This is a genomic window from Acinetobacter sp. ANC 4636, from assembly GCF_054454555.1.
On record NZ_JBTKVD010000001.1, the window covers coordinates 229,340 to 344,682 of the forward strand.

Annotated in this window: 113 protein-coding genes and 1 tRNA gene (2 of these 114 running past the window's edge); 64 read left to right on the plus strand and 50 right to left on the minus strand. The window is 39.8% G+C overall.

All coding sequences use genetic code 11. From position 1 onward, the window contains the following. The 6 genes from ACX1N5_RS01135 to ACX1N5_RS01160 all read right to left on the minus strand — a co-directional run. Positions 1 to 119, minus strand: the 5' end (the start) of a protein-coding gene (locus ACX1N5_RS01135) for a cyd operon YbgE family protein (RefSeq protein ID WP_458800147.1). The gene continues 175 nt to the left of window position 1, outside the view; the window shows 119 of its 294 coding nt (coding positions 1-119); the start codon lies at positions 117 to 119; its stop codon lies off the left edge, out of view. 4 nt (positions 120 to 123) lie between these two features. Then, positions 124 to 225 (minus strand): cytochrome bd-I oxidase subunit CydX, encoded by a 102-nt coding sequence (gene cydX / locus ACX1N5_RS01140; RefSeq protein WP_004753106.1) that lies wholly within the window; start codon positions 223 to 225, stop codon positions 124 to 126. A gap of 14 nt (positions 226 to 239) precedes the next feature. After that, on the minus strand, positions 240 to 1,385 hold the full coding sequence (gene cydB / locus ACX1N5_RS01145; protein ID WP_004753105.1) for a cytochrome d ubiquinol oxidase subunit II: 1,146 nt from the start codon (positions 1,383 to 1,385) through the stop codon (positions 240 to 242). Further along, positions 1,382 to 2,971 (minus strand): cytochrome ubiquinol oxidase subunit I, encoded by a 1,590-nt coding sequence (locus tag ACX1N5_RS01150; protein ID WP_458800270.1) that lies wholly within the window; start codon positions 2,969 to 2,971, stop codon positions 1,382 to 1,384. Before ACX1N5_RS01150 ends, cydB begins: the two co-directional genes overlap by 4 nt. Continuing rightward, a complete protein-coding gene (gene cydP, locus ACX1N5_RS01155) occupies positions 2,971 to 3,162 on the minus strand; it encodes a cytochrome oxidase putative small subunit CydP (RefSeq protein ID WP_004753102.1) in 192 nt (63 codons plus the stop codon). The genes ACX1N5_RS01150 and cydP overlap by 1 nt, the downstream gene beginning before the upstream one ends. A 607-nt stretch (positions 3,163 to 3,769) precedes the next feature. After that, positions 3,770 to 4,123, minus strand: a complete 354-nt coding sequence (locus ACX1N5_RS01160) for a hypothetical protein (protein ID WP_131380820.1) — start codon at positions 4,121 to 4,123, stop codon at positions 3,770 to 3,772. A 256-nt stretch (positions 4,124 to 4,379) separates the two neighbouring features. Between ACX1N5_RS01160 and mnmG the strand changes: the two genes are divergently transcribed. Together mnmG and ACX1N5_RS01170 are read left to right on the plus strand one after the other, a co-directional pair. After that, positions 4,380 to 6,260 carry a tRNA uridine-5-carboxymethylaminomethyl(34) synthesis enzyme MnmG gene (gene mnmG, locus ACX1N5_RS01165; RefSeq protein ID WP_458800150.1) on the plus strand — a complete coding sequence of 627 codons (1,881 nt, stop codon included), beginning with the start codon at positions 4,380 to 4,382 and terminating at the stop codon, positions 6,258 to 6,260. A gap of 711 nt (positions 6,261 to 6,971) precedes the next feature. Then, positions 6,972 to 7,499 carry a hypothetical protein gene (locus ACX1N5_RS01170; protein WP_131380816.1) on the plus strand — a complete coding sequence of 176 codons (528 nt, stop codon included), beginning with the start codon at positions 6,972 to 6,974 and terminating at the stop codon, positions 7,497 to 7,499. On the opposite strand, the gene ACX1N5_RS01175 is transcribed toward ACX1N5_RS01170, so the two are convergent. Next, entirely contained in the window at positions 7,483 to 8,472 is a 990-nt protein-coding gene (locus ACX1N5_RS01175) for a helix-turn-helix transcriptional regulator (protein ID WP_004753093.1), read from the minus strand. The genes ACX1N5_RS01170 and ACX1N5_RS01175 overlap by 17 nt on opposite strands. Before the next feature lie 225 nt (positions 8,473 to 8,697). Between ACX1N5_RS01175 and ACX1N5_RS01180 the strand changes: the two genes are divergently transcribed. Genes ACX1N5_RS01180 through ACX1N5_RS01195 form a run of 4 tightly spaced genes read left to right on the plus strand, consistent with a single transcriptional unit; the run spans position 8,698 to position 12,406 of the window. Continuing rightward, positions 8,698 to 10,245, plus strand: a complete 1,548-nt coding sequence (locus ACX1N5_RS01180; protein WP_116726336.1) for a circularly permuted type 2 ATP-grasp protein — start codon at positions 8,698 to 8,700, stop codon at positions 10,243 to 10,245. A 10-nt stretch (positions 10,246 to 10,255) separates the two neighbouring features. Further along, positions 10,256 to 10,858 carry an alpha-E domain-containing protein gene (locus tag ACX1N5_RS01185; RefSeq protein ID WP_131380810.1) on the plus strand — a complete coding sequence of 201 codons (603 nt, stop codon included), beginning with the start codon at positions 10,256 to 10,258 and terminating at the stop codon, positions 10,856 to 10,858. After that, positions 10,855 to 11,649: a transglutaminase family protein gene (locus ACX1N5_RS01190; protein WP_458800154.1), complete on the plus strand. Its 795-nt coding sequence runs from the start codon at positions 10,855 to 10,857 to the stop codon at positions 11,647 to 11,649. The genes ACX1N5_RS01185 and ACX1N5_RS01190 overlap by 4 nt, the downstream gene beginning before the upstream one ends. A 22-nt stretch (positions 11,650 to 11,671) precedes the next feature. Next, entirely contained in the window at positions 11,672 to 12,406 is a 735-nt protein-coding gene (locus ACX1N5_RS01195) for a proteasome-type protease (protein WP_131380806.1), read from the plus strand. Between the two features lie 198 nt (positions 12,407 to 12,604). On the opposite strand, the gene alr is transcribed toward ACX1N5_RS01195, so the two are convergent. The 14 genes from alr to ppsA all read right to left on the minus strand — a co-directional run bounded on the left by alr (position 12,605) and on the right by ppsA (position 27,848). Further along, entirely contained in the window at positions 12,605 to 13,711 is a 1,107-nt protein-coding gene (gene alr / locus ACX1N5_RS01200) for an alanine racemase (protein WP_458800156.1), read from the minus strand. Next, positions 13,698 to 15,146 (minus strand): replicative DNA helicase, encoded by a 1,449-nt coding sequence (gene dnaB / locus ACX1N5_RS01205; protein ID WP_004753081.1) that lies wholly within the window; start codon positions 15,144 to 15,146, stop codon positions 13,698 to 13,700. The genes alr and dnaB overlap by 14 nt, the downstream gene beginning before the upstream one ends. Before the next feature lie 183 nt (positions 15,147 to 15,329). Next, positions 15,330 to 15,776 carry a 50S ribosomal protein L9 gene (gene rplI, locus ACX1N5_RS01210; RefSeq protein ID WP_004753079.1) on the minus strand — a complete coding sequence of 149 codons (447 nt, stop codon included), beginning with the start codon at positions 15,774 to 15,776 and terminating at the stop codon, positions 15,330 to 15,332. A gap of 8 nt (positions 15,777 to 15,784) precedes the next feature. Further along, positions 15,785 to 16,012 carry a 30S ribosomal protein S18 gene (rpsR, locus tag ACX1N5_RS01215; RefSeq protein ID WP_000090661.1) on the minus strand — a complete coding sequence of 76 codons (228 nt, stop codon included), beginning with the start codon at positions 16,010 to 16,012 and terminating at the stop codon, positions 15,785 to 15,787. 11 nt (positions 16,013 to 16,023) lie between these two features. Next, positions 16,024 to 16,410, minus strand: coding sequence for a 30S ribosomal protein S6 (gene rpsF / locus ACX1N5_RS01220; protein WP_004753077.1), 387 nt, complete (start codon positions 16,408 to 16,410; stop codon positions 16,024 to 16,026). A 135-nt stretch (positions 16,411 to 16,545) separates the two neighbouring features. Next, positions 16,546 to 17,277: a DUF3142 domain-containing protein gene (locus tag ACX1N5_RS01225; RefSeq protein ID WP_458800166.1), complete on the minus strand. Its 732-nt coding sequence runs from the start codon at positions 17,275 to 17,277 to the stop codon at positions 16,546 to 16,548. Between the two features lie 4 nt (positions 17,278 to 17,281). Then, entirely contained in the window at positions 17,282 to 19,417 is a 2,136-nt protein-coding gene (locus ACX1N5_RS01230) for a hypothetical protein (RefSeq protein ID WP_458800168.1), read from the minus strand. A 103-nt stretch (positions 19,418 to 19,520) separates the two neighbouring features. Continuing rightward, complete coding sequence (gene cyoE, locus ACX1N5_RS01235) at positions 19,521 to 20,399, minus strand: heme o synthase (RefSeq protein WP_004753071.1); 879 nt, start codon at positions 20,397 to 20,399, stop codon at positions 19,521 to 19,523. A 10-nt stretch (positions 20,400 to 20,409) separates the two neighbouring features. Next, a complete protein-coding gene (gene cyoD, locus ACX1N5_RS01240; RefSeq protein ID WP_116726330.1) occupies positions 20,410 to 20,736 on the minus strand; it encodes a cytochrome o ubiquinol oxidase subunit IV in 327 nt (108 codons plus the stop codon). Continuing rightward, entirely contained in the window at positions 20,733 to 21,356 is a 624-nt protein-coding gene (gene cyoC / locus ACX1N5_RS01245) for a cytochrome o ubiquinol oxidase subunit III (protein WP_116726329.1), read from the minus strand. The genes cyoD and cyoC overlap by 4 nt, the downstream gene beginning before the upstream one ends. Positions 21,357 to 21,360: 4 nt before the next feature. Continuing rightward, positions 21,361 to 23,352, minus strand: coding sequence for a cytochrome o ubiquinol oxidase subunit I (cyoB, locus tag ACX1N5_RS01250; protein ID WP_131380798.1), 1,992 nt, complete (start codon positions 23,350 to 23,352; stop codon positions 21,361 to 21,363). Positions 23,353 to 23,354: 2 nt separating this feature from the next. After that, on the minus strand, positions 23,355 to 24,383 hold the full coding sequence (cyoA, locus tag ACX1N5_RS01255) for a ubiquinol oxidase subunit II (RefSeq protein ID WP_131380797.1): 1,029 nt from the start codon (positions 24,381 to 24,383) through the stop codon (positions 23,355 to 23,357). 265 nt (positions 24,384 to 24,648) lie between these two features. Continuing rightward, positions 24,649 to 25,398, minus strand: a complete 750-nt coding sequence (locus tag ACX1N5_RS01260; protein WP_131380795.1) for an RDD family protein — start codon at positions 25,396 to 25,398, stop codon at positions 24,649 to 24,651. Between the two features lie 71 nt (positions 25,399 to 25,469). Next, complete coding sequence (gene ppsA, locus ACX1N5_RS01265) at positions 25,470 to 27,848, minus strand: phosphoenolpyruvate synthase (RefSeq protein ID WP_116726325.1); 2,379 nt, start codon at positions 27,846 to 27,848, stop codon at positions 25,470 to 25,472. Between the two features lie 154 nt (positions 27,849 to 28,002). Here ppsA and ppsR point away from each other — a divergent pair, with 154 nt between their 5' ends. After that, positions 28,003 to 28,839, plus strand: a complete 837-nt coding sequence (ppsR, locus tag ACX1N5_RS01270) for a posphoenolpyruvate synthetase regulatory kinase/phosphorylase PpsR (RefSeq protein ID WP_004753055.1) — start codon at positions 28,003 to 28,005, stop codon at positions 28,837 to 28,839. A gap of 74 nt (positions 28,840 to 28,913) precedes the next feature. Here the strand turns inward: ppsR and ACX1N5_RS01275 are convergent, their stop codons facing one another. After that, on the minus strand, positions 28,914 to 30,167 hold the full coding sequence (locus tag ACX1N5_RS01275; RefSeq protein ID WP_458800172.1) for a D-amino acid dehydrogenase: 1,254 nt from the start codon (positions 30,165 to 30,167) through the stop codon (positions 28,914 to 28,916). Between the two features lie 142 nt (positions 30,168 to 30,309). On the opposite strand from ACX1N5_RS01275, the gene ACX1N5_RS01280 reads away from it, so the two are divergent. Together ACX1N5_RS01280 and cybC are read left to right on the plus strand one after the other, a co-directional pair. Further along, entirely contained in the window at positions 30,310 to 30,774 is a 465-nt protein-coding gene (locus tag ACX1N5_RS01280; RefSeq protein ID WP_004753052.1) for an Lrp/AsnC ligand binding domain-containing protein, read from the plus strand. Positions 30,775 to 31,169: 395 nt separating this feature from the next. After that, complete coding sequence (gene cybC, locus ACX1N5_RS01285; protein ID WP_458800174.1) at positions 31,170 to 31,550, plus strand: cytochrome b562; 381 nt, start codon at positions 31,170 to 31,172, stop codon at positions 31,548 to 31,550. Between the two features lie 61 nt (positions 31,551 to 31,611). On the opposite strand, the gene ACX1N5_RS01290 is transcribed toward cybC, so the two are convergent. From ACX1N5_RS01290 to ACX1N5_RS01300, 3 genes are all read right to left on the minus strand, one after another. Further along, positions 31,612 to 32,310: a YcbK family protein gene (locus ACX1N5_RS01290; RefSeq protein WP_458800176.1), complete on the minus strand. Its 699-nt coding sequence runs from the start codon at positions 32,308 to 32,310 to the stop codon at positions 31,612 to 31,614. A 100-nt stretch (positions 32,311 to 32,410) separates the two neighbouring features. Continuing rightward, positions 32,411 to 33,406, minus strand: coding sequence for an LLM class flavin-dependent oxidoreductase (locus ACX1N5_RS01295; RefSeq protein WP_131380785.1), 996 nt, complete (start codon positions 33,404 to 33,406; stop codon positions 32,411 to 32,413). A 68-nt stretch (positions 33,407 to 33,474) separates the two neighbouring features. Next, positions 33,475 to 33,993 carry a glycine zipper domain-containing protein gene (locus tag ACX1N5_RS01300; RefSeq protein WP_458800179.1) on the minus strand — a complete coding sequence of 173 codons (519 nt, stop codon included), beginning with the start codon at positions 33,991 to 33,993 and terminating at the stop codon, positions 33,475 to 33,477. A 264-nt stretch (positions 33,994 to 34,257) separates the two neighbouring features. On the opposite strand from ACX1N5_RS01300, the gene prfA reads away from it, so the two are divergent. The 4 genes from prfA to ACX1N5_RS01320 all read left to right on the plus strand — a co-directional run bounded on the left by prfA (position 34,258) and on the right by ACX1N5_RS01320 (position 38,825). After that, positions 34,258 to 35,346: a peptide chain release factor 1 gene (gene prfA / locus ACX1N5_RS01305; protein ID WP_004903925.1), complete on the plus strand. Its 1,089-nt coding sequence runs from the start codon at positions 34,258 to 34,260 to the stop codon at positions 35,344 to 35,346. Then, the gene (prmC, locus tag ACX1N5_RS01310) at positions 35,346 to 36,173 is read left to right on the plus strand and encodes a peptide chain release factor N(5)-glutamine methyltransferase (RefSeq protein ID WP_131380781.1); all 828 of its coding nucleotides are present in this window, start codon (positions 35,346 to 35,348) and stop codon (positions 36,171 to 36,173) included. Before prfA ends, prmC begins: the two co-directional genes overlap by 1 nt. A gap of 271 nt (positions 36,174 to 36,444) precedes the next feature. After that, a complete protein-coding gene (locus tag ACX1N5_RS01315; protein WP_131380779.1) occupies positions 36,445 to 37,764 on the plus strand; it encodes an NCS2 family permease in 1,320 nt (439 codons plus the stop codon). 62 nt (positions 37,765 to 37,826) lie between these two features. After that, a complete protein-coding gene (locus ACX1N5_RS01320; protein WP_131380777.1) occupies positions 37,827 to 38,825 on the plus strand; it encodes an adenosine deaminase in 999 nt (332 codons plus the stop codon). Between the two features lie 35 nt (positions 38,826 to 38,860). Here the strand turns inward: ACX1N5_RS01320 and ACX1N5_RS01325 are convergent, their stop codons facing one another. Next, on the minus strand, positions 38,861 to 39,418 hold the full coding sequence (locus tag ACX1N5_RS01325; RefSeq protein WP_131380776.1) for a cytochrome b: 558 nt from the start codon (positions 39,416 to 39,418) through the stop codon (positions 38,861 to 38,863). Between the two features lie 218 nt (positions 39,419 to 39,636). Between ACX1N5_RS01325 and ACX1N5_RS01330 the strand changes: the two genes are divergently transcribed. Then, positions 39,637 to 40,020 (plus strand): hypothetical protein, encoded by a 384-nt coding sequence (locus ACX1N5_RS01330; protein WP_131380774.1) that lies wholly within the window; start codon positions 39,637 to 39,639, stop codon positions 40,018 to 40,020. A gap of 16 nt (positions 40,021 to 40,036) precedes the next feature. Further along, entirely contained in the window at positions 40,037 to 40,606 is a 570-nt protein-coding gene (rnhB, locus tag ACX1N5_RS01335; protein ID WP_131380772.1) for a ribonuclease HII, read from the plus strand. Between the two features lie 80 nt (positions 40,607 to 40,686). Here rnhB and csrA read toward each other — a convergent pair whose 3' ends face one another. From csrA to alaS, 3 genes are all read right to left on the minus strand, one after another. After that, complete coding sequence (gene csrA, locus ACX1N5_RS01340) at positions 40,687 to 40,941, minus strand: carbon storage regulator CsrA (RefSeq protein ID WP_004753025.1); 255 nt, start codon at positions 40,939 to 40,941, stop codon at positions 40,687 to 40,689. A gap of 240 nt (positions 40,942 to 41,181) precedes the next feature. Further along, the gene (locus ACX1N5_RS01345; protein WP_004753022.1) at positions 41,182 to 42,462 is read right to left on the minus strand and encodes an aspartate kinase; all 1,281 of its coding nucleotides are present in this window, start codon (positions 42,460 to 42,462) and stop codon (positions 41,182 to 41,184) included. A 60-nt stretch (positions 42,463 to 42,522) separates the two neighbouring features. Beyond that, on the minus strand, positions 42,523 to 45,159 hold the full coding sequence (gene alaS, locus ACX1N5_RS01350) for an alanine--tRNA ligase (protein WP_458800271.1): 2,637 nt from the start codon (positions 45,157 to 45,159) through the stop codon (positions 42,523 to 42,525). Between the two features lie 755 nt (positions 45,160 to 45,914). Between alaS and ACX1N5_RS01355 the strand changes: the two genes are divergently transcribed. Together ACX1N5_RS01355 and ACX1N5_RS01360 are read left to right on the plus strand one after the other, a co-directional pair. After that, a complete protein-coding gene (locus ACX1N5_RS01355) occupies positions 45,915 to 46,937 on the plus strand; it encodes a type I glyceraldehyde-3-phosphate dehydrogenase (RefSeq protein ID WP_458800184.1) in 1,023 nt (340 codons plus the stop codon). Positions 46,938 to 46,961: 24 nt separating this feature from the next. Further along, a complete protein-coding gene (locus ACX1N5_RS01360; RefSeq protein WP_458800186.1) occupies positions 46,962 to 47,273 on the plus strand; it encodes a hypothetical protein in 312 nt (103 codons plus the stop codon). An 18-nt stretch (positions 47,274 to 47,291) separates the two neighbouring features. Here the strand turns inward: ACX1N5_RS01360 and ACX1N5_RS01365 are convergent, their stop codons facing one another. Then, positions 47,292 to 47,594, minus strand: coding sequence for an AzlD family protein (locus ACX1N5_RS01365; protein ID WP_458800188.1), 303 nt, complete (start codon positions 47,592 to 47,594; stop codon positions 47,292 to 47,294). Further along, positions 47,591 to 48,334, minus strand: coding sequence for an AzlC family ABC transporter permease (locus ACX1N5_RS01370; protein WP_458800190.1), 744 nt, complete (start codon positions 48,332 to 48,334; stop codon positions 47,591 to 47,593). Before ACX1N5_RS01370 ends, ACX1N5_RS01365 begins: the two co-directional genes overlap by 4 nt. Before the next feature lie 155 nt (positions 48,335 to 48,489). On the opposite strand from ACX1N5_RS01370, the gene ACX1N5_RS01375 reads away from it, so the two are divergent. From ACX1N5_RS01375 to ACX1N5_RS01395, 5 genes are all read left to right on the plus strand, one after another. After that, complete coding sequence (locus ACX1N5_RS01375) at positions 48,490 to 48,945, plus strand: Lrp/AsnC family transcriptional regulator (protein WP_045793657.1); 456 nt, start codon at positions 48,490 to 48,492, stop codon at positions 48,943 to 48,945. 438 nt (positions 48,946 to 49,383) lie between these two features. Then, the gene (locus ACX1N5_RS01380; RefSeq protein ID WP_131380762.1) at positions 49,384 to 50,550 is read left to right on the plus strand and encodes an ATP phosphoribosyltransferase regulatory subunit; all 1,167 of its coding nucleotides are present in this window, start codon (positions 49,384 to 49,386) and stop codon (positions 50,548 to 50,550) included. Between the two features lie 70 nt (positions 50,551 to 50,620). Beyond that, positions 50,621 to 51,940 (plus strand): adenylosuccinate synthase, encoded by a 1,320-nt coding sequence (locus tag ACX1N5_RS01385; RefSeq protein ID WP_131380761.1) that lies wholly within the window; start codon positions 50,621 to 50,623, stop codon positions 51,938 to 51,940. A 146-nt stretch (positions 51,941 to 52,086) separates the two neighbouring features. Beyond that, positions 52,087 to 52,398 (plus strand): hypothetical protein, encoded by a 312-nt coding sequence (locus ACX1N5_RS01390; protein WP_131380759.1) that lies wholly within the window; start codon positions 52,087 to 52,089, stop codon positions 52,396 to 52,398. A gap of 125 nt (positions 52,399 to 52,523) precedes the next feature. Further along, positions 52,524 to 53,303, plus strand: coding sequence for a M48 family metallopeptidase (locus tag ACX1N5_RS01395; protein WP_116726304.1), 780 nt, complete (start codon positions 52,524 to 52,526; stop codon positions 53,301 to 53,303). 47 nt (positions 53,304 to 53,350) lie between these two features. On the opposite strand, the gene ACX1N5_RS01400 is transcribed toward ACX1N5_RS01395, so the two are convergent. Beyond that, positions 53,351 to 54,403: an NADP(H)-dependent aldo-keto reductase gene (locus tag ACX1N5_RS01400; protein ID WP_458800193.1), complete on the minus strand. Its 1,053-nt coding sequence runs from the start codon at positions 54,401 to 54,403 to the stop codon at positions 53,351 to 53,353. Between the two features lie 75 nt (positions 54,404 to 54,478). Beyond that, complete coding sequence (crp, locus tag ACX1N5_RS01405; protein ID WP_458800195.1) at positions 54,479 to 55,174, minus strand: cAMP-activated global transcriptional regulator CRP; 696 nt, start codon at positions 55,172 to 55,174, stop codon at positions 54,479 to 54,481. 138 nt (positions 55,175 to 55,312) lie between these two features. Between crp and ACX1N5_RS01410 the strand changes: the two genes are divergently transcribed. The 3 genes from ACX1N5_RS01410 (at position 55,313) to ACX1N5_RS01420 (ending at position 60,038) form a co-directional block, all read left to right on the plus strand. After that, entirely contained in the window at positions 55,313 to 55,735 is a 423-nt protein-coding gene (locus ACX1N5_RS01410) for an OsmC family protein (RefSeq protein ID WP_004752992.1), read from the plus strand. A gap of 229 nt (positions 55,736 to 55,964) precedes the next feature. Then, a complete protein-coding gene (clpB, locus tag ACX1N5_RS01415) occupies positions 55,965 to 58,544 on the plus strand; it encodes an ATP-dependent chaperone ClpB (protein ID WP_458800197.1) in 2,580 nt (859 codons plus the stop codon). Between the two features lie 195 nt (positions 58,545 to 58,739). Further along, positions 58,740 to 60,038, plus strand: coding sequence for a DUF945 family protein (locus tag ACX1N5_RS01420; protein WP_458800199.1), 1,299 nt, complete (start codon positions 58,740 to 58,742; stop codon positions 60,036 to 60,038). Between the two features lie 76 nt (positions 60,039 to 60,114). Here ACX1N5_RS01420 and rlmKL read toward each other — a convergent pair whose 3' ends face one another. Beyond that, positions 60,115 to 62,316: a bifunctional 23S rRNA (guanine(2069)-N(7))-methyltransferase RlmK/23S rRNA (guanine(2445)-N(2))-methyltransferase RlmL gene (gene rlmKL / locus ACX1N5_RS01425; RefSeq protein WP_213073275.1), complete on the minus strand. Its 2,202-nt coding sequence runs from the start codon at positions 62,314 to 62,316 to the stop codon at positions 60,115 to 60,117. Positions 62,317 to 62,559: 243 nt separating this feature from the next. On the opposite strand from rlmKL, the gene ACX1N5_RS01430 reads away from it, so the two are divergent. After that, entirely contained in the window at positions 62,560 to 63,576 is a 1,017-nt protein-coding gene (locus tag ACX1N5_RS01430; RefSeq protein ID WP_004752983.1) for an aspartate carbamoyltransferase catalytic subunit, read from the plus strand. 11 nt (positions 63,577 to 63,587) lie between these two features. Further along, on the plus strand, positions 63,588 to 64,826 hold the full coding sequence (locus ACX1N5_RS01435; protein WP_458800202.1) for a dihydroorotase: 1,239 nt from the start codon (positions 63,588 to 63,590) through the stop codon (positions 64,824 to 64,826). 65 nt (positions 64,827 to 64,891) lie between these two features. Here ACX1N5_RS01435 and ACX1N5_RS01440 read toward each other — a convergent pair whose 3' ends face one another. Further along, a complete protein-coding gene (locus ACX1N5_RS01440; RefSeq protein WP_458800204.1) occupies positions 64,892 to 67,522 on the minus strand; it encodes a Lon protease family protein in 2,631 nt (876 codons plus the stop codon). 181 nt (positions 67,523 to 67,703) lie between these two features. On the opposite strand from ACX1N5_RS01440, the gene ACX1N5_RS01445 reads away from it, so the two are divergent. The 3 genes from ACX1N5_RS01445 to rpmE all read left to right on the plus strand — a co-directional run bounded on the left by ACX1N5_RS01445 (position 67,704) and on the right by rpmE (position 70,704). Further along, on the plus strand, positions 67,704 to 69,866 hold the full coding sequence (locus ACX1N5_RS01445) for an AmpG family muropeptide MFS transporter (RefSeq protein WP_458800273.1): 2,163 nt from the start codon (positions 67,704 to 67,706) through the stop codon (positions 69,864 to 69,866). A gap of 4 nt (positions 69,867 to 69,870) precedes the next feature. Next, the gene (gene gloA, locus ACX1N5_RS01450) at positions 69,871 to 70,272 is read left to right on the plus strand and encodes a lactoylglutathione lyase (RefSeq protein WP_458800206.1); all 402 of its coding nucleotides are present in this window, start codon (positions 69,871 to 69,873) and stop codon (positions 70,270 to 70,272) included. A gap of 204 nt (positions 70,273 to 70,476) precedes the next feature. Then, a complete protein-coding gene (gene rpmE, locus ACX1N5_RS01455; protein ID WP_004752972.1) occupies positions 70,477 to 70,704 on the plus strand; it encodes a 50S ribosomal protein L31 in 228 nt (75 codons plus the stop codon). 76 nt (positions 70,705 to 70,780) lie between these two features. On the opposite strand, the gene ACX1N5_RS01460 is transcribed toward rpmE, so the two are convergent. The 3 genes from ACX1N5_RS01460 to epmB are packed head-to-tail and all read right to left on the minus strand — an operon-like array spanning position 70,781 to position 75,660. After that, positions 70,781 to 72,877: an EAL domain-containing protein gene (locus ACX1N5_RS01460; RefSeq protein WP_458800209.1), complete on the minus strand. Its 2,097-nt coding sequence runs from the start codon at positions 72,875 to 72,877 to the stop codon at positions 70,781 to 70,783. After that, positions 72,874 to 74,634 carry a GTPase gene (locus ACX1N5_RS01465; protein ID WP_458800211.1) on the minus strand — a complete coding sequence of 587 codons (1,761 nt, stop codon included), beginning with the start codon at positions 74,632 to 74,634 and terminating at the stop codon, positions 72,874 to 72,876. The genes ACX1N5_RS01460 and ACX1N5_RS01465 overlap by 4 nt, the downstream gene beginning before the upstream one ends. Positions 74,635 to 74,643: 9 nt before the next feature. After that, entirely contained in the window at positions 74,644 to 75,660 is a 1,017-nt protein-coding gene (epmB, locus tag ACX1N5_RS01470) for an EF-P beta-lysylation protein EpmB (RefSeq protein WP_458800214.1), read from the minus strand. Positions 75,661 to 75,730: 70 nt separating this feature from the next. Here epmB and efp point away from each other — a divergent pair, with 70 nt between their 5' ends. The 8 genes from efp to ACX1N5_RS01510 all read left to right on the plus strand — a co-directional run bounded on the left by efp (position 75,731) and on the right by ACX1N5_RS01510 (position 84,138). Beyond that, positions 75,731 to 76,300, plus strand: coding sequence for an elongation factor P (gene efp, locus ACX1N5_RS01475; protein ID WP_004752965.1), 570 nt, complete (start codon positions 75,731 to 75,733; stop codon positions 76,298 to 76,300). Positions 76,301 to 76,459: 159 nt separating this feature from the next. Then, complete coding sequence (locus ACX1N5_RS01480) at positions 76,460 to 78,583, plus strand: carbon starvation CstA family protein (RefSeq protein ID WP_458800217.1); 2,124 nt, start codon at positions 76,460 to 76,462, stop codon at positions 78,581 to 78,583. Then, on the plus strand, positions 78,577 to 78,882 hold the full coding sequence (locus ACX1N5_RS01485; protein WP_171458154.1) for a YbdD/YjiX family protein: 306 nt from the start codon (positions 78,577 to 78,579) through the stop codon (positions 78,880 to 78,882). The genes ACX1N5_RS01480 and ACX1N5_RS01485 overlap by 7 nt, the downstream gene beginning before the upstream one ends. Positions 78,883 to 78,965: 83 nt before the next feature. After that, the gene (locus ACX1N5_RS01490; RefSeq protein WP_458800219.1) at positions 78,966 to 79,919 is read left to right on the plus strand and encodes an AAA family ATPase; all 954 of its coding nucleotides are present in this window, start codon (positions 78,966 to 78,968) and stop codon (positions 79,917 to 79,919) included. Positions 79,920 to 79,943: 24 nt separating this feature from the next. After that, entirely contained in the window at positions 79,944 to 80,852 is a 909-nt protein-coding gene (locus ACX1N5_RS01495) for a DUF58 domain-containing protein (RefSeq protein ID WP_458800221.1), read from the plus strand. Positions 80,853 to 80,855: 3 nt separating this feature from the next. Next, positions 80,856 to 82,868: a transglutaminase family protein gene (locus ACX1N5_RS01500; RefSeq protein ID WP_458800223.1), complete on the plus strand. Its 2,013-nt coding sequence runs from the start codon at positions 80,856 to 80,858 to the stop codon at positions 82,866 to 82,868. Between the two features lie 25 nt (positions 82,869 to 82,893). Beyond that, a tRNA-Val gene (locus ACX1N5_RS01505) sits at positions 82,894 to 82,970 on the plus strand. Positions 82,971 to 83,112: 142 nt separating this feature from the next. Beyond that, positions 83,113 to 84,138: a tyrosine-type recombinase/integrase gene (locus ACX1N5_RS01510; protein ID WP_458800225.1), complete on the plus strand. Its 1,026-nt coding sequence runs from the start codon at positions 83,113 to 83,115 to the stop codon at positions 84,136 to 84,138. Between the two features lie 143 nt (positions 84,139 to 84,281). Here ACX1N5_RS01510 and ACX1N5_RS01515 read toward each other — a convergent pair whose 3' ends face one another. Both ACX1N5_RS01515 and ACX1N5_RS01520 read right to left on the minus strand, forming a co-directional pair. After that, positions 84,282 to 84,572: a hypothetical protein gene (locus ACX1N5_RS01515; RefSeq protein ID WP_458800277.1), complete on the minus strand. Its 291-nt coding sequence runs from the start codon at positions 84,570 to 84,572 to the stop codon at positions 84,282 to 84,284. 64 nt (positions 84,573 to 84,636) lie between these two features. Beyond that, positions 84,637 to 84,834, minus strand: a complete 198-nt coding sequence (locus ACX1N5_RS01520; RefSeq protein WP_458800227.1) for a hypothetical protein — start codon at positions 84,832 to 84,834, stop codon at positions 84,637 to 84,639. A 92-nt stretch (positions 84,835 to 84,926) separates the two neighbouring features. Between ACX1N5_RS01520 and ACX1N5_RS01525 the strand changes: the two genes are divergently transcribed. The 3 genes from ACX1N5_RS01525 (at position 84,927) to ACX1N5_RS01535 (ending at position 86,657) form a co-directional block, all read left to right on the plus strand. Then, positions 84,927 to 85,268 (plus strand): helix-turn-helix domain-containing protein, encoded by a 342-nt coding sequence (locus ACX1N5_RS01525; protein WP_131387802.1) that lies wholly within the window; start codon positions 84,927 to 84,929, stop codon positions 85,266 to 85,268. 25 nt (positions 85,269 to 85,293) lie between these two features. Beyond that, on the plus strand, positions 85,294 to 86,181 hold the full coding sequence (locus ACX1N5_RS01530) for a hypothetical protein (RefSeq protein ID WP_458800229.1): 888 nt from the start codon (positions 85,294 to 85,296) through the stop codon (positions 86,179 to 86,181). 263 nt (positions 86,182 to 86,444) lie between these two features. Beyond that, complete coding sequence (locus tag ACX1N5_RS01535; protein WP_458800231.1) at positions 86,445 to 86,657, plus strand: hypothetical protein; 213 nt, start codon at positions 86,445 to 86,447, stop codon at positions 86,655 to 86,657. Here the strand turns inward: ACX1N5_RS01535 and ACX1N5_RS01540 are convergent. Next, positions 86,654 to 87,268 (minus strand): Rha family transcriptional regulator, encoded by a 615-nt coding sequence (locus ACX1N5_RS01540; protein ID WP_458800233.1) that lies wholly within the window; start codon positions 87,266 to 87,268, stop codon positions 86,654 to 86,656. The genes ACX1N5_RS01535 and ACX1N5_RS01540 overlap by 4 nt on opposite strands. Before the next feature lie 319 nt (positions 87,269 to 87,587). On the opposite strand from ACX1N5_RS01540, the gene ACX1N5_RS01545 reads away from it, so the two are divergent. From ACX1N5_RS01545 to ACX1N5_RS01565, 5 genes are all read left to right on the plus strand, one after another. Continuing rightward, positions 87,588 to 88,586 carry a hypothetical protein gene (locus ACX1N5_RS01545; protein ID WP_458800235.1) on the plus strand — a complete coding sequence of 333 codons (999 nt, stop codon included), beginning with the start codon at positions 87,588 to 87,590 and terminating at the stop codon, positions 88,584 to 88,586. 79 nt (positions 88,587 to 88,665) lie between these two features. After that, a complete protein-coding gene (locus ACX1N5_RS01550; RefSeq protein WP_458800237.1) occupies positions 88,666 to 88,992 on the plus strand; it encodes an excalibur calcium-binding domain-containing protein in 327 nt (108 codons plus the stop codon). 17 nt (positions 88,993 to 89,009) lie between these two features. After that, positions 89,010 to 89,291 carry a DUF4236 domain-containing protein gene (locus ACX1N5_RS01555; protein WP_458800239.1) on the plus strand — a complete coding sequence of 94 codons (282 nt, stop codon included), beginning with the start codon at positions 89,010 to 89,012 and terminating at the stop codon, positions 89,289 to 89,291. A 54-nt stretch (positions 89,292 to 89,345) separates the two neighbouring features. Continuing rightward, positions 89,346 to 90,224, plus strand: coding sequence for a BRCT domain-containing protein (locus ACX1N5_RS01560; RefSeq protein WP_458800241.1), 879 nt, complete (start codon positions 89,346 to 89,348; stop codon positions 90,222 to 90,224). A 3-nt stretch (positions 90,225 to 90,227) separates the two neighbouring features. Continuing rightward, complete coding sequence (locus ACX1N5_RS01565) at positions 90,228 to 90,893, plus strand: hypothetical protein (protein WP_458800243.1); 666 nt, start codon at positions 90,228 to 90,230, stop codon at positions 90,891 to 90,893. Between the two features lie 473 nt (positions 90,894 to 91,366). On the opposite strand, the gene ACX1N5_RS01570 is transcribed toward ACX1N5_RS01565, so the two are convergent. From ACX1N5_RS01570 to ACX1N5_RS01580, 3 genes are all read right to left on the minus strand, one after another. Then, on the minus strand, positions 91,367 to 91,564 hold the full coding sequence (locus ACX1N5_RS01570) for a TraR/DksA C4-type zinc finger protein (RefSeq protein WP_458800245.1): 198 nt from the start codon (positions 91,562 to 91,564) through the stop codon (positions 91,367 to 91,369). Positions 91,565 to 91,580: 16 nt separating this feature from the next. After that, the gene (locus tag ACX1N5_RS01575; protein ID WP_131387793.1) at positions 91,581 to 91,832 is read right to left on the minus strand and encodes an ogr/Delta-like zinc finger family protein; all 252 of its coding nucleotides are present in this window, start codon (positions 91,830 to 91,832) and stop codon (positions 91,581 to 91,583) included. A gap of 149 nt (positions 91,833 to 91,981) precedes the next feature. After that, positions 91,982 to 93,289 (minus strand): contractile injection system protein, VgrG/Pvc8 family, encoded by a 1,308-nt coding sequence (locus ACX1N5_RS01580; protein WP_458800247.1) that lies wholly within the window; start codon positions 93,287 to 93,289, stop codon positions 91,982 to 91,984. A gap of 156 nt (positions 93,290 to 93,445) precedes the next feature. Here ACX1N5_RS01580 and ACX1N5_RS01585 point away from each other — a divergent pair, with 156 nt between their 5' ends. The 8 genes from ACX1N5_RS01585 (at position 93,446) to ACX1N5_RS01620 (ending at position 99,971) form a co-directional block, all read left to right on the plus strand. Then, positions 93,446 to 94,591 carry a hypothetical protein gene (locus ACX1N5_RS01585; RefSeq protein WP_458800249.1) on the plus strand — a complete coding sequence of 382 codons (1,146 nt, stop codon included), beginning with the start codon at positions 93,446 to 93,448 and terminating at the stop codon, positions 94,589 to 94,591. A 394-nt stretch (positions 94,592 to 94,985) separates the two neighbouring features. Continuing rightward, the gene (locus tag ACX1N5_RS01590) at positions 94,986 to 95,159 is read left to right on the plus strand and encodes a phage BR0599 family protein (RefSeq protein WP_458800275.1); all 174 of its coding nucleotides are present in this window, start codon (positions 94,986 to 94,988) and stop codon (positions 95,157 to 95,159) included. Between the two features lie 2 nt (positions 95,160 to 95,161). Beyond that, positions 95,162 to 95,380, plus strand: a complete 219-nt coding sequence (locus ACX1N5_RS01595; protein WP_458800251.1) for a hypothetical protein — start codon at positions 95,162 to 95,164, stop codon at positions 95,378 to 95,380. Positions 95,381 to 95,387: 7 nt separating this feature from the next. After that, on the plus strand, positions 95,388 to 95,699 hold the full coding sequence (locus ACX1N5_RS01600) for a hypothetical protein (RefSeq protein ID WP_458800253.1): 312 nt from the start codon (positions 95,388 to 95,390) through the stop codon (positions 95,697 to 95,699). Continuing rightward, the gene (locus ACX1N5_RS01605) at positions 95,665 to 98,412 is read left to right on the plus strand and encodes a phage tail protein (RefSeq protein WP_458803633.1); all 2,748 of its coding nucleotides are present in this window, start codon (positions 95,665 to 95,667) and stop codon (positions 98,410 to 98,412) included. The genes ACX1N5_RS01600 and ACX1N5_RS01605 overlap by 35 nt, the downstream gene beginning before the upstream one ends. Then, positions 98,409 to 99,128 carry a discoidin domain-containing protein gene (locus tag ACX1N5_RS01610; protein WP_458803566.1) on the plus strand — a complete coding sequence of 240 codons (720 nt, stop codon included), beginning with the start codon at positions 98,409 to 98,411 and terminating at the stop codon, positions 99,126 to 99,128. Before ACX1N5_RS01605 ends, ACX1N5_RS01610 begins: the two co-directional genes overlap by 4 nt. Before the next feature lie 59 nt (positions 99,129 to 99,187). Next, a complete protein-coding gene (locus tag ACX1N5_RS01615) occupies positions 99,188 to 99,445 on the plus strand; it encodes a holin (protein WP_458803634.1) in 258 nt (85 codons plus the stop codon). Next, positions 99,429 to 99,971 (plus strand): glycoside hydrolase family protein, encoded by a 543-nt coding sequence (locus ACX1N5_RS01620; protein ID WP_458802286.1) that lies wholly within the window; start codon positions 99,429 to 99,431, stop codon positions 99,969 to 99,971. Before ACX1N5_RS01615 ends, ACX1N5_RS01620 begins: the two co-directional genes overlap by 17 nt. Positions 99,972 to 100,130: 159 nt before the next feature. Here ACX1N5_RS01620 and ACX1N5_RS01625 read toward each other — a convergent pair whose 3' ends face one another. Then, on the minus strand, positions 100,131 to 100,493 hold the full coding sequence (locus ACX1N5_RS01625) for a hypothetical protein (protein ID WP_458802284.1): 363 nt from the start codon (positions 100,491 to 100,493) through the stop codon (positions 100,131 to 100,133). A 507-nt stretch (positions 100,494 to 101,000) separates the two neighbouring features. On the opposite strand from ACX1N5_RS01625, the gene ACX1N5_RS01630 reads away from it, so the two are divergent. Both ACX1N5_RS01630 and ACX1N5_RS01635 read left to right on the plus strand, forming a co-directional pair. Continuing rightward, on the plus strand, positions 101,001 to 101,606 hold the full coding sequence (locus tag ACX1N5_RS01630; RefSeq protein ID WP_458802282.1) for a hypothetical protein: 606 nt from the start codon (positions 101,001 to 101,003) through the stop codon (positions 101,604 to 101,606). Positions 101,607 to 101,715: 109 nt separating this feature from the next. Next, positions 101,716 to 103,026, plus strand: coding sequence for a DUF6602 domain-containing protein (locus tag ACX1N5_RS01635; RefSeq protein ID WP_458802280.1), 1,311 nt, complete (start codon positions 101,716 to 101,718; stop codon positions 103,024 to 103,026). A 158-nt stretch (positions 103,027 to 103,184) separates the two neighbouring features. Here ACX1N5_RS01635 and ACX1N5_RS01640 read toward each other — a convergent pair whose 3' ends face one another. Next, positions 103,185 to 103,682, minus strand: coding sequence for a hypothetical protein (locus ACX1N5_RS01640; protein WP_458802278.1), 498 nt, complete (start codon positions 103,680 to 103,682; stop codon positions 103,185 to 103,187). A 218-nt stretch (positions 103,683 to 103,900) separates the two neighbouring features. Next, complete coding sequence (locus ACX1N5_RS01645) at positions 103,901 to 104,380, minus strand: Arc family DNA-binding protein (RefSeq protein WP_458802276.1); 480 nt, start codon at positions 104,378 to 104,380, stop codon at positions 103,901 to 103,903. A 171-nt stretch (positions 104,381 to 104,551) separates the two neighbouring features. Between ACX1N5_RS01645 and ACX1N5_RS01650 the strand changes: the two genes are divergently transcribed. The 3 genes from ACX1N5_RS01650 (at position 104,552) to ACX1N5_RS01660 (ending at position 106,134) form a co-directional block, all read left to right on the plus strand. Then, the gene (locus ACX1N5_RS01650) at positions 104,552 to 105,397 is read left to right on the plus strand and encodes a BRO-N domain-containing protein (RefSeq protein ID WP_458802274.1); all 846 of its coding nucleotides are present in this window, start codon (positions 104,552 to 104,554) and stop codon (positions 105,395 to 105,397) included. Positions 105,398 to 105,460: 63 nt separating this feature from the next. Beyond that, positions 105,461 to 105,688 carry a hypothetical protein gene (locus ACX1N5_RS01655; protein WP_004752848.1) on the plus strand — a complete coding sequence of 76 codons (228 nt, stop codon included), beginning with the start codon at positions 105,461 to 105,463 and terminating at the stop codon, positions 105,686 to 105,688. Further along, a complete protein-coding gene (locus ACX1N5_RS01660; RefSeq protein ID WP_004752847.1) occupies positions 105,685 to 106,134 on the plus strand; it encodes a hypothetical protein in 450 nt (149 codons plus the stop codon). The genes ACX1N5_RS01655 and ACX1N5_RS01660 overlap by 4 nt, the downstream gene beginning before the upstream one ends. A 113-nt stretch (positions 106,135 to 106,247) precedes the next feature. Here the strand turns inward: ACX1N5_RS01660 and ACX1N5_RS01665 are convergent, their stop codons facing one another. Continuing rightward, the gene (locus tag ACX1N5_RS01665) at positions 106,248 to 106,811 is read right to left on the minus strand and encodes a hypothetical protein (protein ID WP_458802272.1); all 564 of its coding nucleotides are present in this window, start codon (positions 106,809 to 106,811) and stop codon (positions 106,248 to 106,250) included. Between the two features lie 206 nt (positions 106,812 to 107,017). Beyond that, complete coding sequence (locus ACX1N5_RS01670) at positions 107,018 to 107,686, minus strand: hypothetical protein (RefSeq protein WP_458802270.1); 669 nt, start codon at positions 107,684 to 107,686, stop codon at positions 107,018 to 107,020. Between the two features lie 593 nt (positions 107,687 to 108,279). Here ACX1N5_RS01670 and ACX1N5_RS01675 point away from each other — a divergent pair. From ACX1N5_RS01675 to ACX1N5_RS01685, 3 genes are all read left to right on the plus strand, one after another. Beyond that, positions 108,280 to 108,795 (plus strand): hypothetical protein, encoded by a 516-nt coding sequence (locus tag ACX1N5_RS01675; RefSeq protein WP_458802268.1) that lies wholly within the window; start codon positions 108,280 to 108,282, stop codon positions 108,793 to 108,795. A 279-nt stretch (positions 108,796 to 109,074) separates the two neighbouring features. Then, a complete protein-coding gene (locus ACX1N5_RS01680; protein ID WP_131380665.1) occupies positions 109,075 to 109,371 on the plus strand; it encodes a hypothetical protein in 297 nt (98 codons plus the stop codon). Between the two features lie 400 nt (positions 109,372 to 109,771). Continuing rightward, entirely contained in the window at positions 109,772 to 110,170 is a 399-nt protein-coding gene (locus tag ACX1N5_RS01685; protein WP_458802266.1) for a pilin, read from the plus strand. Positions 110,171 to 110,608: 438 nt separating this feature from the next. Here ACX1N5_RS01685 and gabP read toward each other — a convergent pair whose 3' ends face one another. Beyond that, complete coding sequence (gene gabP / locus ACX1N5_RS01690; RefSeq protein WP_458802264.1) at positions 110,609 to 112,006, minus strand: GABA permease; 1,398 nt, start codon at positions 112,004 to 112,006, stop codon at positions 110,609 to 110,611. 673 nt (positions 112,007 to 112,679) lie between these two features. On the opposite strand from gabP, the gene ACX1N5_RS01695 reads away from it, so the two are divergent. Both ACX1N5_RS01695 and ACX1N5_RS01700 read left to right on the plus strand, forming a co-directional pair. Further along, positions 112,680 to 113,867 carry an efflux RND transporter periplasmic adaptor subunit gene (locus tag ACX1N5_RS01695; protein ID WP_458802262.1) on the plus strand — a complete coding sequence of 396 codons (1,188 nt, stop codon included), beginning with the start codon at positions 112,680 to 112,682 and terminating at the stop codon, positions 113,865 to 113,867. A gap of 3 nt (positions 113,868 to 113,870) precedes the next feature. Further along, on the plus strand, positions 113,871 to 115,343 hold the 5' end (the start) of the coding sequence (locus ACX1N5_RS01700; RefSeq protein WP_458802260.1) for an efflux RND transporter permease subunit. The gene runs 1,671 nt beyond the window's last position; only the first 1,473 of its 3,144 coding nucleotides appear in the window; its start codon is at positions 113,871 to 113,873; the stop codon falls past the right edge of the window.

The window sequence follows — 115,343 nt, forward strand, 5'->3', positions numbered from 1 at the left end:
AGCATTAAAGAAGGGTAGACCAATAAGATTCCAGCCAAAGGCAATGCCAGCATAAAAGAAACAATCATCATGAGAATCTCTGCTGCACTTTTCTTTGGTGTTGTCATTGCTTCAGCCATTGTCTTATTCCTCGTCTAGATTTTGATGATGTTCAGTGTATAGCGCACTAAGTACACTTGCGAAACATGCCATTAAAATTCCGAGAATCCACGCAAAATACCACATATTCTATTCTCCTATTAGTACAGACTATGTGAGTGAGTTTCAATGTGTTTATTGGTAATCACGCCCCACATTTTGTAATAACACCATGTGGTATATATTAGGATGATTGGAACGAAAATACACGCTGCAACAGTCATTACACCGAGTGTTTTATGACTTGAAACTGCATCCCACATGGTTAAGCTTGAAGTTGGATCAATACTAGATGGAAGCAAGAATGGGAACAAGGCAAAGCCTGCAGTTAAAATTGCACCCACAATGCTTAAACTTGTACCTGTAAAGCTTAGACCTGCTTTATTTGAACCACCACCAACAATCGTTAATAGGCCACCCAAAATAGCAAGAACAGGTGCAACCATAGTGATTGGGTAAGTTGAATAGTTATTCATCCAGCCAGGATTTGTATTGGTTACAACATGTTTGGTTAGAGGGTTAATTGCAGCATTGGTGTTAAGTGGAGTTGCTAAGCTATAACCAGGCATGTGACCGAAATACAACCAAGCACCTGCTGCCAAGAAGCATACCAAGAATACGATACCCATGATTTGAGTTGCTTTCGCAGAGCGTTGACGTAATACGCCATCGGTACGAAGCATTAACCATGCACCGCCATGTGCTGAAAGCATTGACAAGCTGACAATACCGCACACTAATGCAAATGGGTTGAGTAAGGCAAAGAAGCTACCTGTGTATTCAGAACGAAGTGTGTCATCGAAGTGAAATGGTACGCCTTGGAATAAGTTACCAAATGCAACACCAAACACTAATGCTGGAACAGCACCACCGATACATAGACCCCAGTCCCATGAAGTACGCCATTTGGTATTTTCTAGCTTAGAGCGATAGTCAAACCCAACAGGACGAAGGAAGAGGGCGAATAGAACCAACAATAGCGCCCAGTACATCCCAGAGAAGGCAACGGCATACACCATTGGCCATGCAGCAAATAGGGCACCACCTGCAGTGATAAACCAAACTTGGTTGCCGTCCCAGTGCGGTGCAATCGTGTTGATTGCAGCACGTCGTTCGTTATCAGTTTTACCAACGAAAGGCATGATTGCCATGGAACCCATGTCAAAACCGTCGGTTAGAGCAAAGCCAATTAATAAGACACCAACGAGAACCCACCAAATGATTTTGAGTAATTCATATTCAATCATGATTGAGCCTCCCCAACAGCAGATTGGTGATGTGTGTCTGATTTTTCAAAATGATATTTGCCAGTATGCAACGAGCTTGGACCAAGGCGAGCAAATTTGATCATCAGGTACATTTCTATAATCAATAGAACAGTATAGAAAGCAACCAGTGCAAAGATAGAACCCGCTAGATCTCCTGTACTTAAACTAGAAGCAGACAAGTGAGTTGGTAATACTTCACCGATAGTCCATGGTTGACGACCACCTTCTGCAACATACCAGCCAGTTTGAGTAGCAACCCAAGGTAATGGCAATGAATATAGCGCGAATTTAAGTAACCATGGTTTTTGTTCAAAATTACGTTGTGCTACAGACCATGCTGAAAGAAGGAATAACAGTAGCATTAATGCACCTGATACAACCATCGCACGGAAAGTAAAGAATAAAGCTTTTACATTTGGAATACTGTCTTTAACTGCAGACTTGATTTGGTCATCAGTCGCATTAGTAACATTTGGTGTATATTTTTTAAGAAGTAGGCCATAACCTAAATCTTTTTGGCTGTCTTTAAATGCGCTAAGTAACGCAGGTGTACGATCACCAGCACGAAGTTTTTCAAGCTGACCGTATGCGACCATACCATTACGAATACGAGCTTCATGTTGAGTCATGAGATCTTTAATCCCTGTGACTTGTCCTGTCGTAGAACGTGTTGCAATCAGACCTAATACATATGGGATTTTGATGGCATAGTCAGTACGCATTTCTTGCTGATTTGGAATACCAAACAGAGTAAAGCTTGCAGGAGCAGGTTCTGTGTTCCATTCTGCTTCGATAGCAGCGAGTTTGGTTTTTTGAACGTCACCAATTTCATAGCCTGATTCATCACCAAGCAAAATAACGCAGAATGTTGACGCTAAACCAAAGATTGCAGCGATTGCGAAAGAACGACGAGCAAATGCTAAATCACGTTTTTTTAGTAAGTAATAGCTTGAAATGGCTAATACAAAGATAGAACCTGTGACATAACCTGAAGAAACAGTATGAACAAATTTCACTTGGGCAACAGGGTTAAACAGTAATGCACCAAAATCAGTCAATTCCATACGCATGGTTTCAAAATTGAATGCTGCACCAACAGGGTTTTGCATCCAGCCATTCGCAATCAGAATCCAAAGCGCAGATAAGTTAGAACCAAGAGCAACTAACCAAGTTACACTCAGGTGTTGAACACGAGAAAGACGTTCCCATCCAAAGAAGAATAAACCAATAAATGTTGATTCAAGGAAGAATGCCATTAAGCCTTCGATCGCCAGTGGTGCACCAAAAATGTCACCTACATAGTGCGAATAATATGCCCAGTTTGTACCAAACTGGAACTCCATGGTTAGGCCAGTAGTGACGCCTAACGCAAAGTTAATACCGAAGAGTTTGCCCCAAAACTTGGTCATGTCTTTATAGATTTCTTTGCCAGAAACAACATAAGCTGTTTCCATAATGGCAAGAAGAAAAGACATACCTAGAGTTAATGGAACAAATAAAAAGTGATATAACGCGGTCATTGCAAATTGTAACCGCGAAAGATCGACCACGCTTTCAGAAATCATCAACGTGTCTCCTTAATTGGGGGTGGACTGCCAGCAATACGCTCGGCAACTTGATTGTCAAAGTTTTTGGGAAAAGTCGGCGAATCAAACCAAATATTTTTGATTAGCATTAGAAGAGCAAATTTAATCACCAAAATAATGATGATTTCTTTTACTAGCCGTTTATCGAATTTATTCGTTTCTAAGCTCATGTTAATAAGCCTATTAAAATATCTATATTGATTATTATTGAATAAAAAAAATAAAAAATAAACAATAAAAAACAAATATTGATTTGTTTTTATTTAATTGATTTAAATCAATAAGTTAAAATGTTGTTATGGTATAAATTAGTTTATTTTTTAAACTAATAAAATCTGACTAAATTGCTCGTAATTTTACGGTTTAAATGTGAGTAAAATAGTCGGGAATAGGAAATGAATCTGATTGTTTTAATAGGAATTGTGCTTTTTAAAATTAATTTTCTTATTTTTATATGCATAAAACTTGCCAAATTTATTAATTTTAAGATAATTCAATATTAATCTAACTTAATAATATTCTAATGATTTGTTGGCATAAAAAAATTACTACACTACATTGTAGTGGCTATTTTAAAGTTCTATTTAAATAATAGGCTTCTTTCATCAGTTTATTGTATTTCTTTTACGTTACATTGAAATGACTTCAATGTTGAATTTCTCTCTATATATATATGAGAAATTCAACAAAGATATAAATAATGATAAAAAGAAGCCTAACCTGAATCGTGATAAATTTTTCTAGGCCGTGTGGTATCGATAACCTTAAAAAATTGGATTACTGTTTTGGTCGAGGAGGGGTGAAAGCTAGTGCACATTTCCCTTTCACTTCATGACCATTGATTGTCGCCATTTTGGTATGTGGATCACTTTGACAAGCGTCATACAGCTCATTTTCATTGCCCTGAATCATCTTGCTGTGCATTGGAATAAATTGGGTCTCGCAAGTCCCATTCCATAAAATTCCTCTTGCTGCAAATGAAACAGCATCACCTGCATGTTTGCCTTTACAGACGTGTTGTATGGTTTGTGTGTTATAGATTTTTTCAACTTTGTCATTGGCTTGAGCGAGAGACATATAACCAAATGACAAGCCTAAACACACTGCGGTTGCGAAGACATTTTTATTCATATGTTGACCTTCCTAATTGATATTGTTTTAAAGCCGATTGTTAGTATAAAAAATAATCAATTTTTGTCTTTGTTTATTTCGTAACAAGATGCATAAGTTTGTGAACATTTATGATAAATGTACAAGCATTACAACCCTTGTGTATGCCTATTGCTATATAGCATTGTGATCGCGGGTGAAAGCATAAGTTTTTGGTATTTTTTTCCTGTTTTTTGCTATAATGTTCTGTCTTTTTTTTAGTTCTGACACAAATATTATGCATTATCCTAAAGTTTACGATGTCATCGTTATTGGTGGTGGTCATGCTGGTACAGAGGCAGCACTTGCTGCTGCACGTATGGGGAGACAGACATTACTATTAACTCATAATATTGAGACTTTAGGGCAGATGAGCTGTAATCCTGCAATTGGTGGGATCGGTAAGTCGCATTTAGTGCGCGAAATTGATGCACTAGGTGGTGCAATGGCACTGGCTGCCGATAAGGGCGGTATTCAATTTCGTATCCTGAATTCACGTAAAGGGGCTGCTGTTCGTGCTACCCGTGCGCAAGCTGACCGTGTTCGCTATAAAGCTGCGATTCGTGAAACTTTGGAAAATCAAGCCAATTTAGATATTTTTCAACAAGCTGCTGACGACCTGATTGTGGAAGGTGATACCGTTAAAGGCGTTGTGACCCAAATGGGCATTCGTTTTGATGCAAAAACCGTTGTATTAACCACAGGTACATTCTTGGGTGGTGTGATCCACGTTGGATTAGAGAAATCGAGTGGTGGTCGTGCAGGCGATCCACCATCTATTGCACTGGCACATCGCTTGCGTGAATTAAAATTACCTGTTGGACGTTTAAAAACAGGTACACCGCCTCGTATTGATGCACGCAGTGTTGATTTTTCTGTGATGATGCCACAACCAGGTGATTTCCCATCGCCAGTGATGTCATTTATGGGTGATGCTGCCATGCACCCAGAGCAAGTCAATTGCTATATCACGCATACTAATGAAAAAACCCATGACATTATTCGTGGCGGTTTAGACCGTTCACCAATGTATACCGGTGTGATTGAAGGTGTTGGCCCGCGTTATTGTCCATCGATTGAAGATAAGATTCATCGTTTTGCAGATAAAGATTCGCATCAGGTCTTTTTAGAGCCTGAAGGTTTAGATACACATGAGTTGTATCCAAACGGGATTTCGACTTCTCTACCATTTGACGTGCAGTTTGCTTTGGTACGCTCTATTCGTGGTATGGAAAATGCGCACATTTTGCGTCCAGGCTATGCGATTGAATATGATTACTTCAATCCACAAGGCTTGAAATTTACCCTTGAAACGAAAGCGATTAATGGTCTGTATTTCGCAGGTCAAATCAACGGTACAACAGGTTATGAGGAAGCGGGTGCTCAAGGTTTACTTGCAGGCTTAAATGCTGCTCGCCGTGCATGGGAACAAGAAGAATGGACACCAAAACGTGATCAAGCGTATATGGGTGTATTGGTTGATGATTTAATTACGTTGGGGACTAAAGAGCCTTACCGTATGTTTACCTCTCGTGCCGAATATCGCTTGATGTTACGTGAAGACAATGCCGATCAGCGTTTAACTACCGTTGGTCGCGAGCTTGGCTTGGTGGATGACACACGTTGGGCGGCTTACTGTGAAAAAATGGAAGCAGTTGAGCAAGAAACCTCGCGCTTACAACATTTGTGGGCTGCGCCAAATAACCCAATGGGTAAAAAGTTCGTTGAAATGACAGGTGCAGATTTAAGCAAAGAATGTAGCGCGATTGATCTATTAAAACGCCCGAACATCAGCTTTGAGCAAATTGCGGAATTGACTGGTTCTGAAGTATCGCAACAGGTTGGTGAGCAAATCGAGATTGCAGTGAAATATGAGGGTTATATAAACCGTCAGCATGAAGATGTCGCTCAGCTAAAACGTTTGGAAGAAACCAAAATTCCAGCCGATTTTGACTATGATGTCGTGTCTGGTTTGTCGCGTGAAATTACCCAGAAGTTAAAAACTGTTCGCCCAGATACTTTGGCGCAAGCGACTCGTATTCCAGGTGTTACTCCTGCTGCTGTTCAGTTAATTATGATTACCATCCGTAAAAATAATGCGATGCGTAAATCAGCTTAATTGAACAAAAATCTAAAGCCCAATAGTTGTCCAAAGCTATTGGGCTTTTTTATGTCCAATAAAAAGCTTAGCGTAAAAAGAATTAAGCATTTTCTCTTAGAAGCTCATGCAATCTATTTATTTCTCATGTTGTATAAATCTTCGTATAGTGAGTACATGGAGTTAACAATGAGAAAAAGCCATGACCTTCAAACATATCCGATACAACCGTGGTGAATTAGCGTGCTTCAGTTTGTGTGCTGAGTGAGTATTGTCCTTCCTAAATAAAAATAAAGAAAAATAACAATAAGATATACCAGATCAGACGAGCCTATTCTTAGAAATGAGAAATAGGCTTATTTTTTGGGATTTATTTTAAATAACCTATTTATTTTTTATGGTATTGAGTATTTTTAAAAGCCAGACTCAATATTGGATGCTGATTTTGAGTCAGCAAACAGGTATTTTTAGATGTCGCAAGATTCCAATTGTTATCTGCCCCCTATATTGTGTAGCATATTAGGCTTGTGTCATCAGCCCATTTTATTCCTTTAGGCTACATTGAAATATATTTCAATTTTGCTCAGTGAGAAAAATAAAGAGGGTGTATATGATGATGAAATGAGTCTATTTTATTGATAATTCAGTTATTATCATTGGGTAAAAATAGTGATCTTTTCAAAAATCAAGTATGCTTACGATATTAATTTATAAAAATTTTAAGGTGATTTTATGGGAATGAATATTGCGGGATGCATTGTCAAAAAAGTCATTACCTCTCAATATGATTTAGAAGAATTATTTGGAGCTGAGCTAGAGTTTCAGGGGGATATTAGCTTTGCTGAAGCCTGTGATTTAGAACGTGATGAAAACACGATAGATGTCTATTGTAACGCTGTGGGTTGCCTGATTATTTATCATGCAGGTCAGTCTTATGATGTGTCAGACGTGAAAGAGGATATTATTCAGTTTGTTTTATTTTCTTTGGCGAATAGCTATTTTTTTGAGCAATATCATGAAGGTAAATTACAGCGCCGTTATATGACTGTAAATGGTGAAGTACATGAGGACGAAGGTACAGGTGTCTTGCAAGAAGGTGATGATGTTGAAGCCATTGTGAAACAGCTACTGGATGATTTTTTAGAAGAGCCAATTGCTAAACAGTTAGACCAATTAGAGCTGCAACGTTACGCATTTATAGAACAAGATCAAGATGATGAGGGTGATGAGATAGATACAACCCCTAAATTACCTCATTAACATAAGCTGAAACTTCAGCGGGTTCAATATGTCGAATTTTTTTCCCAAAGCTGCGTAACCACCAGATGAGTTGTGAAGTTAGTGGAACAGTTGCTTGAATCAAGACCAGTTGATGATCTAAATGTTGAATGCTTTGATCTTTACTGAGTTGTGATTCATAAAATGTTTTTGCATCTGTTTCATGCATGGTGAGCTGTAGTTGCACTAGCTCGGTGGGTTTATTTAGGTCAATTCGGAATCCCAAAGCACCAGATTCGATATATTGATCAATATTGAAATCGACAGGATGCATGGCACGGTGATTCGATAAGCTGGCTGACTTAAAACGGTGCAAAGCAAAAGTCTGAATATCCTGCCGATCATGTCGAGTACAAATCAGATAAATAATCGCACCTTTTTGTACCAAACCTAATGGGTTGAGCAAATAGGTTTTTTCTTCACGTTCGCGTCCTTGATACACACATTCAATTTGTTTGTCCTGCAATAAGCCTTCATAAATAACCTGTTGGGCTTGTTGATCAATCAAGGGTGGAATGAGTGGCTGGCTTGCAGGCACAATTCGCACGCGATTAATCCACTGTCGGACATTATTTTGAGTTGATAGGCTTCGCCGTGCCAGATCAAACCATGGCATCATTTCATTGATTAAACTGGGTGGAAGCAGGTGCTTTAAGTGCTCTTCAACCATCATAAATGTCACAGCTTGTGAACTGGTCATATGTGGCAGACTTTGAATAGGAGCATCTGAACGCCAACGCCAGCCTTGAGGCACTTCTTTATTACTTTCAATAGGAAAGCGTTGTGCTAACTGGTTGAGGTCACGTTGAATGGTTCGTAAGCTAATATCAATCCCTTCACGCTGCAAAATTTCTTGTAATTGACGTGTACCTGTCCATTTTCCTGTGGTTAGACACGATAAAATTTGCCATTGTCGATGCAGGCTATTTGAGGTTTCTTTTTCTTGTGCAGACATGGATGAGTTAAGGTACTGAATGATTAAATGAATGAGGTTGCTTTGAGCTGTAAATAATTTAAAAAACAACTCGAAACGAAAACTTACTATACACTAGCTTTTTGTCAGTTAGATATCAATAATAAATCTTAAACGATACAAAAAATTGAACTAAAAAACTGTTATGTTGATATGGCATTAATTTTGCTAGTTTAAATATAAGCCTTATAAAGATGAGAGGTTGATATGCTAAAAGATAATAAAGAGCCTTTAAATATGATAGAAAATGTTGTTACAGGTGTAGGCTATAGTCACGTAGAACCACAGCATGTTCAGCCGAGAAGCCAGCAAGATAAAAATTTGTTTCAGCAGCTTCATTCGAAGTTCTTTAATGAAATGCTTGATGATCGTCACATGTCAGCAGAAGCTTGTCAGAATATTGAAAAATGGTTATTTGAACGTAGTCTTGCGGATTTGAAAATTTTAAATCAGGAAGCGAAAGAATTTTTTCTTTATCATGGGATTACATTTACCGTATATGGCGATGCGGAAGGAACAGAGCGCACAATTCCCTACGATTTGATTCCAAGAGTGATTGCAAAAAAACAATGGGATAAAATTTCTACAGGTTGTTTGCAGCGTGTGAATGCTTTAAATCATTTTCTTGATGATATTTATAATCGTCAGGAAATTTTAAAAGCGGGCATTATTCCTGAAGCTCAAATCTTGAGTCATGAAGCATTTCAGCCACAAATGATGAATTTTAAACTCAAAGGAAAAATCTATTCACAAATTAGTGGGATCGATATTATTCGGGATCGTTCGGGCGAATTTTTTGTTTTAGAAGATAATTTACGTACACCGTCAGGCGTGTCTTACATGCTGGAAAGTCGCAAAATCAGTAAAGAACTGATGCCTGATTTGTGCCAGAAAAGTAAATTATATGAAATTGAGCAATACCCACAACTTTTACGGGCTATTTTAGAAGAAAATGCTTTAGTTGATCGACCAACAGTCGTGGTTCTTACGCCAGGGCGTTTTAATAGTGCTTATTATGAGCATGCATTTTTGGCTCGTGAAATGGATGTGCCTTTGGTTACTGGGCAAGATTTGTTTGTTGAAAATGATATGGTCTATGCCAAAACCATTCGTGGAAAGCAACGAGTTGATGTGATTTATCGCCGTTTGGATGATGCCTTTTTAGACCCTTTGAGTTTCCGCCCAGACAGTTGTTTAGGTGTTGCGGGATTGATGTCAGCGTATTTGAAACAGAATGTGATTATTGCCAATGCACCAGGCACAGGCGTTGCTGATGACAAATCAATTTATCCGTATGTCGATAAAATGATTGAATATTATCTCAATGAACAACCTATTTTAAAAAATGTACCAACTTATCAGTGTCGTGATCGTCATGATTTGGAGTATGTGATTGAAAATATGCATGACCTTGTCGTGAAAGAAGCACAAGGCTCTGGTGGTTATGGCATGTTGATTGGTCCACAGGCAACAGAAAAGCAAATTGCTGAATTTAAACAAAAAGTGATTGCATATCCGCATTTGTATATTGCGCAACCGACTCTAGATTTATCAGTTGCGCCAACATTAACGGACAGTGGTATTGCTGAGCGTCATATTGACTTGCGTCCGTTTATCTTGAGTTCACCGCAGCGCACCGAAATTGTGCCAGGAGGCTTAACCCGTGTTGCCATGAAAGAGGGTTCACTGGTGGTAAATTCTTCGCAAGGTGGTGGTATTAAAGATACTTGGGTTATTGAAACATTGCATGCATAAGGAGAGACATATGTTATTGCTGACTTCAAATGCATACAATATTTTTTGGCTAGGTCGTTATTTGGCACGGATTCAGTTTCTATGTCAACATTTGCCCTTGCAAGATGATGAACAGGCTAAACAGTTAATTTCTGCTTTGTACTTACCAGCTTATGATGCTGCATCACTCACAGCGTTATTATTTGATTCTGAACAGACTTATTCATTTAGCCAGCAGTTTAAAGTTGCCTATGACAATGTGCAGGCACTGAGAGGTATTTTATCAGTGCAAAGCTACGCTGAACTCAATGCGATGTTTAAATCTGCTAAGAGTAATGCGGTTGCGATTTGTCAGGTTATCAGCGATGTTGAGGCAGTTCTGGAAGCTGAATCTCAAGATATCTTCTTGTTTTTTAGCTTAGGCAAATATATTGAGAAGCTTGATCAGGAATTGCGTACACAGCAGGAGTGTCATGACAGCCTTGAAAAGTTGGATATTCTTGCAAATGCCTTGAGTGATTATGGTTGGGATGATTATGTTCAAGTCTGGCAGAAATTTAAAGTTCAGCCTGATTTGAGCACATTTAACCGATTAAATGCTCAGTTGCAGCAAATGTTTGGAGTTGTCACATGAGATTAATGGTGAATCATCAAACGCATTATCAGTATTCAGAGGCAGCACGTAATAGCATTCAATATATTAAAATGATGCCACAAAGCGGAGGGCATCAACAGGTACATTCATGGGATTTAAGCATTCCTGGACAATATAGCACTCAAAAGGATGCTTTTAGTAATCTGTGGGTGACCAGTACTCAGCGTTACGATTACCAGCAGTTCACAATTATGGCGCAGGGAATTGTAGAAATTGATCAAAAATGTGAGGTTGCAGTACAAAATTGTGCCATTCATCCGAGTATTTTTTTGCAGTCAACCAGTATGACCGAATGCAATCGTGAAATGCTGGCATTTGCTCATGAATATGTCACATATAAAACGCGTGAGCAGTTGCAGTTGCAGTTGCTGGCAGCTGCAATTTTGCAGCACATTCCATACTGCTCGCAGGTCACAGAAGTTCATACCCCTGCAACAGAGGTTTTTAACGCGCATCAGCAAGGCGGTGTTTGTCAGGATCATAGCCATGTATTTATTGCCATGTGTCGTGCTTTAGGTATCCCTGCACGTTATGTTTCGGGTTATTTATATGCGCCAGATATGTTGCACTTGGCAAGCCATGCTTGGGCTGAGGTGTATTTAGATCAAACATGGTATTGTTTTGATATCAGTAATCAAATTTTTACCCCACATTCGCATATTTATGTTGCAATTGGTCGAGATTATTATGATGTTGCTCCTATACGGGGGGTGCGTGAGCGTGGCGGCGTAGAAACGATGCGTTCAATCGTACAGGTTTTGCCATGCTAGTTTAAAACGAAGGGAAGTATTAATGACCTATTGTTGTGCTTTACGTTTAAAGGATGGGTTGGTATTTATTAGCGATACTCGTACTAATGCTGGTGTTGATCAGATTTCGGTGTTCCGTAAGTTATATACATTTGGCGTGCATCAGGAGCGTTTTATTGCAATTCAAACAGCGGGTAATCTTGCAACTACTCAGGCAGTCATTGGCTATTTACGCAACCAGATTGCCTTAAAACAAGAACCCAATTTATATACCGTTAATACGATGTTTGAAGTTGCACAGTTGGTTGGGCGTACCTTGCGTAAAGTGATTCAGGATGTAACTGAAGACACACTAGAGCAAAGTAATTATTATTGTAGTTTGCTAGTGGGTGGTCAAATTGAGGATACTGAACTACAACTTTACAATATTTACCCCCAAGGCAATTTTATTTGTGCCACCAAAGATACGCCATTTTTTCAAATTGGTGAAAGTAAATATGGTAAACCGATTTTAGATCGAGCGTTGACCTATGATATGCCACTGGATGAGGCCATACGTTGCAGTCTAATTTCTTTTGATTCAACCCTACGCTCTAATGTTTCGGTTGGTATGCCGCTCGATTTATTGGTTTATCAGGTGGATAGCCTTAAAATCCCACAGGGTAAACGCATTACCAGCGAAGATGCTTATTTTCATCAAATTAGCACACAATGGTCGGAAACCTTGCGTCGCGGCTTGCATGAGATACCAAAACCAAGTGACGATTATTTACTTTAATATTTATTTGAGTAATAAGCCGATTTTTGAGTGAGATCTAATATCACGGCAACTGGTTCTGTATGGGATGTGCTGAAGAATTTAAGCGATGAATGAATAGTAATGATGTGCCAGTAATTTAAATGAACTGAGTATGATCGGTACTAAAACCAATACAAGAAAAGAAAGCCAAGTTCAACTTGGCTTTCTTTTCTTTGATTAAATCACTTGGCGTGTAGGACGTTTACTTAAACGGCAAAGTAATTCATAACCAATAGTTCCATTTGCTTTGGCAACATCATCGACTAGGCGCTGTGTCCCCCAAAGTTCAACAGGAGTATCAATGCTGACATTTAAACCTGTGACATCAATTGCCATCATGTCCATGCTGACACGACCAACTAAAGGAACGGTTTGACCATTTACAACAACATAGTTTTGCTCAATGTATGCACGTGGATAGCCATCACCATAACCAATTGAGACAATGGCAATTTCCATATCTTTGTGTGCAACGAAAGTTGAGCCGTATCCCACTTTTTCGCCTGCATGAATTTTATTTAAAGCCATAATGCCTGCGCTAAACGTCATGACTGGCTGAAGTCCAAGTTCCGCGACAGGGCGGTGATCAAACGGTGTTGCACCATATAACATGATGCCTGGACGGACATAATCAAAGTGCAGCTCTGGCCATTTCATGATTGCAGCTGAGTTACAGCAAGAACTTAAGATAGGTGCACAGGCTTCACGCACTTGTAAAAATTGTTGTTTTTGCTGTTCGTTCATCGGGTGGTCATCGGCATCGGCATTAGCGAAGTGCATTGCCAAAACACATTCAAAACCTTCAGCTTTCAATGTATTGATGATGTCAATAATTTCAGGAACTTTAAAGCCTAAACGGTTCATACCACTATTGAGTTTGACCCAGACTTTTAAGCCTTTGGCCTGATATTGGTTTTTATATTTACGAATCCAGTCGAGTTGTTGTTGGTGGTGCAGCATGCATTCGAATTTATTATCGATGGCAATTTGCATTTCATCTTCACTAAAAACACCTTCAATTAAGGTAACCAACTGATTAAAACCCAATTGACGAATTTCAATTGCTTCATCTAAGCAAGCAACTCCAAAAGAATCTGATTGTGTAAGTGCAGACAAACAGTTTTCTAGTCCATGACCATAGGCATTGGCTTTGACCATACTGACGACCTTGGAATTTGGCGCGAGCTGTTTCACTCTGTTCAAGTTATGCTGTAGTGCTTCGCGGTTGATAGTAACTGTAGCTTGACGCACTTTCGGACTCCTTAAGAGATTATTCTTCGTCATCAAATTGGTTATAGTACTCGGGAGAGAGATTACTAAAACGAGTGTATTGTCCTTCAAAAGCCAGTCGTACTGTTCCAATTGGACCATTACGTTGCTTACCGATAATAATTTCTGCAGTGCCAGCTTCTTTGGACTCTTTGTTGTAAACTTCATCGCGGTAAATAAACATGATTAAATCCGCATCTTGTTCAATCGCACCAGATTCACGCAAGTCTGACATCACTGGGCGTTTGTTTGGTCGGTTTTCCAAACTTCGGTTGAGCTGTGATAGTGCAATAACAGGGCAGTTCATTTCTTTTGCTAAAGCTTTTAGACTTCGGGAAATCTCACCAATCTCACCAACACGGTTATCACCCATACCTGGTACTTTCATCAATTGCAAATAGTCGACCATGATACAACCGAGTTTGCCCCCATGTTGCTTGGCAACACGGCGAGCACGGGCGCGTAATTCTGTGGGTGGAAGTGCAGAGGAATCGTCAATATAAAGATGCTTTTCTTGAAGTTGTAAAATTGTACCTGTAACTTTAGACCATTCATCACTATCAAGTTTGCCTGAACGCAAATGTCCTTGATGGACTTTACCAAACGATGAGATTAAACGCATGGCAATCGAATCGGCGGGCATCTCCATTGAAAAAACCAGTGCTGGCAGATCACAGTTAAACAGCACACTTTCAACCAGATTCATGGCAAAAGTGGTTTTCCCCATGGATGGACGTGCTGCAACAATAATCATGTCGCCGCCTTGCATCCCTGAGGTCTTGTTGTCTAGTTCAACAAATCCTGTGGTCAAACCTGTGATATTACCTTCAAGTTGCGATAATTCACTGAGTTTATTGAATACGTCAGAGACCACAGCCGTAATCGGTTGAGGGCCTGAATTTTTCTTATTGTTATTGTGCTGTTCAGCAATCGAAAAAATATTTGTTTCTGCTAAGTCAAGAATTTCAGAAACGCTGCGTCCGTTAGTATTATATGCATTCAGCAAAATTTCATTGCTGGCTTTAATCATACTGCGCAGGGTAGCAAATTCACGAATTTTAATGGCATAGGTTTCTAAATTATAGAAACTTGCAGGTGAGTCTGACATGAGTTGCATGAGGTAGTCTTCGCCACCAATTGCATCAAGTAGGTTTTGTTTAAATAACCAGTCATTGACTAATACTGCATCGTAAGGCGAGTTTTCTTGTGCCAGTTTTTCAATGGCGCGAAAAATATATTTATGCCGAGTTGCATAAAAATCATTTTCATTGAGTACATCACTGACTTGTTCAAACGATTCGGCAACAGTCATTAATGCGGCTAAAACAGCCTGTTCAATTGCCAAGTTATGTGGAGGTGTACGAAATTCTTTGAGTTGACCTGACGACTCCGTATTTTTATTTTCAGAAGAAACAGAGTGTTGTGCAACTGTGGCATTCGCCTGAGACATAGATAACCTTAAATTGAATAAAGCAGGGGAAAAACAAAAAGATTAGCGAATCTATCTTAAAACAAAAGTGACAAACTACATAATCTTAATAACAATATAAATGAACAGATGAATCAGAAAAAACTATGATGAAAAAAAAGAGCATGCAGAAGCATGCTCTTTTTTTGGGGAATGGTACTGAAATTACTCAGAAACGATAGTAACAAGTACTTCAGCAGCAACATCATGATGCAATTGGATTGCGATGTTGAATTCACCAGTATGACGAAGCGCACCATTTGGTAAGCGAACTTCAGCACGATCCACTACAAGACCAGCATTTGTTAATGCGTCTGCAATGTCGCGTGTGCCGATTGAACCGAATAGTTTACCTTCATCGCCTGCTTTCGCAGTGATAACGATATTTACTTCATTCAATTGGTCAGCACGTGCTTGAGCTGCGCCTAATACTTCAGCTTCTTGTTTTTCAAGTTCAGCACGGCGAGCTTCAAAAGCAGTTGTGTTTGCTTCAGTCGCAGCAACTGCTTTACCTTGAGGGATAAGGAAGTTACGGCCGTAACCAGCTTTCACAGAAACTTTATCGCCTAATTTACCAAGGTTTTTAATGCGTTGTAATAAGATAACGTCCACAGATCACCTCACTTATGGTTGTCAGTGTACGGAATCAAAGACAAATAGCGAGCTTGTTTAATTGCAAGCGCTAACTGACGTTGATAACGAGCTTTAGTACCAGTGATACGGCTAGGAACAATCTTGCCGTTTTCAGTGATGTACTGTTTCAAAGTGTCGATATCTTTGTAATCGATGTACGCAACATTCTCAGCTGTAAAGCGGCAGAACTTGCGACGACGGTAAAAACGTGCCATTGATGTTCTCCTTATTCAGCAGCTTCTTGAGAAACTTGCTGTGCTTCTTCACGTTGAGCTTTACGCGCACGTTTTTCTTCAGCACTTTTAGCAAGCAAAGACTCTTCAGTAATTGCGTGTTCACGACGGATGATCAAGTTACGAATGATTGCATCGTTATAACGGAACAATTCTTCTAATTCATCAAGAGTCGTTTGACCACATTCAACATTCATTAAAATGTAGTGTGCTTTATGAATTTTGTTAATCGGGTAAGCCAATTGGCGGCGGCCCCAATCTTCTAAGCGGTGAATTTGACCTTCAGCATCTTTGATGTGAGAGATATAGCGTTCTACCATACCAACCACTTGATCGCTTTGATCAGGGTGTACTAAAAGTACGATTTCGTAATGACGCATTGTCAGCTCCTTACGGTTTAGACAGCCCCTAAATAAATTTTTAGAAGCAAGGAGTCTCAACTTTAAAAGTTGAGTCGCAAATTGCGAAGGCTGAATTTTATAAGATCAGCCCATTTAACTCAAGAAAAAACGTCATTATTTGTCAAACTTTTTCGGTAGCAGAAAAACCACATAGCCCAAGAAATTGGGATTTGACTCTAAATCTGAAGGTGGATGCCATGTGCCATGTTCGACCAGTCCGAGCTTAAAAGGAATAGGTAACATTTTTAGACGTTGAACATATTGAGCATAGTTTTCAATGGTATGCTGCCCCTGATAGCTTTGCAGTACAATTTCATCAATACTTTGCTGTAATTTACTCAACGTTTGCGGATCTTGATGGTTGGTCCAGTCCAGTAAGCCCGTAATACTTAAACGATAGGGTTTAGGTAATTGTTGGCGAAGTTGCATAAGAAAGTCAGCATATGCCCCAAGATTACGTGTACCACTATCAAAGTCAATTTGTAGTCCGATGACTTGATTACCTGCATTTTTCCATTGTTGTAGACGCTGAATAATCTGCATTGTGGTTTCGGTCTGCCACTGTAAATGAGTGGCTCTAAATACCAGCCAGACTTTTTGCTGCCGAGGAAATGTACGTAAACCAATTCCTTGAGGAATCAGTTGGCTGCGCTGCTCAGACCGTGAAAATTTAACCTCACCCTGCAAAATATACAGTTCTGTCGCATTGGATAAATAGGGGCGTGTTTGAATATTGCCCCATAACCAGAATTGCTGATAATGCTGTGCATCGACATGGCTATAAGTCAGTGGACAACTGACTAAACCCAGTAAAATGATCCACGCAGTTTGAAAAAAACGTTGCACAGTATCACCAGTAATATTTTAAAGATTTTGCCCAAGTCGTGTTTGGATACTGGTTTTTGAGTTTCTGAAACCATTGTTTGCGAGTCGCTTTATTGACTGCGTTATCGCCACATTCATTGGTTCCACTTGGTGCATAACATTGAATTGCACGATACAGTGCATAAGCTTGTAATTCACTGGGCTGAGCTTCTTGAATAATTTTTTGGTAGACTGTACCACGGTAAAAAATCTGATTTTTTACAGGTTTTTTAATTTCACCCAAAATATCGGGATGGCTTTCATTTGTGAACGTATCTAGAAAGTTACCTGTCTCACGAATTGCTTCACCTAAACAAACACTCGCTAGTCGATCATTCGGATTTTTGGATAATTGTGTGACGGTATGAATCAATGAATTGCACTGAATTTCAGGGCTAATTTTTTTACCTTGCCAAACAAAAATGGAAAGTGGTGGCTGAGCTTTATAGGCTTCATTTTTGCTGGAGTAGCCTTGGTATTGGGCTGCATTTTTCGGGACATATTTGAAATTTTGAATAAAGGTGTTGTAGTCCTGCTGCACAATTGCTTCTTGCAGTAAGGTATCTAGTGCAATATTACGTTCATCTGGGTTGGTGTCTTTGGATGCAAGCATCTGCTCTAAACTGGTTTGATCTGCAATTTTTTGAATAAAAATTTTACGCAAATTACGTTGTTTGATTTTACTGTCCTTGGCTAGAAATCCTGCATAGTTTTTATTTTTCTGCATGTTGATGGCTAAAGCACTTTCAAGCGTTGCATATTGATAATTGTTGCTGGTGCGTTCCAACATGGTATTCCAATATGAATAAGCAGCCTGAGGTTGCTGTGCTTCTAAAATACGACCTTTTAACATGACTTGACTGAGTTGCAGGTAACTGCTGATCTTGCTCGGATCATTTTTAGGTAAATAGTTCAGTGCTTGAGCAGGGTGTTTTTGAATAAAAAATAAATGTAGTGCCTGTAAATACTGGAACAGTTCAGGCTGTTGTTTAAAGTAGGTTTGTTGCTGTTGTAATTGTGCCCATGTAATTGGATGTTTATCTTCTCCAGAAGGTTTACGCATTTGCATGAGATCATAAATAGTTAAAAAGAAAGGATCTTTTAAACTGTCTGGGTTGAGTTTTTCACTCGAAAAAACTTGTCGATCTAACTCATCAGGTAAAATCCGAATATCAAGATTGTAATTGGGATCTTTAGGATGTCGTAGTTGCCAGGTGAGTTCCTGTACCAATTTATCGTTTTGACCTGAAAACCAGTATCCACGACGCAGTAGACCTCGTGCACTGGCACGGTACAAGCCTTGAGGATAGGCTTTCAAATAATCGTTGATACGAGTAAAAATTGCTTTGCTTAAAGCTGGATCAACTTTGCTAACATCAAAGTCACCATAAGTATCTGTTCCAGTTCGATAAGCCTGATTGATTGCTACCCGAATCAGCATATATTGTGAGGTTTCTTTAATCCAAGGCTGATTGGCTGTACTCAGGACAGTGTAAATTGTCCCTGCAGTAATGTAATCACTATTATAAAAGGCAATAGATGCATTCAGATAAGATGCAAACTGCTGTGCAGGCTGAGCCCACTTGGGATCGATTACAACGAATGCCAAGGCAGTTTCAGGATTGGTTTGAATAGCTTGACGGGCTGTGATTAGTTGTTGTTTTTCTGTGGCTGAAAGTTGTTTGGATGCTTGAACCTGTTGAATAAACTGGGTTTCACCTAGGGTAATAGAGTTTTGTTTTTCATCATAAATCGCTTCGGGGTGATTTGGTGTAGCCTGACGCTGATTAGGTATACTGCTGCTGATTTTCCCTGTAAAGGTTTCGGTGTCAAACGGTACAATCCCATATTCGGCCAGCCATATTTTGTCTGTATTGGTGATGGGGTCGGCTTTTGCGAAACCCATATCAATCAACATTAAATACATATTGGTTTTGTTGTCATTGGCAGGATCTAAAACAGGTAGATTGCTACAGGTATTATAACTATTGGAATTGATTTGAATACTTGGTGAGAAACAGCCTTCATCGGAGCTGGCATGTGTTGAAAAGCTCAAACTTGTTATTAAACTCAGAAATGTGAGCGGGAAAAAATGCTTAGACAAACCCATATTATAATCCATATTTCATTCATTATTAAAATGTTGGGTATTGTATAAGAAACTAGAAAGAAAGTAATTCGTGTGGGCTGACAAAAGATAGAGTGGAAACCCACTCTAACTTATATCAAAAAAGTGGCAAATGTGGAGCAGGAGATTGATAGCTAAAACTAAAGCTAATGCTGAGTGCGGTAATTAAAATCACCGAATACAGGAAATAACGTTTTGCCCAAACCTGATCATTTTTAGCTTTAAAACCAATAATCGATAAGTACAACCAATAGGCACATAACGCATTAAAGGTAATCAGAAAAAAGACATTGGTATAGCCAAAACAATATAAGCCATTAAGTACCGCTGCAAATAAAACCACATAAATCAAAGATTCAACTTTGGTTCGAAAAATTGAGCGGGCAACAGGCAAAATTGGAATTCCTGCACGTTTATAGTCATCGAAGCGATAAATTGCAATTCCCCAAGAATGAGGCATTTGCCAAATTGCATACGCTAAAAAGACCAGTAAAGCAGCAACATCAAACTCATGTGCAACAGCGGTATAGCCAATCACGGGAGGGCAGGCACCCGAAATACTGCCAATCACAGTTTGGTGAATGGAAGTTCGTTTTGACCACAAACTGTATAAACACACATAAACAATAAAGCCAAGAACTGCAAAGCCCGTTGCATACGCATTGACAAAAAACCATAAAAGGCTCAAACCTGAAATACCTAAAATTGTTGCAAAAATTAGGGCAGCTTGTGGTTCGATGGTTTTTTTCACAAGAGCACGGTTTTGTGTGCGCTCCATTTTGTCATCGATGTCTTGGTCAATGAAGTTATTGACAACACAACCTGAGGCAACAACTAGCGTTGTACCTAAAAGTGTGAGGAGAAGTAATAGGATATCTACAGAGCCTTGGGCGGCTAAGAAGAAGCCGCCCAGGGTAGTAACGAAGTTACCGAAGAGTATCCCTGGCTTGGTCAGGAATATATATTTTTTCAGCATGACAACCAGTTTAGATCATCATGTTGAAATGTAGATAGTTCATTACCCAAACAGAACCGATCAACAAGATTGCGATGGTTAGAATGGTATAAATAAAAGCAATCACGTTCCAACGTTGTTCTTCAGATGAGTTCATATGTAAGAAGAACATCAACTGTACAAGAACCTGAACAATCGCAGTAATGCCAACAACTGCAAGCAACAAGCCACGACCAAAGCCACCAGTCATCACCATCCCGAATGGGATGATGGTGAGAACGATAGACAAAATAAAGCCAATGGTATATTGCTTCATGTTGCCATGAGATGCATCGGATGAATGATGATCATGACTCATGAGATAACTCCCATCAAGTAAACAACACTAAATACACAGATCCAAACGATGTCAAGGAAGTGCCAGAACAAGCTTAGGCAAGCAAGGCGACGTGTATTCGGTAAAGTTAAACCATTCTTTTTGATTTGGAACATCAAAACGATCATCCAAACCAGACCAGAAGTCACGTGAATACCGTGTGTACCAACCAAAGTAAAGAATGCAGATAAGAATGCACTGTGACTTGGACCGTGACCTTCAACTACAAGGTGATGGAATTCATTGATTTCCATACCGATGAAGGTTGCACCAAATAACCATGTGATAATTAACCAGGTAATTACCCCATTTACGTTATTTTTGTAACGTGCAAGTACAGCAAAACCGAAAGTTACTGAAGAAATCAAAAGCGCAAAGGTTTCAATTAAAACGTAACCTAAAGATTCACTAAATAACTCTTTTGGACTTGGCGTGCCAGCAGGAACATGAGTATGTAAAACTACATAGGCAATGAAGAGTGTCCCGAACAGGATCAAGTCACTCATCAAATAAGTCCAGAAACCAAAGGTAGTCAGATCAGTGTCATCGTGGTGATGATGATCGTCATGCCCGTGGCTATCGTGATGAAGTACGTCAGCCATTGTCTTAGTCCTTTTTCAAGTGTTTTTCAAGGATTGCAAAGCGTTCGTTTTCAATACGTTCAACTTCAGCTGCTGGTACGTAGTAGTCTACTTTTTCAGTATTCGAGCTTCTGATGAAGGTAATGATTGTTGAAACAAACGAAACAATAACCAACCACCAGATATGCCAGATTAACGCAAACGCCATGACTGTGAGCAGGATCGCTAAAGCAAAACCAGCAACTCGGTCTGTTGGCATATGAATATCTTCATATTTCGTTGGCTTAACGTACGCAACACCATTTTCTTTATCTAACCAGAAACGGTCGATATGCTCGCCTTGTGGCAAGTAAGCAAAGTTATAGAATGGAGCAGGTGAAGATGTTGCCCATTCAAATGTGCGGCCATCCCACACATCGCCTGTATAATCGACAGTTTTATTGCGTTGTAGGAAACCAACAACAACTTGCATAACGAAGCAGAAAATACCAATCGCAACCAAGATTGCACCGATCATAGCGACCGATAGGTAAGGTGTCCATTCTGGGTTGTCATATGTATTCAAACGACGAGTCATGCCCATGAAACCAAGAACATAAAGCGGCATGAATGCGAAATAGAAACCGATGAACCAGAACCAGAAAGATGCTTTACCCCATGCTTCATTTAACTTCCAGCCAAACATTTTTGGCCACCAGAAGGTAATCCCAGCAAACATCGCAAATACAACACCACCAATAATAACGTTATGGAAGTGGGCGATCAGGAATAAAGAGTTGTGTACAAGGAAGTCCGCAGGTGGAACCGCCATAAGTACACCAGTCAAACCACCAATACCGAAAGTCACAAGGAAGCCTAGTGTCCAAAGCATTGGAGATGTGTAGGTAATACGACCCTTATACATGGTGAATAACCAAGAGAAGATTTTCACACCAGTTGGGATCGCAATAATCATGGTCATAATACCAAAGAACGCATTCACGTTCGCTCCTGCACCCATGGTGAAGAAGTGGTGTAACCAAACGATAAGAGAAAGAACGGCAATTGCACCTGTTGCATACACCATGGTTTTGTAACCAAAGAGCGCTTTGCGAGAAAATACAGGTACAACTTCTGAGTACACACCAAATGCAGGCAATACCAAGATATAAACTTCTGGGTGACCCCAAGTCCAAATCAAGTTCACATACAGCATTGGGCTACCGCCAAGCTCGTTAGTGAAGAAGTGGAAATCGAAGTAACGGTCAAGTGTCAACATTGCAACAGTTGCAGTTAACACAGGGAAGGTTGCAACAATTAGAACGCAAGTAAATAATGCAGTCCAAGTGAAAATTGGCATGTCCATAAGTTTCATGCCAGGCGCACGCATTTTAATGATGGTAACGAAGAAGTTAACACCTGTTAAAAGCGTACCTAGACCAGAAAGCTGTAATGCCCAAATCCAGTAGTCAACACCAACACCTGGTGAGTATTGAATGCCTGAAAGAGGAGGGTAGGCTAACCAACCTGTTGCAGCGAATTCACCAAGAACCAGTGAAGCCATAACTAGACCAGCAGCACCAGCAAATGCCCAGAAACTGAACTGGTTAAGTAGAGGGAATGCAACGTCACGCGCACCAATTTGTAGAGGCACAACGATATTGAATAAACCAACAACAAGACCCATTGCAACGAAGAAGATCATAATCACGCCGTGGGCAGTGAAGATCTGGTCATAGTGGTCGGGATGCAAATAACCTTCGCCACCACCACTTGCAAGGAACAGTTGAAGACGCATCATGAATGCATCTGCGAAACCACGTACTAACATGACCACAGATACCAAGATATACATGATACCGATTTTTTTATGGTCTACAGACATCGCCCATTCTTTCCAGAGGTAGCCCCACTTTTTAAAGTAAGTGATACCTGCTAGAAGTGCGATTGCACCAAGTGCCATAATGATCGAAGTCACGATGACAATTGGTTCTTTCGGGATGGCACCCCATCCAAGTTTACCTAATAGCATATCCATGTTTATTCCCCTGCAGTAGCGTGAGAAGCGTCAGCATGAGCCTGTTCTGCACCATGGTAATTGCTCATATATTTCGCAATAACTTTCTTGAAGAGTTGAGGTTCAACTGAAGCATAGTAAGTTACTGGATGAGGATGGTGCGGATAAGATCCTTGCTTTTCAACAGCTTCAGCAGCAGCTTTCTGTTCAGGTGTTTTAGCATCTGCTAGCATACCTTCAATTTGGTGCTGAGAACGTTCACCATCACGTACTGCTTGTAAGCCTGCAAAGTCCAAAGTTTGTTTTTGAACTGCCGCATATTGGCTACCATTACCTGCTTTAACATCAGCAACCCATTTATCAAAGTCAGCTTGGCTTACGCTGTGCGCTTTGAAATGCATTTGGGAGAAACCATAACCGCTATAGTTTGAAGAGAAACCGCGATATACGCCTGCTTCATTTGCTAAAACATGTAGATGGGTTTGCATGCCTGCCATTGCATAAATTTGACCTGCTAACTGTGGCATGAAGAATGAGTTCATGGTGAAGTCAGAGGTGATATGGAAATGTACAGGTGTTTGCTCAGGGAAGCGCAGTTCATTGATTGTTGCAATTTGCTGTTCTGGGTACACAAATACCCATTTATATGGCTCAGCAATAACTTGAATATCAACAGGTTTTTTAGTTGATTCTGCATCAAGTGGGCGATATGGATCGTATTGGTGAGAACCCCACCAAGCGATATATGCTAAAATTGCAATAATAATGATAGGGATGCCCCAAACTGCGATTTCAATTGCAGTTGAATGCGCCCATGTAGGTTTATAGTCTGCATCTTTATTCGACGCGCGATATTTCCAACCAAACCACAATGCCATAATGATAGACGGAATTACTACCAAGAGCATAAGATAGATCGCAGTCATCATGAGTCCGCTAAGACCATGAGCGACAGGACCTTTTGAGTTTAGAAGTACTAAATCACCACCACACCCAGTCAAGAGTGCAGAAATCGTAGATAAAGACAATACAGCTAATATCGTTTGTCTCATTTTACAACCTCGGTGAAGAGTCCCATTTACATACTTGGAATATGGGATAGCGATTATAGTGTCGGATGTTTTTGAAAGATTTTTCTCTCAAAAACATAGGGCACCGCTACTTTGTAGGGCATTATGCCCTATATTGATTAACTAAGCTATATTTACAATCAGCAAAAATAAGTTATTTAAATCCAACAAATTAAGTTGGATTTAATAAATAAAAATAAGAAAAATACCTAAAATCATAAAGTTAATAACATGAAATTATTTTCAGTTATTCCACTTTATTTGTGATTTTTATTCTATTTATAACTTTAGTTTTAGCAATACGATCATGCAAAGTCTGCTTTTTTTCGCTAAAAATAAAAGCAAAATCTAGTATGGTGATAAAAGGCATAAAAAGTAAATTCAAAATGATGAAGACCATACTGCGTAGTAAAAATATTCGTGTTAAACCTACAGCTTCATCATTTTCTGCATCGACGATTTGAATCTTTGCAATATACTTACCGATACTTTGACCTGATTTAGCAAGCAAAAATGCCTGAATTGCTAGCATAATTATGATGTAAATCAACATGCTATGCCATGCATCGGTAGGAATAAGATTAAAGATCTCGGCTTGAGAGTTGGCATTGATCCCTTGTTCTTGCAACTTGATCATTTGCGTTTTTGTCGCATCATCCATATAGAATGATGGAAGTGCAAATGCGGGTAACCAAAGCAACAGATCGATCAGTTTTGCAAATACTCTTTTTTCAATTGACGCAAGGCTGACTGCTGGCTGCTGTGCTTTTTTAGATAAATTAATCGATGAAGACTGGGGTTGTGGTTGCTCTGAATAATTTTGAGGACGATAGAAAAGTTGCCCATGGGTGAGTTCACCTAATGGTTTCCATTCGGTCATACCTTGATGCCAAGCAAGGTCAGTGAGTAAGACCTGTTGATTGGCAAGCATTTGATTGAGTTGTTCTAAGGTATAAGGTCCTGCTTGTTGATTATTTCGCGCTAAATATATTTGCATAAAACCATTATCTCAATATTCAATAAAAAAGACCCATTAATGGGTCTTTTTTATCATGTTTTTACGATGACTTAAAGTTGTTTAATTTTTTCTTCAGCTAGGAAGAACCATGTATCAAGTACTGAGTCTGGGTTCAATGATACAGATTCAATGCCTTGCTCCATGAGCCATTTTGCAAGGTCAGGATGGTCTGAAGGACCTTGACCACAAATGCCGACATATTTGCCTGCTTTACGGCATGCATGGATTGCCATAGAAAGAAGTGCTTTCACGGCTGCATCACGTTCATCAAACAAATGCGATACGATACCAGAGTCACGGTCTAAACCAAGTGTTAACTGGGTCAAGTCATTTGAACCGATTGAGAAGCCATCAAAGTGCTCTAGGAATTGTTCAGCCAATAATGCATTGGTTGGTAATTCACACATCATGATGACTTTAAGACCATTTTCACCACGTTTTAAGCCATTTTGTGCAAGCAGTTCAATGACACGTTTCGCTTCAGCAACTGTACGTACAAATGGGATCATGATTTGGATGTTGGTTAGACCCATTTCATCACGTGCTTTTTTCAATGCACGACATTCGAGTTCAAAGCAGTCACGGAAATTTTCAGATACGTAACGGCTTGCACCACGGAAGCCCAGCATTGGGTTTTCTTCTTCAGGTTCGTACAGTTTACCGCCAATCAAGTTTGCGTATTCGTTTGATTTGAAGTCAGACATACGCACAATCACTGGTTTGTCTGCAAATGCAGCAGCAAGTGTTGTAATACCTTCAACCAGTTTCTCAACATAGAACTCAACAGGAGATGCATAACCTGCGGTACGAGTCATGACTGCTGCGCGTGTTTCACGTGGTAAGCTGTCAATATTTAACAAAGCTTTTGGATGCACACCGATCATACGGTTAATAATGAACTCAAGACGCGCTAAGCCAATACCTTCATTTGGAATTTGAGCAAAGTCGAATGCGCGATCAGGGTTACCCACGTTCATCATGATTTTGAACGGAAGTTTTGGCATAGACTCGATTGAGTTACGTTGTACTTCAAAGTCTAAAGCGCCTTCGTAAATGAAACCTGTATCACCTTCAGCACAAGAAACAGTAACATCTTGTCCATCAGTTAATACTTCAGTTGCATTACCACAACCTACGATTGCAGGGACACCGAGTTCACGAGCAATAATGGCTGCATGACAAGTACGACCGCCGCGGTTTGTGATAATTGCAGCAGCACGCTTCATTACTGGTTCCCAGTCTGGGTCAGTCATGTCTGAAACAAGCACATCGCCATCTTGAACTTTGTCCATTTCTTTAATTGAAGAAACGATACGTACTTTACCAGAACCGATGCGTTGACCAATTGAACGACCTTCAGCAAGAACTGTACCTTTTTGTTTAAGCAGGTAGCGTTCCATTGTGCCGACATTTTGGCGGCTTTTTACAGTTTCAGGACGTGCTTGAACAATGTAGATCTGTTCGTCATCACCATCTTTTGCCCATTCGATGTCCATTGGAGCACCATAATGTTGTTCGATGATGAGCGCTTGTTTAGCAAGCTCATGCAATTCATGATCATTGAGCGCAAATTGTTGGCGATCTTGTTTTTCAACATCAACAACAACGACAGATTTACCTGCAGCACCTTCTTCACCGTAAACCATTTTTTGGTGTTTAGCACCAAGGTTACGGCGAATGACTGCATGCTTACCATTATTTAATAATGGTTTAGATAAGTAAAATTCATCAGGGTTTACAGCCCCTTGTACGACCATTTCACCTAAGCCATAAGATGCAGTAACAAATACGACATCACGGAAGCCAGACTCTGTGTCAAGCGTGAACATAACGCCCGCAGCACCAGTTTCTGAGCGAACCATGCGCTGGATGCCTGCAGAAAGTGCAACTAATTTGTGGTCGAAGCCTTGGTGTACGCGGTAAGCAATTGCACGGTCATTAAATAAAGAGGCAAACACTTCTTTAATTGCGATGAGGACATTTTCAATGCCGCGAATGTTTAAGAAAGTTTCTTGTTGACCCGCAAAAGATGCATCAGGAAGATCTTCTGCTGTTGCAGAAGAACGAACGGCAACCGCGATATCAGGGTTGCCGTTTGAAAGTGCTGTGAATGCTTCACGCACTTCTTTTTCTAATTCTTTGGTGAGTGGAGTTTCAACAATCCATTGGCGAATTTTTGCGCCTGTGACTGCTAAAGCATTTACATCATCAACATTAAGTTGTTCAAGTTCAGCTTGAATTTTTGCATTAAGACCACTTTGCTCAAGAAATTCACGATAAGCGGCGGCTGTTGTTGCAAAACCACCAGGAACGGAGACTCCTGCATTAGAAAGATGGCTGATCATTTCCCCTAGAGATGAGTTTTTCCCACCTACAAGTTCAACGTCATGTTTCCCTAATTTTTCTAGACCTATTACGCGCGCTTCCAAAGTAGTTTCTCCACTTTTGCAAAATGTGATTTATTCGATCATGTCAAAAACACAAACACTTAGCTTTTTTGATGTTAACTAAGCGACAGTTCTGTAAGATGGGTTTACTATAAAGAATATACGCCACTAAGACAAATATTTGAGGAGATTTTTGATGCCTGAAGGTAAACAAATTAAAAGAACGGTATTTTTCATTTCTGATGGAACAGCAATTACCGCTGAAACCTTGGGGCATTCTTTACTGGCACAGTTTCCAAACGTCAATTTTGATATTCATATCATCCCGTATATCACGACAGAAGAAGCAGCCATGAAGGTGGTTGAAGAAATCAATAATTGCCAGCATGAAGAGGGTAAATTACCTCTAGTGTTTGATACTTTAGTTGATCGAAACGTGCGTGATATTATTAATACTGCCAATGCGGTCAATCTAGACGTGTTTGAAGGTTTGATTAGCAAGCTAGAGCAGGAGTTGGGGACACCACCGACCACATTAATTGGTCAAACTCATGCAGTGACAGATACTGAATACTATAAAGCACGTATTGATGCAGTACATTTTGCATTGGACAATGACGACGGCGCACGTACCCGTCATTATGATAAAGCAGATATTATTCTGATTGGCGTTTCTCGTTCAGGAAAAACACCAACATCAATTTATCTTTCTTTGCAATTTGGTATTCGGGTAGCGAACTATCCACTGACTGAAGAAGATCTGGATGACAACCGGTTACCAACAGTACTGAAGCACCACAAAAATAAACTGTTTGGGTTAATGATTGATGCTGAGCGCCTTGTTGCGATTCGTACAGAACGTAAGGCAGGTAGTCGTTATGCCAGCTTTAATCAATGTCAGATGGAACTACGTGCTGTTGAAGGTATTTATATCTCTGAAGGGATTCCATATTTGGATGTCTCAGAAATGTCAATTGAAGAAATCTCAACCCGTATTTTACAAATGACTGGTCTTAAACGTCGTATTGGATAAAATTTTTGAATTAAAAAAAGAGCTGACCGAGGTCAGCTCTTTTAGTTGGGAGAGAGTGGGAGAGAGCAGGAAACTTAATGTCCGTAACGGCTAATAGCCAAACCTTCAGTGCTAATTTCTGTTTTATTATTAAAAATAATGTCGCTGAGTAATTTCCCTGAACCACAAGACATGGTCCAGCCTAGCGTACCGTGACCTGTATTCAAGAATAGGTTTTTATATTTGGTTGCCCCAATGATTGGTGTACTGTCTGGTGTCATCGGGCGTAAGCCTGTCCAGAAAGTTGCTTGGGAAACATCACCACCTGGGAACAAGTCATTTACCACCATTTCCAAAGTCGCACGGCGATTTGGATTCAGACGTAAATCGAAACCACCAAGTTCTGCCATACCGCCAACACGGATGCGGTTGTCAAAACGTGTCACTGCAATTTTGTAGGTTTCATCAAGGACAGTTGATTGTGGTGCCAGAGATTCATTTACAATCGGTACAGTGATTGAATACCCTTTTACAGGGTAAACAGGAACGTCTAGACCTAGTGGTGCAATAAAATCACGACTATAGCTACCAAATGCCAAAACGAACTGGTCAGCTTTCAGAATTTCATTACCAACTTTAACGCCTGTAATTTTATCGCCTTCCCAAACTAGAGATTCCACATTTTGGTTGAAGCGGAATTCGACACCTAAATCTTCAGCAATTTTCGCAAGACGATTGGTAAACAAGTAACAATCACCTGTTTCATCATTGGGTAAGCGTAAACCGCCAGTCAAATGGTCTTTAGCATGTGCCAAAGCAGGTTCAACACTCGACAATTGTTCTGCTGTCAGAAGTTGGTGAGGTACACCACATTCTTCTAGGACTTTAATGTCACGCTGTACTGCTTCAATTTGTGCCTGATTACGGAACAATTGTAATGTGCCACCTGAACGGTTTTCATAGCTAATACCTGTGTCTTTACGGAGTTCACGTAAACAGTCACGACTATATTCAGCCACACGCGTCATACGTTCTTTGTTGATTGCATAACGCTCAGCATTACAGTTTGCCAGCATTTGTGACATCCATTTAAGTTGCCACAAAGTACCATCTAAACGAATTGCCAATGGTGCATGACGCTGGAACATCCATTTAATCGCTTTTAATGGAATGCCGGGAGCTGCCCAAGGGGTTGAATATCCGGGAGAAATTTGTCCCGCGTTGCCGAAACTTGTTTCTTCAGCAGGGTTTGGCTGGCGGTCAAGCACAGTCACTTTTGCCCCTTGTTTTGCGAGATAATAAGCACTGGTTACTCCAATTACGCCACTGCCTAGGATGATGACATGCATCACAAACCCTCTGTGTAAATCCTTAGTTGATTTTGCTAGTATAGAGTTAGATAATCAGTTTTTTTCACTATTTTAAAGGCTAAAATATAGTGAATTTTATGAGTTTTTACTAAAAAATAGCGTCTAAGGAAGGAAAAAATCTATGCGTACATTAGACCGTACAGATCGTCTCATTTTGGATATTTTGCAAAGAGATGGGCGTATTGCCATCAGTGAGCTTGCAACACGGGTAAATTTATCAACAACGCCTTGTTCTGAGCGAGTCAAACGTCTTGAACGTGATGGCATCATTACAGGATATTATGCTCGCGTTAACCCTGCATTAGTAGACAAAAATTTGTTGGTTTTTCTTGAGATTAAGCTCTCGGCAAAGTCTGGAGATGTGTTTGATCGGGTGGCGCATGACTTGGCGCAGATTCCAGAAGTGTTGGAGTGCCATCTCATTTCAGGTGAGTTCGATTATCTGGTGAAAGCTCGTCTGAAAGAGATGAGTGCTTATCGACGTTTGCTTGGCGATTTATTGAAAAAATTGCCTGCCTCGGCATCTTCACATAGTTATGTGGTGATGGAAGAAGTGAAGGAAACTTTATATCTGGATGTGAGTTAAGTTAGTTGATTGCTTGAAATGCTGATCATTAACAGGAGTGTAGAATTCTGCGATGTTGCATGAATATCTAACTTTGGCATGTGAATGACAATCAAAGCCATTCTATGATTTTCACGGCTATTTAAAATATGATTTAGTCATGTGGTTTTTCCAGTACTTAAAAAACCTGAGTGCACAGTAACAGGCAGTTTTTTTATAATCGGTGTAGTATTTTAGGTGTAAAAAGGATGTTGGTATTATGTTATAATATAACTTGAATATAAGAACTTAACATTACATTAATTTACTTAAATTCAATGTGATAATAGAGCTTTATCTTCTATTTTGTTGTGTGGTTATGGCATGCTTGCCAAATCAATAAAAAAACTTACCCAATATCCTGTAGGAACGTGATGATGAAAAAAATTGTAGCCGCTGGTATTTTAGCAGTTTCGAGTATGTTGGCAAGCCAGTGGGGAATGGCAGCAACCTTAGAAGATGATATGCGTACTTTGGCAATTGGTTATAAAACATTTTCAGGTAGTGATAATGCTCAACAAGCAACTGCTGCTTTAACTAAAATGCGTGCTGCTGCGCTTGATTCAAAAAAACAGGCTCCTGCCAAAGTACAAAAAGACCCACAGCAGTTAAAAGCTTATTATGCAGGGGTTGATCAGTTGGTTGGTGAAATTGATAAAACCAATGCATTAGTAAAAGCTGGAAAGTTGGCACAAGCAAAGCAAGAAGGCAAAAAATTACTGGATATTCGTGATACTAACCATAAGAAATTCCGTTAATTCAGCATCTAGCTAGACATAAAATATCCGTCAATTTGGCGGATATTTTTTTCTTGGGTGGTTAAAGAATGATTTCGCCACATAAAGAACTATGCCATGTATGATCGGGTCCCCAAGTTCTAAAACCTTGCGTATCAATGTGAATTTGTCCTGTATTGTAAATACCTAGTCCCATACGCCAACTTTGACCTTGTTGCTGCCAAAATTTACAGAGCTTTAGTTTATCTGCCTGAATCTCAAGTTGCTCTTGCCCCGATGGTTGTGGAGAGCCTATTCGAAAATCAATTGCTGAATTAAGCAAATGGCTCGATGATTTGGCTCCGCCAGCACACAGGTTTAAGTATGGAGAACGATAACTTGATGTTACTTCAATATTATTCACGATTCCTTGATCATGCAGATATTGAAGCAGGCGTAAAGTTGCTACAGCATTTCCCCAGACGGAAGGGTCTGGCACATCGTATTCATCATAATGACATTGTTGCCAATCACGGGCAGAACGAAACATTTCAAAGTCTGGTACAACAAATTCAACACGCTGTTGGGTGAGAAAATTTTTATATGCTTGCACTTTAAATTGATGACCGCTTTGCAAAAGCCATGCTTGATAAGATACAGGTGGTAGAACGTTACTTTGCGGAGAAAATGTCGTGGGTTGAATAGAACGTGAAGATATTGTTTTTGAAATCGGAGGTGGCTGGGTGCAGCCAATAAAACCACAAGAAATTGTTAGAAGTACACTAATCCGTTTCAACAACATGAACAACAACTCAAAAGAATTAATTTGTTATAGTGTAACATTATAATAAGGTCACGATGTATTGCGACTTAACAAAAACATGGTGACCTGCCGAGTTAGTTTATTTCATCTGCATGAGGTATTGAAAATTATCGAGGCGTTTTTGCATGTCGTAAATGTCACAGGTGAAAATAAATTCGTCTACAGCCAGTCGTTCGGCTAACTGTTGTAGCCCGTGTTGTACGGTTTTTACTGAGCCAATTTGGGCAAGAGCGTAGAAGTTTTTTACAGCTTCTAATTCGCTCGAAGACCATAAATTTTGCATGGATGATACAGGTGGCTTGAGTTTTAAACTTTGCCCGCGCAAGAGTGCCAAAATACGTTGATAAGCAGTTGTGGCTAGAAATTGCGCTTCTTCATCGGTTTCTGCCACAACTGTAGGAACACCAATCGAGATGTAAGGTTTATCTAGATATTCTGAAGGTTGAAAATTTCCCCGATAAATCTTGATGGCTTCTTCTAAAAAGCGTGGCGCAAAATGTGAAGCGAAAGCGTAAGGTAAACCGAGCTGAGCTGCTAGCTGTGCACTAAATAAACTTGAACCTAGTAGTAAAACAGGGACATGAGTATTTTGCCCAGGCGTAGCAATAATCTGCTGGTTGGGACGTGGTTGTTTAAAATATTGCAGAATTTCTAAAACATCTTGTGGGAACTGATCTTCAGATGCTTGATTGCCGCGGCGTAACGCCCGCATGGTGATTGGATCTGTACCAGGTGCGCGCCCTAAACCTAACACGACGCGTTCAGGAAACAGTGTGGCTAGTGTGCCAAATTGTTCTGCAACGACTAAAGGGGCATGGTTAGGTAACATCACACCACCTGAACCTAAAATCAGGTGTTTGGTATTTGCAAGTAAATAGGTCAGTAAAACTGAAGTTGCAGAACTGGCAATCCCACTCATATTGTGATGCTCTGCCAACAGCATGCGATGATAGCCAAGTTGTTCGGCATGTTGTGCCAGTTGCAGAGTATGCGCTAAGGTCGCTTGAACGCTTTGACCTTCACGTATTGAAGCCAGTTCTAGAATCGAAAAGTGAATATCTCTGAGATTTGCCATAGTTAAAATGGAGTTATTATAATGGTCAAAGCCTAATATACTCCATTTTAGAATGATTAAAATATCAATTAACGATAGTAGTCGTGATGATGGCGTTTGTGGTGATGGCGTTGTTGGCTATAGTAATAGTTACGATCAGCACGTCTTTCTTTGGCAATATTGTTACCTACTACTGAACCGCCTGCTGCACCAAGACCTGCGCCAACCAGACCACCTCTAGAACCACCGATATTTTTACCTACGGAGTAACCAGCAGCACCACCTACCGCACCACCGATGGCAGCAGAAGTACGGTTATGACGGTTACTTGAAACCGCAGCACCTGCGCCGCCACCAATGGCTGAACCTACTAAAGCACCGCCGTTACCACCAACATGACGACCAACTGAAGTACCGACTACACTACCAAGTGCACTGGTAATTGCGACGTTTGCTGTGTCGCCTGCATGTGCAATACCTGACATTGCGGATGTTGCCAACGTGGCACTCATTAAGATCATTGCAAATTTTTTCATTGTTTCATTGCTCCATGTCATCAGACATTCTTGAATGCTGACAAAGGTAACAAGAGACTTCAGAGTAATCATGGAGAATTTCTCCACGCTTGCAATGCTTTAGTTAATGTTTGTATGCTTTATATTAAAATAATTCATTAAATGATCAATTGTGCAGCTTGGATATCGCTCGGGCAGTTTTGTTGTTGTGTTAAGTGACTGCTGATATTTCTTGCGGAGAAGTGATCGAATTTCTGTATTAAAACGCTGAGGTTTATTTCTGGGAAGAATACGTTAAACTATGCGCAGTTCAAATTCTGCTAGTTTTAGCACTGTTATTATTGAGATATTTTTACAATGAAAGAATCGTTGCGTTTACGATTAGACCAGCTCTCTGACCGCCATGAAGAGTTAACCGCATTATTGGCGGATGCAGAAGTGATTTCTGATAATAAGCGATTTCGCAAATTATCCCGTGAACACAGTGATTTGACAGAACTTACCGAGGTCTGGCAAAAGTATCGTCAGGCAGAAGAAGATATTGAAACTGCTGAAGCCATGCTCAGTGATCCTGATTTTAAGGATATGGCACAAGAAGAAATCAAAGACAATAAAGCCTTAATCGAACAGCTTGAAGCTGATTTGAATATTTTAATGATTCCCAAAGACCCGAACGATGCCAACTCCGCTTATTTGGAAATTCGTGCTGGAACGGGTGGTGATGAAGCTGCGATTTTTTCAGGCGATTTGTTTCGTATGTATAGCAAATATGCAGAAACGCAAGGTTGGCGTATTGAAATACTGTCAGAGAATGAAGGCGAACATGGTGGCTATAAAGAGGTCATTTGTTTGGTCAACGGTGATGGCGTATATGGGCGCCTAAAATTTGAAAGTGGCGCGCACCGTGTGCAACGTGTACCAGCAACCGAATCACAAGGTCGTGTACATACCTCAGCATGTACTGTAGCAATTCTACCTGAAGTCGATGTTGATACGACTGTTGAAATTAACTCTGCCGATTTACGGATTGATACCTATCGCGCCTCAGGTGCAGGTGGTCAGCATATTAACAAAACAGACTCAGCAGTACGAATTACCCATATTCCGACAGGCGTTGTGGTGGAATGTCAGGACGAGCGTTCACAGCATAAAAACAAAGCAAAAGCCATGGCACTGTTGGTTTCGCGTCTGGAAAATGCCAAACGTGCAGCTCAAGAGTCAGCAACCTCTGAAATGCGCCGTGACTTGGTTGGTTCAGGCGATCGTTCAGAGCGTATCCGTACGTATAACTATCCGCAAGGACGTATGACTGATCACCGCATTAACCTGACGTTATATAAGCTAGATGCGATTATGGAAGGTGATTTGACCGAGTTGCTTGATAGCTTGCACCGTGAATATCAGGCAGATCAGTTGGCATCACTTGCACAGGAAAATGGCGGTTAATGAAAATTGCCGAAGCGCTGAATTTGCGAGGAGATCCTGACAGCTACGAGCGTCAGGAAGCCATGTGGCTGCTTGAACATATTGTGCAAGTCGGTGCACTAGAACTCAAATTTCGTTTAGAGCAAAGTTTGACTGAAGCACAAACCCAGCAATATCTGGCTGGGTTGCAACGTCTGGAACAGGGAGAACCTTTGGCTTATGTCACAGGTTCACAGCCATTTTGGACACTGGATTTGAAAGTCACTTCCGATACGCTTGTGCCGCGCCCTGACACTGAAATTCTGGTGGACACTGTGCTGAATCTGGAATTATCTGAGCAATGTTCGATGGTGGATTTAGGTACAGGCACAGGTGCAATTGCTTTGGCACTTGCCAGTGAACGTCCGCGTTGGCAAGTGTTGGCAACAGATATCTATTTGCCGACGTTACAGGTTGCACAAGAAAATGCCCAGCGTCATCAGTTACAACAAGTAAGATTTGCATGTGGCGCATGGTTTGATGCGATTCCAGCCCAAAAATTTGACCTGATTGTGTCAAATCCGCCGTATATTGACCCAGAAGATGTCCATTTGCAGCAACTTGGTGTCGAACCACAGCGCGCTTTGATTGCTCAGCAGAAAGGTCTGGCGGACTTGAAAATTATTATTGATCAGGCCGTGAACTGGTTAAACCCACAAGGTTGGGTGGTGCTTGAACATGGTTATGATCAGGGTGCTGTGGTTCGAGGAATATTTTTGCAAGCAGGTTTTAGTCAGATTCGAACAGTACAAGATTATGGAAAAAATGATCGTGTAACCTTGGCGCAATGGGACAATAAAAAGAACTGACAATATCGTCACAAAATATAACATTTTGCTGACTTATGTTATACTAAAGCATGATTTTTTGGCTGAACACTGACTGATTGCCGAAAATTAAAATGAGCTGCATCAAGAAATGCGGCTTTTTTAATTTCATTTTGCAATGGTTAAAGTGACTTACATGCATATATGGGTTGTCCATAAGCTTTGGCATACACTCAATATATGTTGTTTTACGCATTTTCGTGAATGCTGATGCGCAGCAGTGTGTAATCGGCATTTTTTTCAAGGGCTGTATATGGCGACTCCTCAATCTTCATCAGGTGTACTTGAACGTTTATTTAAGTTAAGTGAAAACAAGACAACGTTTAGAACCGAAGTGCTTGCAGGTGTAACTACATTTATCACTATGTGTTACATCATTATTGTTAATCCAATGATTCTTTCCACGACAGGAATGGATCATGGCGCTGTATTTGTAGCAACCTGTTTGGCTGCGGCAATTGGCTGTTTGGTGATGGGGCTGATTGCCAATTACCCAATTGCACTCGCACCAGGCATGGGACTGAATGCGTATTTTACTTATTCTGTATGTTTGGGGATGCATGTACATTGGCAAACGGCACTGGCTGCGGTGTTTATTTCAGGCTGTGTATTTGTTCTGATTAGCTTTTTGAAAGTCCGAGAAGCAATTGTTAATGCCATTCCAATGTCGCTCAAATTTGCAATCGGTGGCGGGATTGGTTTGTTCCTGGCTCTGATCGCGTTAAAAAATGCAGGCATTATTGTTCATAATGACGCCACTTTAGTGGGCTTGGGTGATATTAAGCAGCCGACAGTTTTGTTGACCTTACTTGGCTTCTTGATGATTGTCGTGTTGCATCACTTCCGTGTACGCGGTGCGATTATTATTAGTATTTTGGCAATTACAGCGATCTCGACTGTAATGGGCTTAAACAAGTTCCAAGGCGTTGTGGGCGAAGTGCCATCACTAGCGCCAACCTTCTTGCAAATGGACTTTAAAGGTCTGTTTACTGCGAGCATGGTTGGGGTGATTTTTGTATTTTTCTTGGTCGATTTGTTTGACTCAACGGGTACATTGGTTGGGGTTGCGCATCGTGCAGGACTATTGAAAGAAGGTAAATTACCGCGCCTGAAAAAAGCCCTGTTTGCTGACTCAAGCGCAATTATTGCAGGTGCTGCACTTGGGACATCTTCAACGACGCCTTATATTGAATCTGCATCGGGTGTTGCCGCAGGTGGACGTACAGGTTTAACAGCAGTTGTGGTTGCCATCCTGTTTTTGGGGTGTTTGTTTTTCGCGCCACTGGCTCAATCAGTTCCTAGTTTTGCAACTGCACCAGCCTTGCTCTTTATTGGCGTATTGATGATTCAGGGTATCACCCATATTGAATGGGATGATATTACTGAGGCTGTTCCTGCATTCCTAACCTTGGTGTTTATGCCATTTTCCTACTCAATTGCTGATGGTATTGCCATGGGCTTTATTAGCTATGCCTTGATTAAACTGTTTACAGGTAAGGCAAGCAGCGTACCGTATATGGTGTGGATTGTGGCGGTGCTTTGGGTGATTAAGTTTATTGCCTTTGGTGGTTAGTTTTTTATTGAAAGTTGGGGTGTAAACTCAGTTTGCACCCTTTTTTGTTTTTAGGAGATAACATGAGTCAACTTGATCTCATTCGTGCTTTGCCAAAAGCAGAGCTGCATGTACATATTGAAGGTACGTTTGAGCCTGAGCTCATGTTTGCGATTGCAAAACGCAACCAAGTTATTATTCCTTATGAAACGATTGAGGACGTCAAGCAAGCCTATAATTTCCACAATCTGCAATCTTTTTTAGATATTTACTATGCAGGTGCCAACGTTCTGATTCATGAGCAGGATTTTTATGATCTGGCTTGGGCATATTTTGAAAAATGCCAACAGGACAATGTGGTACATACAGAAATGTTCTTTGACCCACAAACCCATACGGTACGTGGTATTGCCTTTGAAACGGTACTCAATGGTTTAGTTCGCGCTTGTGAAGATGCTAAGGCTAAACTCGGTATTAGCTCAGAACTGATTATGTGCTTCTTGCGTCATTTAAGCGAAGCTGATGCGATTGAAACATTTGAGCAAGCCTTGCCATTTAAAGACAAAATTATTGGTGTTGGCCTAGATTCTAGTGAAGTTGGGCATCCACCAGAAAAATTTGAACGTGTTTTTACCAAAGCCCGTGAAGCAGGGTTCCTGATTGTAGCGCATGCAGGTGAAGAGGGGCCAACAGAATACGTGTGGCAGGCACTAGATTTACTTAAAGTCAATCGTATCGACCACGGTGTGCGCTCAGAAGAAGATCCAGCACTTATGCAGCGTTTGGCACAAGAACGTATGCCTTTAACCGTTTGCCCGCTGAGCAACTTAAAGCTCTGTGTGGTGAAGGATATGCGCGAGCACAACATTCAGCGCTTACTTGAGCAAGGTTTATGTGTGACCGTGAATTCAGATGACCCAGCTTATTTTGGCGGTTATATGAATGACAACTTTATTGCAGTTGCAGAAGCTTTGGCTTTGAGTGAAGACGAATTGAAAAAATTGGCAATCAACTCATTTGAAGCATCTTTTTTGGAAGATGCTGAAAAAGAGAAATGGATTAACCAGATTCATGCACTATAAGCAAAATGAAAAGGAACGCAATTGCGTTCCTTTTTTTATGGTTTAGGTTGGCGTGTCATACTAAGCAAGACAGTATCTTTATCAAAAAAATGATGTTTTAGTGCTGCAAGAATATGGCCAACTAACAATAAGCCCACTGTCCAAGATAGATAAATATGGATGGGTTTTACAATTGCCATAATTTCAGGATTGGTATCGAGTAATCGTGGAAGATTAAACAAATACAGTACAGGCGCAGGATGTCCAGCAGTCCAGCTGAATAAACAGCCTGTAATCGGTAGTGCCAGTAACATAAAATATAGCGCCAAATGCCCGAAGTGAGCCAATGCCTTCATGCCTGCTGACATGCCATCAGGAAGTTGTGGAGCAGGATGGGTATAGCGCCAGAAAATGCGAATCACCACTAAAAATAAAATCGTGGTTGCAATGTTTTTATGCAGGGTAATGACATCACCTTTAAATGCACCATCGGTTTCATAGCTGAGGAAGTTGCCACTATAAAAACCGATGATCCATGCACTAATAAAAATAAGAGCCATCAGCCAGTGTAAAAACTGAGCAGTACGCGTGTAATAAGCAGATTTTGTATTCATAAAGCTTTTTGATCAGAAGCAGTTTAATGATTTTGTATTATAAAAATCGAGCGTCTTGGCTTAAAATGCAATCTGCGTGACAGTGTTGTGTGAAATATAGAACAATCCTGCGATTGTGCTGTAATTTTATACACATAGCCGATGGGCACTAGAAAAAATCACGGTGTTCTGGTTATTTGGGCAAAATATTTTGATTAACTGTAAGGTGTAAGTAGCAAATGAAAAAAACTTTTGGGGCACTCTGTGCAATCGCAATCTTATCTAGTGGATGTGCAACAGATGGAACCCTAGCAACAGGTACAAATCAAGCAGCAGCACAACAGCTCGGTATGACTGCCATCAAAATTGCGATTAATGCTAAATGTACAACAGAGCTCGATAATCAGCCAGCATGGAAAATGATGAGCCGTGCCATGACGACAGAGCAGCAGCAAACTGTACAAACAAATATTTGTGGTTGTGTAAGTGACAAAGCTCCTGAAAATATTACAGCAGTTGATTTGGCGACCGCTGCAATTGATCCAGCCGCACGCGCGACCATTGTGAATAATGCAGTTACACGTACCTTGAATCAGTGTGTTGCTGAAGCCTTAAAACCTTAAATCAGGGTAGCAGCACATGAAAATAGCAGGCGTAGATGAGGCAGGTCGTGGACCTTTAGTAGGTTCAGTCGTGGCTGCTGCGGTGATCTTGGATCCAAACAACCCGATTGATGGGTTAAATGATTCCAAGAAGCTGACAGAAAAGAAACGTGAAAAACTGTTTGTGGAAATTCAGGAAAAAGCTTTGGCATGGTCAATTGCTGAAGCAACGCATGAAGAAATTGATCAGTTAAATATTTTGCAAGCGACTTTTTTGGCAATGCGCCGAGCAGTTGCTGGGTTATCTATACAACCTGATAAAGTTTTGGTTGATGGTAACCAGATTCCGAAAGGTTTAACTATAGATTGTGAAGCAATAGTTGGAGGCGATGCAACTCACGCTGAAATTAGTGCTGCCAGTATTTTGGCAAAGGTAACACGTGATCGGCAAATGTTACTGCTTGATCAGGAATACCCACAATATGCATTTGCCAAGCATAAAGGGTATCCAACGAAAGCGCATTTTGATGCAATCGCTGAATTTGGCGTTATTGAGCAGCATCGTCGCAGCTATAAGCCCGTGAAAAAGGCTTTGGGCTTAGAATAATTACTTAAAATATCAAAAGCGATCTCTTTGATCGCTTTTAATATTTTTACAGAGCCTATAACGATATATATCATCTGTAATTATCGGTTAAATTTATTTTGATTAAATTCATCATCGTAAAATGACGGTTGATAATCTTGATCGATGTTTTGAAGGTGCTCGTGCATAGCGCGTTCATGTTGAATGCGTTGATAAATTTCTTCACGATGCACTGATACTTCTTTGGGAGCATTTACACCAATGCGAACTTGGTTGCCTTTAACACCAAGTACCGTCACACTGACTTGATCCCCAATCATTAAAGTTTCTCCGACACGACGAGTCAGAATCAGCATGTTTGTCTCCTTGCTAATCGCTAAACCTGCATTGCTGTTATGCAAAAATTAAACCACAACCTCAGAAAAAATATTTTAACAGCATGCGGTAACTACTAATAAGAAGCAGTATGATACCGTGATTGTTAAATATTTTCTAAATATTCTTTGCTAATATAACAGAGCCGCTCTAGTTTCCATAGAGCGGCTCTGCTTTTTTCTCACTCATCTTCCTAAAAAACTGAAGATAGTGAATAAGCTTTAAGCACGTGCGCTGCTTTCACCGTGTTCACGGTCTAAACCAAACGCAGTGTGCAGGCTGCGAACAGCAAGCTCTAAATAGTTTTCTTCAATTAATACTGAAATTTTGATTTCTGAAGTTGAAATCATCAAAATATTGATGTTTTCTTCTGCAAGTGCAGTAAACATTTTACTAGCAACACCTGCATGAGAGCGCATACCTACACCCACGATAGAAACTTTCACAATATTATCGCGTGCAGTTACTTCACGTGCTTTAATTTCTTTTGCGATGTTGTCCAAAATTGCTTTGGCTTTAGCAAAGTCAGTACGATTCACAGTGAATGTAAAGTCGGTTGTACCATCTTCTTCAATATTTTGTACGATCATATCAACTTCGATGTTGGCAGCACCGATAGGCGATAGGATTTTTGAAGCGATGCCTGGTTCATCAGGCACACCTAAAATAGTCAATTTAGCTTCATCGCGGTTGAATGCGATACCAGAGATAATAGGCTGTTCCATAGTGTCTTCCGCTTCAGTTGTAATAAGTGTTCCTACGTTTTGTTTGAATTCATCATCAAATACGCCGTCATTATCATTGTCAAAACTTGACAATACACGCAGTGGCACTTGATATTTTCCTGCGAATTCAACTGAACGAATTTGTAAAACTTTTGAGCCTAAAGATGCCATTTCCAGCATTTCTTCAAAAGAGATACGATCAATTTTCTTGGCTTTTGGCGCAACACGTGGATCAGTTGTATATACACCATCGACATCTGTATAGATTTGGCATTCATCTGCACGTAGTGCAGCAGCAAGTGCAACACCTGTCGTATCTGAACCACCACGACCAAGTGTTGTTGTATTGCCAAGCGCATCCACACCTTGGAAGCCAGCAACCACAATGACACGACCAGCATCTAAATCAGCAGTCATCACGTCAGTTTCAATTGCTTCAATACGAGCTTTGGTAAAGGCGCTGTCGGTCTTAATACCCACTTGACGACCTGTGTAGGATTTAGCTTCGACACCAATAGAATTGAGTGCCATCGCTAACATGGAAATAGTAACCTGTTCACCCGTAGATACCATTTGGTCAAGTTCACGAGGATCAGGTGTCTCGGTAATGGCTTTCGCGAGAGACAACAAGCGGTTGGTTTCACCACTCATTGCAGACACCACCACAACCACTTTGTGACCATGATCATGCCAGCGCTTCACGCGACGAGCTACATTTAAAATGCGCTCGGGTGTTCCCATTGAGGTACCACCATATTTTTGTACGATTAATGCCATAATTTTTCCATACAAGCCACGACCCTGTTTGAAACAGGGTCAGTTACACAAAAAGTGAGATTATTTTTGCTCAAGCCAAGCAGGGAGTGCTGCCATAACTTGATCAAACTTGTCATTGAGTGGTGCCCCGCCTTGTGCTAGATCTGGTTTCCCACCGCCTTTGCCACCAAGCTCTTGGCTTAAGTGCTTGATGATATCGCCTGCTTTCAAGGTTGCTGTGAATTCTTGTGCAACCGATGCAAGCAAGCTCACTTTATCAGCTTCTACACCAGCCAACACAATCACGGCATCATTGAATTTAGATTTGATACTATCGTGTAAATGACGCAATGCTTTTGCGTCAACATTTTGAACGGTGCTGATCAAAGTTTTTCGACCAGCAATCGTTTGCATTTGGTTGATCAGTTCACTTGCTTGGAAATTTGCAAGTTTTTGATTCAACTGTTCAATCTGTTTTTGCAAACTAGATGCATGCTCAACAGTTGCCTGAACTTTCTCTAGGGTTTGGTCTTTTTGCGCTTTCAATAGACCATTGATTTGTTGAATAGTCGCATCCATTTTTTGCACTGCTTCAAGTGCTTTGGTGCCTGTAACTGCTTCAATACGGCGAACACCTGCTGCAACACCACCTTCAGAAGTGATTTTAAACAAGCCAATATCGCCAGTACGCTTAACGTGAATACCACCGCAAAGCTCAATCGAGAAGTTTTTCTCATCAATAATAGAACCCATTGATAATACGCGAACTTCATCACCATATTTTTCACCAAACAGCATCATTGCGCCTTTGGCTTTGGCAGATTCGATGTCTAAAACTTCAGTGCTAACAACAGTATTGGCAATCACTTCACGGTTCACCAGACGCTCAACTTGCTGTAATTGCTCGAAGCTTACAGGTTGGTCGTTGGCAAAGTCGAAACGTAAAATATCAGAAGCAACCAAAGAGCCTTTTTGCTGAACGTGAGAGCCTAAAACTTGGCGTAGTGCAGCGTGAAGTAAATGTGTTGCAGAGTGGTTGCGTGCAGTGGCTTCGCGTAGATCTGCTTTTACTGTTGCTTCGACATTTTGAGCAGCTTTTAAGCTACCCATAGTCACGATACCTTGGTGAACAAATGCTGCGCCTGATTTTTTGGTGTCTTGAACTTCAAAAATACCAGTTTCGTTTTTGAAGATACCTGTATCACCAATCTGACCACCACTTTCAGCATAGAAAGGTGTTTGGTTCAGTACAATCAGTGCTTCATCGCCTTCAACCACTTCGTCAACCTGTTCGCCATCTTTATAAATGGCAACAATTTGACCTTGACCTTGCGTTGCAGTGTAACCGTCAAATTGAGTTTTGCTGTCGACTTTCACAATACTGTTATAGTCAACATTGAATTTGCCTGCATCACGTGCGCGTTGACGCTGTGCAGCCATTTCAGTTTCAAAACCAGCTTCATCAATCGTCAGTTCACGTTCACGTGCGATGTCAGCAGTCAAGTCAGCAGGGAAGCCGTAAGTGTCATATAGTTTGAATACTACTTCACCAGGAATAACGTTGCCTTTTAACTGGCTGAGTTCGCCTTCAAGTACTTTCAAGCCTTGCTCAAGAGTTTTTGCGAACTGTTCTTCTTCTTTGATAAGCGCAGCTTCGATGCGTTCACGGTTTTCGATCAACTGTGGATAAGCTTCGCCCATCACATCAATCAAAGGTTGCAACATTTTGTAGAAGAATGTGCCTGTTGCCCCAAGTTTATTACCATGACGAATCGCACGACGGATAATGCGGCGCAGTACATAACCACGACCTTCATTGGATGGGTTGACACCATCAGCAATCAGGAAGCAGCAAGAACGCGCATGGTCAGCAACCACGCGTAAAGATGGTTGACCTTGATCCTCAGTACCAACAATCTCAGCAGCAGCTTTAATCAGGTGCTTAAACAAGTCGATGTCGTAGTTCGAGTTCACATGTTGTAAAACTGCAGAAATACGTTCTAAGCCCATACCTGTATCAACAGAAGGAGCAGGTAATGCATGTAACACGCCATCTGCAGTACGGTTGAACTGCATGAAGACGTTGTTCCAGATTTCGATATAGCGGTCACCATCTTCTTCGGCAGAGCCTGGTAAACCACCCCAGATATGATCGCCGTGATCATAGAAAATTTCAGAACAAGGACCACAAGGACCTGTGTCACCCATTGCCCAGAAGTTGTCAGATGCGTATTTTTCGCCTTTATTGTCACCAATACGGATAATACGTTCAGCAGCTAGACCAACTTCTTTGTTCCAGATGTCGTAAGCTTCATCGTCAGTATGGTAAACAGTGACATAAAGATTATCTTTGTTTAAACCTAGCCATTCTGCTGAAGTTAAAAACTCCCATGCGTAAGTAATGGCATCGCGTTTGAAGTAATCACCAAAAGAGAAGTTGCCCAACATTTCAAAAAAGGTATGGTGACGTGCGGTATAACCGACATTATCAAGGTCGTTATGCTTACCACCAGCACGTACACATTTTTGTGAAGTTGTCGCACGGACATAATCACGTTTTTCTAAACCTAGGAAGCAGTCCTTGAACTGGTTCATACCCGCATTGGTGAAAAGTAAAGTCGGGTCATTCGCGGGAACGAGAGAACTCGATGCAACACGTGTATGACCTTTAGTTTCAAAGAAATGTAAAAAGGCTTCACGAATTTCAGCGGACGTCATAAAACGTGTACTCACAACAAGTCACTCCATCTAATCATTTTGGCTAAACGCATTAAATCAAATCTTTTAAAATAGTAAAACCGATTAATACGAGGCTGATAATTTAAAAACGCCAAATTATAACGAAAAATCAGGGTATGACCAATGATTTTAGGCGTAAATCACGACAAATCTATGAAATAAGTCTATGTTTGATATATGCTTTCGGGAGATGAAATCTGTGGGTTTTCTTTAAATTTCAGCCATATAGCCAGTAACCTTGAAAACTGGTACAAGAAAGACGAAGAGGTGAACTTATTTTTTAATTAAGATTTTGATTTTAAAAATATTTAATAAATTGACCATTGTGGTGTAAAAATATAAAAGTGCATTGTTTACATGATTATTTTGAATTGTAGGATATTGAACAGAAAATTGGCTGCCTTGTTATTGTGATATTGATTAAATTTCAAATTTTCATATAGATTTCTTTCCTCAAAATATTGTTTAAAATTTAGCATTTTTGGTTTAAAAATATATTGTAGTCATGATGATGACATTGAAATAATGCATCAATTGAGAATAGCTTGATTAGCGATCATTTAAGTTGAGTATATTCTTTATCAAACACAAAAAATATTCTTGATTATATTTTAATGAACATGCAGATAATTGTTTTTAAATTATATTTGAAATATGAGCAATTGAACTATCATCACTATCTTGAATGTTTTAAGATAACTCACTCAATTTTTCGTTATTAGGAAATGATGATCATGCAGCGAATCGCAATTAATGGGTTTGGGCGGATTGGACGCAATGTAATTCGTGCATGGTTTGAGAATCCAAAACAGTTTCACTTCGATATTGTGGCTATTAATGATATTGCTGATGTTGAAACTTTGTTACACCTATTTAAGTATGATTCTACGCACGGTCGTTTTAAAGGTCAGGCACAGATTGTCACTGAGCAGGGCGATACATTTTTGTCGGTACAAAGCGCAGGACAATCCCTTAAAATTCAGGTATTCCGTGGTTCACAGCCAGAACAGTTACCGTGGGATCAACTCAATATTGATGTTGTACTCGAATGTACAGGGTTGTTTCGTTCGCGTGAGGCGGCAACACGTCATTTAACTGCAGGCGCAAAGCGTGTGATTATTGGCGCTGCGCCGTTTGACAGTGTCGATATTGCGGTGGTGTATGGGGTTAACCATTTAGAGGTTAAAGCCAGTGATCAAATTATTTCCAGTGTGTCGTGTACTACACAAGCTTTAGTGCCATTGGTAAAAATTCTGGATGACAATTTTGGTATTGAAACTGCGTTAATGACAGAAATTCATGCAGTGACTGCTGATCAGTCAGTGCTTGATCATGCACATCGTGACTTACGCCGTGCACGTGCAGCAGGGCACAATATTATTCCAACGACATCGAGCGCCTTAGGAGCATTAAAACGAGTCATGCCAAAAATGGCAGATCGGATTGATGGGTATTCGATTCGTGTGCCAACCATTAATGTTGCTGCGATTGATTTAAGTTTTGTTGCACAAAAGGCACTGAGTATAGAGACATTACATACAGTCTTAAAACAAGCTGCAGATACTTATTATGCCGAAATTATGTCGGTAACGGATGAGGTGTTGGTGTCAAGTGATTTTAACCATTCACCTGAGTCTTTAATTGTTGATTTTACTCAAACTATGTTGGTGGGACGTCAGGCAAAAGTATTTGCATGGTATGATAACGAATGGGGTTATGCAAATCGCTTGCTGGATTTGTGCGAATCTTTTACTTAAAAATGAATAAAATAGGGTAACTAAATGATGCTGATTTGGCTTTGGGGATTAACCAGTCTACTCATTGTAGTCGTTATGGTTGTGGTATGGATGCAGGTTAAAAATCAGCGTCAAGATTTAAGTGATCTGTCTGAAAATCATCAACTGAAACAACAAGTAACACATTTGGAAGATCATCTTAAAAAGACTTTAGAAATTATGCAGGATCTTGTCAAGAAAATGCACACACAACAAGAAGTATTGGACAGGACATCGGGTAAATTACAACAGCTTGAAAAACAACAGGTTGAAATACTGCATGTGCTAGCGCAACTAGTACAGTCCAAAGACAAATAATATTGTCTTTGGCTGCAGTTAATGTAGCCAGATTAAGCGTAAGGCAGCGGCAGAAAGCATACTCAGCATAACCGTTGGCAATAAAGAAAAACGCGATGCTGCCAGTAAAGTGATTGCCATCGCAATAAAGTCTGCTGGATTGTCCCGTACAAAATACGGGGCGATGACAGAGATCAGCACACAACCTGGCACAACTTCAAGAATACGTTTTTGTCGTACAGACAAGGTTCTATTTTTGAGTAAAAGATAGCCTAATACCCGCGTAGCATAGGTCGTCAGTGCAACACAAATAATGGCAAGCAAAGTCATTGAATGAATCATGCTTCATCTCCAGTTAAAAAGAATGCTGAAGCAATCCCACAAATTGCCCCTACAGGTACATACCAGCCCTGAGGCAAATACAGGTATGCCAATACCGCAGCAACTAAACTGACGAACCAAGGGCGTGCTGCGTAAAAACCTTGCCACATGCCACATAATAACACTAGAAACACCGCGGGAAATGCCATATCAAAGCCCCAGCGAGTCACATCACCTAGCACAGGACCAATTGCACCACCGAGCGCGGTAAATACGACCCACATGCTGTATAAGGCAAAACAGACACCTGAATAAAAAGCCATGTTGAACTGCTGGCTCAATTTGTAATGTGAGTTTTGCTGCGCGTTGGCAAGCCCCATTGCCCAGCTTTCGTCACACATAAAGAATAGTGCGGGTAAGACTTTTTTATTGGGTAAGTGCTTTAGGTAGGGAACAAGGCTAGCACCCATGAGCAAATGCCGACTGTTGACTAAAAAAGTAATAAACATCAAGACAAAAATGTGTGGCGGATTGGTCCAGACTTCTAAAATGGCAAATTCTGAACCACCTGCAAAATTTAAACCTGTCAATAATGGAATTTCGAGCAGGCTAAAGCCTTTTTGAGTGGCTTGGGTACCTAAAACCAGCGCAAAAGGAATAATCCCGAGTAGCATAGGTATAGACATTTTTAATCCACGTTTGAACTCAACAAAATCACTTGAATCATTCAGGCTTTGCGCCGTATTTTTAAGCGTCAACATGTCTATAAACCTAACTGGAGTATTACAAAAACAGAAAAATAGTTTATGGCAATTGTTAAAGTATTTGTCGCTAAAATTAGCTTTGAATTTTATTATTTTGATATATTATATTAATGAATTAATAAAAATTAGCATTTAAATGCTTGGTGTGAATTATGGATCAGATCGACAGACGTATTTTGCAAGCGTTACAGCATGATGGGAAATTGCAAAACAATGAGTTGGCACAACGGGTTGGCTTATCTGCGTCTCCGTGCTTGCGTCGAGTTAAACAGCTTGAAGATGAAGGTGTAATTGAAAGGTATGTTGCACTGGTTGATCCCGCCAAAGTCAATCTGGGGCTGACTGTTTTTGCTCGTATCTGGCTGAAAGAGCAAGATGCCAAAACGGTAAATCAGTTTGTTGAGGCGATTACTGATTTACCAGAAGTAGTCGAATGTCAACTCATGGCAGGAGATTGTGATTTTTTCTTAAGAATTGTGGTATCTGATCTGGAAGCTTACCGACAATTTCAAATTCAGCGGCTGAATAAAATTTCAGGGATTCAAAATGTCAAAACTGAGATTCCACTGCAAAAAATCAAACAGACTACAGAATTGCCACTGTATTAGCTTATTCTCGCATGAGGCGAACCATACTGTTGAGTGAATATTGCTATTAACCTAAAAGCTGTTCAATAAAGCTGTTTTTAAACTGTCAGTTTGCAGTTTGGGCATGATGTTGCGATTCAGGATGCACAAACGACATAATTTGCATGCTTTAAATTTTGCAAAAATTGAAAGCGCAGAAAACTATCTGAATGATGCAATATGATGAATAGATTTCTCTAATTATCCCATTTTATTTTTCTTGTGCTTCATTGAAATAGATTTCAATTTTACTCAGGAAAAACAATGAGGAGGGTATAAATTCTCATGAAAGAGGTCTAATAAAATATAAAAATCTCAGTGCATGTCCTAATCTTACGTGCTAGACTATGAGAAATCGGGTGTGTTCCCGATTTTTTTATGCGGATTACTTCCGCGCAGGCAAAAATTTAGGTTTACAACATGCCCATTTCAGAGACATGGTTATTACCTGATGGTGTAGCTGATGTATTACCGGAACAAGCGCAAGTCGTAGAAGCATTGCGTCGTAAAGCATTAGATTTCCTCGCATCGCGTGGTTATCAGTTGGTGTACACGCCATTTATCGAATACATCGAATCTTTATCTTCTCTTTCCGAATCGAATCAAGATTTAGACCTAGCCACGTTTAAAGTGATTGACCAGCTTTCAGGTCGATTACTCGGTGTTCGTGCCGATATGACACCGCAAGTGGCACGTATCGATGCGCATGTACGTCCTGTTCAAGGCATAGCACGTTATTGTTATGCGGGCACGGTATTACATACGAAACCACAAGGGTTTAATACCTCGCGTGCACCATTACAGATTGGTGCGGAATTATTTGGACATGACAGTATCGATGCTGATGTAGAAATGGTCGATGTCATGTTGAATCTATTGGCAACAGCAGATCTGATTGACGGTGTCCATCTAGATTTAGGGCATGTCGGATTATTCCGTAGTTTAGTCAAGTTAGCCGGTTTGAATAAAGAAACAGAACACCAGCTTTCTGATCTTTATCAGCGTAAAGCCTTGCCTGAACTGGCCGAGTTTACCCAGTCAATTAACTTCGGTTCAGATTTTTATGCACTTGGACGTTATTCAAGTGATTTAGATGCTCTGCAAGCCAATCTAAGCCCCGCAGTTTTGACGGATGCTGCATTTAGACAAGCTTTAGAAGCGGTCATTACCACGCATGCACAAATTCGTGCACGTTGGGAAAACCTGGATATTGGTATAGATGTCGTTGAGTTACGTTCTTATCATTATCATACGGGTTTGATGTACGCAGTTTATGCGCCAAATCGTGCAGCACCACTGGCACAAGGTGGTCGTTATGATGGTATTGGCGAACATTTTGGACGCTCCCGTCCTGCAACAGGCTTTAGCTGTGACTTATATGCACTATGTGCGGGTCAGTTCAAACAAGTCAGCACTGTGGTTGCACCCAAAGGGATTGATGCAGATCTGATGAAAGCAATTGAACAGGCTCGAGCGCAAGGCTTAAGTGTAATTCAATTGTTGGGTAATGATGATTTAAACTCTGTGCCATACGCAACGCATCAATTGGTGCAAGTTGCAGGCGAGTGGACAATCGAGAAAATTTAAGCGCTGAATCAGGTGTTCATGTCACTTGATTAAGTTTTCAATTTTAACAGCATGATGTAATGAGGCTATTATGGGCAAGAATGTTGTGGTACTCGGTACCCAATGGGGCGACGAAGGTAAAGGTAAAATCGTTGACCTGCTCACAGATCAAGCGGCTGCGGTCGTTCGTTATCAAGGCGGACACAATGCAGGGCATACACTTGTCGTTGGTGGTAAAAAAACAGTATTGCACCTCATTCCATCTGGTATTTTACGTGACAACGTACTGTGCTTAATTGGCAATGGTGTTGTACTTTCTCCTGCTGCGCTAATTGAAGAAATGAGCATTTTGGAAAAAGAAGGCGTGCCTGTAAAAGAGCGTCTACGTATTTCTCCAAACTGTCCGCTTATTCTTCCAAACCATATTGCATTAGACCAAGCACGTGAGAAAAAACGTGGTAATGCGAAAATCGGTACAACAGGTCGTGGTATTGGTCCAGCATACGAAGATAAAGTTGCTCGTCGTGCTGTACGTGTTGCTGACTTGGTTCGCGGTGGTGAACATCTTACTGCGCAATTAACTGAGTTACTTGAATACCATAACTTCCAGTTAACTCAATTCTACGGTGTAGAAGCAGTGAAGTTGGAAGATGTACTTGCGCTTTGTGATCAATGGCGTGAAGTGGTTGCTCCATTGGTGATAGATGTAACAACTGAGTTGCATAACTATCGTAAAAATGGTCAAAACATCATGTTTGAAGGTGCGCAAGGTTCTCTTCTTGATGTCGACCACGGTACATATCCGTATGTAACGTCTTCAAACACCACTGCTGGTGGCGTAAGCTCTGGTTCAGGTCTTGGTCCATTACACCTTGACTATGTGCTAGGTATTACTAAAGCGTATACAACACGTGTAGGTGCAGGTCCATTCCCAACAGAACTTGTTTATGATGCAGCGGCTGATCAGGGCGATGCAATTGGTAAACACTTGGGTACTGTAGGACATGAGTTTGGTGCTTCAACTGGTCGTCAACGCCGTTGTGGTTGGTTCGATGCAGAAATTCTGCGCCGTTCAGTCGATGTCAACTCACTTTCTGGTATTTGCTTAACGAAGCTTGATGTTCTAGATGGCTTGGAAGAAGTGAAAATCTGTGTGGGCTATGAAGCAGCAGATTCTGGTTGTGTTGGTTCTTCTGATGCACTTGCATATGAAGCCTTAAAACCAATTTATGAAACACTGCCAGGTTGGTCTGAGTCAACTGTTGGTGCAACCAGCATGGAACAACTTCCTGACAATGCGATTGCTTATATCAAACGTATTGAGCAGTTGATTGAATGTCCAATTGACATCATTTCTACTGGTCCAGACCGTGCAGAAACTATCGTATTACGTCATCCATTTTCTGCGTAATAAGATCAGATAAGTTAAAAAACCGCGATCTTTGTGTCGCGGTTTTTTTATGCAGTGAAACTTTGACCCGACCAAAGTTCACTTTATTTTTTGAGCCTTTATGATTAAAACTCCAATAAAATGCTATCAATTGGATAGGGGTGCCAATGCAGTTACAACCTAATATTTCAAAAACAATTTTTTATTCTTTTCTCTTTGCTTTAGGTGGTGCGCCAACGCTTGCCATGCTGATCGCATCTCAACAAACCCGAGATCCACATATATTGATGTCTGCTTTTGTGGGGTTGAGTGTTGTGCTGGTCTGCATTTTTGTTCCTATTGTACTGATTCAAAATACATTTTTGTTGGTTAGGCGGGATAGTTTACAGCTTGAAGAGAAAATTAAATCTGTATCAAATGTTTACTTTGCTTTAAATGTGGGGTGTTTGATTTTTTGGTTATTGTTTATGTTTAAATAACGCCAGTATTACATAAATATAATATTTTAACCTTTAGGTCAGGAGTTCTGTTCTAATTTTATATTTTATAATACAAAAATATTCAATAATTTGAATGTGAATTTAAATTTGGAGTTTCTGAAATAATGAACAATAAACTCATTTTGAGCTTAGGATTGGCTACTGTTGTTAGTATGACTGGATGTACAACAATTGCAGATATGGCTGGTGCTGACTCTGCAACTTTAAATGCCAGCGCAGCAAGCAGCTTTGCAAAGATGAAGCAAGATGCGCAGCAAAAAGGACAGCTTGATACATCATCGAGTACCTATAGACGTATTAATGCCGTACTATCACGGATGCAGCCTTATGCGGATCAGGCAAACCAGACTGGGCAAGCATTCCAATGGCAACTTGCAGTTTTAAAGTCAGATGAAGTCAATGCTTATGTTGCTCCAGGTGGCAAAGTGGTATTTTATACAGGCATTGTCAACAAGCTGAATTTAACTGATGCTGAAATCGCTGCGGTGATGGGGCATGAAATGACGCATGCCTTGGAAGAACATTCAAAAAACAAATTAGGCGCACAAGCCTTGACCAATTTGGCAGTTAATGTAGGCAAGTCTTATGTTGGTGATGCAGCAGGTGGCTTGGGCTCAGCAGCTTTAGACTTGGGTAGTCAGGTTGGTGTAGGATTGCCATACTCCCGTAGTCTGGAAAGCCGTGCTGACTATGGTGGTTTAATGCTCATGGCAAAAGCGGGCTATAACCCGCAAGCAGCACTTAGCCTGTGGGAAAAAATGAATAAACTTGAAGGGGCAGGTGGTCCAGCATTTTTGTCAACGCACCCTTCAAATTCACAGCGTATTGATGCAATGCGCAGGAACTTACCAGCAGCAATGGCAATATATAATAGCCGTAGATAAACCTCAGTCATGACATTAAAAAAGGATGCTGTTGCATCCTTTTTTGTCTATGGAGCTGGGTTGGGTTGCTGTTTATGTATGGCTTCAATTTCTTGTAAGATTTCTTCATTCAATTCAATATCAAAGGCAGTAATATCTTCTTTGAGCTGTGCCATTGAAGTTGCGCCAATAATGGTGCTGGTGACAAAAAACTGCTGTTTAATAAATGCAAGCGCAAGTTGAGTTAGTGTTAAACCATGTTTTTCAGCAAGTTGTGCGTACTGTTCAGTTGCCCATTCACATTCAGGGTTGGTGTAACGACTAAACCGTGAAAATAAGCTAATTCGCCCGTTGGCAGGTTTTGCGCCATTACGGTATTTACCTGTCAACATGCCAAATGCGAGAGGGGAATACGCCAGTAAACCAACACCTTCATATTTGGCAATTTCAGACATACCGACTTCATAACTACGGTTCAACAAGTTATATGGGTTTTGCACCGTTACAAATTTGCTCAGGTTCATTTTTTCAGCCAGATGCAGAAATTTCATGGTTCCCCAAGGTGTTTCATTGGATAGGCCAATAAAACGAATTCGACCTTTTTGAATTTCCTGATGCAATGCATCTAGAGTTTCTTCCAAGGCAGTGAGATCGTGTTCATGTTTGGCTGCAAGCTGATTGCCAAAGCCTAAGTGCCCAAAGAAATTGGTATGACGTTCTGGCCAGTGGAGTTGATATAAATCAATATAATCGGTTTGTAGTCGTTGCAGAGAACCATCTAGTGCTTGTTGAATATGTTGACGATTAAAGCGAGTTAGGCCTTGGCGAATAGCACTACCTCCAAAACTAGGCCCAGCAATTTTGGATGCAAGAAATAACCGATCACGCTGCCCATGTTGTTGAATCCAGTTGCCAATAATTCGCTCAGTTGCACCTTGTGTTTCTGCTTTGGGCGGTACTGGGTACATTTCTGCGGTGTCCCAAAAATACAAACCCTGATCCAGTGCATAGTTAAGCTGGTCAAAAGCTTCTGCTTGTGTATTTTGTTCACCAAAGGTCATTGTACCTAAACAAATTTCAGGCAGTTGAATACCTGTATGTGCAAGCGGATTGAATTTCATGAAAGCACCTCTAGTTGTGATTATTTGGCTCAATAAAAAAGCAAATCCGAAGATTTGCTTTGACCGATCAATTCTTTATACAGAATGGTTGGAATCTTCAGAGTTTTCTAGTGCACTATCGTAAATGAGGATCGCCTTGCCTTCTGTTTCAATCATCCCTTGATCTTCAAGCGATTTAAGGACGCGTCCAACCATTTCACGTGAGCAACCTACAATACGCCCGATTTCCTGACGGGTAATGCGAATCTGGCGACCATTGGGTAATAGCATCGCTTCTGGCTGATGGGCCAGTTCGATTAAACAGCGTGCAATACGCCCTGTCACATCAATAAATGCGAGGTCGGTCATTTTGCGGGTGGTATTTTTGAGGCGGCGTGCCAACTGAGCAAAAATGGTGTAGTTTAAGTCAGGATATTGCTTGCTCAGCTCAATGAAGTTCTCATAAGAGATTTCTGCAATTTCACAGACTTCGCGAGTACGGACTTCAGCTGTGCGTAGCGGTTCAGTTTCAAATAGCCCCATCTCGCCAAAAAAATCACCTGCGTTTAAATAAGCTACAACAATTTCGCGGTCATCATCTTCTTTGAGTAAAATAGAAACAGAACCTTTTAGTATTAAATATAGAGATTTTGATTCGCTACCCACTTCGATGATGCTCGTGCGCTTAGGATACCGATTAATATAGGCGCGTTTTAATAAAGCCTTGACCGATTCTGGTAAATGGTTAGGAGATAATGCATCGTTCGCGAATGGAAAGAGATTAGCCGACATGTTTTCTTGTTCCACAAAATAAGAAGTAAAAAGATAGCTTTTGGTTTCTGTTAATATCTACGGTTAAATTCCTTCTCTAAATAAATTGTGTTAGTGTATTAGCACACAGTAATCTATATTTTTTTTTAGGTAGTTGCAATGCGATCAACGGTTCAATGGCTCGAGAATGTTGCATTTGAAGCAAAGTCTGAGAGTGGTCATAGTGTGGTAATGGATGGATCACCTGCATATGGCGGTGAAAACCGTGGTCCACGTCCTATGGAATTGATTCTGATGGGACTCGGTGGCTGCGCATCGTTTGATATTGTAACCATTTTAAAAAAAGCTCGTCAGGAAATTAGTAACGTTGAATGTCAGTTACAGGCAGAGCGCGCTGACGAAGTTCCTGCAGTCTTTACCAAAATTCATTTACATTTTATCGTCTCAGGTAAGGCGTTGAAAGAAAAGCAGGTTGCAAAAGCGGTTGAATTGTCAGCAGAAAAATACTGTTCTGCAAGTAAGATGCTTTCAAGTGGTGGTGTAGAAATTACCCATGACTTTGAAATTGTCGAAGTAGTATAAAATATGCCGTGTAAAGAAAAGCCAGTTTATATGAACTGGCTTTTTTGTTTTTGTGCAGAAATTTTAATTTTTTGACTTGAAAAAAATTAAAATGAGCCACATATTATTACTGAATAATATATAATGATTTTTTATAAATATTTGAAAAATCATAGAAAAAAATTTGAAATTTGAATAAGTGTTCCCATGTATTAGTTAAGTAGCAAATTGATGATGAGGTATAACAATAATGCAATTTGAAAAATTCACCAATCGATTGCAACAGACTTTATCCGATGCACAGTCTTTAGCAATGGGAAAAGATCACACTGCAATCGATAACATTCATATTCTGGCGGCACTCTTAAAAGAAGCTTCAAATCTTAGCTTGTTGCAACAGGCAGGAGCACGAATACCAGAATTAAAACAAAAGCTGGATCAAGCGTTAAATGATGCGGCGACTTTAGCCAACCCAACAGGAGAGATTAATCTGAATCCCGATGCGGTCAAAATGCTGAACTTGGCAGATCGCTATGCACAAAAAGCAGGGGATGAGTTTTTATCAACAGATTGGGTGTTGTTGGCGTTAGCAGAAGTTGGCGCAACAAAAAACATACTAAATAATACGGGCGTAACCGTTGAAGGCTTGCGCAAAGTAATCGAATCAATTCGAGGCAACGAAAAAGTCATGAGCAATACTCACGAAGATCAGCGTGACTCTTTAAATAAATATACCATTGACCTGACAGAGCGTGCTGCATCAGGCAAGCTAGATCCTGTCATTGGGCGTGATGATGAAATCCGTCGTACTATTCAGGTTTTGTCACGCCGTACTAAAAATAACCCAGTGCTGATTGGTGAACCAGGTGTAGGTAAAACCGCGATTGTTGAAGGTTTGGCACAGCGAATTATTAATGGTGAAGTTCCTGAAAGCCTTAAAGATAAAAGAGTTTTATCTCTAGATTTAGGTTCATTACTTGCAGGCGCCAAATATCGTGGCGAATTTGAGGAGCGCCTCAAAGCTGTTCTGAATGATTTGGCAAAACAAGAAGGTCGGGTCATCTTATTTATTGATGAATTACATACCTTGGTCGGTGCAGGTAAAACTGATGGTGCGATGGATGCAGGTAACATGCTTAAACCTGCATTGGCCCGTGGTGAGCTACGCTGTGTCGGTGCAACCACCCTTGATGAATACCGCCAATATATTGAAAAAGATGCTGCTTTAGAGCGTCGCTTCCAAAAAGTTTTGGTCGATGAGCCAAGTGTGGAAGATACAATCGCTATTTTACGTGGTTTGAAAGAGCGTTATGAAGTGCATCATGGTGTGAAAATTCTCGATTCAGCCATTATTGCGGCAGCGAAAATGTCACATCGTTATATTACAGATCGCATGTTGCCAGATAAAGCGATTGATTTGATTGATGAAGCGGCATCTCGCATAAAAATGGAGCTTGATTCGAAGCCTGAAGCATTAGATAAACTGGAACGTCGCCTGATTCAGTTGAAAATGCAGCTTGAAGCCGTGAAAAAAGATCAAGATGTGGGCAGTAAAGCCGAAGTTGCGCATTTAGAGAAACAGATTATTGAAGTTCAGCAAGAATACAATGATCTGGAAGAAGTCTGGAAAGCTGAAAAAACTTTGGCAGAGGGCGATAAAAAAGCACAGGTTGAGTTAGATAAAGCTCGTGTTGCTTTGGAAAAAGCCATTCGTGATGGTGATCTAGCTGAAGCTAGTCGCTTGCAATATGGTGTGATTCCAGAGTTGCAAAAACAACTGGCACAGGATGAAGTAGTTGAGGAATCTGAAGAACCAAAACTATTGCGTAACAAAGTCACTGACAATGAAATTGCAGAAGTTGTGAGCGCTGCAACAGGGATTCCTGTTTCTAAAATGCTGCAAGGGGAACGTGAAAAATTGCTTCATATGGAAGAGTTTTTACATAACCGTGTAGTTGGTCAAGATGAAGCCGTTGTTGCTGTCTCTAATGCCGTACGTCGTTCTCGTGCTGGCTTGTCTGACCCAAATCGCCCAAGTGGTTCGTTCTTGTTTTTGGGGCCAACAGGTGTGGGTAAAACCGAGTTGACCAAAGCCTTAGCGAATTTCCTGTTTGACAGTGATGACGCCATGATTCGAATTGATATGAGTGAATTCATGGAGAAACATTCGGTGAGCCGTTTGGTTGGTGCACCTCCAGGTTATGTTGGCTATGAAGAAGGCGGTGTGTTAACCGAAGCAGTTCGCCGCAAACCTTATAGTGTGGTTCTGTTTGATGAAGTTGAGAAAGCCCATCCTGATGTCTTTAACATTCTGTTGCAGGTCTTGGATGACGGGCGTTTAACTGATTCACAAGGTCGAGTGGTTGATTTTAAAAACACCGTAATTGTCATGACGTCTAACTTGGGTTCACAAGATGTCCGTGAACTTGGTGAGCATGCTCAAGATGATGAAATTCGCACTGTGGTGATGAATGCAGTAAGTCAGCACTTCCGCCCAGAGTTTATCAACCGTATTGATGAACTGGTGATTTTCCATTCACTCAAAAAAGTGCAAATCCGTGGTATTGCCGATATTCAGTTAAGCCGTTTGCGTAGCCGCTTGACAGAGAAAGACATGAGTTTGACTATTGAAGACAGTGCTTTTGATTCATTGATTGATGCTGGTTTTGACCCAATTTATGGTGCTCGTCCTTTGAAACGTGCAATCCAACAACAGGTTGAAAATAGTCTGGCACAAAAAATTCTATCTGGAGAATTTGTGCCAGGCGATAACATTGTGATTAGTGCTGAAAATGGGCAATTACAGTTTAGTAAAATGAAACTCAGTTAAGACTTACATCTATTGATCTGATATAAAATCGCCTCATACTCAAAACTTGGGTATGAGGTTTTTTATGGCTCTTTAATAAAACATGAATGAAATAAGTATTTTAATGATAAAAATTGTATTTTTTTAAAAATATCGTATGCTGTGCAAACAAACATAATCAAATAAAACTTAAACTCATTTTAGAGAAATTATTTTATGCAAAAGAAAATTATTGCTGTCGCTATCGGCGGCATTTTTGCGAGTAGTGTTGTCGGTGCGAATTTTTATGCGGATCATCGTTTAAATGACTACTATAACCAGAAACAGGCTGTAGAGCATCCGCTCATTCAAAAGCAGGATTCCCAAGTAAAAATGGGTTTATGGTCAGGTGATGCGAACTGGTCTTATAAAATTGTTCCAGACCCATGTAAGCCTCAAGACTTTGTCGTGATTAAAGGCGTGGATCATATTAAGCGTTCTTGGAATGGTTACCATATTCAGTCGGATGTCAACTTTGACTTAAAAGGAGAAGATGCTGAGGCATATCAGTGGTTACTTAAAAATCAATCTTTTATGAAGTTAGATTCTCAACTGAATTGGTTTGGTACAGTCAATGTGAAAGTGACGAGTCCATCAGTTGATCAGCAAAAAGATGATTTCCAGATTGTTTGGAATGGTATCAATGGAACATTGAAGCTCAAAAAAGAAGATGGAAAATATCGTGTAACGCAAGCTGATTTAAAAATGCCTGGCTTTACTCTGCGAAATGGCAATAATTATATGAGTTTGCAAAGTATGCAATTCAAGGCAGATCAAGGTTTTCTGGGGCAGAAATTGGATTCTGGAAAAACTGAATTTTCCATCCAGAAAATGATTTTATTGGATCAGACTTCTCGACTTAAAAAGAATGTTGAATTAGACAAATTGCAATTGACCACAGAGGCAGATGTTCAAGAAAAAGAAACCTCAGTTAAAGCGAATTGGTCAATTGATCAGATGCAAATAGATGATAAAAAACTGAAGAATATCAAACTGAATTTTAACCTAATAGGGCTTGATACGCAGGCATTACAGGAATTTATTCAGTTAGCCAACAGCAACAATAAAGTTTGTAGTTTTGAAGCACGCCAAGCTCAACGACAACAGTTAAATCAGCAGATGCTCAAAATTGCTGCACATGGTTTTAGTTATGAGTCTAAAGGTAACCAAATTGAGCTGGGTCAGTCAAAACTCACGGCAGATTTACAAGGTAAACTGACAGCCAACCAGTATGCAGATATGCAAGAGTTTCGTACCAAAACACCTCTGTCTACACAATTCCAAGCCAATGCCAGTATGGATAAACAGTTCTTACGGAATATGATGAACTTGTCAGGGAAAATGCCTTCAGGAGTGTCAGATCAAGATTATGATCGCGCTTTACCGCAAATTGTACAAATGGGGCATGGCAAGATGAATGGCGACAAAATTGATTTTGCTGTGAAATATGAAAATGGCCAGTTCAGTTACCCTTAACTGAAACGCATCTAAATATAAATAAAAATGCCAAGCGATTGCTTGGCATTTTTATTTTTGATGCAGTCACATTCAATTAGGTTGGAATATGCTGAATTTTCCAAGCACGGTGAATTTTCTGATTGCGCTTAAAGTCAGGCCCAATAGTTTCCTGCGTAATTTCTTCTACTACAAACATGGCTTCGATTTCTTCATCAAATTCAAAACCACGATAGTTGTTCGAGAAATACAAAGTTCCATCTGTACTTAAGCGGTTCATGGCGCGTTTGATTAAAGACACATGGTCACGTTGTACATCAAATGTGCCATAAAACTTTTTCGAGTTGGAGAAGGTTGGCGGGTCAATGAAAATCAGGTCATATTGCTCATGACCTTCTTTGAGCCACTCGAAACAGTCACTGGTGTAGAACATATGTTGTTCATCTGCATGATCAACAGTTAAACCATTGAGCACAAAGTTTTCTTTTGACCAGTTAATGTACGTATTGGACAAATCGACACTGGTAGTGCTGGCTGCACCGCCAAGTGCTGCATGTAAGCTGGCTGTTGATGTATAACTGTACAGATTCAAGAAGTGTTTGCCTTTGGCTTCTCGGGCAATACGTAAACGCATTTGACGGTGGTCAAGGAACAAGCCTGTATCCAGATAATCAGTCAGGTTGACCAAAATTTTGGCTTTGCCTTCTTGTACGATAAAGCGTTTCGAAGCTGTACTTTGCTTGGTGTACTGGTTTTTACCTTCCTGACGCGCGCGAGTTTTAATGAAAATCGCGTCACGACCTAGACCTGTGACTGCACGAATTGCAGCAAGGGCAAGGTTAAAGCGTTTTTTGGCTTTTTCAGGATCAATTTTTTTCGGTGGAGCATATTCCTGAACATGCAAGCGATCACCGTAAACATCAATCGCCACGTTAAAATCAGGCAAGTCTGCATCGTAAAGACGTAAGCAATAGATATTTTCGCTGGTTGCCCATTTTTTCAATGCTTGCATATTTTTTTGCAAACGATTGGCAAAGTCTTGAGCACCTTCAATTTCTTCAAACTGCTGCGGTTGCCATGTTGCAAGGAAGGGTTGAGTCTGTACTTGCGGCTTAATTTGTCCCAAACGAATGTAAATTGGTAATTTACCATTCATTAAACGTAACGTTTCAGGTTCATTTAGTGCCAATACATCGGCTTGTTCGATCTGAGAAGCAATAATGGCAGCGAATTGATTCGGGAAATTTTCCTGTAATTTCGCAGATAAACCAAGATATAAAGCACGGTTAGAGGCTTTTTCACCCAAACGCTCACCGTATGGAGGGTTTGTGACAATCATGGCTGATTTACTGTGGTCAAACTCTGGCCAGTCTGCAAGCGTACGTTCTTCAATTTGAATCGCATCGAGTAGCTTTTCAAAACCTGCCGCCATAATGTTTTGACGGGTGGCTTTTACCGCTTCCCAGTCGGCATCATAGGCATAGAACTGTGGTAAAGGTTGCTCCAGTGCAGTTTCATGGCGTTGAGCTGCTTCTGCTTTAATGTCCATCCATAATTCATTATCGTGTCCATGCCAGCCGTTGAAGCCAAAACGGCGAACTAAACCAGGGGCACGGTCAGTCAAAATCATCAGTGCTTCAATAATAAACGTACCTGAACCACACATTGGGTCAAGGAAAATTTCAGGTCGACGCTGTGCTAATTTTGCTTTATTTAAAATTGCTGCTGCCAAGTTTTCTTTAATTGGCGCGTCAGTCATATAGCGACGGTAGCCACGTTTGTGCAGTGAGTCGCCCGATAAATCAAGGCAGTAAGTATGCTCAGTTTTACCCGCCAAAATATAAAGAGTAATTTCAGGTTGTTTAGTATCAATACTTGGGCGGCGACCAACAGCTTCCATAAAGCTGTCGACAACGCCATCTTTAGCGCGCAACGTGGCAAACTGAGTATTGACCTTAATTTCACGTTCAGCATGCAAACGAATGGCAAAGGTACTTTGTGGTGCAAAAATAAGTGACCAGTCAAAACTGATGGCACCTTCATAGAGTTCTTCGGCAACATCACGCGCATCGTGACTGTGTTCAAGTTCATAAGTATGAATCGGCATGAGTACACGTGAAGCCAAGCGTGACCACATGCAAATACGATAGGCGTGTTCCAATGTGCCTTTGAAAATCAAGCGCCCAGCCAGACGCTCAATGTGCTGAACCCCTAACTCTTGTAATTCTTCTTGGAGTAAGGTTTCAAGTCCATCTGCACAGGTAACCCAATATGTAGAAAGACGAGGTGTCGAAGTCATGTAAATTTCCAAAAGCAGCAAAGCAAACGGCTATTTTAGCGTATTTTTTACAGGAAAACTTGTGGATTAAAATGCAAGCTCAGATTTTTTAAAATGCGCTGCTTAAATGGGCTATATGACGTGATTTATTTATTCCAGACGCATTTTTTCTGGTAGATAAAATCCCAATTGTTGAAAACTTCAACTGCGAGATTAATAAAATTATCTGTATAATGCGTTAACTTAATGTACAAGGAATCTCTCATGCATTTGGCTGCATTGCATACTCCGAGTCAGATTCAACTCAATGAACATGGCAATCTTAAGCATTTCTTGACCATCGAAGGTCTTTCCAAACAGACCCTCACCAAAATTCTTGATACAGCTCAGACCTTTATCAATGAAAATAATCAACTAATTACCTCGCCACTGCTTGAAGGGCGCACGGTAATGAATCTTTTCTTCGAGAACTCGACCCGTACTCGTACCACTTTTGAAGCGGCGGCAAAACGCCTTTCTGCCAACGTGCTCAATATTGATATTGCACGTTCAAGTACTTCAAAAGGTGAGACCCTGCGGGATACGCTGTGGAACCTTGAAGCAATGGCTGCCGATATTTTTGTGGTGCGTCATTCTTCTTCAGGTGCGGCGCATTTTATCGCCAAAGATGTTTGTCCAAATGTAGCAATTATTAATGCAGGCGATGGTCGTCATGCGCATCCAACCCAAGCGATGCTGGATATGTTGACCATCCGCCGCGAAACCAAAAAGCCGTTTGAAGCATTAAGCGTCGCGATTATTGGTGACATTAAACATTCACGTGTAGCGCGTTCCGATGTTGCAGCTTTACAGACATTGGGTTGTAAAGATATTCGTGTGATTGGGCCAAACACGTTATTACCAATTGGTTTTGAAGAATACGGCAGTGAAGTTCGTTTGTTTAACAATATGGATGAAGGTGTCAAAGACTGTGATGTGATTATTACTTTGCGTATTCAGAATGAACGAATTGATTCGCCTGCATTGGCATCGCAATCTGAATTTCACAAAATGTACGGTCTGAATGAAACACGTCTGGCGTTAGCCAAACCTGATTGCATCGTGATGCATCCAGGGCCAATGAACCGTGGTGTTGAAATTGCATCAAGCATTGCTGATGGTTCACAGTCGGTGATTTTGCATCAGGTGACCAACGGGATTGCCGTACGTATGGCAGTGTTGGCGCTGGCAATGCAAGGTCAGTTGCAAGATAAAGGTTTAATTGAAGCAATTTCGGCATAAGGGCGAGACACATGAGTCGTGTAAAAATTGAAAATGTACGTGTGTTAGATCCAGTTCAACAAACAGACCACGTCGAAACCATTTATTTAGATCAGGGCAAACGCGTTGCAGAATTGACAGAAGTTGATCAAGTGATTAACGGTCAGGGCAAATGGCTCATGCCAAGTATGGTGGATTTGTGTGCGCGCGTCCGTGAACCAGGTCAGCAACAACATGGTACTCTGAAGTCAGAAGGTAAAGCAGCACGTGAAAATGGTATTCTGCATGTAATTACTCCACCAGATTCAAAGCCAATTGTGCAGGACAATGGCGCATTGATTCAGGGCTTGGTCGAAAAAGCTTGGCAAGATGGCAAAATCCATTTGCATATTATTGGTGCACAAACGCAAGGTTTAAATGGCAAACAACCTGCCAATATGGCTGGCTTGAAAAAGGGTGGTTGTAGTGCTGTCACCAATGCCAATGCTGCATTTCAAGATGATGATGTGGTCATTCGCACTTTAGAATACGCTGCAGGTTTGGGCTTAACTGTAGTGTTTTATCCAGAAGAGCATCAGTTAGCAAAAGATGGCTGTGTGCATGAAGGTTTCGTGGCATCGCGTCAAGGCTTGCCAATGATTCCAAGCATTGCGGAAACGGTTGCGATTGCTAAATATCTGTTAATGATTGAAGTGACAGGTGTTCGCGCTCACTTTAGTTTGCTTTCAAGCGGTGCCTCAGTTGAGTTGATCGCTGCGGCCAAAGCCAAAGGCTTACCCGTCACGGCTGACGTTGCGATGCACCAGCTTCATTTAACCGATGCGTTGATTGATGGCTTTAACTCGCTTGCCCATGTCCGTCCACCACTTCGTGCAGAACAAGACAAAGCACAGCTTCGCGAAGCGGTAAAATCTGGTGTGATTGATGCGATCTGTACACATCATGAACCTCTGAGCAGTTCGGCGAAAATGTTACCTTTTGCTGAAACTGAGCCAGGCATCAGTGCATTCGATACCTATGTGGCTTTGGGAACACAACTGGTTCGTGAAGGCTTGTTCACTCCGCTTGAATGGGTTGAAAAAGTGACGATTGCACCTGCTCGTGTCGCAAAAATACTTGAATGCTGGCAAGCAGAAGCGGGCTGGGTGTTGGTTGATCCTGAGCTAGAATGGCAAGTGTCTAAAGACAGTATTGTTTCTCAAGGTAAAAATACTCCGCTTATTGGGCAAACTTTACAAGGCAAAGTAATTGAAACTTTCTATGTGAAGTAATCCAGTCGGATCTTAAAAATATAAAGCCAGTCATTTGACTGGCTTTATTGTATGAGCCTTAAAGGCTATTTGTTTTTTAAAACCATTTCGACTTCCTGAGTTTCCTCAACAGTAGTTTCGACATCGTCCACTTTGACTTTTTTCTCTTCTTTCTTAGGTTTCTTTTTTTTCTTTTTCTTGGCTTTTTCTTCCTCTTCCTCAATCGTGCCATCTTCAATGGCTTGCCAGTACTCAAGCTGTTCCATTACTGCTGCATAAATCGAATGCTTGCTGTAATTACCTTTTTTATCCAATTTGCCAACTGGACGTGCCATGAGAATTTCTAAGGCTTGATCAATCGTATCAATCGCATGAATATGGAATTGACCTTCACTTACAGCATCAATCACATCTTGACGTAACATTAAATGCTGCATGTTTTGACGTGGAATAATCACGCCTTGTTTGCCTGTCAAACCTTGCAATTTACAGGCATCATAGAAGCCTTCAATTTTGGCATTTACACCGCCAATCGGTTGCACCTGACCCAATTGGTTCATGGAGCCCGTAATTGCCCACGACTGGTCAATCGGTAGCTGGCTAATTGCAGAGATGAGGGCAGATAATTCGGCAACAGTAGCGCTGTCACCATCAACCTGTCCATAACTTTGCTCAAAAGCTAAGGCTGCGGAGAAATGCAGAATTTGTTCACGACCAAAGTGGGCTTTTAAGAAACTTGACATCAACAGCACGCCTTTGGCATGCAAAGAACCGCCGAGTTCAACGCTACGTTCAATATCGAGAATGTCCCCGCCGCCTTGATACACTGAAGCAGTCAAGCGAGAGGGTAAACCAAATTCAACATCGGCATAATGAATCACGGAAAGCGCATTAATTTGCCCTAAGCGATAACTCTGGGTTTCAATCAGTTGTGTGCCACGAGAAAGATCTTGCCAATATAATTCTCTTAAATAGCCTAAGCGATACTGACGATGTTGTAAGGCTGTATTGATATGCTTATCTGTCACCATTTTATCACCCGCCTGGAAGGCATGATGATGAGATTCACGAATCAAATCTCCCAAAGTCGAAGCATGTAATGACAATGAGCTTTGATCTTCAGCTTGGCGGCTTGAATCAGTCAAAAGTGCTGCAAGCGCACTACGGTCAAATGGTAACAGTTTATCTGCCTGAACATAGTCTGCAATCAGGTGCATATAGGCTTGTTCATTACTTTCATTGCGCTGTAGTGTGTCGGTAAAGTCAGCACGAATCTTAAACACACTTCCAAGCTCTGGCTCAAGTTCTAAAATTTCATAATAAATTTCAGGTTCAGCCAGTAAGACGACTTTCAGCTGTAGCGGAATAGATGCAGGTTCAATCGAGATGCTGCCCGTTAAAGTCAGCATGTGCTCCAAAGACGACAGCTTAAGCTGCCCCGATTTCAGGGCGCGTTTCAGGCCTTGCCATGCATAGGGTTGCTCAAGCAGTTGCTCTGCTTCTAGCATTAAGAAGCCGCCATTGGCACGGTGCAAAGCACCTGCACGAATTAAAGTAAAATCGGTAGTGATCGTACCATTTTGGGTGAGCTGTTCTACATGACCCAACAGGTTGTAATGGGTTGGGAAATCTTCAAAAATGACTGGCGCACCACTGTTTGGTGTATTGCTGACAATTACATTTGCTTGGTAACGTGCAGGAATACGACTAAACAGGGCAGGAGAGAAGTCTTCTTCATCCTGATCCAGGATCATTTCAACATTATCAATAATATCGTTGGCGTATGATTTAAGGAATTGTTCCAAACCTTGAATATTTTGAAATTTATTTAGGATTAGATCAATGCGAGGTATGACCACCTGTTTGGCAATATCACGGTTTAAGTCAGATACTTGATCGCGCGCATCGTCTTCCAGATCGCCCAAGTGTAACCCTAAGCGTTCCAGTTTTTTGTTCATGTAGCGCATGTGGGTTGCAATTTCAGCGCGTTCTTTGCTACTTAATGCATCAAGATCATCTTGTGACATTTCTTGCAATACATCATCTTTGAGATAGACGGGAACAAAAGTGTGCTGTTCGTTGCGAGAAATCAGTTTCAGGTCGAAATCTTCAGCTTCTTTAGTTAATTCGACTAGCGCAAGTTGCTGTTCTTGTCCAGTTTCCTGACGAATCTGTTCAATACGGTTGTGGTAGGTTTCTGCACTAAAACGCCGTTCAAGTTGCTTTAAAATGGTTTGCCATGCCTGATGCAACGCATTTTGAAATTTGGTGCCTTGCCCAGCAGGGAAACATAAGGCTATCGGCTGACGTGGGGTTTGAAAATTATTGACATAGACCCAGTCATTTGGTGTTGGCATGGTTTTGGCGTGTTGCTTGAGCAAACGCTTGATCATGGTACGTTTACCTAAACCAGCTGTACCCACCGCAAAAATATTATAACCCGCGTAAGGTAAAGCAATTCCTGCTTCAACAGAAGCACGCGCACGGTCTTGCCCTAAAAAGTTATTTAGCGGTTTGATGCGTTTGGTCGATGCTGGAATTTTTTCCCAGTCGGGAATGTGGGTCAGTTGTTCTGGTTTTAACTCAGTTTGTTCTAGTGTTTGTTGTATTTCAGGTTGATCAAATGCAGAGATGGGAGAGTCCTTGTGGAGTTGTTTACTTCTATTAAGTTGATTTGCAGAAAGTACAGAATTCATTTGATCGAGTCTTTGGGTCACGGTTTTTAAATCCACAACAAATGTTGATTGGCAATTTAAAGGTATACAGGTTTGCCTATAAAGATCAAGCGGCATGAATAAATTAACATGAAAAAAGCAATATTCTGATGCTTTCAGGTTGCAACATTTGACCGAAAGGTTTCAAATAGCAGCTTTAAATCTTATGGAAAACCGCAGCGCAATGACCTCACAAAGCCAAGACTGGACACACGCCTTTCGTGCTTTTTTAGATCGCCGTGCCTTGATTATGCTGTTTCTGGGATTTTCTGCGGGGATTCCGATTTTACTGATTTTTTCTAGCTTATCTCTATGGTTGGGTGAGGCTGGCATTGATAAAAGTGCCGTGACATTTTTTAGCTGGGCAGCGTTAGGCTACTCCTTTAAATTTGTTTGGGCGCCGCTCATTGATGAGTTACCTGTGCCTGTATTAACCAAAGCCTTGGGGCATCGCCGAGGGTGGTTGTTTGTTGCTCAATGCCTCATTATCTGTGCGATTAGCATTATGGCATTTTCTGATCCATCATTGGGGCAAAGTTATTTAATTCAGATGGCCGTTGGAGCGGTTCTTCTCGGCTTTTCTGCTGCAACACAAGACATTGTCATAGATGCGTATCGAATTGAACTGGCTGACACAGAAATGCAAACCGTTTTGGCTGCAACTTACAATGCAGGTTATCGCATTGGAATGATTGTTGCGGGGGCTGGAGCGCTGTTTTTAGCCGCATCGTTAGGTACATCAAAAGGTAATTATATTTATGCGGCATGGAAATATACCTATTTGGCCATGGCAGCCGTCATGTTGGTCGGTATTATCACGACATTGATGATTCGTGAGCCAAAAGTAAACCGAGTCTCCAAAAATTATCAGCGTCAGGATTATTTTCGCCTAGTTTGCGTTTTCTTTGTGGCTGTGATCAGTTTTGTTGTGAGCTATGTTTTTTCAAATAATCTGATCGTGGCGCTTGAGAAAAGCTTGGAAATTCAGGACAGCTTTTTGCTATTTTGCTTTGAAGCAGTTCGCTTTTTAGGCTCGGCTGCTGTGGCTTTGTTGGTGGGTACGGTGCTTGTCAAAGCAGGGGTGGTCAACCGTCAGATGGCAATGGACACCTGGGTCAGCCCGATTCAGGATTTTTTCCAACGCTATGGGGTGAAATTAGCCTTATTTTTATTGCTGCTGATTGGTTTTTACCGTATTTCAGACATTATTGCTGGCGTAATTTCCAATGTGTTTTATCAAGACCTGAACTTTAGTAAGCAGCAAATTGCAGAAGCTGTGAAAGTTTATGGCGTCATTTTCTCTTTATTTGGCGGTTTCTGCGGTGGTTTGCTGGCACAGCGCATGAATATTATGAAACTCATGTTTGTGGGTGCTGTATTTGCAAGTACAACTAATCTTATTTTTATTGGCTTGGTCAAATCTGGACAGCCACTTGGGCAGGTTGAACTCACTGTAGGGCAGCAGCATTATCGTGTTCAGCCTGATGATGTCGGGTACTGGTCGGTTAAAGTGCCAAATCAGGTTCTTATGCAGGCCCAGCATATTCAGGTGCAAGCGCAATATGCCGATCAGGCAAATTCTAAAGCTGAATTTAGTTTGACTTATTTAAAAGCAAAGGCACAGCCACAAATCCAGTTTTTACCCGTGACCAGTGACAATCAAATTTCGACGCAAGAACAACAGCAAAGTATTGCAATCAAAGGGCAACTTGCTGGTGTGAAAAAAGATCAATTACAAACCGATGTTCCTGTCATGATTCAGCTTGATGGACAGAGCTATCCTGCAAAACTCGATGATGCGGGTATATTTAGTACAGCGATTGATGGTGCTGTTCTGGCAAAATCAACCTCTAAACAATTGACTGCCCAAGTGAATTTTATTCATGCTCCAGCACAAATCGTACAAGCACAGCAGCGCTACACACTGGGTGGTTCTATTGCACAACAGCTAGATGTTGACTTGCAACCGTTGAATGCGGTGCAGCAAGATCAAACAGTGACAGAAATTAAAGGTAAGGTTATTAAACCTTATAGTAAATTATGGTTATATTTCGCGATTGTGGTAGATAACTTGGCTTCAGGTTTAGCTGGAGCTGCGTTTATTGCATTTTTATCGAGCCTGACCAGTGTATCTTTTACTGCTGTACAATATGCGATTTTCAGTTCACTCATGACCTTAACACCTAAAATTATGGGTGGATATTCGGGTACTATTGTGACTCATATTGGTTATCCGAAATTTTTCCTCATGACCACCTTAATAGGTATTCCAATTTTATTCTTGGTGGTTTGGGTCGCAAAATTATTAAAAGATCATCAATCCGTAAAAACTTCACAAGAGGACTAATTTTATGCGCATGTTACATACCATGTTACGTGTAGGTAATTTAGAACGCTCATTGGCATTCTATACAGAAGTACTCGGTATGACTTTACTGCGTCGCCGTGATTATGAAGAAGGTCGTTTTACATTGGCTTTTGTTGGCTATGGTGATGAAGAGCATAATACCGTATTGGAGCTGACTTATAACTGGGATACTGAAAGTTATGAGTTAGGCAATGCTTATGGGCATATTGCGATTGCAGTTGATGATGCGTATCAGGCGTGTGATGAGATCAAAGCTCGTGGTGGTAAAGTCGTACGTGAAGCTGGGCCAATGAAGGGCGGTGTTACCGTAATTGCATTTGTTGAAGATCCAGATGGCTATAAAATCGAGTTGATTCAGCAAGATCACAACGCACGCAATAATTAACCCATACGAATAAAGCATTCGTATCTGTGAGTTTTTTCCTGTATAATATGCCGACTTGTTGAGCTTAGCCCTAACCTAGAGTTTCGGTGAGCCAAAAGAATGGTCTGTGATGGTGTTGACCTGCTTTTTGCATTCCTCATAGTTGCTATGAGAGTGGTCAATTGCGATGACAGCATAACCTTTCTTAACTTAGGAGAATCGACCATGCGCGCCGATATTCACCCAAAATACGAAAAATTAGTTGCAACTTGCTCTTGCGGTAACGTAATCGAAACACGTTCAGCTGTTGGTAAAGAAACTCTTTATCTTGACGTATGTTCAGCTTGCCACCCATTCTACACTGGTAAACAAAAGAATGTAGACACTGGTGGTCGTATCGACAAATTCAAACAACGTTTTGCTGGTATGTCTCGTTCTATCAAACGCGACTAATCCATCAGGATGTAAAAAACGGGCAATTTGCCCGTTTTTTTATGCCTATCTCTTGATGAAATAAATAGACAAGACCTTAGTGGTCTTGCCCATCAATTAAGTGATCAAGCTTCTTCTGGAAGTAATCACCTTGCAAATAACGTACATCAATATTCCATGCGTTTGCAAAGCTATTCATATTGTTGAGCATAGGTAGAATCATATCGACTTCAGCAATTTCTTTGTATTTTTGCACCTGCAATTGCAACTCTGTCAGTTCTTTATCATCATTTAAACTATCGGCTAGTTTCGAATCTAAACGATATAGATCAATGTCATCACGTGATAGTAAGCTCATGCAGCTATCATCTACACCAAAGTGACGCACAGAAATTAATGCACCTTGAATACGAAGCTGTTGTAATACAGGTGTAACTCGCTCCGCATGTTGGATGATATCTAGGGCTGAAAATTGTAGGATTAACGGATGGTTTCGTGTGTTACGAATAATTGAGAACAATTTCTCAACCAAATTAACAATCTGTTTATCATGCAATAATACATGAATGTTCAAATTGATGATGAGTTTACTATTTGGGTATTGTGTAATGAAATTATAGAGTTGTTTGGATGCTTCAACCAAAATCCAGCGATCTAGTTTTACAGCAAGTTCTACATCGCTATTTAAGTCATTTAAATCTTCAAGAGCTAACCATTGTTTGTCAAAAATCACACCACTGGTGACTTCATAAATATAAGGTTCAGTATCTTGTTTATCATAAAGCTGCTGATATTTCAGATGTATGGTATTTTGCTCAATTGCACGATGTAATTCGGTAAGCAACATATGCTCACGATCCAACTGAGCACCTAACATCAACGTAGGTGGTACTTCTTCACTGTCAAAACCAGAGAACTTAATTTCATGAGCTTTGGCTTTTTCATGCTGTAATGGGTGTGATAAACCTTGAGTAATGAGAAAATCAAATTGCTCCTGACTTTGTATTGCGCCTTCAATCTCACTATAGCCAATCACAAACTGTACCGAATAATTTTCTGAATTGAATTCGAGCAATTGCGGTTTTAAAAGTGGCGTTAAACCTTGAAGTTTTGAGTGAAGCAGATCTTCGTTTGCTGCCTGACATAAACCGATAAAGAGAGCAGGGGTCACTTTAATGACAGTATTATGGGCATGCTCCTGAATAAACCCTTGCACTGCTTTAAGATATTCGCTTGTTTGCACTTGGTTCAGCTTCGCAATTTGCTCGTGAAAGTCTGTCAATAAAAATATAACAACTGCATTTTTATTGGCAGGTTCGTTCAGCATTTTTCGGTTGAACTGCTCATAAAGACGAGCAGGGCTACTACCAGTTTCAACACCTGTTTTACCAGAATTTGCTTGAGGGCTGTCCGTTTCAATGGAAATTTGCACAGCATCCTGCGCGTTATCTGGTAAAAACTCAACTCGAAGTATATTGCCTTTCGATTGTGCATTTGGATTGAGCGATTTAATCTCAAAACGCGCTTGATCGAAATTGCGCTGTGTAATGCGTTTAAAACGCTGTTTAAAATCCTGAAGTTGTTCGGGTTGTAACACATCAAGCAGAGGTAACCCGAAAATTTCATCTTCTTTTTTAAAGCCGAACAGTGCCAGATATTCTGGATTGGCTTTAATGTGAATTCCTTCCTGAATCACAGCAACAGCTTTATGTGTGTCGTTAGCGTGTGTTTGAATATGAGTTTCAGCAATTTCTAGTTCTTTGAGTAAGTGTTGCTGCGCCTGTAAAGAGCGGCTATACGATAAAGTACGAACCAGACCAATATAAAAACGATCTGGATAATCGAGGTTAAATAAGTCGTATACGCCTTTATTGATATAGTTTAAATATTGTGATGGCTGATAATCCTCAGGATTTAACAGCAATAATGGGAGTTGCGGTTGATTAGAAGCGTGAATGAGTGCCAAAGCCTGTTCAAACTTTAAGTCATAAGCGCGTCCAAACAAGACAACATCCCAATGCGTGTGCAGCTGCTTCTCAAAACTTTTAATATCATCGAGTAAAAAAGCATCGACCTGATGACCTTTAGATGTCAAGAGATCAACAATTTGGTTATAACGGATTTGGTTGTCATCGATAATGAGTAAACGAGTCTTAGTTTGCTTAAGCTTGTTGGATAAAAAAGCATTTCTCATTTTAGACTTTCCCACACGTCTTGTTTTTTAATGGTTTCAGCATGCTGCTGTATATGTTGTTCAAGTATAACCTGTTCATTGTCATTTAATAACTCAAAATCAAATTGTGAAAAGCTTTGGCTAATTAATTTTATCTCATTGAGATAAATTTTAAGCTGCTTATTACCTAATCGGAGGCTAATTCCTTGTTGCGACTTAAAGGTTTGATGCCCAGGCACAACAAGTGAAAGATGAGTTTTATTGAGTACCTGATTGCTGAGTAAAATAGCGGGATGGTAAAGCATTGTGTTGCGATCAGCGCTCAGTTGTACTGCACAGGGAGTTAAGTCTTGAGAGAGAATCTCTATACCAAATTCGAGGTGTTTAGGAGATGCTTGTTTTAACCAGCGAATAACTCCACCACGCCAAGGGGTTTGAGCATTTTCTTGCACTAGAATAAATTCGCCTGCGCGGAGTTGTTTTGGAACATCGCCTGTCCAACGAATACGATATCCATTGATACTGATGTCCATAATAGTACAGGTGTGAATTTGCTTCGCTTCAGGATCAAGTACTGCATACAGTGATTTGTTGTTGATCGATGGTGCGGGTTCATCATTCCAGCCTGATAAGAATTTAGAGTTGTTTTGCTGTAAATGAACTTTGCTGACTAACTGTAAAGTGTCCTCAAAATGAGTGGCATGCGATAGATAATAATGAGCACTTTGTAAACCAAAAGCCAACTGAATGGTTGCTACATAGTCATAACGTTCATAACGACGTTCAGGGATATTATTCAGCACATTTTGAACATGGAAGATCAGGGATGCGCTTAAATAATGCTTTTCTGTCGGTGAAATATGTTTATTTTGCGGTAAGTTGGCAAGATTAATATGTTCGAGTAATGCTTGTGTCTCAATAAAATAGCAGTCTTCGCTCTTTTTTAACTGTGTATTATTCAACACAGGAGGGAAGTCTTTATTTGGATCAATAATATAGCGAGACGTTGGGGATTCTTTATCTGTAATTTGGATAAGTTGCACCCATTGATACGAACATTGAAATAACGCTTGAATTTCTATTGGACGAATCTGGTGGGTATTTAAAATATCCAGTAAATTGATCTGGTTATAGAGTTGATAAATATTACTGAGTTGATGAATAGAGCCATGCAGGTAATTAATATCTTCAAGATGAAAATCATGATATTCAGCCAGTATAAAAAGCTGATGCCCGATGCGCCATTGACCAACCAAACTGCTTTTATAAAGAACCTGTTGTTGAAATTTGAGTAGGCTTAATTGTTGTAACGCATAATAGGTGCTCAGGCTACGAACATCTTGTAAGTGTTTTTTTTGTCGAAAAGCAAATAAAGAAAACTGCTTGGAAGTGAGTTCGGTGTGAGATTGAAAAGCAATATGAATATAAGTACGCGCAATATAACAGCGAAATTGTTGAGCAAGCTCTACGATCGACTCATTGTGATTCATGACCGATGAAACGTCACTAAGAAAATATTTCTCTAATGTTCCAAGAACTTGCTCTAAAGATAAATGTAGACTCTGAATTAAATCAAAACGTAAAGTCTCATCACATTTAAGCTCTAAAATTTCAATGACAGCATTCAACAGAGATTTGGATGAATCACCTAAATGCACGGATGGCAAATGCAAAAGCCATTCTTGAATGCCTTTTACACTTGCTGCACAAAAACTCAATTCAGTCCGATATTGTTCAATCGGCGCTGTAAAAAAGTCACTTTGATTTATTGTTGTCATACGTCACCACTAAAAAATAGGCGTTCCATATAAAGGCGTTTTATTGTTTTCTCCCGCAATTTCCCTGACCAATTTGGGGACTAAATATCCTGGTAGTCTCGCGAGTAGTTCTGTATAAATTTGATTGATTGAGTCAGTTGCCAAATCAAAATGATGAGCCCCTTTTACCTTATCTAGAACATGTAAGTAATAAGGCATAACTCGCGCATCTAATAGACGATAGCTTAATGCTGCAAGTTGTTCGGCAGAGTCATTAACTCCTTTTAATAATACCGCTTGATTGAGAACTGTGACTTGTTTTTCAGTTAATCTATGTAACTGTCTGACAGTATAATCATCAATCTCTGACTCATGATTAGAGTGTATCACCAGTATAGTATGTAGCCTACTGTTTTTTAATAAGGAAACTAGCTCTTCATCTATTCGGCTTGGAATGACGATCGGGACTCTGGAGTGAATTCGTAAAATTTTTAATTGAGGTAAGCTTTCGAGACGCTCTACCCATAATGCCAGTTTCTGATTGGTCAGCGTGAGCGGGTCTCCACCACTGAGAATGACTTCATTAATGTCTGGATGGTCAAGCAGATATTGCCGAATATTGATCCAGTCGTCATTCTTAGGTAAGTTTTCCTGATAAGGAAAGTGGCGGCGGAAACAGTAACGGCAGTGAACTGCACAAGCACCTGTCAAAGTGAGTAAGAATCGTGACTGGTACTTATGTAAAACGCCAGGAAGTTGATTGGCTTGCTCTTCCCCAAGTGGATCGGTAACAAAGCCTTCATGCTCTTCTAATTCTAGGTGATGAGGTAAAACTTGCAGTAAAAGTGGATCAAATGGGTCAGCAACGTTCATTTTTTCAACGAACGCACGAGGGACACGCAATTTAAACTGTTCAGAAGCGAGGATTGCCCCTGATAATAATTGATCTGTTGAGAGCTGAAGTTGCTGAAGTAACTCTTTTGGGTCAGTAATTAGATCACTGAGTTGAGTTTTCCAGTTTTGCTCTTGGTACAAATAGTTTATCATGCCACACGTTAAAAATAATGCTAGTCTAGCATTAATTGATTTAAGTTAGTAAGTTTGGAGTGAGCCAGTCATGGCCAATTATTCTACAAATGAGTTTAAGCAAGGCTTAAAAGTCATGCTTGATAGTAATCCATGTTCGATCATGGAAAATGAATACGTAAAACCAGGTAAGGGCCAAGCCTTTAACCGTGTGAAATTACGTAACCTTAGAACAGGTAAAGTATTAGAAAAAACCTTTAAATCAGGTGACTCTCTAGAAGCGGCTGATATTGTAGAAGTAGAAATGGACTACCTTTACAATGATGGCGAACTTTGGAACTTTATGGATCCTGTAACATTTGAGCAAATCGCTGCAGATAAAACTGCAATGGGCGATGCTGCAAAATGGTTAAAAGACGATTCAAATGAAAAATGTACGATCATGTTATTTAATGGCGTACCATTAAACGTAAGTGCACCAAACTTCGTGGTTTTGAAAATCGTTGAAACTGATCCAGGTGTTCGTGGTGATACTTCTGGTGGTGGCGGTAAACCTGCAAAACTTGAAACTGGCGCAGTTGTTCGTGTACCACTGTTTGTTCAGCAAGAAGAAAGCGTTCGTGTAGACACCCGTACAGGTGAATATTTAGAACGTGCATAATGGCGAATAAATCCGCTATTATTGGAGGGGTGAAGATATTCACCCCTTTTTTTATGCCAAAGTCTTAGATCAAAATAATAATATGGGGTGTACATTCACAAGGAATTGTAACAATTTACAATAAAGAAAAGCACTGTTTTTAAGCAGGCGAGGAAAAGCATGGACAGTTATCAACATCAAAGTAAAAGTTCTTTTACTTCAAAAATTATGTGGATACTGGTGGCGATCATCGGCGCTGTATCTTTTGGAATGTTAGCTCTTCACCGTGGTGAACATATCAATGCTGTATGGCTGGTTTTGGCAGCCCTGTGTGTGTATAGCATAGCTTATCGTTTTTATAGTCTTTATATCGCAAAGAATATTTTTGAACTCGATCCAAAGCGGCTAACGCCTGCTTATCGTCTTTCCGATGGTCTTGATTATGTCCCTACAAATAAATACGTATTGTATGGACATCATTTTGCGGCTATTGCTGGTGCAGGCCCTTTGGTAGGGCCAATTCTCGCTGCGCAAATGGGTTATTTGCCGGGCACAATCTGGTTATTGGCTGGTGTTGTGTTTGCAGGTGCTGTTCAGGATTTTCTTGTATTGTTTATTTCGGTGCGCCGTAATGGCAACTCACTGGGTGAAATGGCCAAAGAAGAGCTTGGCTCATTTGCTGGCATTGTCGTGATGCTCGGTACATTGGGCGTCATGATTATTATTCTGGCAGTCTTGGCACTGGTTGTTGTAAAAGCATTGACCAATAGCCCATGGGGATTGTTCAGTATTGCTATGACGATACCAATCGCCTTGTTTATGGGTATTTATATGCGTTTTATCCGCCCAGGGAAAATTGCTGAAGTATCTGTCATCGGATTTATTTTGATGATGATGGCGATTATCTATGGTGGTGATGTTTCGCAGCATCCATATTGGGGGCCAGTTTTCACCTTGTCTGGAACACAATTGACTTGGTGTTTGATCACATATGGTTTTATTGCTTCGGTTCTACCAGTGTGGTTATTGCTTGCACCACGTGATTATTTATCAACATTTTTGAAAATTGGTGTGATCGCAGGTTTGGCTGTAGGTATTGTGATTGCAATGCCGGGCTTAAAGATGCCAGCAATCACTCATTTTATTGATGGTACAGGGCCAGTCTTTGCAGGTAGCTTATTTCCTTTCCTATTTATTACGATTGCTTGTGGTGCAATTTCAGGCTTCCATGCCTTGGTTGCAAGTGGTACAACGCCAAAACTCATTGAAAATGAAAGTCATATTCGTATGATCGGTTATGGTGGTATGCTGACAGAATCTTTTGTCGGAATCATGGCGCTGATTTGTGCAACAGTACTTGATCCTGGTGTGTATTTTGCGATTAACTCGCCAGCGGCTTTACTCGGTGTTGATGTGCAAAGCGCTTCAGAAGCTGTTCGTCATTTAGGGTTTGTAGTTACGCCAGAGTCGTTGACATTATTGGCTCAGGAAGTAGGTGAGAAATCGATTCTTTCTCGTGCAGGTGGTGCACCAACATTTGCGATTGGTATGGCACATATCCTGTCTGAGATTTTTAATAATCGCTCAATGATGGCGTTCTGGTATCACTTTGCTATTTTATTTGAAGCCTTGTTTATTTTAACTGCGGTTGATGCTGGAACACGTGCTTGTCGTTTCATGGTTCAAGATACAGTGGGTATAGTGATTCCTTCTGTAAAAGCATCACGTTCTTTTGCGGGTAATATGATTGGAACATTTGTCGCGGTCGCGGGTTGGGGATACTTTGTTTATCAAGGTGTAGTCGACCCTTTAGGTGGGGTTAATTCACTCTGGCCATTGTTTGGGATTGGTAACCAAATGCTGGCAGCAATGGCATTAACTCTAGGGACAGTCATTCTCTTTAAAATGAAAAAAGAGAAATATGTCTGGGTCACCATTTTACCGACAGTCTTTTTGGTAGTCACATCAATGGTGGCAGGCTGGCAAAAGATTTTTCATACCAACCCAAAAATCGGCTTTTTGGCACAGGCCAATAAATTTTCTGATGCAATTGCACGTGGCGAGGTGTTAAAACCAGCAAAATCATTGGCTGAAATGCAAACCATTGTGTTATCCAATCAGATTAATGCGGCATTGTGTGCTTTCTTTATGATTGTATTGGTCGTGATGATTTTTGCTTCAATTGGTGCTGTTCGTCGTGCGTTGGCAAGCAATAAACCAACGGTTCATGAAGCACCTGCCGAGTATGCCGATGTTGTTTCAGAAACAGCCGCTACTGCACGAGTTTCAGGAGAAGCATCATGAATTTGAAATTTGCTAAGCAGGGAACAACGGTTGTGGCAAAAATCATTAAGATGACGATTTTGTCGCAAAAACATCTGCTACTATCGCCTAAAAACTGGTCTAAAATAGCAATCCTTTGGCAGCGATTACAGCAAAGTTTTCGCCTGATGGTGGGCGTGCCTGACTATGCAACCTATTTGGAGCATATGCGTCAGCATCATCCAGACCTGACGCCCATGGATGCAAAAACGTTTTATCGGCATTGTGTTGATGTGCGTTATCCTTCTGCAAAATCAGGTATCAAAAAATGCCCTTGCTAATAGGCTAAGCTTAATTTTTTGAATGACTGGTTAAACGGTGTATGTTACAACATGCACCGTTTTCTATTTTTTAGGCATAATTTATGTGGGAAGTTCATAAAAAACAAAAAACTGTAAATGAAACAGATTTTGAAAGTCAGCTCGCAACATTTTTTCCAAAAATTAAACAGTTTTTACTCGAAATTAATCAAATTATTTTAGATAAGCCACAACAAACCGAATTAGCGTTAGCTGCTTTGTTGGCGGGTGGCCATGTTTTGTTTGAGGATTTGCCTGGTTTGGGAAAAACAACCTTGTCGCATGCCTTGGCAAAATTGACAGGTTTAAGCTTTAACCGCATTCAGTTTACCAATGATATGTTGGCGAGCGATGTGATTGGGATTAATTTATTTAATCAAAAAATTCAGCAATTTGAATTTAAGCAAGGGCCGATTTTTACCCAGATTTTACTGGCAGATGAAATTAACCGTAGTAGTCCGAAAACCCAGAGCGCCTTGCTTGAAGCCATGGAAGAGGGGAGCGTGACGTTAGATGCGGTGCATTACCGTTTGCCTCAGCCATTTTGGGTGGTGGCGACTCAAAACCCGTTATTTCAAAGTGGGACGTATGCCTTGCCTGAATCCCAGTTAGACCGATTTTTAATGCGCTTATCACTGGGTTATCCATCACGTTCTGCTGAACGCGCATTATTGACTGATCCAAGTCGGCAGAGTTTATTGTCAGATTTGCCTGAAATTTTTTCTGCACAGGATTTGCTGACATTGCAGCAGTTACGCCAGCAGATTGAAGTCAGTGATGCAGTTCTGGATTATATTCTAGATCTGGCTGAAAAAACCCGTACAGGTCTACAGGGTTTATCTACCCGAGGTGTGATTGCCCTGAAAAATGCAATACAAGCATATGCGATGATACAGCAGAGAGCGTTTGCAACCACAGATGATGTACAGGCAGTTTTTGCTGCGGTAGTCGCACATCGGATTGGTTTAAGTGAATTAGAAGCACAACAATTGATGCAGCGAGTACCTGTAAGTTATTAATTTAGAATTAGAACGAGAGAGCGCATGCGTCAGAGAATTTTAGCGTGGATGAGTCGGCGCTTTCAAATGCAGGCAGAAAAACAAATTAAGCAGCGTGATATTTTGGTGTTCTTGCATCGGGATGGCATTTTATATGGTGTATTAATTCTTTTAACTTTTATTGCGGGGATTAACTACGCCAATAATCTGGTGCTGAGTTTATGTTTTCTGGTCAGTGCACTTTTAGCCATGAGTTTTTATCTGGCATTTAAACAGCTACATGGGCTAAAAATTGAGCTGCTCAGTGATGATGATGTTGGGCAGGTTAATCAGCCCTTTATTTTAAAATTGCGTTTGCATCAGGCAAAAGCCAGTCCAGGGTTCTTACGCTTTGAAATTGCAGAACAGACTTTATATATCATGATGAAAGACGTCACGCAGGATATTCAGATCAGTTTGCATCCTGAAGCACGTGGACGCTATATTTTGCCGCGCTGCCGCATTATGGCGACTTATCCCTTTGGTCTGGTTCGGGCATGGACGTATTTGTATTTTCAACATCAGGTCTGGATTGCCCCACAAGCTGTGCAGATGCAGCGTGAGAGTAAACTGAGTCACCGCCATCAGCAACAAAGCTTGGAAGAATTTCATGATCTGCGTAATTATGTTGATGGTGATAGTTTGCAGCGTGTGTCATGGAAGCATGTGGCGCGTGATCAAGGCTGGTTTGTCAAACGTTTTGAACAAGAACCGAATGTACAAATCCAGATCATCGAATATGCCAAAATGCCCAGTACCATGCATGAAGTCCGCCTTTCAATGATGATGGCACTGGTTGAACAGTGTGAACAGGAAAAACGTGCTTATGGCATGTTATTGCCTAAAGCCGAACTGGTGGTGGGGTCTGGCATTCGCCAATATCAGCAAGCCAAGAAATTTTTAGCACAGGCATAAATCATGAATAAACAAATCCAGTTTTTGCTATTGGGTGTGCTGTTACTGATTTTACTTGCCCAGATTGCTTTTGCTCCTGTCAGTTTGCTGGTTGCATATGCCGTTGTGTGGCTGGTTACATTACGCATATTTGGGCGTCAGAAATCTTTGGTCTTGCCTGCAGTATTTCGTGTAAGCTTTATTGTTGTTGGGCTGGCATGTATTTATTTGCAATATCGGACATTTTTTGGTGTTGAAGCTGGCGTTGCATTCTTGAGTTTGTGTCTGTATGGCAAGGCGCTAGAAAGTAAAGATAAACGTGATGCTTTGGTCAGTTTCAACTTTGCACTTTTTGTATTTGCCAGTTTGTTTTTATATACCCAGGCTTTTTATATGGCAATTCTGGTTTTTCTGGGTGTGATTGTATCATTGCTGGGGCTATATGCCATACAGAAAGCTGACTTCACCGAACATGCTTTGCCCAATAAAAAAGAGCTATGGACAGACACACTGCATATTTTTAAGGCAATTTTATTTGCGCTTCCGTTTTTTATCATTTTATTTTTATTTTTTCCGCGCCTGCCACCGCTTTGGTATATTCCACTGCCAGATCAGAATAAAGCAGTCACAGGTGTCAGTGATACTTTGTCACTCGGAGATATTGCCGAACTTTCTCAATCCAATGCCTTGGCATTTCGTATAGTCTTACCTGTTTCAAGTTTGCCACCACGTTCCGAACTGTATTGGCGGGCAATGGTGCTTGATCATTTTGATGGGCAGAAATGGAACAGTAGCGAAATCAATCAACAATGGCAAACAGAAGAACAGCCACAATTGGCTCAGGCAAAACGCCTGAATTATAGCTATTTACAAGCCGATCCTGAACAGCGCTGGGTGATGGGGTTGGAATATTCAGTCCCAGCAAGTCAACGTTATGTTCTACGTCAAGATGGCAGTATTGTGTCACGCCGACCTGTGCAAACCACCCAGCCGATTGCATTGACGTGGGTATCTGTATCGTCAATCGATAGATTGTTGCCTGAATATGTTCGCTACATAAATCTGCAACTACCTGAAACAGATCCTCGCAGTAAAGCATTGGCAGCACAGTTGTATCAAGAAAGTGGCCAACAACCTGAACACTATATACAGTATGTATTGAATTGGTATCGTCAAAATAAATTTAGCTATAGCCTCAGCCCAGGAACCTTACAGGGCAATCGCGTCGATCAATTTTTATTTCAGACGCGAGTTGGGTTTTGTGAACATTTTGCATCGAGTTTTGTGGTGCTCATGCGCGCCGTAGGCATTCCTGCACGTGTGGTGGTGGGTTATCAGGGGGGGCAGCCTGCGCCCGATAATCAAAGTTGGGAAGTCCGTCAGCTTGATGCTCATGCATGGGCAGAAGTGTGGGTGGATCAGCACTGGCAACGTATTGATCCCACTGCATTGATTGCACCGCAGCGTATTGATAATGGCATGCAAAATTATCTAAGCGAAACACATCAGCAAAATAGCTCAACATTGTTTAGTCCTCAACGTATGTCGTTGATCAATCAATTGCGTGTATGGAGTGACTATGCCAGCTATCAATGGCAAAGCAAAGTTGTAGGTTATGATGTCGAGCAGCAACGCAGTTGGCTGCAATCATGGGGAGTTAATTCACAGACGAAATCATTGTGGGTGCTGATTACAACCATCTTAAGTATTTTATTGTTGTATATCGCAGTGATTGTATGGCGGAATCGTCCGCAGCGTACGCAATATGAGAAGTTGATTCACCAGTTTAATCAAAGGCTGGATCAAGATTTGCAGAAAATGCCAGAGGAAACCTTTCAGAAATGGATGTTGCGACTGAGTTTGTTGACTTTACCTGAGCAACAGTCGATTTTTAAGCAATTGATTGATCTGCAACATTGCTTAGTTTTTCAGAAAAAACAGCAACATAAAGCTGAAATGTGGAAAGAATTTGCTCTTTTGCTTAAAGAGTGTTCAATTGTTTTAAGCAAGCGCAGAAAAATCTTGTCAAGCCAATAAAATCTGAATATGATACAGGCACTTTAGGCGTATAGCTCAGTTGGTTAGAGCGCTACGTTGACATCGTAGAGGTCTCCAGTTCGAGTCTGGATATGCCTACCAAGATAAAGCAAGGGTTTACAAGTAATTTCAATAACTTGTAAGCCCTTTTTTAATTGCTGTAATTTTTTGTTTTTCGCAAAACTTGCGTAAATTTGAATAAATAATCAATAATTTTCACCAAGAATTCACCAAAACTTCACCAATGAAAATACCTAAACCGATTAAAAGAGGACTTACTTATCGAATTCAATTACAGATCGCAGGGGAAAAATTTTCCTGTACTCGCGATACTGCCAGAGAATGTGAACAGTGGGCAGTTCAAAAAATATTAGAATCCAAAATTCACAAGAAAGAAGTAGAAAAAGGCATCAAACCAACGGTTACTTTTAAAGAACTGATAGAGCAATATTTTCAATATACTGGGCAATATAATCCATCTGCGAGTTCACGAAAATGGATGCAAGGTCAGATCAAAGTCTTTGATGAAAAATTTGGGTTTTTATCGGGCACTTCCATCTATGATATTACCCCACGTCAATTGACTAACTGGAGGAATAAACGCTCCAAAGAAGTTGGTGCAAATACAGTTTTAAAAGAGATCTCTTTCTATAGTGCGGTTTTTACCTTTGCACAGAAGGAATTATTTTTGCTTGATGAAAACCCATGGATGATGATTACCAAGCCTAAAAAGCCGAAGGCTAGGGCACGTCGGATTCATAACTCTGAAATTGATCTCATGTTGAAAGCTCTGAAGTATGAACGTGGTCAAACTCCAGTTTTGCCAGATCATTATGTCGCATGGGGCTTTTTATTTGCCATAGAAACAGCGATGCGTCGTGGTGAAATCTTGTCGATGCAAAAGAAAGATATTTATGATGACTATGTACATCTGCCGAAGACCAAAAATGGAGATCCGCGCAATGTGCCGCTGTCTAAAGAAGCCAAAGCACTGTTAGAGTTGATTCAGCATAAAGGGCAAAAACTAATTCCTCAGTCTGAAAATGCATTTCGTTTGATGTGGGAAAAACGAAAAGCAGCAATAGGTCTGAGTGGCTTGCACTTTCATGATACTAGGCATGAGGCCATCACTCGAATGGTTCGTGTAAAGAAATTACCAGTTGAAGTCCTGGCTAAAATTACGGGGCATAAAAAAATAGATATTTTGATTAATACCTATTACAACCCGAATGCTCAGGATCTTGTCGAAGCTTTTAATCAAAGTCAGTAACTTCCGTAGAAGCTAAATATAATTTGTTATAACTGTTTATAATTCATGATTTTTATTTATATTTCGGTTGTAGCTAATTGCGTAACTTTACTGTGTTTTTGAGCTACAAAAATGATTAAGCCCACATAGTTGTGGGCTTTTGGCTAGTTTTTACGTGCTCTGCCTCTTCTTTCACGCATGGTTAAAAGAGCATCTGCCTGTTCAGGATCATATAAATGTTTGCCAATCGTTCCCTGATTAATGACCGCAAGTTTTGAACGAACAGTCCCTGCGGATAAGCGACCACATTTAACGATACGAGGGTTAATGGCATGCGTATAGAGTTCTTTTTTGCTGCACTGAGGGCAAACACCTTGTCTGTACCAGTCGCCCTCACGTTTAAATGAGAACAGTTGGTTTAAGCGTTCATCAATGCGTCTTTGGATGTCCGACATGAATAACCTAAATGTGAGTGTTAATTAGCAATTTGTATTTATTTGTTTGATAAATAAGAAAAGATTATTCATCTTTGCTATTTTTGTCGGCAGCTTTTCGGAGTTCAGGATAGACCTGAAGAACGGCTTCACGGATCAGAACGGCAGGTTTTTTCTTGGCTTTAAATGCGATTTCTTCTAGGAGTTGTTTTTCTAAAGTAGAGAAACGGACAGCAGATATTTCAGTTCTATTTTCTTTTGTTTGAATATTTGGTTTTTGCATGAGAAAATCCCCATAAATCGTGATTAGTAACTAAGTAACTGCTAATTTAGTACGATTAATAGTGATTTACAAGTGCTTTTTTAGGAAAAAGTATGAAAAATGATGATTTGAATACTCGCGGTAATCGTCTAAGAGATGAACGGAAGCGTTTGGGTATAGAGACTCAAGATGAGCTGGCAGAGATTTTAGGGGTAAAAAAGAACTCTATCGTTCGTTATGAGAAGCATAATGCCGCTTTAGATATGGATCAGCTCGACTTACTGGAAGATCACGGCTTTAATGTTGCCTATATACTTTGGGGGCGAACAGAAGCGGCTGACAGTAGTTTATCTGAAGAAGAAACAAAGCTACTTGGTTTCTACCGCCAGACACGTGAAGAAATGCGTGGGGGATTGGTGGCGATAGTAGAAACGTATGCAAATCAATTTAAGTAATTAAAAACATAGTGTTAAGAATAAAATGAAATTAACTAAAGAATTAAAGTGTAATTGGTGGTTAATAGGTATTTTTGTTTTCCTTATTTGGATTACATTTCCGTATTTGTTTAAATTATCTATGTCTTGGATGGGGTTATTCGGTGCAGAGTTTAAAAATTTTGCAGACTATGGGCCAGTTGGCGATGTTTATGGAAGCCTAAATACACTGATTTCCTCTATTGCATTATGTGCTGTTGCTTACTCTACATGGTTGCAGGTTACTTCTTTGAAGGAAACAAGAGAAGCGACAACTCGGCAATTAAACTTAGCTGAAAAGAATCATCAGGAACAATTAAAAGAATCTCAATATGCTATTTTTACTAATATGATTAATAATTTATTAGCTCATAAGAATGAATCAAAGAAGAGTTTGACTATAAAAAATGATGGTGAGACTTATGATCATGAACATATTTTTAATCATATGTACAAACAATTTTTAAAGAGAGTTGAATCGGATTGGTCTCAATTAAATGAAATCACCCGATTCAAAATTATGGAAGATTTTTTAGACTCAATCGATGAGTTAAGTAGTAATAAATTACATGTATCAACATTACTTATTACTTATTTTAAAATTTATGAATCAATATTTGATCTAGTAAAATCTTCAGTATTAACAGAACAAGAAAAAGATTTTTATTATCATATGGTTGGTAAGACTATGAGTTTAAGCGAACAAGCTTGCTTACTATGGGTTACAACTGGTTTTGAGGAGGTTGCAGAGTATTTAGAAGATACAGGTATATTTTGGTTTAATTTCGAGAAAGAAATAGAATTTATATATAAGTTTCATCAGAGATCGTATTTCTGTAATTCACTATTCTTGCAAGCGTGGGATGAATTTGAAAAAAACCAAACCCCAACCTAAGTCGGGGTTCTTCTGTTTATCGGGTCGCATCTCAGCTCGATAAGACCCTGCCACCACTGCCCCTTATGCGAAAACTGCTGCGTTATTCATTCGATCCACTGTTTATAAAACAGGAAGTGATCAAGTCTAAACTCACACAAGTTTCCACCCGCGTGTTTATTTTTAGCTGTAAGAAAAAATAAAACGACACTAAGTGTCGTTCCTATATAGATTTTTTTACCATTTAGTCAGAAAATATACCCACTAAATCAACAGGGGGAAAAATGAGTTCCACAATTCAAATTAACAGCACGAAAAATATGACTGCAGAACAAAAACTGGATGAAATTAGATATCCACTTGAGAATCTTGAATTAACATTGTCAGCACTAACAAAAATGCATTTAGATCACCCACTCACAGGTGACGAGCTAACTGCTTTATTAAACACCATTCACTATCAAGTGAACCAGATCACCAAAGCTATACATGCTTAAACATGACGTAAATGCAGGGCCAGTTGATGCTCTGTTTTTGTGTGATTGAGTTCGACTGTACCCATCATGACTTTCACCGTGAGCCAAAACTGGGACAGGCTTTGCTTCACGTCTTCACCTAAACTGTGGTGGCTGAGCTGATAGTTCTGTTGGAAAAAATCCTGAATGCTGATGTGTTGCAACATCACTTTTTTGTAGTCTTCAGGCATCACATAAATATTAATATTTTGAGCAGGTTGTACAGGTTGGCTTTGCTGTAAAAGCTTTTGTGCCATGAGGTTAAATAGGGTGATGTACTGTTCTTTGATTTGTGCTGCCTTTGTACCAGTAAAGCCCATCACCAAGAAAATAAAACCATCTTTGGTCATTCGGTAATATTTGGATTCTCGCTTTGCACCATTCGCAATTTCAATGGTTTGAACATGAGCCCAAAAATGGGCTGATGTAAATTCAGAAGAACATTCTAAATTTTCCAATGTGCGAAGAACATGGGAGTGACGTTTGCCAAAAACTTCGGCAACTTTTAGGGAAGTGGTAATGGTTTGATTGTTGATGATGCTGACCCAGTCTAAATTTTGGGTAGCAGAAGCCGTTAAAGCGAAATGATTCATTTGCTTGTTCCTGTTAGTCAAGTTTTTAACCTGACACCATCACTTCTCACGGTAATGGTGACAGACTGAACAGGGGTGAGAATACCGTCCTAACAGGTAACGGCCAGCCAAAGCTGCCCTGTCCAGCCTGCCATAAAAGGCACAGCCGAATTTTACGCAAAAAAATAGCCCTTAGCGGACTTTTTTGCGCCTGTTAGTAAAATATTTCAGGTTCTCACGCCTGACCATAGATTTTGCTATGGTTTTTATAAAGTAACTTAGTTACTATTTTGGTGTCAATACTTTATAAAAACTTTTAAAATTTTGGGGTGTATTTTAGATGAGTGATGAGTTTGAAGTTAAAAGAAAAGCATTAATTCAAAAGTTTTTAGATAATAAAATAAAATTTAATAATCATTTTAAACAGTATGATCAAAATTTATTTGATGAAAAGTGTCTTGATGAAATAATAAATATTAATAAATATTTTGATGAACTTTTGGATTTTATGGAAAATTCTAAATCTTTCGATAGTTCTTTTGAGAGTTTTGTTACGAAAACTATTTTTGATAATACTGATGCTATAATTTACGATAATAAGAAAAATCCAATTAAGGTATTGACTGATATTTCATATAACTTACTAGTTTTAGGTAGATTAAAGGGTAACGAAATTGATAGATTGAAATTATTAGAATATAATCAGAAAATTACTAATGAATTAAATTTTTTAGAGAAGACGAAAAATGAATTAGAAGAAATCATAAATGAAGCTCAGATAATTAAAGATGATCTAAAAAATAAAAAAATAAATGAAATTTTTGAAGATGATTCAATAAAATTTAAAAAAATAGCACAAATATATGAATTTCTATTTTATTTAGTTGTGCTAATTGCTGGATTTTATTTTCTGGGTTTGACTTTTTATATTATTGGATTTGATTCAAAATATCTTTCGATTGGATTTCCTGAAAAAATACATGGTGATATTTCAGCTGAATTTTATATTCAAAAAATTTCTTTTCTCGTTTTATCTACTACATTGGCTGCATTTCTCTTAAAGCGTTCTTTTATGAACCGACGTTTGGCAGATGAAGCTTACCGTACTGCAAAAGAACTAGATGCCTTACCACGCTATATGGAAGGTATGCCAGATGAAATGAAAGAAAAGATTCGGTTTGACCTTGCCTATAAATATTTTGGAAATGGTATCCATCATGAAAGCTATACAAGTGGTGAGAACTTGATGCATGAAAATATTAAAGCAAATACAGAGTTCCTGAAGGCAATAAAAGGTAGTGGTTCAGATGAAGAATCAAAGAAAGATAGTGAAAAGTAGAATGTTATGTTGAGTTGAAAAAGTTACTTAGTTACTATTTGGTTGTTATATACCTAAAAATAAATTATACGAGTTTTAAATGAAGAAATTATTTGCTTTTCTTGTCATGTCAGTAGTCAGCCTTTCTGCAGCCCATGCAGAGGTCGATAATCCATTTGGTACAGGTTCAGCAACATCTACAGCTCAAAGTACTGTAACGACACCAGTGAAGAAAGCGACTACGTCGCATAAAACAACGATTAAGAGTAAGTCTAAATCATCTTTAGGTGGTTCTTGTGGATCTTACCCACGTACCTGTGGACAGATGAAAAGTTGTGCCCAAGCACGTGAAGCTTTGAAGTGTGGAAATACTCGACTTGACCGTGATCATGATGGTATTCCATGTGAAAGTATTTGTGGTGGTTAAGCTAACAGAGAATAAAAATGGGATTTAACTTTCGTAAAAGTATAAAAATAGCTCCCGGTGTAAAGCTGAATATTAGTAAACGAGGGGTCAGTAGTGTTTCAGTAGGCACAAAAGGCGCACGTGTCAGTGTAAGCAAAAAAGGGACACGTACAACAGTTGGAATACCTGGATCTGGACTTTCTTACAGTAGCTATAAATCACATGGTCAAAACAGTGAAAGTGGATCAAATACGAGTACATTTAAAATATTCTTTTGGTGTGCTGTCATTTTTATTGTTCTGATGTTTATTTTGTTTTGACTCATACTTAAAAATTTAAAAGTATGAAAAATATAAAAATTAGAGGTAAGTAAAGTGAATAATAATTTAGATCAAATCAATGCTGGTGCTAACCAAAGTAAACTAGGTAATCTATTTCTAGGATTCTTTGAAGGATTATTTATTGATGGTGTAGTTCAGATTAAAGAAATTGAAGCACTGGTAAAATGGGTCGAAAAATATCCTGAATCTACAAGTCTTCCTTATTTTGACTCACTCTATAATTTATTATTGAAGGTAGCAGAAGACCCTGCTTTTTTATTAGAGAACCATCAAGAAATCTATGAGCTCATGAAGCTTTTCAAAAGTTCAAAGCATTTCAAACAGCATACCTGCGATGTTCAACGCCTGCATGGACTGCTTGCTGGTATCGCATGTGATACAGATATAAATGATGATGAGATTATATCTCTTAATCAATGGCTGAAAGATAATGACCACCTTGAAGAAGATCCTATTTATCAGGATGTGTTTGATAAGCTTAAACCTGTTCGATTGACGAAAGTAGTAACAGAAAACACGAAAGATTCTGTGCTGGCAACGATTAAGAAATATGTTGATTATGATAACTATGGATTGCCTCATATTGCAGTATCTAGTGGAAAAGAGAATCTAAATCCTGATTTCTATCATGGAAAAGTTGAAATTTTCGGTAAAACAATTTGTTTAACTGGAGCCTCCAACCGACATACAAAAGCTGAATGGAAAGAAGAGATCGAAGGTAAGGGTGGTATTTTTAAAGACGATATGACCAAAAAAGTTGATTATCTAGTCATTTGTAATAAAGGTAATCCTCATTGGGCTCACATGAGTTATGGTCGTAAATTTGAACAAGCTTTGAAATGGCAGAAAGAAGGCTTAAGTATTCGTATTTTGACAGAAGATGATTTTGTTACTTATTTAGAATGTGAGTAGTTCATGTTTACTGTTGACTATATTAAAAATTTATTAAATCCTCTTGGGCTAGGTTTAATAGTCCCTTTTATTTATATATTTTTTAAATGTTATGAGAAGGTAAAAGAAGTAGGTTTTTTACAAGATATTCAAAACCTTATTTTATTTTTTAATAAAAATAGCAAAAAAGAGAAATTTTTAAAGGATTGTTTGGTAGAGGATACTTTTTCAGATGAAGAAAAGAAGCTGATAAATAGGCAGCTAAAAGTTATTAAGCTCCAAAAAATATTAGAAATAGATGTACGGGATATTGATATTTTAAAAGACTTATGTAAATGTTCAAATCCATATAGAGCCAGTTATTGGTACAATAACTCTTATAGCTTGATAAAGTTCAATAGAAATAATAAAAAATTTGAATTTAGGAAAGAACCTACTGATAAGAAAATTAATTGTATGAAAAATATCGGCTTTACTTTATATGCATTACTGAGTTTATTAGGATTTTATGTAATGTATGTTGTGTCTGAAATAAAAATTAAACCAGTAACTATAGGCACCATAATATTCAAATTTTTTCTATGTGCAGTTGTTTTTTCTATAATTTTATTTATATCGTATCAAACTCTAAAATTCTTTATGAAATATAGTCATGCAAAATGGTTGATAGAAATGGATCGGCTAGACTAAATAACAAAGTTGATAAACCATACACCACTTGCACAGCAGCCTAAAAGAAAGCCAACGAGCACAGGAAAAATTTTCATAATGTATTCCGTTCGTCCTACAGGTACACAGTTTAAATCTTACTTTATGACCTGATCTACATGCTTTATTTTGCTACACGTGTACTTGTGTAGATTTTCTATAAGTAATTGTTGTCGTGGATGATTTACGTGGATCTGAGCAGCTTGCAACGCCTGCAGATATTCTTGTTCTAAACGCTCTAACTGCTTCAATCGAGCGAGCTGATAGTTGTAAATCATCCAGAGTAAGGCTGCTAGCATACATACAACAACGGCTAAAAATATAATTAAAAAAATGTTCATATTTAGTTCACCAAACCCAACCTTGTTTTTGTACTGTTGCTGCTAAGCTCACAGCGATATAAATCAAACTTGCAACCATTACCCAGTTCATTTTCATCGTGCCCCCAAACACAATTAACGCTTAAATCCTTTAAGTTCCTGAGAACGGGCACACTCAATACAGAGCGTGATGCCACCAAATTTTTGGCGCTCTGGAGGAATGTCATTGCCACATTCTTCACATTCAGAAAGAGAAGGGCGACTGTAGTCTTGCGGTACACGTTGTACCTGTTCAAGTTGGCGTTGCTGTGCAATGTCAATAATGTCGGTCATCGAGTGAATATCCGTTTTATGTTGCAGATGGAATGGCATTCTTTTGAATGCTGTGAATAGAACGAGGAAGGTGGATGGATTTATTTTCAATTGCGGATGGAGAGATCGTCGCAGCCCATTCCATGTGTGCTTTGCCTGTCCAGCCACAATCAAGGTTTTGGCACTGACCATATAAAGTTTTCAGCAAAGGCGACTCGGTTGTTGTGCTTCGGATAATGACTTTGTCTCCGCAAAATGGGCAGTGGTTTTGATGTCGAGTATTTGCCATAAATCACCTTTTATCGTTATTTATGGTGTCATTGTAACAAAAAAGTATTAAATATAGTGATATTGTATTGAATTTATAACTAAAAATGGTTATTTTATTTAGACGATATGAAACCTTTTTGCCGCTAGTTCCCCAACTAGCGGTTTTTTTTATTTAGCTGCCTTTGCTTTTTGGATCTTTGCATATTCTCGCGTTAAAGCAGTTTGAGCAGTCCTTTTTGTTTTGTAGGTACGCACTAAAATAAGGGGAGCGGTCTGGTCACCTTTGGTTAAAGACAGCTTGGTTTTGCCATCGAGATACCAAACTTTTACGCCAGTGTAGCTTTTATAATTTTTAGCTTTACGCCGACCTTTACCTGTTTTGCTCTTTTTTTCTTTTTCAATTTTAGTCGTGTCATCAAATAGGGTAGAGACATCATCAGCATTGGGCAGTTGAATTTCTAAATCCACTTTGGTGGTATAGCCAGAACTTTCAGACAAATCATGTGTAATGGTTTTTCCTAGCCATACGATTTCATCAATCTGTGGTTTTAATCCAACAAAGGTGATTTGCTGTTCTGGAATTAAATCAGCACGGCCTCTGGCCAAAGTGTAAGACAGTGCCATTTCTGCACGTTTGCAGCGGTTAAATTCAGCTTTGGCTGCAAGCTCAGCCGTTTTCTTATCGCGATGAACAAAGCGGACTTCTTTAGGGTTATCGGTTGTACTTCCATAAATCACGTATTGCTTTTCGCCCTTGGTTTTATCGTGGTAATAGGCTTTAACAGCATCAACTTTATTGTTGCTTTGACCCATTGAAAAGTTGTGCTGGTCGCCATCGGTGCGGGTGAGTTCAACTTCAGGCAGATCCAAACCTGAAGCTGTTTGACTTTCACCAATCGGCATACACAGAAGCGTTCCATTTTTCACGGTAGCAATGGCATCGTTTTCATCCGCGATGCGTGTCATGATATTGGCATCACTGTCGTTTTGATCAAGATGACCAACAGATCGATTGGCAATAGATGGATGCACGATTACCTTTAAATCATAGTCAAAGGCAATCGTTTCAAAGACTTCCTGAACGGTTTTCTTATGAAAAGAGCGCTCATGTTTTTGGCGGAATGCTTCTGCCAAATCATTGGCTTCAGCTGCAATGTGTAGGGTATCTGGTGCGCCAGAGTGACTGCAGCTTGTGACCAGGAACTTGCCTTTATAAATTAAACCTGTATCTGACCAGCCTAACCACAGTTCAAGTTCTACGCCCATAGATGGAATTTCTAGAATATTGTCACTGTCATCTAAGGTGATATCAACACTGTCAGCCACCATGCCACGATTGTCTTGCATATTCAAACTAATTAAGCGGGATGCCAGAGTACTGGAAATATTGATGCCATTTACATCAATGCGGTAAATCGCAGTTGGGTATTCGGCTAAGCTGGCGTATTCACCTTTAACCAGGCTAAAGATATTCATAAGTACAGCCCACTTAAATTGGCGAGCATTTGTTTTGTCTGACCAATCAATTTCTTCATGGTGTCTTCAATAATCGTGAGCTGCAGGATACTCGTGTCTTCACCAATTTTATTCGAAATAACCGTAGTGCAATCAAGGCAATCATCGGATAACAGTATGAAGGTAAATACCAATTTGTATGGTGATCTGATTCTGCTCACCACGCCTGTACTGGTTGGGGCAAATGAAAGTATCAGCTTTAAAACCGATATTTTTGAGGCCTCGGACGGTACAGAACAACGCACTCCACTCAAGGACAAAGCTCGGCAAACGCTGAGCTTTTCTTCTTTAAGCATGCGTCAAGCTGTAGCTCAGCAGTTCAATGTGCAGTGGGGAGGTATTCGTCAGCATTGGGCTGTACCGCTTTATCAGGAACGTCAATTTGTAGGGGATGTCAGCAGTGATTTCATTGTCTGCAACACCCATATTTATGATTTTCGTGATAATTCTCTGGCATTGCTGAAGAATGATACTGACTTACAACTGGTCGAAATACTTGAAGTACAAACAACGGGTTTACAGCTCAGTGAAGTCACCACGTTCAAGAATGCCAAACTCTACCCCGTACGGGTCTGTTTTATCAGTGGTGATATTACCCGCAATATCAGTGGCATTCATGCATCCATGTCGGTTGATTTTATTGTAGTCGATGAGCCAGTAATTGAACCTGATGAACCAGCGCAGTTTCTGGGTGATGACCTGTATTTCTTCAATTTGACTTATTCGGGTGATTCGATGCAAGCCACGATTAGCCAGCAGCAGAATCTTCTTGATAACGGCATGGGTGAGATTTACCAAAGCACAGACTGGAATTTTGCCCGTTACAGCAAACAGTATCGTGCCGTGCTCAAAGGGCAGCAGCAGGTTCGTGATTACAAGAATTTTCTGTTTCGGCGCCAGGGTCGTTATCGTCCGTTTTGGCTACCGACTTATGAATCAAATCTACGCTCTAAGAGCATGGGTACAGTCACCACAACGCTAGTTGTTGAAGCTAATCAATACAAGCAGCTTGCGGATCAACGCCAGCATATCGCGATCAAGAGTAATGGGATTTGGACAGCACATACGATTACGGCATCAAGCCTAACTTCATCATCGACTGTGCAGATGATGATTTCACCTGCGCTGAACAAGGCTGCATCCACTATTCAACGGATCTCATATTTAGGACTGCATCGCCTTGATGCTGACAGCATCACGCTAAATTATCAGGGGGCAGGCATTGCCGAGGTCGCTGTGCCGATTCTGGAATTGGGAGTTTAAATATGTTTGGACTTTTTGGAGAAAGAACCCGACGTGAGCTTTATACCATCGTGCGCGGTGCACAAATCTTTCGTTATAGCTCTGGGGATAAGGATGTCACTGTTGGCGAAGTCACCTGGACTAAGTTAGCGATTACCTGACTACGGATGAAGAACTGCAGGCACTGGCTGATGCGACAACAGCACTGGCTACAGCGGAAAGTAATCTGGCAACAGCACAAGGCAATCAGACCACAGCACAGACAAATTACAATGCTGCTGTTGCTGCACGGGATGCGCTTAATCCGAGTAGCCCAAGCTATGCAACAGATTATGCAGCGGCACAAGCGATTGTTGATCAGAAACAAGCTGATTTAGATACCGTAATTGCAGCAACAGAGGCTGCGATTGTGGCAATGACAGCTGCACAAGCGGATTATGATGCAGCCGCTGCAGAAGTACATTATCTGTATATTTACCCTGGTTGCTTAAAGTCAATTCTTGAATGCGCGAAATTCAACAATACCGATAATTTTATGGGCTTTCCGTTTATTCCAGAGGATAACCCGACCACGACGAGGATTATTTAATTATGTGGCCACTTTGGATTTATTACGCAGTCGTTGCAATTATGATGATTTATGCCGTGATGCAATCCCGCAAAGGCATTAAATCATCACTGACCGCGGGCAAGCTTGAAGCAACCACTGCTGATGAAGGTTCATCCATTCCCGTGATTTTTGGCACCTGTGATGTTGCACCCAACTGTGTTGCGTTTAAAGCAGGTACACCGCAAGCCATTAAAAAATAGGTGATCTATGGAAAATTTTGACACTTCGGACACTTTGGACAATCCAGATGCTTCGGACACTTTGGACACTTCAAATAGCCCGCAAAACGCGGGCTTTATTTTTGTACGGCATGTGCGTGCCTGCGGTATGTGTACGCTTGGTGCACGTCGATTCCTTTTAGCAAATGGCATGACCAGCGATGAAGTCCGTGATTTCTACCAAAATGGCATGACCATTGAAAAGTTCGAGCAAATGTTTGGTCATGATGCTTTATGCAGAGAAGTGATAAATAAGGCGAAAGAAGATGGGCAAGAAGAAAAAGCAAACGGTTGGGTATAAATATTTTGCCTATGGTCATTTTGTTCTGTGCCATGGGCCTATTGACTCAATCACTCGGATTCGTTTTCAGGACAAAGATGCCTATACCGATGCAGAATCTGAAAATAAGCGGATCTATATCAATAAACCGAGTTTATTCGGTGGTGATGAGCAATCTGGTGGCATTCAGGGCAATGTCGATTTACTGTTTGGCTATCCTGACCAGCAAAAAAGTAGTGTCATTGCTTATATTACGGATACTTCAACATCAGCACTAACAGCAACAAATAAGTTCAGCGCAATTTCTGCAATGTTCCCCAATATCATGAACAATGCGAGTACAGCGCTTATTTCAGCTTGGCGCGGGGTCACATCTGTAGTTTTTGACAACCTGTATATTGGCACCAGTCCGACTTTGCCTGATTCAAAATGGCGGGTAAAACGGGTGCATACCCTGCAAGACGGTCAACCGCAGTGGTATGACGAAAAAGCGGAAATAGCGCCAGTTTCATATTATTTTGCACCGAATCAAACCACGTGGAAATATAAAAGCGTTCCTGCAACAGATTCAACCAGCTATGTGAATGCAGAAAAGGGTGCATGGAGTCAGGGTAGTTCACCTTTTGGCGATAAAGAGTTCGGTGCACCTGGTGTATATAATTTCCCAACCACACCCGCAACAGTGATTGATCAGCAGACAATATTGTGGGCTGAGACCAGTATTGATATTGATAGTGTTGATCAGGACTTTGTTTTTGAAAGTTATCTGGATAACGGGATTACAGTCTGGGTCAATGGCACACAGGTTTTAACCAACTATGATGCCAATGCACATTATCTCAACACCACCATTGCTGCTTCACATTTCAACGTCGGGAAAAACCGCATTACGATTAAATGCATTGATGATGCACTTGGTGTGCGCCCTGGTAACTGGATCTGGTTTGACTTACGTCTGAAAGGTACTAATGTCAAAGAAGCTGATATTAATCCTGCTCATATCATCCGTGAATGCCTGACTAATACCTTGTGGGGTAAAGGCGCAATCACGGGCCTGATTGATGAGGTCAGTTTTAAAGCCTGCGCAGATACCCTGTATGCTGAAGATATGGGGATGTCGATAGTCTGGAGTGATTCGACCTCGATCAAGGAATTTATCGACAACGTACTTGAGCATATCAATGGCGAACTGTATGTCGATCGCATCACCAATCTGTGGACACTCAAATTGATTCGGGATGACTATCATGTCAATGATCTGATCCATCTGACTGAAAGCCATTACAAGTCGCTGACCTTTGAACGTAAAACACTGGCTGAATGCATTAACCAGGTGACAGTCACTTACTATGATCGTGAACGTGCCAAAGATTCGACTATTACTATTCAGGATGTTGCCCGTATTGCACAGCAGGGTGGTGTCATTTCTCAGAATGTTGAATACAAGGGCTTTACCAATTCCAGTCTTGCCAGCCGTATTGCATTACGGGATTTAAAAACCCTGTCTTCTGAGTTGGCCAGCATTGAATTTGATGTGCCTGAATCTGTCGCTGAAAACTGGCACAAGGCTTATGTATTCAAGCTGTCCAATAGCCGTTACGGTCTGTCTGAAGCAGTATTTCGGGTGACTGAGATCAAGTTTGGGGATGGGGTTGATAATACAGTTTCAATCAAAGCCATTGAAGACTCGTTCGGTAGTCCGATGCAAGCCGTGGTTGAATACATGCCACCTGTCAAATCTGACATTTCTGCCAAAGATGCAATCGCGATTGCCTTTGAAGAGCCTTATATTGAATTGGTAGAGCAGTATGGCCAAGACGAGATTGATGCAAAACTGGCAAATAATCCTGATTTGAGTTTCATAGGGATGGCTGCGGTGCGTCCTAACAATTTTCATATCAATGCCAGTTTATATAGCAATGCAGGGGCAGGTTATGCGGAAGAAGTCACACTTGACTTCTGCCCAAGCGCGACCTTAAAAACCGCAATTGGCTATCTGGACACAGCATTTGAAGTAGAAAATATTGCCGAGTTTGATTTGCTGAAAGCCAATGACCGTATCCAGCTTGATGATGAGCTTCTAGCATTTGTCAGCTTTGATGCTACGACCCATATTCTGACGGTAAAGCGTGGCGTTGCGGATACTGTACCTGCCAAACATATCGCAAATGCGCGTATCTATGGCTGGGACAATTACTCGGGCTTAGATAGTACCGAGTACTTAAGCGGTGAAACCGTGGCCATGAAAGCACTGACGCTGACGGGTTCCGACATTCTGGATCTGAGCGAAGCCACAGCACATTCAGTTAACTGTAGTGCACGGGCGATTCGTCCTTATCCACCAGCTAACGTAAAAATCGGCGGTACATACTATCCAGTTGATATTGCAAACTCAATTGTACTTACTTGGGTAGATCGTAATCGTACTCAACAAACAGGTGGATCTATTCTTGGATTTTTTGATGCTGGTGTAACTGCTGAAAGCGGTGTGACATATAAGTTGATTGTTTATGTATTAGATGCTTCTAACGTGCAAACTGAATTTTTCAATCAAAATGTTGGAGCTGTAAATACCTATACAGTTGACTTATCAACAGCACCAGCTGCAACCAGAAAATTCAGAATTGTATTGAAGTCAGTTCGCGCTACGTATGAAAGCTATCAATCATTTGATTACACACTAACTGCTTCATTTACAGCACCTTATAACTTAACTGGAGTATATGTAGCATGAGTTCAGTAAATTTGACTTGGGATGCTGTTGGGCAGATTGATTCATACAAAGTCTACAGAAGCACATCTCCAATGAATCCAGCTAGTTTACCTGCACCGTTAGCAACAGGCATCACTGCAAAATCATATTCTGATGCAACCATATCTCAAGGGTCTAAATATTATTATAGAGTGGGGGCTGTGAAAAATGGCATTGAAAAGCTCAGCGAGGAGTATATTGTTTATGCAATAAATAGCTATTCGTATTATCGATTATTTATCAAAGCAAACAATGGAGATTATTGTTTAGCTATAAATGAAATAGAAATGTTTGAAATCGGAAGCAGTATAGATGCAACGAACCCAACTAGGGCTTTAACATTCTCATCTTGCAGCCAGTTTTCAACAGTTGATAATTCTCAAGCATTTAAAGCATTTGACAATGATTTTACTTTACTCAATAACTGGGTAGTAGGAACACAGCCACCAAGCGGATCTATTCCAGTTTCCTATCCAGCTTGGATTTCATATCAATTTGATAGTAAGAAAGCGATAGACCGTATCAAAATTTATCCGCAGCCAAGGTCAGACTTGCTGAACAGACCTCCAAAGGATTTTGTTATACAGGGATCAAATGACGGAACATCTTGGGTAGATATTAAATCATTTACAAATGTTACGGGGTGGAATGTCAATATTGCAAAAACTTTTAATCTAGTAAATGGCACATATATTTAATGATTATTTTGTAAAGCACCTTCGGGTGCTTTTTTATTGCCAAAAATAAGGGGGAAACCGTGTCTGAACAGACATTCGATAACACTGCTTCAACGCTACTCGCCAGTAAAACTGCGATGTATGGCGGAAGTATTGGCGCATTTTCATCGTGGTTGGCGTCACTGGATTTGGGATTCTGGATCAGTGTGTTGATTGGTGCAGGGGGCTTGGTGATGAACTGGCACTTTGCCCGAAAGAAAGATAAACGTGATGCGATTGAGCACCAAGCCTATCTCAAATCATTAGAAAAGGAACAATGTAATGTCGAACAAGACTAAATACTATGTCATTGGAACTTTAGCCGCTGCGATTGGCGGCTTTTTTATTCAGAGTGTCAGTGACACGGGTGTGGCTTATACAGGTTCAAAAGAGGGTTTTCGTTCTGTACCGTATAAAGACATTGGCGGTGTTCCTACAGTGGCATTTGGCAACACGGTTCATCCTGATGGTCGCAAGGTCAAAATGACTGATCCACCAGTATCTAAAAAACAGGGTCTTGAATATCTAAAAGCACACTATGCCAAAGATGCACCAGTGTTCAACAAGTCCTTGCAGGGCATCAAACTCTCGCAAGATGAGTATGACCTATATGCCGACTTCTCGTATCAGTTCGGGCAAACTACTTGGTCTAAGTCATCAATGCTGAAGAATCTCAAAACAGGGCAGTACACACAGGCATGCAAGTCATTGTTGAAATATAAGTATGCGGCTGGGCGTGATTGTTCAATTCGTTCCAATAACTGTTATGGCGTGTATCTGCGGCAAGTGGAACGCTATGACAAGTGCATGGGGGAAAATTCATGACTACTGCACTTTTGAGACTTGGCGCCGTGTGGCGTTTTTTTATGCCTGTTTCTAGTGGGTACTGGCACATAAACGTTGGTCATTGATCATTGTCCTTTATAGCGTATGTCCAGACATGGCAAGCCCTCTAAGAGAGGGCTTTGGATCACACAAATGATATTAATGATCTAGTTCTTCAAGAGCTTCTCTGATTCGCTTATCTTGGCTTCTAATATGTGATTGGCAGATAATCGCTTCCAGTCGATCTTCTTCAGAAGTGCTGCTGTCTAAAAGGTTATCTAACTTGTTAATTGCCAGGAGAAGGGTTTTAAACTCCACATCGAAGTAGTAGTCATCATAAAAATCTTCATCTTTAATTTGTTGATTCAGTTTTTCATAATTACTTTTTAGTATATTTAACATATCTTTAGTAAAAATTATGTTTGTTGAATCACAGCTAAAAATTGCGCTTTGTGTTTTTTCTAGTGGATAGAATGATTCTGCTCCGATTGTATCATTTACGATTTTTTTTAAGTCTTTCATGAGTTGACCTTTGTGTTTTTTAATCTCTGTCTATATTGGTAGTTCATTTTAAAATGGTCAAGATATGATCGATTAAAGGCTTGAAGCTTCTTTTGAGATTTTTCTGTATGAGTCTAAAGAAAAACAAGTGATCGGAGCGTTTCGTACAGCAGAATATCGAGTAATGATAGAAAAAGCTGACGGGCACGTAATTGATGCAGAGCGATTAAGTCGGGCGTTGGATGCACTTAATGAAAAATAAATTAAATAATATTTGACAGTTTTTCTAAATAATTTATATACTTATCTTATAGTAAATTGTTTTTTAACGTACGCTGTAGTTTTTTCGTTTTATAGCCATGTGAACCTTCACATGGCTTTTTTTATGTGTTGAAAATCTTTCAGTTGGAAAATGATGCCTCAAATCATGTTGTAAAAAGGACATTTGGTTGACAAACTCCATTTTTAGTCCTAAAAGTTGGTTAACAAATTTAAGAATTAGTCCTAAATCGGATAAATATAAACTCTATGAAAGATATGTTTGATTTTCTTTTAAAAATAATTGAACTGTTTTTAACTCATCGTAAAAATAAGTTTAAAAAGATAGAAGCTGTTTTAGAAAGAAGGCAAAATTTTATAGATGAAGTTAAGAAGATAGAGAAAAATGAAGATCTCACTGATGATGAAAAAAGAGCACTTAAAAACTCATGTGCCCAACTTGTTTGTGGGAGTCGTTTCGTTAGCTTTGAGCTAGTCGATTATTACTTTAGAAATAAGAAATTCAAGAACTTTGAAAATATCACACCTATGGTTGCTTTTTGGGAAGTCGCGATTGAAAAGGAGTACGATGAAAAGGGAAGCATCAAGTCGATAAAAATTAATAATAAAAAACACTTTTGGGAAAGACTTTATATGATTATTACTTTCCTGTTTATATTTTTCATAGATTGGATTTTTATCAAAAATCATGATTGGGTTGTAAATATTTTAGTAAAATATTTACCTCTAAATATTGCGATAGCAGATATTATTTTTGTCGTGTTGCTTGCACCATTGATTTGCTTAACATGGTTGGCATTCTTTGGAATGATGACAGTTATAGATTTAAAAAGTTATACGGAAGATGAGTCTTAGATGATATTTTTTAGTAATATAGTTTGATAATATTTAAGGTTATTTAAAAAAGTATTAGTTTTAAATTTTAGTTAATAATGTTAAGTTATGTCTTTTTGAGAGCATTAAAGTGATTAGAGATATAGCAAGCCTTCTAGAAAATTTCTTTGAATATGAGCGCAGTAAAGTAGCTACATTTAATATGCCACATATGCCAACACTTGGTGATGCATATGAACAAATAACACAACAAGGTTTAAATAATAAATATATTTTGCCTGAATTACATGGGCTAAAAGTAGTTACTGGTTTTATTAAGATAGGAGATGATTTAATAAACAATCAAATTGATTGCATGTTGGTATATGGTGAAGGTGAAAGATATGCTTTAACAGATAATTATTTTTATGATATTGATAAGGTGTTAGCAATATTTGAAGTTAAAAAAAACCTTCAAAAAAGTAGTCTAATAGATGCTATCTCTCATTTATCTGAAATTAAAATTAAACTGTATGATTATTTTGATAAAATTATAGAATCAAATGATTTTGAAAAATATTTTAAAATATTTTCTTTACACTATGCGTATCTTACTGGATTTAGATTAGAGAGAATTGAGGATTTAAAAAAACTAAGTCAAGATGATGCTAAAATAGCACATTTTTTACTTGTAGAAATGATTATGCCCGTAACAATTGTTCATGGGCATGAAGGATATAATACAATTTCTGGATTAAGAAATGCTTTAAAAAGTATAATTGAAGATGTTAATGCTTGTAATTCTGGTAGAGGTTTTAGACCGCAAGATTTTCCAACACTAATCACTACATCTGATGGTGGTATTCTTAAAACTACAGCATTGCCTTATTGGTGTAATATATATGAAGGTGAGTCGAATTCATGGGCTTACATGTGTTCATTTACTGAGAATCCAGCTCTTATAATTATTGAAAAATTATGGGCGAAAATTGGAATCGTATTAGATATTAGCTTCCCTTATGGTGATGATCAAGAGAAAGAAAATTTATTTCCATTCTTAAATATATCTAAAATTCAAGGTGTTTGGCAAAGTATTTTTATTGATTACAGTAATAGTAATTTTAAGAAATTAAAAGAATCAAATTTTAATTTTAGCCCAATAGAAATTCCAGAAATTTATTCTTCTTATATTAACTTTATTTTCTTTAAGGGTGGTGTGGATGTTGATGAATATAAAGAATATTTAAATCAACAAGGAATTAATACAGATGATTTTTTTGATAAATTACAGTTGATTCCTAGTTTTGGAATAACTAAAAAATCAGTTAATATTATCGATGGATTTATTTGTGCCAAAGTTGAAGATAAGGTTTATATATCATCAGAAATTGATAGATTTAGAGTATGGTTAACAAATTATGAAAATCATGAAATTTTATTCAATAATATATTTGCTATTTAGAAAGCCTCTTGGGGCTTTTTTTTAATCCCTAAAAATATTATCTCTAGGAAAAGAATAATAACGAATTTTTTCGCCATTGTTCTTTTTCTTATAAGCATTAATTAGGATCTTTTCTCACTTGAAAAATGAGTTTTAAAGAATTGTTTAAACCCACCTTTCTATGTACGAGTTTTTGTCATTAGAATCCTACAAATTTCTTCAAATGCTTGCTTAGACGGTAAAGCTGACTCAACTATAGTTAGCTTACCATTGGTATGTACAATACATAAAAAACGCTGCGTGTAAATTGTCTGAAGTTGCAGTGATTTAATAGTTGAAAAAGGGATTTCAGTTTCAATACTACTGAGTCCATTTTTGACTAAACGTATGGAATTAGCAGTGAGTATGAGATGTCTTTCTTTTCTAAACAATACAAAAAACCCTGCAACAGCCATACAGAAAGAAAGAATAAATGCAAATAAATTAAAAATTTGAGTATTGCTTGGTGATAATTTAATAATATGATAGATGACTAAACTATATGATGGTTCTTTCATTTCGACCCAATAAAAGTAAGCAAAAGTACTTACAATAATTAGACCAATAAAAAGCCCCCACTTTTTTGGCTTATAAGAATATTGTTTAAGAGCTTGTAAACTATTTTGTGTAATTTCCATTTTTTCTAAAAAGCCTTTAAATTATTTGATGTAATTGATTTTAAGATGTTTTCTCATTTGATGTAATGATGCAAATCAGTCAGTATTTTACCTAAAAAACAGGCAATAATTTCTTGAGATATTAAATTTAAAGCATCTTAATTGTCATTTTTAGAACTAGAGATCAAATGAGGACAGCCCCAAGTTCATAAATTTTTATTAACAGAGTAAGTAAGCACTTACTCACTCTGATCTTTATTATGCAAATTTTTCATATACTCATCTGTGATATGATCTTCAACAATCAACCATCCAAGACTTTTTTTACCATTGTCTACAACATCAATATGATTGTCGCCTTTATAAACTAGAACATCTTTATTAAAAAACTTTAATGAATTCCAAAATGAAGAACCACTTAATACTTCAAGAGAAAGATGAATATCATCTCGAAGTTGATCAAGTTCTTGTGTGTAATCTAAACTAAGATTATTTATGAGCTTTCCGTAAATAACACGCTTTTTACCATTCTTTAAATGAATGATTTTTACATCAGAACGGGCAGGTGCAGAACTATCTTTTTTCAAAAAACTATCTTCCAGTCTCGCAACAATATCTGCATTCATTGAACGATTCAATTCTTTAGCAGACTCAGAAATTTTGTCTTTTAGTTCTTGTGGCATACGAACTTTATATTCGACACCTAAATGTTTACTCATGTGAAGTAAGCTCGAATTTAGTAGAAATTATTTTTATAATAATAGACCCCACTGGGGTTGACAATAGGTAAAGAGAAGAATAAATTTTAAATAGACCCCACTGGGGTTAAAAAAGCCCTGCAACTTTGGACGGAAACAGGGCTTCTATCAACTTTCTTGAGGAAAATCGATATGACAAGTTTATCACTAAGTTTTAATGATGTGAAACTTAATCAGATTCAACAAAATGACAATCAAATTTGGTTAAAGGCTGCTGATTTAGCAAATGCTTTGGGCTATGCACGAGTAGATTCTTTAAATAAAGTGTTTGAGCGTAATGCAGATGAATTTGATTACACAATGACGCAAGTTGTTGATATTACCGATAACGCCAACTTGACGTTCTCGAATTTAGTATCAAAAACTCGTATTTTCTCTCTACGTGGGGCACATCTCATCACATTCTTTGCCCGTACCCCAGTCGCCAAAGAATTCCGCAAATGGGCGCTCGATATACTTGAAAAAGAAGTACAGCCTAAAGCCAAAACTGTCATACAAGACCGAGTTCCACTTGCCGAAGCAGTCGGGTTACTGGTCAGTAAGTCTAGTTTCAATATGGTGGAAATCTACACCATGCTGCACCAACGCTTTGACGTAGAAAATGTTGAAGACATTCCACTGGAAAGCCTGCCTTACGCCGTGGAGTACGTGCATAACCTTACGGCTGTGGTGTCACAAAGTCACCAACTACAACGCCAAGACCAAAAGCAGATCCAACAACTCGTTGAGGCAGTTATTAACCAAAACTTTAAAATGATGAACGTCTGGAACGCGCTCAGATTTTTAAACATGCAGGACTATCTCAAATATTCAAGTTTGATTGTCCGAGTAAATGAATTGGCACTAGATGTCAGCAAACGCTACAACATGCGTGGCTCAAACAGTCAGCCACTTATCAGCAGAGATTTCCGCATCGTTAACATGTCTAACGGGGAAATCATGGACACCAATCCAAACTGGTTTAATGCGCCTGCGTAAGGCTAGTATGTTGACAAATGTCAACATGTGCATATAATTTAAACCATAGTTTAAGGATTAAAAATGAAAAAACATCCTAATAAGCATATTCGGGAAGCCATCGAATATGCGATAGACAACGGTTGGGATGTTGTAGATACAGGAAAATCAGGGCATGCATTTTGTCGCTTAAAATGCGTGCTCGGACATGCCGAACATCAAATGAGTGTCTGGAGTACGCCTAAAGACCCAGAAACTCATGCAAAACAAATCCTTCGTAAAGTTAAACAATGCAACGGAGATGAACTATGAATACATATCACTTCACTGTAGTGGTACGTGATGCACGTTCAGATCTAGCCGATCTTGAAGACCAGTTTTTTGAAGCGGGTTGTGACGATGCATTGCTCTGTAGCTATAACGACACCATCTACCTAGAGTTTGATCGGGAAGCACCGAGCGCAGCACAAGCCATCAGATCGGCTTTAGATAACATCCGCTCACTCGGCTTTTCAGATTTGATTGTAGAAGAACAAGGCTTTTCTACACTCTCTGAAATGGCAGAACGGGCAGGCATGAGCCGACAGGCGCTTTCGCTATATGCTCAAAACAAACGTGGCGATGGCAACTTTCCAAGACCCATGTATGGACTGGCATCTAAGTCGGCAATGTACTCTTGGCCAGAGGTCGCAAGCTGGTTATTTAAACAAGGCAAATTAGACAAAACACATTATGAAGTGGCGAGTACAGTGATTTAGTTCTGCGCCATTTTGAGTGTAAAAAAGACTCTTTCGGGAGTCTTTTTTACGAAAATTATTGGGGGAGTAGTTTATTACTTCTCATATCTTCTCTTATAGTTAGCCACTGCTGTTTATTTAACTTCTTCTTTAGCTGCTGCCTCAGCTCTTGCTTTAGCTTCTGTTATAGCACGTGCATTTGCCTCTGCTTTTGCTGCGGCTGTTGCTCTGGTCTTAGCCTCAGTCTTCGCTCTTGCTTCAGCCTCAACTTCTGCCTCTGTCCGTGCTCGTCTTTTTGCACTGTGTTGTTTTTTCTTCTCAATCGAATCTTCGATTGATTTACACTTATTGCCATGCACAGCATAATTTTCTTTTAAAAGATATTTATCCATACCTATAAATAATTGAACTATCTGATTATTAAAGAATTCATTGTTTAATTCAACAAATGCTACATAACTTTCACGTGCGCCAGTATTCATGCATAACTTAAGTAAAGATTCGTCAGAACTTTTATATTGATACGCTGGATAGACTACGGCATATCTTTCAGACTGAACTCGAAGCAATCGCTCTATATAGTCTGCTTCAGTAGCATTGTTGACCTTGATAGGTTCCATGAAGTTAATCGAAGTCGATGCTGAAAAAGCCGATGAAGTCATAAAAAATAATGATAAAAATGCAGGGATAAATTTCATAACTATAATTTTCAAGAATTTTTTGGTATTTAAACATATTTTAAAAAATCAAACGAATTTGTTTAATCGCAAATCTTAAAAGGGCTTTTGAGGGGGGCTTTTTTTATAAAGAATTTGGAAAATAACTGGAAAAATCTCTTTGCTAATAGATTTCTAACTGACTGTTTTTAAATCAACTATTGATGGTCTTTAAGTGTTGGTTTGTTTTAAGTTTTTGATTTTAATTCATTAATTAATTTATCAATCACTTCATGTTCAAAATAATATATTTGAGGTGTAATTTTATCTAAAGAACTTTTAATTCCTGAAATAATATTTTTAGAGTCATTTTTTTCTAAATGATCCAGATTAAGGTTTAAGAATAAGTCATAGATCTTTTCTTCTTGCCCCTTATACCAGTCTTCTTTATTGCTATAAACCGAATATTTTCTTAAAGACTCTCTGAAATTTGCTAAATTAAATTTCATTGACCTGGTTTCTATTAAAAGAATCAGAGCTTCTCTATCTAAATTTTTGAGTTCTTCACTAAAACTTTGCGGATTTCCAAATTTTTTTTCAAGATCTTCTAATGATTTTAAAAAGTTCATAAAAGAAATATTAAATAAATCAAAACTATCAATAACCTTCCATGCGAATTTATTAGAAATAGACTTATCGTGCTGTTCTCTCCAATCCGTAAAAAAAAGAACTGCTGTACAAGCTGCAGTAAAAGTCGCAAAGGCAAGAAATAGGTTGGTAAGTACAGAAATCTGATCCGAATCTAGCTTAAAGACATAAATTGTGACCATATAAATGGCGGCAAGAACTGAAAAAATAATCAAACAAATCCAGCCAAGCTTATTAAATAATTTTTCTTTCATTTTATCAGCCGCCATGCCAAACCCATTCAACTACTGTACCAACTATTCAGTCCGCATGTCGTTTAAATCGCCAAACTTTTACATATGAGGTTCAACAGTCAGTCACGCATCAGTAATGGGTTTTCTAATACAATTTTTCTATAATCAATTTTGCAAATATCTGAAAAAACCTTTCGGGGAATAGATTTCTAACTGACTGTTTTTATTGAGATTAGATTTCCGAATTTTGGGGTGTTTAGACACGAAAAAATGACCATAAATTTGTTGTTAAACATGGCATTAGCAGACTCTCAACGTGATATTGACATCGTAGAGGTCTCTAGTTCGAGTCTGGATATGCCTACCAAAATTAGTTGAAAAATCAACATAAAAAAGCCCACCTTAATCAGTGGGCTTTTTTATTAGGGGTATTTTCGGGGGGAAGTTTTCGGCTTATTTTGTACCGATTTTTTATAAGCATATTGCTTTTGTCTTGTTGTGTTTCTGTTTAATTTTACATATTGTTATTGGTGAAACATCATTTTAATAAAAATATGATGTGTATGAACTTTTGAGTCCTGCATGATCCAAAAGAATAATTACTGTTTCGTTTAATGGAGTATTTTTTTATGGATAAAAAGATTAGCGCTGTTTTATTGGTAGGATGTTTAGGGGTTTTAGGTGCTAGTAGTTATGCTGTAGCTGCACCAGCACCAACTTATAGCGATAGTTCTCGTACAGATAACCGCGTTTATGCAGGCTTGTCATGGAGCTGGGGTAACAAGCAGGGTTTGAAACCAGATTATATTGTTGGTTTCCGCTCATTGCATGTGGACTCAGATAATTCAGTGCAAGGTGGAGACATTAATCTTCGCGTAAAGTATAACCACGGATTTGTATTAGGTGATGCTCGTTTAGCTTATGTGAATGGTAAACGTGATTTTGTTGGCAACTATGGTGCTGGCTATTCCTTCATGAATAGAAGTATTTTTGGCACTGTGGCAGGTCAAGGTAGCTATTATCGTTTTGGTGGTGATTATTACTTCAAAAATCATGATTTCAAACCGTATGTTGAAATTAATACTTTAGAGAAACCAAATCGCGAAGCGCCTAAGGTTACGATTTCTACTCCACCACCAGTGTAATCTTTATAAGACCTAGTCATTAAATCTATTCAAGACCTCGCTTCTGCGGGGTTTTTCTTTTTATTCTATTATTATTTGAAATATATCAATAATTATAGTTTTTATAAGATAGTTGTATTTTGGTTGTCGATACAAACATTAAAATACGACTGTTCCAATAAAGATCCTAATGTAAATTTTTGGTACTTTTTAATATTTTTTAATAAAAATGTGATATGTTTAACAAAAATAACAAGCATTAAAGTTTGTTCGTGAATAATAAAAATTGGAGAAAAATGTATGGCCAAAATAGAAAAAGTAATCTTCATACATCAAGAAGATGAAATTGAAATCACTATAGAAGAGAGCGAAAATCAAAACCTAGATATATGTGCTGAGGTTGATTGGTATTCGCTTAGATGTAGTGTTCAATTGAACGCCGTTTTGGGAGAAGTTCAAAGAATTCATAATAATTTAAAGCAGCATTTCAATAATTTAGGTTTATTAATTGAAATTGAATGTGAGGGCGCACAAGAAGTTATAAAAATAGCAGATATTCAGGCAGCCTTTCCAAATATCCCAATAAAACGGATTTAGATGCTTTAACCACCTTCGGGTGGTTTTTTATGTTCTATTCTCCTTAGCCGAACGAATTACTGCATACACCACAGCCGTACTTAACTTGAAAAAATTAGCGCGGTTCTTCTTTCTTCTTTTTTATTCTATCTATCTATCTAGCTACTGCATAAGCTGATTGAATAGGATCATCAACTTATTAAAATCAGCAGTAGCTAAATTGCATAGCATCGCATGTCTATAGTTTCCAAGTAAACTTCTATTAATGTTCTAGTAAATGAAAAAATTGTACATATTAATTCAAAAATAAATTGATTAAAAATTAAACATTTTATATATTTTTAAAATATAAATAAGAAAGAGTCATAAATTTTACTTAGACACAATAAATCTAATATACCCTAAATTTGGAGAAATACTTATGAACACTCATCATAAGGGGTTTAGTTTAATTGAATTACTTATAGTTATCGCAATAGTCGGTGTTTTAGCTGCTCTAGCAATTTTTGCATATCAGACTTATATAGCGAGAACACAGGTAGCTGAAGCTCTAGTTCTAGCAGGTGGTTTGAAACCTCGAGTTATAACAGATATCGTACAAAATAGTTGTAGTGATGATTCATCTACAGGAGCATATGGTGCAGCTGTAATTGGTGGGGCAGCACCGAATTGCACAATAACTTTTACATTCAATAATACAAATGCCACAGTTAGTCTAAAATCAAAAGTAATAGGCCTTAATATCGCTTCTAATGGAACTTTTACATTAAATTCAGATACCACCGTAGATAATAAATACCTACCCAATTCAATAAAATGATTTACTAATAAATTCTATTCATATAGAAGCTTTTTAATTACAACACCATCACAAGAAAGCTATTCGAAGCTTAAACAGTAGGATGTGGCAATAGCAGAAAAAGCTGACATGCATGTGCAGCGACTGAGGGATATAAAGCTCTCGATAGAGGGTTTTTACTAATCATTGACAATGCCTCATCGATAATGGTTTTTTGAGCCGTTTGAAATGAATGAATCGTAGTATTTATATTTCAAAGACTTATGATATTACCTTGTCTAAATAAGGTAGTTGTGTTGCGAATAGGGTAGCTTTAGGAGAATTTCAGAATGTTCGACTCTAGTCTAAAATAGTGCTCACAAACGAGATAAGATATTTGTATTTAACCTTGTATATTTGCCTCTAAAAAAGAAAATGCCAGTCAATTTCTTAACTGACTGGCATTGAGTACATGTTGGATTAATTGGTTTCTGCTGGGGAGATGCTTACGCCTAAGTTTGCTTGACGACGTTTGGTCACAATCAGACCAGAAATCACCACCAAGATACTTAAGATTGCTGTTGAGGTAATTTCATGCACATGGTTTGGATCGAATGCCATGATGCCAAGAGCCGCAATAATAAACACAATCACCGCCCAAGTCAGGTATGGAAATAACCACATTTTCATGCTGAGAGGTTTACCCTCGGCAATTAATCTTTTACGCATTCTGAGTTGAGAGCAAGCAATCACCAAGTACACCAACAGTGCAATTGCACCAGAGCTATCCAACAGGAAGTTAAAGACCGCTTTTGGTGCAGCATAGTTGGCGAAAGTACAAAGGAATGCAATCGCTGTCGACATCAATACTGCATACACTGGCGTGTGGCTTTTGTTGACTTGACGGGTAATAGCAGGTGCATCGCCGCGTTTGCCTAAAGAATACAACATACGAGACGCCGTATATAAAGCAGAGTTCAAGCAGCTTGTCACCGCAGTTAACACCACAATATCAACAATCAGTTTGGCATGAGGAATATGTAAAACTTGTAATACAGTTTGATATGACCCCATTTCTGCCAAGCGAGGATCATTCCAAGACACCAGGCTTACAACAATGAAAATAGACACCAGATAGAATAGACCAATACGCCAGATCACAGAGTTAGTCGCTTTGGTAATTTGGCGCTCAGGATCTTTAGATTCACTGGCTGCGATAGTGACAATTTCAGAACCCATGAAAGAAAACATGGTGGTTAATAAAGCTGCGATTACTGTGCCAAAACCATTTGGCATAAACCCGCCTTGCTCCCATAAGTGTTTGACACCATTCACTTCAGGTGCTGGCGAGAAACCAAAAATTGCTGCACAGCCAACCACAATAAAGACAATGATTGAGCCAACTTTTACCGTTGCAAGCCAGAACTCAAATTCACCGTAATTTTTTACACTAAACAAGTTGGTGACAGTCAGCGCTGCGGTAATCAGGAAGGAGAGTAACCAAACTGGCGCACCAGGAATCCAAGAGTTAATAATGGCTGCTGCGGCATTGGCTTCAAATGGAATAACCAAGACCCAAAACCACCAGTATAACCAGCCAATAGTAAAACCGGCCCATTTACCAATGGAGCGGTCAGCATAAGTAGAAAATGAACCACTGTCAGGTTGCGATACTGCCATTTCGGCAAGCATACGCATCACTAAAACAACCAGTGTTCCAGCCATAAAATAGGAGAGTAGAACGGCTGGACCTGCCGAAGCAATGGCATGTCCAGAACCAACAAATAAACCAGCTCCAATAGCACCTGCAATAGATAGCATGGTGACATGGCGGTTTTTTAATCCTTGAGAGAGATTGGCTTGATTGTTATGTGCCATGAATAAAAACCTACGCAAAACGAAAATATAAAAGCCCCATTGTAGATAAGCACAAAGCATACCAACGTGGGCGTATTCACATGCAAGAGTTTGGTTTTTGATCTAGAAAGAGAAAAGACAATTCCATCTGTGGGAGAGATAGCAAACATTATTCCATAATCACCAAATCGGATAGATTTGGGTCTGCCTGTCAAAAGAATCCCTGATAAAGAATACTTTCTGATTTAAATCAACACCAGTCCTTGGCGTTTGCTGATACAGGGGGTGACCCTATAATCAAGCAGCATTTAATAAAACATAATTGATTAGAGAACTCAATATCCTAAATTGACATCACTGATAAAAATACACAACATTTTTGTAGAAATACATATCGGGTAGCCAGGAAGTCTCAACTATCACACAGAATATTGTCTTAAATCCAAAGTTATTCTACATTCTTGATTCATATTTTTAGTGCATAGTCGCATCCTGTAAATAATTGTTATATATGTTTTTGAATCACTCAAATGAGATATGATCCTCATTCAGGTTTGTTGAAGCTTCCTCGAAGCAGACCGTATATATTGCTTAAGCTAAGAAGCTTTTATGTCCCAATTCAAATCTATGAAAATCGTACAATCTGATTCAATTTTTTGTGTCACAAATTTTTAAATTTCAAGCTGAGTGTCATATGCAACGCAAAAAACTCTTGATATTGGTCTGCCTGTTGATATTGCTGGTTGGTACAGTCGCCTATTTTTTTGTAAAAAATAAAAATACTCAAAAAAGAAACGGCCCACCAAAAAATGCAACGTCAGTGCAAGTCTCTACAGCAAGCCAAAGCAATGTCCCTGTGATTTTATCGGCACTCGGTACAGTCACTGCAAGCCAGACGGTTTCTGTGACCAGCCTGATACAGGGTCATTTACAAGAAGTGTATTTTAAAGAAGGTCAGTATGTACAAAAAGGTCAGCTACTGGCAAAAGTCGATACCCGCGCTTATGAAGCGACCTTGCAGCAGTATCAAGGACAACTCGCAGAAAATCAGGCACAGTTGAACAATGCCAAACTGACTTTGGCACGTTATCAGCGTTTGTATGCACAAGACTCGATTGCCAAGCAGGATTTAGACACTCAAATTGCAACTGCAGCGCAATATGAAGGGGCAATTAAAGCTGATTTGGGGCAAATTGCATCGGCCAAACTCAATATCGAATATGGACGGATTGTCGCGCCAATTTCAGGCTATATCGGCATTCGTAATATTGATGTGGGTAACTTGGTCAGCACCGATGCAACCACCGCAATTGCAACCATTACTCAAACCAAACCAATTGCGGTGGTGTTTAGCATTCCACAAACCAAACTCGATGACGTGGTTCAACCAATTCGTAATGGTGGAAAGCTCATGGTGAAAGCCTATGACCAGCAAGGAAAAACGATGCTGGCAGAAGGCGAAGTGCGAGTGATTAGTAACGAAATTGACTCGACTACAGGGACAGTCAAGCTCAAAGCCACTTTTAATAATGATGATAACAAATTGTTTCCGAACCAGTTTGTGAATGTCAAATTGCAAACAGGTGAGTTGAATAACGCGATTGTTGTGCCAAGCGCGGCGATACAAACCAGTACCGCAGGGCAATATGTCTTTGTGATTGACCAAAAATCGGTTGCACACAAAGTGATGGTGAAAGTTGGCCCGCAAACAGAAGATGGTAAAACTGCGATTCTCTCTGGGGTCAAAACAGGTCAGAAAGTTGTGACAACGGGTGTGGATTCGTTAGGCAATGGCTCTAAAGTGAATATCGTGACGGCTCAGAAAGTCGATACCAGCATTTTAGATTCCGCACCAAACAAAGGCAGACATTCTCCTAGATAAATTATGAATCCATCTCGCATATTTATTGAAAGACCTATCGCCACAATGCTCATGATGATTGCGGTGATCTTAAGTGGTCTATTGGCTTATCGAAGCCTATCTATTTCGGCATTGCCAGAAGTCGATTATCCCGTCATTCAGGTGACGACACAGTTTCCGGGTGCAGGGCCTGAAGTCATGACCAGTGGGGTAACTGCTCCACTGGAACGGCAACTTGGGCAAATGGCAGGTTTGAACCAGATGTATTCCACCAGTTCAGGTGGCGCATCGGTGATTACCCTGAAATTTAACCTTGATACCTCGCTGGATGTTGCCGAGCAGGAAGTGCAGGCTGCCATTAATACAGCTGACTCGCTGTTGCCATCGGATCTGCCGAACAAACCAACCTATAAAAAGGTTAACCCAGCGGATACCCCAATTTTGACTTTGGCGGCAACCTCAGACACCTTGCCGCTGACCAAAGTCCAAGACCTGATTAATACGCGAGTTGCACTGAAATTGTCACAAATTTCGGGTGTGGGTTTGGTGAGTCTGGCAGGTGGTCAGCAACAGGCGGTACGAATTCGTGCCAATCCCGCGGCTTTAGCCAGTCACGGACTCACTCTGGCTGATGTGAATACCGTCATTAATGCTGCCAACGTCAATGGCTCTAAAGGCGGATTTGACGGCCCTGAGCGTTCGGTTACCATTGATGCCAATGACCAGTTACAAACCGCTGATGAATATAGCAACCTGATTTTAAAATATGAAAATGGTCAGGCACTGTATTTGCACGATGTTGCAACCATTGAACAAGCGCCGCAAGATGAATATCAACAAGCTTGGGCAAATGGTCAGCCTGCGATTATTATTAATATTCAGCGTCAACCAGGCACCAATGTAGTTTCTATTGTCGATACCATTAAAGCCAAGTTGCCTGAGCTTCAAGCAGGTTTGCCTGCTTCTGTAAAAATCAGCACCTTGTCTGACCGTACCGATACCATCCGTGCTTCAATTTCTGATGTGCAGTTTGAGTTGATCTTGGCGATTGCCTTGGTGGTCATGGTGTCATTTTTGTTCTTGCGGACTTTTGCAACCACGCTGATTCCAAGTTTGGCCGTGCCATTGTCGATTGTGGGAACTTTTGGCGTGATGTATCTGTCAGGTTTCTCGATCAATAACTTGACCTTGATGGCGCTGACGATTGCCACGGGCTTCGTGATTGATGATGCGATTGTGGTGGTAGAGAACATTCAGCGGCATATTGAGAATGGTGAAAAACCACTAATTGCTGCGCTGAAAGGTTCACAGGAAATTGGTTTTACCATCATTTCTTTGACCATCTCACTGATTGCCGTACTGATTCCGTTGTTGTTTATGGGTGATGTCATTGGTCGTCTGTTTCGTGAGTTTTCGATTACGCTTGCAGTGTCGATTCTGGTGTCGATGTTTGTCTCGTTGACCCTGACGCCAATGCTGAGTGCTTATTTGCTGAAA

Coding starts and splice junctions, on each gene's coding strand:
- ACX1N5_RS01190 (WP_458800154.1), top strand. CDS start 10,855: ATGAGATTAATGGTGAATCATCAAACGCATTATCAGTATTCAGAGGCA.
- ACX1N5_RS01670 (WP_458802270.1), bottom strand. CDS start 107,686: ATGGCGGCTGATAAAATGAAAGAAAAATTATTTAATAAGCTTGGCTGG.
- rpmE (WP_004752972.1), top strand. CDS start 70,477: ATGCGCGCCGATATTCACCCAAAATACGAAAAATTAGTTGCAACTTGC.
- gloA (WP_458800206.1), top strand. CDS start 69,871: ATGCGCATGTTACATACCATGTTACGTGTAGGTAATTTAGAACGCTCA.
- gabP (WP_458802264.1), bottom strand. CDS start 112,006: ATGGCACATAACAATCAAGCCAATCTCTCTCAAGGATTAAAAAACCGC.
- ACX1N5_RS01525 (WP_131387802.1), top strand. CDS start 84,927: ATGAAAAATGATGATTTGAATACTCGCGGTAATCGTCTAAGAGATGAA.
- ppsR (WP_004753055.1), top strand. CDS start 28,003: ATGCCTGAAGGTAAACAAATTAAAAGAACGGTATTTTTCATTTCTGAT.
- ACX1N5_RS01515 (WP_458800277.1), bottom strand. CDS start 84,572: ATGTCGGACATCCAAAGACGCATTGATGAACGCTTAAACCAACTGTTC.
- ACX1N5_RS01365 (WP_458800188.1), bottom strand. CDS start 47,594: ATGATTCATTCAATGACTTTGCTTGCCATTATTTGTGTTGCACTGACG.
- ACX1N5_RS01295 (WP_131380785.1), bottom strand. CDS start 33,406: ATGGCAAATCTCAGAGATATTCACTTTTCGATTCTAGAACTGGCTTCA.
- ACX1N5_RS01300 (WP_458800179.1), bottom strand. CDS start 33,993: ATGATTACTCTGAAGTCTCTTGTTACCTTTGTCAGCATTCAAGAATGT.
- ACX1N5_RS01495 (WP_458800221.1), top strand. CDS start 79,944: ATGCGTCAGAGAATTTTAGCGTGGATGAGTCGGCGCTTTCAAATGCAG.
- rnhB (WP_131380772.1), top strand. CDS start 40,037: ATGAAAATAGCAGGCGTAGATGAGGCAGGTCGTGGACCTTTAGTAGGT.
- dnaB (WP_004753081.1), bottom strand. CDS start 15,146: ATGTCTCAGGCGAATGCCACAGTTGCACAACACTCTGTTTCTTCTGAA.
- prfA (WP_004903925.1), top strand. CDS start 34,258: ATGAAAGAATCGTTGCGTTTACGATTAGACCAGCTCTCTGACCGCCAT.
- rpsR (WP_000090661.1), bottom strand. CDS start 16,012: ATGGCACGTTTTTACCGTCGTCGCAAGTTCTGCCGCTTTACAGCTGAG.
- ACX1N5_RS01695 (WP_458802262.1), top strand. CDS start 112,680: ATGCAACGCAAAAAACTCTTGATATTGGTCTGCCTGTTGATATTGCTG.
- ACX1N5_RS01375 (WP_045793657.1), top strand. CDS start 48,490: ATGGATCAGATCGACAGACGTATTTTGCAAGCGTTACAGCATGATGGG.
- ACX1N5_RS01320 (WP_131380777.1), top strand. CDS start 37,827: ATGAGTCAACTTGATCTCATTCGTGCTTTGCCAAAAGCAGAGCTGCAT.
- ACX1N5_RS01510 (WP_458800225.1), top strand. CDS start 83,113: ATGAAAATACCTAAACCGATTAAAAGAGGACTTACTTATCGAATTCAA.
- ACX1N5_RS01360 (WP_458800186.1), top strand. CDS start 46,962: ATGATGCTGATTTGGCTTTGGGGATTAACCAGTCTACTCATTGTAGTC.
- ACX1N5_RS01185 (WP_131380810.1), top strand. CDS start 10,256: ATGTTATTGCTGACTTCAAATGCATACAATATTTTTTGGCTAGGTCGT.
- ACX1N5_RS01345 (WP_004753022.1), bottom strand. CDS start 42,462: ATGGCATTAATCGTACAAAAATATGGTGGTACCTCAATGGGAACACCC.
- epmB (WP_458800214.1), bottom strand. CDS start 75,660: ATGATAAACTATTTGTACCAAGAGCAAAACTGGAAAACTCAACTCAGT.
- rpsF (WP_004753077.1), bottom strand. CDS start 16,410: ATGCGTCATTACGAAATCGTACTTTTAGTACACCCTGATCAAAGCGAT.
- ACX1N5_RS01605 (WP_458803633.1), top strand. CDS start 95,665: ATGGGCAAGAAGAAAAAGCAAACGGTTGGGTATAAATATTTTGCCTAT.
- ACX1N5_RS01435 (WP_458800202.1), top strand. CDS start 63,588: ATGAGTCGTGTAAAAATTGAAAATGTACGTGTGTTAGATCCAGTTCAA.
- ACX1N5_RS01430 (WP_004752983.1), top strand. CDS start 62,560: ATGCATTTGGCTGCATTGCATACTCCGAGTCAGATTCAACTCAATGAA.
- ACX1N5_RS01290 (WP_458800176.1), bottom strand. CDS start 32,310: ATGTTGTTGAAACGGATTAGTGTACTTCTAACAATTTCTTGTGGTTTT.
- ACX1N5_RS01660 (WP_004752847.1), top strand. CDS start 105,685: ATGAATACATATCACTTCACTGTAGTGGTACGTGATGCACGTTCAGAT.
- ACX1N5_RS01675 (WP_458802268.1), top strand. CDS start 108,280: ATGGATAAAAAGATTAGCGCTGTTTTATTGGTAGGATGTTTAGGGGTT.
- cybC (WP_458800174.1), top strand. CDS start 31,170: ATGAAAAAAATTGTAGCCGCTGGTATTTTAGCAGTTTCGAGTATGTTG.
- cydX (WP_004753106.1), bottom strand. CDS start 225: ATGTGGTATTTTGCGTGGATTCTCGGAATTTTAATGGCATGTTTCGCA.
- ACX1N5_RS01260 (WP_131380795.1), bottom strand. CDS start 25,398: ATGCAAATATATTTAGCGCGAAATAATCAACAAGCAGGACCTTATACC.
- ACX1N5_RS01400 (WP_458800193.1), bottom strand. CDS start 54,403: ATGAAATTCAATCCGCTTGCACATACAGGTATTCAACTGCCTGAAATT.
- ACX1N5_RS01370 (WP_458800190.1), bottom strand. CDS start 48,334: ATGTTGACGCTTAAAAATACGGCGCAAAGCCTGAATGATTCAAGTGAT.
- ACX1N5_RS01575 (WP_131387793.1), bottom strand. CDS start 91,832: ATGGCAAATACTCGACATCAAAACCACTGCCCATTTTGCGGAGACAAA.
- ACX1N5_RS01535 (WP_458800231.1), top strand. CDS start 86,445: ATGAGTTCCACAATTCAAATTAACAGCACGAAAAATATGACTGCAGAA.
- ACX1N5_RS01465 (WP_458800211.1), bottom strand. CDS start 74,634: ATGACAACAATAAATCAAAGTGACTTTTTTACAGCGCCGATTGAACAA.
- ACX1N5_RS01530 (WP_458800229.1), top strand. CDS start 85,294: ATGAAATTAACTAAAGAATTAAAGTGTAATTGGTGGTTAATAGGTATT.
- alaS (WP_458800271.1), bottom strand. CDS start 45,159: ATGACGTCCGCTGAAATTCGTGAAGCCTTTTTACATTTCTTTGAAACT.
- ACX1N5_RS01545 (WP_458800235.1), top strand. CDS start 87,588: ATGAGTGATGAGTTTGAAGTTAAAAGAAAAGCATTAATTCAAAAGTTT.
- ACX1N5_RS01640 (WP_458802278.1), bottom strand. CDS start 103,682: ATGGAAATTACACAAAATAGTTTACAAGCTCTTAAACAATATTCTTAT.
- ACX1N5_RS01645 (WP_458802276.1), bottom strand. CDS start 104,380: ATGAGTAAACATTTAGGTGTCGAATATAAAGTTCGTATGCCACAAGAA.
- ACX1N5_RS01275 (WP_458800172.1), bottom strand. CDS start 30,167: ATGCATGTCATCATCCTAGGCAGTGGCGTAATTGGAGTAACCAGTGCT.
- ACX1N5_RS01395 (WP_116726304.1), top strand. CDS start 52,524: ATGAACAATAAACTCATTTTGAGCTTAGGATTGGCTACTGTTGTTAGT.
- ACX1N5_RS01610 (WP_458803566.1), top strand. CDS start 98,409: ATGAGTTCAGTAAATTTGACTTGGGATGCTGTTGGGCAGATTGATTCA.
- ACX1N5_RS01620 (WP_458802286.1), top strand. CDS start 99,429: ATGTCGAACAAGACTAAATACTATGTCATTGGAACTTTAGCCGCTGCG.
- cyoB (WP_131380798.1), bottom strand. CDS start 23,352: ATGGATATGCTATTAGGTAAACTTGGATGGGGTGCCATCCCGAAAGAA.
- ACX1N5_RS01180 (WP_116726336.1), top strand. CDS start 8,698: ATGCTAAAAGATAATAAAGAGCCTTTAAATATGATAGAAAATGTTGTT.
- ACX1N5_RS01315 (WP_131380779.1), top strand. CDS start 36,445: ATGGCGACTCCTCAATCTTCATCAGGTGTACTTGAACGTTTATTTAAG.
- ACX1N5_RS01385 (WP_131380761.1), top strand. CDS start 50,621: ATGGGCAAGAATGTTGTGGTACTCGGTACCCAATGGGGCGACGAAGGT.
- prmC (WP_131380781.1), top strand. CDS start 35,346: ATGAAAATTGCCGAAGCGCTGAATTTGCGAGGAGATCCTGACAGCTAC.
- ACX1N5_RS01555 (WP_458800239.1), top strand. CDS start 89,010: ATGGGATTTAACTTTCGTAAAAGTATAAAAATAGCTCCCGGTGTAAAG.
- ACX1N5_RS01325 (WP_131380776.1), bottom strand. CDS start 39,418: ATGAATACAAAATCTGCTTATTACACGCGTACTGCTCAGTTTTTACAC.
- ACX1N5_RS01445 (WP_458800273.1), top strand. CDS start 67,704: ATGACCTCACAAAGCCAAGACTGGACACACGCCTTTCGTGCTTTTTTA.
- ACX1N5_RS01330 (WP_131380774.1), top strand. CDS start 39,637: ATGAAAAAAACTTTTGGGGCACTCTGTGCAATCGCAATCTTATCTAGT.
- ACX1N5_RS01500 (WP_458800223.1), top strand. CDS start 80,856: ATGAATAAACAAATCCAGTTTTTGCTATTGGGTGTGCTGTTACTGATT.
- ACX1N5_RS01585 (WP_458800249.1), top strand. CDS start 93,446: ATGAAGGTAAATACCAATTTGTATGGTGATCTGATTCTGCTCACCACG.
- cydB (WP_004753105.1), bottom strand. CDS start 1,385: ATGATTGAATATGAATTACTCAAAATCATTTGGTGGGTTCTCGTTGGT.
- ACX1N5_RS01625 (WP_458802284.1), bottom strand. CDS start 100,493: ATGAAAGACTTAAAAAAAATCGTAAATGATACAATCGGAGCAGAATCA.
- cyoA (WP_131380797.1), bottom strand. CDS start 24,383: ATGAGACAAACGATATTAGCTGTATTGTCTTTATCTACGATTTCTGCA.
- cyoD (WP_116726330.1), bottom strand. CDS start 20,736: ATGAGTCATGATCATCATTCATCCGATGCATCTCATGGCAACATGAAG.
- ACX1N5_RS01540 (WP_458800233.1), bottom strand. CDS start 87,268: ATGAATCATTTCGCTTTAACGGCTTCTGCTACCCAAAATTTAGACTGG.
- ACX1N5_RS01390 (WP_131380759.1), top strand. CDS start 52,087: ATGCAGTTACAACCTAATATTTCAAAAACAATTTTTTATTCTTTTCTC.
- ACX1N5_RS01595 (WP_458800251.1), top strand. CDS start 95,162: ATGTGGCCACTTTGGATTTATTACGCAGTCGTTGCAATTATGATGATT.
- ACX1N5_RS01685 (WP_458802266.1), top strand. CDS start 109,772: ATGAACACTCATCATAAGGGGTTTAGTTTAATTGAATTACTTATAGTT.
- ACX1N5_RS01410 (WP_004752992.1), top strand. CDS start 55,313: ATGCGATCAACGGTTCAATGGCTCGAGAATGTTGCATTTGAAGCAAAG.
- ACX1N5_RS01170 (WP_131380816.1), top strand. CDS start 6,972: ATGGGAATGAATATTGCGGGATGCATTGTCAAAAAAGTCATTACCTCT.
- alr (WP_458800156.1), bottom strand. CDS start 13,711: ATGACGAAGAATAATCTCTTAAGGAGTCCGAAAGTGCGTCAAGCTACA.
- ACX1N5_RS01520 (WP_458800227.1), bottom strand. CDS start 84,834: ATGCAAAAACCAAATATTCAAACAAAAGAAAATAGAACTGAAATATCT.
- ACX1N5_RS01630 (WP_458802282.1), top strand. CDS start 101,001: ATGAAAGATATGTTTGATTTTCTTTTAAAAATAATTGAACTGTTTTTA.
- ACX1N5_RS01570 (WP_458800245.1), bottom strand. CDS start 91,564: ATGACCGACATTATTGACATTGCACAGCAACGCCAACTTGAACAGGTA.
- ACX1N5_RS01175 (WP_004753093.1), bottom strand. CDS start 8,472: ATGTCTGCACAAGAAAAAGAAACCTCAAATAGCCTGCATCGACAATGG.
- ACX1N5_RS01650 (WP_458802274.1), top strand. CDS start 104,552: ATGACAAGTTTATCACTAAGTTTTAATGATGTGAAACTTAATCAGATT.
- ACX1N5_RS01565 (WP_458800243.1), top strand. CDS start 90,228: ATGTTTACTGTTGACTATATTAAAAATTTATTAAATCCTCTTGGGCTA.
- ACX1N5_RS01195 (WP_131380806.1), top strand. CDS start 11,672: ATGACCTATTGTTGTGCTTTACGTTTAAAGGATGGGTTGGTATTTATT.
- clpB (WP_458800197.1), top strand. CDS start 55,965: ATGCAATTTGAAAAATTCACCAATCGATTGCAACAGACTTTATCCGAT.
- ACX1N5_RS01160 (WP_131380820.1), bottom strand. CDS start 4,123: ATGAATAAAAATGTCTTCGCAACCGCAGTGTGTTTAGGCTTGTCATTT.
- ACX1N5_RS01680 (WP_131380665.1), top strand. CDS start 109,075: ATGGCCAAAATAGAAAAAGTAATCTTCATACATCAAGAAGATGAAATT.
- crp (WP_458800195.1), bottom strand. CDS start 55,174: ATGTCGGCTAATCTCTTTCCATTCGCGAACGATGCATTATCTCCTAAC.
- ACX1N5_RS01420 (WP_458800199.1), top strand. CDS start 58,740: ATGCAAAAGAAAATTATTGCTGTCGCTATCGGCGGCATTTTTGCGAGT.
- ACX1N5_RS01480 (WP_458800217.1), top strand. CDS start 76,460: ATGGACAGTTATCAACATCAAAGTAAAAGTTCTTTTACTTCAAAAATT.
- cyoC (WP_116726329.1), bottom strand. CDS start 21,356: ATGGCTGACGTACTTCATCACGATAGCCACGGGCATGACGATCATCAT.
- rlmKL (WP_213073275.1), bottom strand. CDS start 62,316: ATGACTTCGACACCTCGTCTTTCTACATATTGGGTTACCTGTGCAGAT.
- csrA (WP_004753025.1), bottom strand. CDS start 40,941: ATGCTGATTCTGACTCGTCGTGTCGGAGAAACTTTAATGATTGGGGAT.
- cyoE (WP_004753071.1), bottom strand. CDS start 20,399: ATGCTGAAAAAATATATATTCCTGACCAAGCCAGGGATACTCTTCGGT.
- ACX1N5_RS01460 (WP_458800209.1), bottom strand. CDS start 72,877: ATGAGAAATGCTTTTTTATCCAACAAGCTTAAGCAAACTAAGACTCGT.
- efp (WP_004752965.1), top strand. CDS start 75,731: ATGGCCAATTATTCTACAAATGAGTTTAAGCAAGGCTTAAAAGTCATG.
- ACX1N5_RS01490 (WP_458800219.1), top strand. CDS start 78,966: ATGTGGGAAGTTCATAAAAAACAAAAAACTGTAAATGAAACAGATTTT.
- ACX1N5_RS01590 (WP_458800275.1), top strand. CDS start 94,986: ATGACAGCTGCACAAGCGGATTATGATGCAGCCGCTGCAGAAGTACAT.
- cydP (WP_004753102.1), bottom strand. CDS start 3,162: ATGAGCTTAGAAACGAATAAATTCGATAAACGGCTAGTAAAAGAAATC.
- mnmG (WP_458800150.1), top strand. CDS start 4,380: ATGCATTATCCTAAAGTTTACGATGTCATCGTTATTGGTGGTGGTCAT.
- ACX1N5_RS01600 (WP_458800253.1), top strand. CDS start 95,388: ATGGAAAATTTTGACACTTCGGACACTTTGGACAATCCAGATGCTTCG.
- ACX1N5_RS01230 (WP_458800168.1), bottom strand. CDS start 19,417: ATGGATTATAATATGGGTTTGTCTAAGCATTTTTTCCCGCTCACATTT.
- ACX1N5_RS01355 (WP_458800184.1), top strand. CDS start 45,915: ATGCAGCGAATCGCAATTAATGGGTTTGGGCGGATTGGACGCAATGTA.
- ACX1N5_RS01380 (WP_131380762.1), top strand. CDS start 49,384: ATGCCCATTTCAGAGACATGGTTATTACCTGATGGTGTAGCTGATGTA.
- ACX1N5_RS01665 (WP_458802272.1), bottom strand. CDS start 106,811: ATGAAATTTATCCCTGCATTTTTATCATTATTTTTTATGACTTCATCG.
- ACX1N5_RS01280 (WP_004753052.1), top strand. CDS start 30,310: ATGCGTACATTAGACCGTACAGATCGTCTCATTTTGGATATTTTGCAA.
- ACX1N5_RS01550 (WP_458800237.1), top strand. CDS start 88,666: ATGAAGAAATTATTTGCTTTTCTTGTCATGTCAGTAGTCAGCCTTTCT.
- ACX1N5_RS01655 (WP_004752848.1), top strand. CDS start 105,461: ATGAAAAAACATCCTAATAAGCATATTCGGGAAGCCATCGAATATGCG.
- ACX1N5_RS01150 (WP_458800270.1), bottom strand. CDS start 2,971: ATGATTTCTGAAAGCGTGGTCGATCTTTCGCGGTTACAATTTGCAATG.
- ACX1N5_RS01580 (WP_458800247.1), bottom strand. CDS start 93,289: ATGAATATCTTTAGCCTGGTTAAAGGTGAATACGCCAGCTTAGCCGAA.